Source organism: Winogradskyella sp. (assembly GCF_003712105.1).
In the GTDB taxonomy this organism is placed as follows: Bacteria; Bacteroidota; Bacteroidia; order Flavobacteriales; family Flavobacteriaceae; genus Winogradskyella.
On sequence record NZ_RHLG01000002.1, the window covers coordinates 115,343 to 230,685 of the forward strand.

The 115,343-nt window shown below is 33.8% G+C and carries 104 protein-coding genes (2 of these 104 running past the window's edge); 58 read left to right on the forward strand and 46 right to left on the reverse strand.

The window, feature by feature from the left end; translation table 11 throughout:
* Positions 1-751 carry the 3' portion of a beta-ketoacyl-ACP synthase III gene (locus tag ED556_RS04955; protein WP_296320108.1) on the forward strand. It extends 260 nt beyond the left edge of the window, so 751 of the gene's 1,011 nt are visible here — the last part of the coding sequence; its start codon lies off the left edge, out of view; the stop codon is at positions 749-751.
* 451 nt (positions 752-1,202) lie between these two features.
* On the opposite strand, the gene ED556_RS04960 is transcribed toward ED556_RS04955, so the two are convergent.
* Complete coding sequence (locus ED556_RS04960) at positions 1,203-3,668, reverse strand: outer membrane beta-barrel family protein (protein ID WP_296320110.1); 2,466 nt, start codon at positions 3,666-3,668, stop codon at positions 1,203-1,205.
* A 97-nt stretch (positions 3,669-3,765) separates the two neighbouring features.
* Between ED556_RS04960 and ED556_RS04965 the strand changes: the two genes are divergently transcribed.
* Positions 3,766-4,128 (forward strand): CoA-binding protein, encoded by a 363-nt coding sequence (locus ED556_RS04965; RefSeq protein WP_296320112.1) that lies wholly within the window; start codon positions 3,766-3,768, stop codon positions 4,126-4,128.
* Between the two features lie 4 nt (positions 4,129-4,132).
* Here ED556_RS04965 and ED556_RS04970 read toward each other — a convergent pair whose 3' ends face one another.
* Complete coding sequence (locus ED556_RS04970) at positions 4,133-5,659, reverse strand: sodium:solute symporter (protein WP_296320114.1); 1,527 nt, start codon at positions 5,657-5,659, stop codon at positions 4,133-4,135.
* Between the two features lie 89 nt (positions 5,660-5,748).
* Between ED556_RS04970 and recR the strand changes: the two genes are divergently transcribed.
* The 4 genes from recR (at position 5,749) to ED556_RS04990 (ending at position 9,021) form a co-directional block, all read left to right on the forward strand.
* Positions 5,749-6,366, forward strand: a complete 618-nt coding sequence (gene recR / locus ED556_RS04975; RefSeq protein ID WP_296320117.1) for a recombination mediator RecR — start codon at positions 5,749-5,751, stop codon at positions 6,364-6,366.
* A gap of 9 nt (positions 6,367-6,375) precedes the next feature.
* The gene (locus tag ED556_RS04980) at positions 6,376-6,951 is read left to right on the forward strand and encodes a phosphoribosyltransferase family protein (RefSeq protein ID WP_296320120.1); all 576 of its coding nucleotides are present in this window, start codon (positions 6,376-6,378) and stop codon (positions 6,949-6,951) included.
* A complete protein-coding gene (locus ED556_RS04985; RefSeq protein WP_296320123.1) occupies positions 6,944-7,564 on the forward strand; it encodes a haloacid dehalogenase-like hydrolase in 621 nt (206 codons plus the stop codon). The genes ED556_RS04980 and ED556_RS04985 overlap by 8 nt, the downstream gene beginning before the upstream one ends.
* A 119-nt stretch (positions 7,565-7,683) precedes the next feature.
* Positions 7,684-9,021, forward strand: coding sequence for a dihydrolipoamide acetyltransferase family protein (locus tag ED556_RS04990; RefSeq protein ID WP_296320126.1), 1,338 nt, complete (start codon positions 7,684-7,686; stop codon positions 9,019-9,021).
* Between the two features lie 78 nt (positions 9,022-9,099).
* Here the strand turns inward: ED556_RS04990 and ED556_RS04995 are convergent, their stop codons facing one another.
* Positions 9,100-9,507, reverse strand: coding sequence for a hypothetical protein (locus ED556_RS04995; protein ID WP_296320128.1), 408 nt, complete (start codon positions 9,505-9,507; stop codon positions 9,100-9,102).
* A gap of 153 nt (positions 9,508-9,660) precedes the next feature.
* Here ED556_RS04995 and ED556_RS05000 point away from each other — a divergent pair, with 153 nt between their 5' ends.
* The 11 genes from ED556_RS05000 (at position 9,661) to ED556_RS05050 (ending at position 17,111) form a co-directional block, all read left to right on the forward strand.
* Positions 9,661-10,437 (forward strand): 3'-5' exonuclease, encoded by a 777-nt coding sequence (locus ED556_RS05000; RefSeq protein ID WP_296320132.1) that lies wholly within the window; start codon positions 9,661-9,663, stop codon positions 10,435-10,437.
* Between the two features lie 89 nt (positions 10,438-10,526).
* A complete protein-coding gene (locus tag ED556_RS05005) occupies positions 10,527-11,138 on the forward strand; it encodes a fumarylacetoacetate hydrolase family protein (protein WP_296320134.1) in 612 nt (203 codons plus the stop codon).
* Positions 11,139-11,165: 27 nt separating this feature from the next.
* Positions 11,166-11,507 carry an Hpt domain-containing protein gene (locus ED556_RS05010; protein WP_296320137.1) on the forward strand — a complete coding sequence of 114 codons (342 nt, stop codon included), beginning with the start codon at positions 11,166-11,168 and terminating at the stop codon, positions 11,505-11,507.
* Between the two features lie 2 nt (positions 11,508-11,509).
* Entirely contained in the window at positions 11,510-12,757 is a 1,248-nt protein-coding gene (locus ED556_RS05015) for a competence/damage-inducible protein A (RefSeq protein WP_296320139.1), read from the forward strand.
* 81 nt (positions 12,758-12,838) lie between these two features.
* Entirely contained in the window at positions 12,839-13,075 is a 237-nt protein-coding gene (gene rpmB / locus ED556_RS05020) for a 50S ribosomal protein L28 (protein WP_087491601.1), read from the forward strand.
* A 27-nt stretch (positions 13,076-13,102) separates the two neighbouring features.
* Positions 13,103-13,285, forward strand: coding sequence for a 50S ribosomal protein L33 (rpmG, locus tag ED556_RS05025; RefSeq protein WP_076616981.1), 183 nt, complete (start codon positions 13,103-13,105; stop codon positions 13,283-13,285).
* Between the two features lie 7 nt (positions 13,286-13,292).
* The gene (locus tag ED556_RS05030) at positions 13,293-13,445 is read left to right on the forward strand and encodes a DUF4295 domain-containing protein (protein WP_296320149.1); all 153 of its coding nucleotides are present in this window, start codon (positions 13,293-13,295) and stop codon (positions 13,443-13,445) included.
* A gap of 141 nt (positions 13,446-13,586) precedes the next feature.
* Entirely contained in the window at positions 13,587-14,540 is a 954-nt protein-coding gene (gene ftsY / locus ED556_RS05035) for a signal recognition particle-docking protein FtsY (protein WP_296320153.1), read from the forward strand.
* A gap of 2 nt (positions 14,541-14,542) precedes the next feature.
* Complete coding sequence (locus ED556_RS05040) at positions 14,543-14,971, forward strand: SRPBCC domain-containing protein (protein ID WP_296320156.1); 429 nt, start codon at positions 14,543-14,545, stop codon at positions 14,969-14,971.
* 89 nt (positions 14,972-15,060) lie between these two features.
* The gene (locus ED556_RS05045) at positions 15,061-16,728 is read left to right on the forward strand and encodes an amidase family protein (protein ID WP_296320159.1); all 1,668 of its coding nucleotides are present in this window, start codon (positions 15,061-15,063) and stop codon (positions 16,726-16,728) included.
* A gap of 14 nt (positions 16,729-16,742) precedes the next feature.
* On the forward strand, positions 16,743-17,111 hold the full coding sequence (locus ED556_RS05050; protein ID WP_296320163.1) for a hypothetical protein: 369 nt from the start codon (positions 16,743-16,745) through the stop codon (positions 17,109-17,111).
* Here ED556_RS05050 and ED556_RS05055 read toward each other — a convergent pair.
* Positions 17,104-18,195 (reverse strand): serine hydrolase domain-containing protein, encoded by a 1,092-nt coding sequence (locus tag ED556_RS05055; protein ID WP_296320166.1) that lies wholly within the window; start codon positions 18,193-18,195, stop codon positions 17,104-17,106. The genes ED556_RS05050 and ED556_RS05055 overlap by 8 nt on opposite strands.
* Before the next feature lie 80 nt (positions 18,196-18,275).
* Here ED556_RS05055 and rimO point away from each other — a divergent pair, with 80 nt between their 5' ends.
* A complete protein-coding gene (rimO, locus tag ED556_RS05060; protein ID WP_296320170.1) occupies positions 18,276-19,577 on the forward strand; it encodes a 30S ribosomal protein S12 methylthiotransferase RimO in 1,302 nt (433 codons plus the stop codon).
* A gap of 43 nt (positions 19,578-19,620) precedes the next feature.
* On the opposite strand, the gene ED556_RS05065 is transcribed toward rimO, so the two are convergent.
* Positions 19,621-21,633, reverse strand: coding sequence for a hypothetical protein (locus ED556_RS05065; protein WP_296320173.1), 2,013 nt, complete (start codon positions 21,631-21,633; stop codon positions 19,621-19,623).
* Positions 21,634-21,645: 12 nt separating this feature from the next.
* Positions 21,646-22,119, reverse strand: a complete 474-nt coding sequence (locus tag ED556_RS05070) for a T9SS type A sorting domain-containing protein (RefSeq protein WP_296320177.1) — start codon at positions 22,117-22,119, stop codon at positions 21,646-21,648.
* Between the two features lie 149 nt (positions 22,120-22,268).
* Between ED556_RS05070 and ED556_RS05075 the strand changes: the two genes are divergently transcribed.
* Positions 22,269-22,826 (forward strand): sigma-70 family RNA polymerase sigma factor, encoded by a 558-nt coding sequence (locus ED556_RS05075; protein ID WP_296320179.1) that lies wholly within the window; start codon positions 22,269-22,271, stop codon positions 22,824-22,826.
* Complete coding sequence (locus tag ED556_RS05080) at positions 22,819-23,553, forward strand: hypothetical protein (RefSeq protein WP_296320182.1); 735 nt, start codon at positions 22,819-22,821, stop codon at positions 23,551-23,553. The genes ED556_RS05075 and ED556_RS05080 overlap by 8 nt, the downstream gene beginning before the upstream one ends.
* On the opposite strand, the gene ED556_RS05085 is transcribed toward ED556_RS05080, so the two are convergent.
* The 4 genes from ED556_RS05085 to ED556_RS05100 form a co-directional block, all read right to left on the reverse strand.
* Entirely contained in the window at positions 23,543-26,515 is a 2,973-nt protein-coding gene (locus ED556_RS05085) for a CHAT domain-containing tetratricopeptide repeat protein (RefSeq protein ID WP_296320185.1), read from the reverse strand. The two genes, ED556_RS05080 and ED556_RS05085, sit on opposite strands and share 11 nt — an antisense overlap.
* A 244-nt stretch (positions 26,516-26,759) precedes the next feature.
* On the reverse strand, positions 26,760-26,930 hold the full coding sequence (locus tag ED556_RS05090) for a hypothetical protein (RefSeq protein WP_296320187.1): 171 nt from the start codon (positions 26,928-26,930) through the stop codon (positions 26,760-26,762).
* Positions 26,931-27,123: 193 nt separating this feature from the next.
* Positions 27,124-28,905, reverse strand: a complete 1,782-nt coding sequence (locus tag ED556_RS05095) for a tetratricopeptide repeat protein (protein ID WP_296320189.1) — start codon at positions 28,903-28,905, stop codon at positions 27,124-27,126.
* Positions 28,906-28,941: 36 nt separating this feature from the next.
* Positions 28,942-30,876: a tetratricopeptide repeat protein gene (locus ED556_RS05100; RefSeq protein WP_296320192.1), complete on the reverse strand. Its 1,935-nt coding sequence runs from the start codon at positions 30,874-30,876 to the stop codon at positions 28,942-28,944.
* Positions 30,877-31,110: 234 nt separating this feature from the next.
* Here ED556_RS05100 and ED556_RS05105 point away from each other — a divergent pair, with 234 nt between their 5' ends.
* The 5 genes from ED556_RS05105 to ED556_RS05125 all read left to right on the forward strand — a co-directional run bounded on the left by ED556_RS05105 (position 31,111) and on the right by ED556_RS05125 (position 40,770).
* Positions 31,111-31,755, forward strand: coding sequence for an outer membrane beta-barrel protein (locus ED556_RS05105; protein ID WP_296320194.1), 645 nt, complete (start codon positions 31,111-31,113; stop codon positions 31,753-31,755).
* Positions 31,756-31,864: 109 nt separating this feature from the next.
* Positions 31,865-32,374: a T9SS type A sorting domain-containing protein gene (locus ED556_RS05110; protein WP_296320198.1), complete on the forward strand. Its 510-nt coding sequence runs from the start codon at positions 31,865-31,867 to the stop codon at positions 32,372-32,374.
* A gap of 22 nt (positions 32,375-32,396) precedes the next feature.
* Complete coding sequence (locus ED556_RS05115) at positions 32,397-34,586, forward strand: peptidase G2 autoproteolytic cleavage domain-containing protein (RefSeq protein WP_296320200.1); 2,190 nt, start codon at positions 32,397-32,399, stop codon at positions 34,584-34,586.
* 35 nt (positions 34,587-34,621) lie between these two features.
* On the forward strand, positions 34,622-40,072 hold the full coding sequence (locus tag ED556_RS05120; protein ID WP_296320204.1) for a T9SS type A sorting domain-containing protein: 5,451 nt from the start codon (positions 34,622-34,624) through the stop codon (positions 40,070-40,072).
* Positions 40,069-40,770: a hypothetical protein gene (locus ED556_RS05125; protein ID WP_296320208.1), complete on the forward strand. Its 702-nt coding sequence runs from the start codon at positions 40,069-40,071 to the stop codon at positions 40,768-40,770. The genes ED556_RS05120 and ED556_RS05125 overlap by 4 nt, the downstream gene beginning before the upstream one ends.
* A 13-nt stretch (positions 40,771-40,783) precedes the next feature.
* Here the strand turns inward: ED556_RS05125 and ED556_RS05130 are convergent, their stop codons facing one another.
* Genes ED556_RS05130 through ED556_RS05150 form a run of 5 tightly spaced genes read right to left on the reverse strand, consistent with a single transcriptional unit; the run spans position 40,784 to position 44,632 of the window.
* On the reverse strand, positions 40,784-41,551 hold the full coding sequence (locus tag ED556_RS05130) for a M15 family metallopeptidase (RefSeq protein WP_296320211.1): 768 nt from the start codon (positions 41,549-41,551) through the stop codon (positions 40,784-40,786).
* The gene (locus ED556_RS05135) at positions 41,538-42,236 is read right to left on the reverse strand and encodes a hypothetical protein (RefSeq protein ID WP_296320215.1); all 699 of its coding nucleotides are present in this window, start codon (positions 42,234-42,236) and stop codon (positions 41,538-41,540) included. Before ED556_RS05135 ends, ED556_RS05130 begins: the two co-directional genes overlap by 14 nt.
* 9 nt (positions 42,237-42,245) lie before the next feature.
* The gene (locus tag ED556_RS05140; protein ID WP_296320218.1) at positions 42,246-42,572 is read right to left on the reverse strand and encodes a hypothetical protein; all 327 of its coding nucleotides are present in this window, start codon (positions 42,570-42,572) and stop codon (positions 42,246-42,248) included.
* Positions 42,573-42,596: 24 nt separating this feature from the next.
* Entirely contained in the window at positions 42,597-43,829 is a 1,233-nt protein-coding gene (locus ED556_RS05145) for a M48 family metallopeptidase (protein WP_296320220.1), read from the reverse strand.
* 5 nt (positions 43,830-43,834) lie between these two features.
* Entirely contained in the window at positions 43,835-44,632 is a 798-nt protein-coding gene (locus ED556_RS05150; protein WP_296320222.1) for an RNA methyltransferase, read from the reverse strand.
* 73 nt (positions 44,633-44,705) lie between these two features.
* Between ED556_RS05150 and ED556_RS05155 the strand changes: the two genes are divergently transcribed.
* Positions 44,706-45,500, forward strand: a complete 795-nt coding sequence (locus ED556_RS05155; protein ID WP_296320224.1) for a DUF6503 family protein — start codon at positions 44,706-44,708, stop codon at positions 45,498-45,500.
* Between the two features lie 53 nt (positions 45,501-45,553).
* On the opposite strand, the gene ED556_RS05160 is transcribed toward ED556_RS05155, so the two are convergent.
* From ED556_RS05160 to ED556_RS05170, 3 genes are all read right to left on the reverse strand, one after another.
* Positions 45,554-46,864 (reverse strand): amidohydrolase family protein, encoded by a 1,311-nt coding sequence (locus ED556_RS05160; protein WP_296320227.1) that lies wholly within the window; start codon positions 46,862-46,864, stop codon positions 45,554-45,556.
* 12 nt (positions 46,865-46,876) lie between these two features.
* A complete protein-coding gene (locus ED556_RS05165) occupies positions 46,877-49,855 on the reverse strand; it encodes an amidohydrolase family protein (RefSeq protein WP_296320230.1) in 2,979 nt (992 codons plus the stop codon).
* Positions 49,856-49,936: 81 nt separating this feature from the next.
* On the reverse strand, positions 49,937-51,004 hold the full coding sequence (locus tag ED556_RS05170) for a DUF3810 domain-containing protein (RefSeq protein WP_296320231.1): 1,068 nt from the start codon (positions 51,002-51,004) through the stop codon (positions 49,937-49,939).
* Between the two features lie 55 nt (positions 51,005-51,059).
* On the opposite strand from ED556_RS05170, the gene ED556_RS05175 reads away from it, so the two are divergent.
* Complete coding sequence (locus ED556_RS05175; protein WP_296320235.1) at positions 51,060-52,520, forward strand: aminoacyl-histidine dipeptidase; 1,461 nt, start codon at positions 51,060-51,062, stop codon at positions 52,518-52,520.
* Positions 52,521-52,553: 33 nt separating this feature from the next.
* Here ED556_RS05175 and ED556_RS05180 read toward each other — a convergent pair whose 3' ends face one another.
* Genes ED556_RS05180 through ED556_RS05190 form a run of 3 tightly spaced genes read right to left on the reverse strand, consistent with a single transcriptional unit; the run spans position 52,554 to position 55,350 of the window.
* The gene (locus ED556_RS05180) at positions 52,554-53,786 is read right to left on the reverse strand and encodes a peptidylprolyl isomerase (protein ID WP_296320239.1); all 1,233 of its coding nucleotides are present in this window, start codon (positions 53,784-53,786) and stop codon (positions 52,554-52,556) included.
* Complete coding sequence (gldI, locus tag ED556_RS05185) at positions 53,779-54,327, reverse strand: gliding motility-associated peptidyl-prolyl isomerase GldI (protein ID WP_296320242.1); 549 nt, start codon at positions 54,325-54,327, stop codon at positions 53,779-53,781. The genes ED556_RS05180 and gldI overlap by 8 nt, the downstream gene beginning before the upstream one ends.
* A gap of 3 nt (positions 54,328-54,330) precedes the next feature.
* Positions 54,331-55,350, reverse strand: a complete 1,020-nt coding sequence (locus ED556_RS05190) for a bifunctional oligoribonuclease/PAP phosphatase NrnA (protein ID WP_296320245.1) — start codon at positions 55,348-55,350, stop codon at positions 54,331-54,333.
* Between the two features lie 237 nt (positions 55,351-55,587).
* Between ED556_RS05190 and ED556_RS05195 the strand changes: the two genes are divergently transcribed.
* Positions 55,588-56,007, forward strand: a complete 420-nt coding sequence (locus tag ED556_RS05195) for a nucleoside-diphosphate kinase (protein ID WP_296320248.1) — start codon at positions 55,588-55,590, stop codon at positions 56,005-56,007.
* A 60-nt stretch (positions 56,008-56,067) separates the two neighbouring features.
* On the opposite strand, the gene ED556_RS05200 is transcribed toward ED556_RS05195, so the two are convergent.
* The 4 genes from ED556_RS05200 to ED556_RS05215 form a co-directional block, all read right to left on the reverse strand.
* Complete coding sequence (locus ED556_RS05200; RefSeq protein WP_296320254.1) at positions 56,068-56,538, reverse strand: DUF1572 domain-containing protein; 471 nt, start codon at positions 56,536-56,538, stop codon at positions 56,068-56,070.
* A 4-nt stretch (positions 56,539-56,542) separates the two neighbouring features.
* Positions 56,543-57,313, reverse strand: coding sequence for an MBL fold metallo-hydrolase (locus tag ED556_RS05205; protein WP_296320257.1), 771 nt, complete (start codon positions 57,311-57,313; stop codon positions 56,543-56,545).
* A gap of 230 nt (positions 57,314-57,543) precedes the next feature.
* A complete protein-coding gene (locus ED556_RS05210) occupies positions 57,544-60,387 on the reverse strand; it encodes a pitrilysin family protein (protein WP_296320260.1) in 2,844 nt (947 codons plus the stop codon).
* A gap of 18 nt (positions 60,388-60,405) precedes the next feature.
* The gene (locus ED556_RS05215) at positions 60,406-62,883 is read right to left on the reverse strand and encodes a M14 family metallopeptidase (RefSeq protein ID WP_296320263.1); all 2,478 of its coding nucleotides are present in this window, start codon (positions 62,881-62,883) and stop codon (positions 60,406-60,408) included.
* Positions 62,884-63,108: 225 nt separating this feature from the next.
* Between ED556_RS05215 and bshC the strand changes: the two genes are divergently transcribed.
* From bshC to yidC, 7 genes are all read left to right on the forward strand, one after another.
* On the forward strand, positions 63,109-64,707 hold the full coding sequence (bshC, locus tag ED556_RS05220; protein ID WP_296320266.1) for a bacillithiol biosynthesis cysteine-adding enzyme BshC: 1,599 nt from the start codon (positions 63,109-63,111) through the stop codon (positions 64,705-64,707).
* Positions 64,708-64,795: 88 nt separating this feature from the next.
* Entirely contained in the window at positions 64,796-66,331 is a 1,536-nt protein-coding gene (gene guaA / locus ED556_RS05225) for a glutamine-hydrolyzing GMP synthase (RefSeq protein ID WP_296320269.1), read from the forward strand.
* 55 nt (positions 66,332-66,386) lie between these two features.
* Complete coding sequence (locus ED556_RS05230; protein ID WP_296320273.1) at positions 66,387-68,300, forward strand: LysM peptidoglycan-binding domain-containing protein; 1,914 nt, start codon at positions 66,387-66,389, stop codon at positions 68,298-68,300.
* 126 nt (positions 68,301-68,426) lie between these two features.
* Positions 68,427-68,972, forward strand: coding sequence for a DUF922 domain-containing protein (locus tag ED556_RS05235; RefSeq protein WP_296320277.1), 546 nt, complete (start codon positions 68,427-68,429; stop codon positions 68,970-68,972).
* Between the two features lie 89 nt (positions 68,973-69,061).
* On the forward strand, positions 69,062-69,283 hold the full coding sequence (locus tag ED556_RS05240) for a DUF3820 family protein (protein ID WP_296320280.1): 222 nt from the start codon (positions 69,062-69,064) through the stop codon (positions 69,281-69,283).
* A 196-nt stretch (positions 69,284-69,479) separates the two neighbouring features.
* Positions 69,480-71,096: a CTP synthase gene (locus tag ED556_RS05245; RefSeq protein WP_296320283.1), complete on the forward strand. Its 1,617-nt coding sequence runs from the start codon at positions 69,480-69,482 to the stop codon at positions 71,094-71,096.
* A gap of 97 nt (positions 71,097-71,193) precedes the next feature.
* A complete protein-coding gene (yidC, locus tag ED556_RS05250) occupies positions 71,194-73,110 on the forward strand; it encodes a membrane protein insertase YidC (RefSeq protein ID WP_296320285.1) in 1,917 nt (638 codons plus the stop codon).
* 147 nt (positions 73,111-73,257) lie between these two features.
* Here the strand turns inward: yidC and ED556_RS05255 are convergent, their stop codons facing one another.
* Complete coding sequence (locus ED556_RS05255) at positions 73,258-74,274, reverse strand: fasciclin domain-containing protein (RefSeq protein WP_296320288.1); 1,017 nt, start codon at positions 74,272-74,274, stop codon at positions 73,258-73,260.
* Between the two features lie 55 nt (positions 74,275-74,329).
* Between ED556_RS05255 and ED556_RS05260 the strand changes: the two genes are divergently transcribed.
* From ED556_RS05260 to ED556_RS05325, 14 genes are all read left to right on the forward strand, one after another.
* Entirely contained in the window at positions 74,330-75,040 is a 711-nt protein-coding gene (locus ED556_RS05260) for a toxin-antitoxin system YwqK family antitoxin (RefSeq protein ID WP_296320291.1), read from the forward strand.
* Between the two features lie 113 nt (positions 75,041-75,153).
* Entirely contained in the window at positions 75,154-76,347 is a 1,194-nt protein-coding gene (gene mnmA / locus ED556_RS05265; RefSeq protein WP_296320294.1) for a tRNA 2-thiouridine(34) synthase MnmA, read from the forward strand.
* Positions 76,348-76,352: 5 nt separating this feature from the next.
* Positions 76,353-76,835 carry a Crp/Fnr family transcriptional regulator gene (locus ED556_RS05270; protein WP_296320297.1) on the forward strand — a complete coding sequence of 161 codons (483 nt, stop codon included), beginning with the start codon at positions 76,353-76,355 and terminating at the stop codon, positions 76,833-76,835.
* A 68-nt stretch (positions 76,836-76,903) separates the two neighbouring features.
* Positions 76,904-77,353, forward strand: a complete 450-nt coding sequence (locus ED556_RS05275) for a hypothetical protein (RefSeq protein WP_296320300.1) — start codon at positions 76,904-76,906, stop codon at positions 77,351-77,353.
* Positions 77,354-77,394: 41 nt separating this feature from the next.
* Entirely contained in the window at positions 77,395-78,336 is a 942-nt protein-coding gene (locus ED556_RS05280) for a nitronate monooxygenase (RefSeq protein WP_296320303.1), read from the forward strand.
* Between the two features lie 3 nt (positions 78,337-78,339).
* Positions 78,340-79,662, forward strand: coding sequence for a DUF2314 domain-containing protein (locus ED556_RS05285; RefSeq protein ID WP_296320307.1), 1,323 nt, complete (start codon positions 78,340-78,342; stop codon positions 79,660-79,662).
* 197 nt (positions 79,663-79,859) lie between these two features.
* Positions 79,860-80,336, forward strand: coding sequence for an RNA polymerase sigma factor (locus ED556_RS05290; protein WP_366663740.1), 477 nt, complete (start codon positions 79,860-79,862; stop codon positions 80,334-80,336).
* Positions 80,333-80,959, forward strand: a complete 627-nt coding sequence (locus ED556_RS05295; RefSeq protein WP_296320313.1) for a HEAT repeat domain-containing protein — start codon at positions 80,333-80,335, stop codon at positions 80,957-80,959. The genes ED556_RS05290 and ED556_RS05295 overlap by 4 nt, the downstream gene beginning before the upstream one ends.
* 12 nt (positions 80,960-80,971) lie before the next feature.
* Complete coding sequence (locus ED556_RS05300; protein WP_296320316.1) at positions 80,972-81,922, forward strand: hypothetical protein; 951 nt, start codon at positions 80,972-80,974, stop codon at positions 81,920-81,922.
* A gap of 340 nt (positions 81,923-82,262) precedes the next feature.
* Entirely contained in the window at positions 82,263-83,018 is a 756-nt protein-coding gene (locus ED556_RS05305) for an SDR family oxidoreductase (RefSeq protein WP_296320319.1), read from the forward strand.
* 111 nt (positions 83,019-83,129) lie between these two features.
* Positions 83,130-84,047, forward strand: a complete 918-nt coding sequence (locus ED556_RS05310; protein WP_296320321.1) for an AraC family transcriptional regulator — start codon at positions 83,130-83,132, stop codon at positions 84,045-84,047.
* Positions 84,048-84,097: 50 nt separating this feature from the next.
* On the forward strand, positions 84,098-85,483 hold the full coding sequence (locus ED556_RS05315; protein WP_296320323.1) for an MATE family efflux transporter: 1,386 nt from the start codon (positions 84,098-84,100) through the stop codon (positions 85,481-85,483).
* A gap of 81 nt (positions 85,484-85,564) precedes the next feature.
* Positions 85,565-85,795, forward strand: a complete 231-nt coding sequence (locus ED556_RS05320; RefSeq protein WP_296320326.1) for a hypothetical protein — start codon at positions 85,565-85,567, stop codon at positions 85,793-85,795.
* Positions 85,795-86,367, forward strand: a complete 573-nt coding sequence (locus ED556_RS05325; protein WP_296320330.1) for a phosphatase PAP2 family protein — start codon at positions 85,795-85,797, stop codon at positions 86,365-86,367. Before ED556_RS05320 ends, ED556_RS05325 begins: the two co-directional genes overlap by 1 nt.
* Here ED556_RS05325 and ED556_RS05330 read toward each other — a convergent pair.
* The 3 genes from ED556_RS05330 to ED556_RS05340 are packed head-to-tail and all read right to left on the reverse strand — an operon-like array spanning position 86,345 to position 89,299.
* Positions 86,345-87,964: a glycosyltransferase gene (locus ED556_RS05330; protein ID WP_296320334.1), complete on the reverse strand. Its 1,620-nt coding sequence runs from the start codon at positions 87,962-87,964 to the stop codon at positions 86,345-86,347. The two genes, ED556_RS05325 and ED556_RS05330, sit on opposite strands and share 23 nt — an antisense overlap.
* Complete coding sequence (locus tag ED556_RS05335; protein ID WP_296320337.1) at positions 87,957-88,580, reverse strand: lipid-A-disaccharide synthase N-terminal domain-containing protein; 624 nt, start codon at positions 88,578-88,580, stop codon at positions 87,957-87,959. Before ED556_RS05335 ends, ED556_RS05330 begins: the two co-directional genes overlap by 8 nt.
* Positions 88,577-89,299 carry a glycosyltransferase gene (locus tag ED556_RS05340; protein WP_296320340.1) on the reverse strand — a complete coding sequence of 241 codons (723 nt, stop codon included), beginning with the start codon at positions 89,297-89,299 and terminating at the stop codon, positions 88,577-88,579. The genes ED556_RS05335 and ED556_RS05340 overlap by 4 nt, the downstream gene beginning before the upstream one ends.
* A gap of 145 nt (positions 89,300-89,444) precedes the next feature.
* Here ED556_RS05340 and ED556_RS05345 point away from each other — a divergent pair, with 145 nt between their 5' ends.
* Positions 89,445-90,386, forward strand: a complete 942-nt coding sequence (locus ED556_RS05345) for an NAD(P)-dependent oxidoreductase (RefSeq protein ID WP_296320347.1) — start codon at positions 89,445-89,447, stop codon at positions 90,384-90,386.
* 11 nt (positions 90,387-90,397) lie between these two features.
* Here the strand turns inward: ED556_RS05345 and ED556_RS05350 are convergent, their stop codons facing one another.
* The 4 genes from ED556_RS05350 to ED556_RS05365 are packed head-to-tail and all read right to left on the reverse strand — an operon-like array spanning position 90,398 to position 92,972.
* Positions 90,398-91,135, reverse strand: a complete 738-nt coding sequence (locus ED556_RS05350) for a hypothetical protein (protein WP_296320350.1) — start codon at positions 91,133-91,135, stop codon at positions 90,398-90,400.
* On the reverse strand, positions 91,135-91,302 hold the full coding sequence (locus ED556_RS05355; RefSeq protein WP_296320353.1) for a PoNe immunity protein domain-containing protein: 168 nt from the start codon (positions 91,300-91,302) through the stop codon (positions 91,135-91,137). The genes ED556_RS05350 and ED556_RS05355 overlap by 1 nt, the downstream gene beginning before the upstream one ends.
* Positions 91,299-92,387 (reverse strand): methylmalonyl Co-A mutase-associated GTPase MeaB, encoded by a 1,089-nt coding sequence (gene meaB / locus ED556_RS05360; RefSeq protein WP_296320358.1) that lies wholly within the window; start codon positions 92,385-92,387, stop codon positions 91,299-91,301. The genes ED556_RS05355 and meaB overlap by 4 nt, the downstream gene beginning before the upstream one ends.
* A 12-nt stretch (positions 92,388-92,399) precedes the next feature.
* On the reverse strand, positions 92,400-92,972 hold the full coding sequence (locus ED556_RS05365; protein WP_296320362.1) for a DUF2911 domain-containing protein: 573 nt from the start codon (positions 92,970-92,972) through the stop codon (positions 92,400-92,402).
* Between the two features lie 183 nt (positions 92,973-93,155).
* Here ED556_RS05365 and ED556_RS05370 point away from each other — a divergent pair, with 183 nt between their 5' ends.
* The 4 genes from ED556_RS05370 to ED556_RS05385 all read left to right on the forward strand — a co-directional run bounded on the left by ED556_RS05370 (position 93,156) and on the right by ED556_RS05385 (position 96,748).
* Complete coding sequence (locus ED556_RS05370; RefSeq protein ID WP_296320363.1) at positions 93,156-93,707, forward strand: RNA polymerase sigma factor; 552 nt, start codon at positions 93,156-93,158, stop codon at positions 93,705-93,707.
* Positions 93,691-94,269, forward strand: a complete 579-nt coding sequence (locus tag ED556_RS05375; RefSeq protein WP_296320365.1) for a hypothetical protein — start codon at positions 93,691-93,693, stop codon at positions 94,267-94,269. The genes ED556_RS05370 and ED556_RS05375 overlap by 17 nt, the downstream gene beginning before the upstream one ends.
* Positions 94,270-94,318: 49 nt before the next feature.
* Complete coding sequence (locus tag ED556_RS05380) at positions 94,319-95,950, forward strand: hypothetical protein (protein WP_296320367.1); 1,632 nt, start codon at positions 94,319-94,321, stop codon at positions 95,948-95,950.
* 108 nt (positions 95,951-96,058) lie between these two features.
* Positions 96,059-96,748: a peptidoglycan DD-metalloendopeptidase family protein gene (locus ED556_RS05385; RefSeq protein WP_366663741.1), complete on the forward strand. Its 690-nt coding sequence runs from the start codon at positions 96,059-96,061 to the stop codon at positions 96,746-96,748.
* 35 nt (positions 96,749-96,783) lie between these two features.
* Here ED556_RS05385 and ED556_RS05390 read toward each other — a convergent pair whose 3' ends face one another.
* The 13 genes from ED556_RS05390 to ED556_RS05450 all read right to left on the reverse strand — a co-directional run bounded on the left by ED556_RS05390 (position 96,784) and on the right by ED556_RS05450 (position 110,318).
* Positions 96,784-97,845 carry a T9SS type A sorting domain-containing protein gene (locus ED556_RS05390; RefSeq protein WP_296320369.1) on the reverse strand — a complete coding sequence of 354 codons (1,062 nt, stop codon included), beginning with the start codon at positions 97,843-97,845 and terminating at the stop codon, positions 96,784-96,786.
* A 222-nt stretch (positions 97,846-98,067) separates the two neighbouring features.
* Positions 98,068-98,601, reverse strand: coding sequence for a hypothetical protein (locus ED556_RS05395; protein WP_296320372.1), 534 nt, complete (start codon positions 98,599-98,601; stop codon positions 98,068-98,070).
* Between the two features lie 26 nt (positions 98,602-98,627).
* On the reverse strand, positions 98,628-99,149 hold the full coding sequence (locus ED556_RS05400; RefSeq protein ID WP_296320374.1) for a nuclear transport factor 2 family protein: 522 nt from the start codon (positions 99,147-99,149) through the stop codon (positions 98,628-98,630).
* Positions 99,146-99,556, reverse strand: a complete 411-nt coding sequence (locus tag ED556_RS05405; protein ID WP_296320377.1) for a hypothetical protein — start codon at positions 99,554-99,556, stop codon at positions 99,146-99,148. Before ED556_RS05405 ends, ED556_RS05400 begins: the two co-directional genes overlap by 4 nt.
* Before the next feature lie 95 nt (positions 99,557-99,651).
* Complete coding sequence (locus ED556_RS05410; RefSeq protein WP_296320379.1) at positions 99,652-100,533, reverse strand: T9SS type A sorting domain-containing protein; 882 nt, start codon at positions 100,531-100,533, stop codon at positions 99,652-99,654.
* A gap of 227 nt (positions 100,534-100,760) precedes the next feature.
* On the reverse strand, positions 100,761-101,804 hold the full coding sequence (locus ED556_RS05415; RefSeq protein WP_296320382.1) for a T9SS type A sorting domain-containing protein: 1,044 nt from the start codon (positions 101,802-101,804) through the stop codon (positions 100,761-100,763).
* Between the two features lie 71 nt (positions 101,805-101,875).
* On the reverse strand, positions 101,876-105,232 hold the full coding sequence (secA, locus tag ED556_RS05420; protein ID WP_296320384.1) for a preprotein translocase subunit SecA: 3,357 nt from the start codon (positions 105,230-105,232) through the stop codon (positions 101,876-101,878).
* A gap of 44 nt (positions 105,233-105,276) precedes the next feature.
* Positions 105,277-105,594, reverse strand: a complete 318-nt coding sequence (locus ED556_RS05425) for a GIY-YIG nuclease family protein (protein WP_296320387.1) — start codon at positions 105,592-105,594, stop codon at positions 105,277-105,279.
* A gap of 161 nt (positions 105,595-105,755) precedes the next feature.
* The gene (locus ED556_RS05430) at positions 105,756-105,977 is read right to left on the reverse strand and encodes a DUF2795 domain-containing protein (protein ID WP_215937185.1); all 222 of its coding nucleotides are present in this window, start codon (positions 105,975-105,977) and stop codon (positions 105,756-105,758) included.
* Positions 105,978-106,217: 240 nt separating this feature from the next.
* Positions 106,218-106,793 (reverse strand): cob(I)yrinic acid a,c-diamide adenosyltransferase, encoded by a 576-nt coding sequence (locus ED556_RS05435; protein ID WP_296320395.1) that lies wholly within the window; start codon positions 106,791-106,793, stop codon positions 106,218-106,220.
* Between the two features lie 98 nt (positions 106,794-106,891).
* Positions 106,892-107,578: an ABC transporter ATP-binding protein gene (locus ED556_RS05440; protein ID WP_296320398.1), complete on the reverse strand. Its 687-nt coding sequence runs from the start codon at positions 107,576-107,578 to the stop codon at positions 106,892-106,894.
* A 92-nt stretch (positions 107,579-107,670) separates the two neighbouring features.
* The gene (locus ED556_RS05445) at positions 107,671-108,444 is read right to left on the reverse strand and encodes a class I SAM-dependent methyltransferase (protein ID WP_296320402.1); all 774 of its coding nucleotides are present in this window, start codon (positions 108,442-108,444) and stop codon (positions 107,671-107,673) included.
* Between the two features lie 14 nt (positions 108,445-108,458).
* Entirely contained in the window at positions 108,459-110,318 is a 1,860-nt protein-coding gene (locus ED556_RS05450; RefSeq protein WP_296320405.1) for an ABC-F family ATP-binding cassette domain-containing protein, read from the reverse strand.
* A 102-nt stretch (positions 110,319-110,420) separates the two neighbouring features.
* On the opposite strand from ED556_RS05450, the gene ED556_RS05455 reads away from it, so the two are divergent.
* The 4 genes from ED556_RS05455 to ED556_RS05470 all read left to right on the forward strand — a co-directional run.
* The gene (locus ED556_RS05455) at positions 110,421-111,215 is read left to right on the forward strand and encodes a polysaccharide biosynthesis/export family protein (RefSeq protein ID WP_296320407.1); all 795 of its coding nucleotides are present in this window, start codon (positions 110,421-110,423) and stop codon (positions 111,213-111,215) included.
* 2 nt (positions 111,216-111,217) lie between these two features.
* Positions 111,218-113,686 (forward strand): tyrosine-protein kinase, encoded by a 2,469-nt coding sequence (locus tag ED556_RS05460; RefSeq protein WP_296320410.1) that lies wholly within the window; start codon positions 111,218-111,220, stop codon positions 113,684-113,686.
* 100 nt (positions 113,687-113,786) lie between these two features.
* A complete protein-coding gene (locus ED556_RS05465) occupies positions 113,787-114,650 on the forward strand; it encodes an ABC transporter permease (RefSeq protein WP_296320413.1) in 864 nt (287 codons plus the stop codon).
* A 2-nt stretch (positions 114,651-114,652) separates the two neighbouring features.
* On the forward strand, positions 114,653-115,343 hold the 5' portion of the coding sequence (locus ED556_RS05470) for a glycosyltransferase (RefSeq protein ID WP_296320416.1). The gene runs 122 nt beyond the window's last position; only the first 691 of its 813 coding nucleotides appear in the window; it begins with the start codon at positions 114,653-114,655; the stop codon falls past the right edge of the window.

Genomic DNA, 115,343 nt, shown 5'->3' on the forward strand with positions numbered 1-115,343 from the left:
AGATATGTATTTCCCAGGTGGCGGTGTTCGAGTTCAGGAGTTATTAGAAATGGATACAATCGGCGCCATAGATATCCGTAATCAATGTTCTGGTTTTATTTACGGATTGTCTGTTGCAGATCAGTTTATTAAAACAGGTATGTACAAAAATGTACTAGTTATTGGTAGTGAAAATCACTCAGGTGGATTAGAGCGTTCTACTCGCGGACGAGGCGTAACAGTAATATTTGGGGATGGAGCAGGCGCAGCAGTTTTAAGTAGAGAAGAAGATAATACAAAAGGAGTTTTATCTACACATTTACATTCTGAAGGGAAACATGCAAAGGAGTTGTCCCTAGAAGGTCCAAGTACTGGGCGTTGGGTAGATACTATTATCGAAGAAAATGACCCAGATGATGTATCATACTATCCTTATATGAACGGACAATTTGTGTTTAAACATGCGGTTGTACGTTTTAGTGAAGCCATTATAGAGGGTTTAACAACAAATAATCTTCAGAAGGACGATATTGATATGCTCATTCCTCATCAAGCTAATCTTAGGATTTCTCAATTTATACAAAAGAAGTTTGGTTTGTCAAATGATCAAGTGTATAATAATATTATGCGCTATGGAAATACTACCGCCGCGTCTATACCAATTGCATTAACTGAAGCTTGGGAAGAAGGTAAAATAAAAGAAGGAGATAATGTCGTACTCGCTGCTTTTGGTAGTGGTTTTACTTGGGGAAGTGCCATTATTAAGTGGTAGTTAAATAAAAAGTTATATCAACTAAAAAAAGCCGAAACAACATTGTTTCGGCTTTTCTGCTATTAACCAACTTTAACTAACATTTCGTTATAAAAATATATAACACTTATTACTTAAAACTTATCTACAATCATAGACGTTGTATTCGTATTTTTATTGCAAAATTTAACATATTTAACGTCTCTTAACAAAAAATCCAAAAGTGAGATACTTTTGGATTTACTATATCTAATTTTAGCTCTATTTTATTTTGAAGACTAACTCAAATAATTGTTCACCTTAATTAGTTATAGGTTAAGTCGTTAAATCATTATTTTAATTACACTTTAATCTTTCAAATAGTATGCCAAACAATAACCCGAAGCCAAGCGACTTCGGGTTTTCTGTTTAATAGCCTAACACTAACACTAACCATCAACTATTATGAAGGCTATTAAACCTTGTAGTGTTTTTATAAGAATCCACCACCTGATTTTTCATCATTATCTCTACGTTTTCTTGATTTAGCTCTGTATTTTCCACCTCCAAATCTGTATGACAATCCAGCAAAAATTTGTTTAAACTCGCCTTCAAAATCAACAATTTGTAAAAATGGACGGTCACTTACAACGTTTATTTCTTGTGTATCGAAGATGTTATTGAAGTTCAAGCTGAACGTTGCTCTGTTATCTTGTAAAAAGTTATATCTCATACCGACATTAACAAAGTAAATTGGGTCTACTTCAAAGTTTAGGCCTGTTTCTTTACCACGATACAAACCAAATGCTGAGAATGATAATTTTTTAGAGACTTTAAAATTATTGAATACTCTAAAGTTATAAATTAAGTTATCTACTTCTACAACATCAGTATTGATATCACTAATCGTTGGGTTTGATAATGTTGGGTCTATAGACTCAGCAATACCTTTTTGTTTTTGGTTATATAAATCAAAGCTTGCATTAATGCTCCACCATTTTGTCGGCCTGTAATTAGTGGAAAGCTCTATACCATAGGCAGATGTTGTATCAAAATTTCCATTAGTCAAAATCACACGACCAGAAGATAAATCTGATTGATCTACTCTAACTACTTGATTAATTTCGTCTTCAATAAGTCTATAAAACACGCCCGCTGTTAGGCTACCTTTTTTGAGTTGACGTGTATAGTTCACTTCTGCAGAATTTGTAAACTGCGGTACTAATTCTGGGTTACCAAATTGAGAAATCAATGCTGTATTAAACTCTGGAACAGGGTTTACTTGGCCAACACCTGGTCTATCGACACGACGGCTAAAACTAAATTGATACGAATTTTTGTCTGAAGCTTTGTATGTTAAGAAAGCTGATGGGTATAATTGAAAATAGTCATTTTCGAATGGGAAATCTGTAGTAACATTAGTGTCAAGATTAGTGTCTAGCGCTAAAGCATTAACCTCAACTGATTCGGCTCTAAGTCCAAATTTATAAGACCATTTTTCCAATTGCTTTCCATAACTTACATAAGCAGAGTAGATATCTCTTGTGTAATTAAAATCCGTTATTGTAGGTATAAAATTGCCATTCATATCTATTACACGAGCATCAGAATTATAGATTAAGTCGTTTTCAAATAATCTAACTTGTAGTCCTGCTTCAAGCTTGGCACTTTCAGAAAGTGGGTTTGTATAATCGAGATTTATTGTTGTTCTGGTTCTGTCCGTTGCATTAAACTCAATAAAATTTGGACGAGTAGTATTTCCAGCGAATAAGTTATTAGTTCCAGCATCGCTATCAAAAATATTATGGTCGGCTTCAAGTTCAATACTATGACCTTCATCTATATCTAATTTGTAGTTGAAGTTATATTGCTGACTTGAGTTCTCATTATCTGCATCTATAATTTGAGATTGTGAACTGTTATTACCATCTGTAATTAATGTATTGACTAATGCGCCACCGTCAAATACATTTTGATTGGTGAAGAATGAAAGTGTATTCTTGTCATTTAAGTAATAATCAATACCAATTTTATATAAGTGGGTGTTTCTTTCATCCAAAATATCAACACCTTGGGTTAGGTTGTTCTGTACTTGCACCAATTGCAGGTCTTGTACATTATCGGAGATGTTATTACCATAACTACCATAGAAATTTAGTTTTCCATTTCGGTAGTTCATGTCAATAGAACTATTAAATTTTGGTTCGATTTGGTACGATAAACCAACATTTAGGTTTCCATTAAATCCAATATTCACATTTTTATGCAGTATAATATTAATAATACCACTCATGCCATCAGGATTATATTTAGCTGATGGATTTGTAATTAACTCTATCTGCTTTATTGAGGTTGAAGGAATTTGTCGCAATAACTGTGCTGGCGGAACATTAGATAGTTTTCCGTCTACCATAACCTGTACATTTTGGTTTCCACGTAAGGCAATATCACCAGTTTGTTGATCTACATTTACAGTAGGAATATTGTTCATTATATCCGAGGCAGTTGGTCCAGAAGTAGTCAAGTCCTTACCTACATTTATAACCTTTCGATCTATTTTTTGCTGAATGGTCGATACCTCAGCAACAACAGTTACTTCTTCTAAACTTTCGGCATCTTCACTTAGTGATACATCACCAAGGTTTACCTTATAATTTCCTTTGCCTATTGTTACAGATTTGGTAATAGTCTTATATCCTATATAGGTTATATCTACATTAACAGTACCTTCAGGTATCTTTTCTATTGTAAAGTTACCTTCGGCATCCGTAATACCTCCAGTTATAACTTTTTGATTGTTATCCTTTACAATAATATTTACATATGCTAAAGGTTGTTTAAGATTAGCATCCATTACACGGCCAGAAATTGAACCGTTTTTAATGTCTGAATTTGATTTTGGTTGAGAAATTGCCACTAAAGAAAATACCATGACAATTAACATTAAGTAATGTTTCATTGATTGTTTGTTTTTTGATTGATAGTTTGATATTGTTAAGACGACTATTTTTGTATTGTGTTACTTAAAATTTTAGTCTTAACAACTTTTTAACGAAATGGGTAAAAAAACATTGGTCATAGGCGCTTCCTTAAAACCTAATCGCTACTCTAATATTGCTATACATCGCTTAACTGGTAAAGGTCACGACGTCAGTGCTTTTGGGTTAAAAGAAGGACAAGTTGCCGGAGTAGATATTGATACCGAATTGATAAATTATGAGTCGATTGACACTGTAACTTTATATTTAAATCCGAATCGTCAAGAAGCGTATTATGATTATATAATAGGTCTAAAACCAAAAAGAGTGATCTTTAATCCAGGTACAGAAAATCCAGAATTTTATAGATTACTGTCCGAAAATTCTATTGAATACGAAGTGGCTTGTACTTTGGTTTTACTGAGTATCAATCAATATTAGGTAGTTACGCAATTTTAGAACTGTCGTCTTTAGTTGAATCTATGATTGTATTTAAATCCTTCTCAGACTTCATATTTGATTTTGAAGAAATTAATAGTAAACCTATAAATGTTATAAAGCCATTCAGGATTAATATTTCCCAATGAAATTTATATTGACCTATCACCGACTCAGGTAATAAGGTAATACCAAAACTTATAACAATTGAAAGTAGTGCAACTATCCAAGCATATTTATCATTGATATGTCGCTTAGTTAAAATACCAAAAGCGAATAGACCTAGTAATGGACCATAAGTAAATGTGGCAAATTTAAAGAGGTTGCTTACCACGTTACCATCAAGATAATTGAAGACAATAACTACAATAATTAAAACAATAGATACACCTACGTGTACTTTTTTACGTAGAGGCTTTTGATCCTCTTTTGGGCGCTTTTCAATATTTAAAAAATCTACAGAAAATGACGTTGTTAAAGAGGTCAATGCACTATCGGCACTAGAGTATGCAGCTGCAATTAAACCAATAATAAAAATAATAGCTAGAGGTGTGCCTAAGCCTTGATTCATAGCTATTTCAGGGAATAATAAGTCAGTTCTTACTCTGCCATCAACAATAGGTATTTGTACACCAAACTGTTCTGAATAGATAAATAATAATGCACCTAGAGATAAAAAGGCAAAGTTGACTATAACTAGTAATATTGACATACTTATCATATTTTTCTGTGCATCTTTTTCTGTTTTACAGGTTAGGTTTTTTTGCATCATATCCTGGTCAAGACCAGTCATGGCTACAGTAATAAATATGCCACCCAGAAAGTATTTCCAGAAATACTGTGGCGAATTTATATCGTCAAAGAAGAAAATCTGACCTTTTTCTGCAAAAGCTTCAGAATTTAAAAATTCTACATAACCCCAATCTAACTTTTCATTTATTAAATAAATAGCTAATCCTACAGCAGATAACATTGCTAGTGTTTGTAGCGTATCTGTCCATATTATAGTTTTTATTCCGCCTTTAAAAGTATACACCCAAATCAATAAAATTGAAATAACCACCGTTAACCAAAATGGTACTCCCATTTGTTCAAAAACAATGTATTGCATTGCCAGCGCCACTAAAAACAGCCTAAATGAAGCTCCAGTTACTCTAGATAATAAAAAGAAGAAGGCACCAGTTTTATAACTTACAACACCAAAACGTTTCTCAAGATATTGATATATAGAAGTAATATTTAATCTATAGTACAATGGCAATAGTACAAAAGCAACAACAAAATAACCTACAAAAAACCCAAGTACACCTTGCATATAGGCAAATTCTTGACCGCCAATTAACCCAGGTACTGAGATAAATGTAACACCTGATAACGATGCACCTACCATGCCAAAAGCTACTAAATACCATGGTGCAGATTTATTGGCCTTAAAAAAAGCAGCATTGGTATCTTCTTTCCCTGTGAAATAAGAGATGAGTACTAAAACACCAAAATAAGCAGCTATAATAAGTAAGATATAAGTAGGAGACATAAACCGTAAATTAGTATGCCGAAAATAATCTTTTTAGAAATACCAATCTGAATCATTTCAAAATTTAAAAAATAAGTACCTTCGCCAATATGGAATTTTCTTCAAAATTATTAGAAAATGCTGTCAACGAAATGTCGCAATTGCCAGGAGTAGGTAAGCGTACAGCATTGCGTTTGGTGCTGCATTTGTTGCGTCAGCCCAAAGAGCAATCGTTGCTACTCGCTAATGCCTTGCAAAAAGTTAGAGAAGACATTAATTTCTGTAAATCATGTCATAATATAAGTGATAAAGAGATCTGTGAAATTTGCTCTAATCCAATGCGAAACAAGTCGGTAATTTGTGTAGTTGAAGATATCCGTGATGTGATGGCCATAGAAAGTACAGGTTCTTTTAGAGGATTGTATCATGTGTTAGGTGGAAAGATTTCTCCAATCGACGGTATTGGACCACAAGATTTAAATATTAGCAGTCTTGTTGATAAATTAAAAACAGGAGAAGTCAAAGAGCTTATTTTCGCTATGAGCCCAACGATGGAAGGTGATACGACTAACTTTTATATTTTTAAGCAAATTCAAGATTTCGATATAAAAACATCTACTATTGCTCGCGGGATAGCTGCTGGCAATGAATTAGAATATACAGACGAAGTCACATTAGGACGTAGCATTATAGACCGAATCCCTTTTGAGTCTTCATTAAAGTTATAATACTTTTTTTTGAAAGTCATCACCTTACATAAAAACCAATTTCAAGAACGTTGTATTCAACTATTTTCTAGTATTTCGAGTACTCCAGATTTGGTAGTCGGAATTTTAAATGGTGGAGGTTATATTCTTGAGGAATTCAAGGATCATCATAAAGAAGAAGACATTATTTATAAGACGATAACACTTCAGAGAGATTCTACAAAAGGTATAAAGAAAAGTAAATTGACTCAGGCTTTATTAAGATTATTACCTTATTCTATTCTGAATCGTTTACGTATTTCAGAACATAAAAAAAGAACTCAAAGTGATCTAAAATCTTTATCAGAAGACCTTTCGTTTGAGCTAAATACTAAAGACAAACCGATCCAAAGCATTTTAATCTTAGATGATGCTTTAGACACCGGAAATACTTTAAATTCGGTATACAATCTTTTAAAATCTAAATTCCTTCAAGCTTCTATTGAAACTGCTGTTGTGGTCTGGACAAATTCTGAGTCAGTAATAAAACCTAATTACTTTGTATTTAAGGATATCTTAGTGAGATTTCATTGGTCATTAGACTATAAAACTGGGAGCAATGGATAAGAAGGTTTTAGTAGTAGATTTAGATGGTACTTTGTACAACTGTAACACGTTTCATGAGTTTTTGAAGTATGTTTTGAGCTATTATTTCAAAGATTTTAGACTATTAAAGTTTAAGATACTTCTGTTCTTTATTAAGCTAAGATTATTCCGCATAATATCGCATTCTAGATTAAAGTATCAGGTTTTAAAACTAATCAAAAATGATGATATCAATGTTAAAGATTTTATTTCAAAACTATCGAAGTATAAAAATGTAATAGAAGAAGTTTCAGATTCATCTTTCAATGTCAAAATATTAGCTACAGCAGCACCAAATTGTTATGCGAATGAAATTGCTAAAGTTGAAGGTTTTGATGTGTGCTTCGCTACAGGTTACCCAGAAAGTGGTTATTATGAAGAATTCGAAAACCTTGGAGAACAAAAAAAGAATGTTGTTTTCAAGTATCTCGAAACAAACAATTTCAGTGATCTTGATGTTTTTATAACCGACCATATTGATGATGCGCCTTTAATGGAGATGGCTACAAAAAACATACTTATTAACCCAGATACGAATGTATTGCGTTGGTTAAAGAAGAATTTAATTAATTTTGAAGTGCGTAAAACGAGATGAATTAGCGCACAGTTTAAAATCCTAAACTTTAATTAATATTTAAACTATTTTCAGTGAAAAATGTGTTTTTTTATTAATTTTGCACTCGATTATCAAATAAAGACTATCAAATTACGGATATGGCAAAATTTGAACTAAAATTACCTAAGATGGGCGAGAGTGTTGCAGAAGCAACAATTACGTCATGGTTAAAAGATATAGGCGATACTATTGAAGCTGATGAAGCTGTACTTGAAATAGCTACAGATAAAGTAGATAGCGAAGTGCCGAGTGAGGTTGATGGTATTTTAGTCGAAAAGTTATTCGAAGCGGATGATATCGTGCAAGTAGGTCAGACTATAGCTATTATTGAAACTGAAGGTGAAGGTGCTGCTGAAGCTGCTGCTCTTGAAGCGAAAACTGCTCCAGAATCTCAACCAGAACCAGTAAAAGAAGTAACACAAGTTGAGCAAACAGTAACTGCAGCAAAAGAAGCCGTTGCTCCAATAACCTCTTCAGGAGAGCGTTTTTATTCGCCATTAGTAAAGAATATTGCAAAGCAAGAAGGCATCTCTCAAGCCGAGTTAGATACAGTTCCTGGAACAGGAAAAGATGGTCGTGTTACCAAAAATGACATTAAAGCTTACATAGAGAATAGAGGTGCTGCCCCGAAAACTAATGTCACGTTGAGCGCAGTCGAAACGTCATCTTCTAAACCAGTTAGTACGCCAAAGCCACAAAAAGAGGCTACTCCTGTGGTAGCAAGTGGTGATGATGAAATCATCGAAATGAGCCGTATGGGCAAGCTTATTGCCAAGCATATGGTAGATTCTGTGCAAACTTCTGCTCATGTACAATCGTTTATAGAGGCAGATGTGACTAATATTTGGAACTGGCGTAATAAGCATAAAAACACATTTAAGGCACGTGAAGGTGAAAATTTAACCTTTACACCAATTTTTATGGAAGTTGTAGCTAAAGCATTGCGCGATTATCCAATGATGAATATCTCTGTGCAAGGTGATAGCATTATTAAAAAGAAACACATCAACCTTGGTATGGCTGCGGCATTACCAGATGGTAATTTAATTGTACCTGTAATAAGAGATGCAGACCAATTAAACCTTTTAGGTATGGCTAAAAAGGTAAACGATTTGGCGTCTCGTGCTCGTGAAGGACAATTAAAGCCAGACGAAATACAAGATGGAACTTATACTGTAACCAATGTAGGTACGTTTGGTAGCATTATGGGTACACCAATTATTAACCAACCTCAAGTAGGTATTTTGGCTTTAGGTGCTATACGTAAAGTGCCTGCTGTTATCGAAACACCTGAAGGTGATTTTATTGGCATACGTTACCGTATGTTTATGTCGCATTCTTATGACCATCGTGTAGTTAATGGTGCACTAGGCGGACAGTTTGTAAAAGCTGTAAAAGACTACCTCGAAGCTTGGGATATGGATAGAGAGATATAATATTATTCCTGCGAATGCAGGAATCTAAATAACAAAAAAAGCACAGTTTTTACTGTGCTTTTTTTGTAATTACTTCAGTTAAAACTGAACACTAATGCGTTTTACATCGTAGCTCTTTGGTTTTTTCCAGTAACTGTCATTAGTCAAGGTAATTTTTTTGTAATAACCATTTAACAGATTTTGGTAGTACATATATTCATCAAAAGAGTCAGGATAATAAGTGTAACCAACAAACTCATATTTAGAGTTTTTAGATGTACCGCCAAAATTTATCATGTAAATTGGTTTTGTCTTGCCTTCGTCATGTGTGATGGAAAAAGAAATCTTAGATACGTCAATCTCAACCGTATATTTATCAACATGCCTGTTATTTTGATAATAAATATTAGAATATTTTTTTTCTGGATTATTGTTTTTCAGAGTTTTTCTCTGTCCAAAAGAATAACCAACCGTCAATAGCAATAGAATAACTGTAATTTTTTTCATAATATGTTGATTTAGATTGTGATAGTCTAAAGTTAAGGATTTTTTAAATGCCTTAATCAATAGTGACAATAGCCAGTTAAAGATGTTATAATGAAATAAATAAAAATTGTAATCCACACAATCTCATTATCTTTGTTTTTATAAACCTTAATCATGCAACTCTACCTTAATAAGCCTATTTGTTTTTTCGATTTAGAAACCACTGGCATTAATATTTCAAAAGACCGTATTGTAGAAATATCCATACTTAAAGTATATCCAAATGGTAAGGAAGAAACCTATACCAAAAGGGTAAACCCGACCATTCCAATTCCGCCAGAAGTTACTGCTGTCCATGGTATTTCGGATGCTGATGTGGCAGAAGCTCCAACATTCAAAGAATTAGCCAAAGAAATCTATAACTTAATAAAGGATTCAGATTTAGGTGGCTTTAACTCTAATCGTTTTGATATTCCATTACTAGCTGAAGAAATGCTTCGCGCAGATGTTGATTTCGATATGAAAAATCGTCAATCAGTAGATGTACAAACCATTTTTCATAAAATGGAAAAACGTACCTTAAGTGCAGCCTATAAGTTTTACTGTGATAAAAATTTGGATGATGCACATAGCGCCGAAGCAGATACAAAAGCCACTTATGAGGTTCTGAAAGCTCAACTAGATCGATACGATGATTTAGAAAACAGTACTAACTTTTTGGCTGAGTTTAGTTCACGTAAAAAGTTTGCTGATTTTGCAGGGTTTATTGCATATAATAAATATGGCGAAGAATGTTTTTCTTTTGGAAAGCATAAGGGCAAACGCGTGCTCGATATTTTAGAGCAAGAACCTGGTTATTTTGGTTGGTTGCTTAATGCCGATTTTCCTTTATATACAAAGAAAGTGTTGACATCTATTAAGTTAAGTCAGTTTAATAATAAATTAAGTTAGATTTTTTGTCATTCCTGCTTTCGCAGGAATCCATATAAAAAAAGTAAAGTGTTTAATTAAAAAGATTCCTGCCTTCGCAGGAAATACATATGAAACTAATCTGCATAGGTCGTAACTATACTGAGCATATTAAAGAACTAGAAAACGAGAGACCAACTGACCCAGTTGTGTTTTTAAAACCAGATACTTCAATTCTGCTTAAAAAGCAGCCCTTTTTTATACCAGATTTTTCGGATGACGTGCATCATGAAGTTGAAATCTTAATTAAGATTAATAAAGTTGGAAAATATATCAGCAAAAAATTCGCCTATAAATATTATGACGAAATAGGTCTTGGTATTGACTTCACTGCTCGTGACTTGCAATCGCAATTAAAGGCTAAAGGTTTGCCTTGGGAAAAAGCTAAAGCCTTTGATGGAGCTGCAGTGATTGGTAAATGGCTACCAAAAAATAACTTTACAGATGTCAACAATATAAACTTCACTCTTCAAAAAAATGACGAAGTTGTTCAATCTGGGAATACGCAATTAATGCTGTGGAAAATAGATGAACTCATCGAATATGTTTCAAAATATTTTACTTTAAAGATTGGAGACATTATCTTTACCGGAACACCTGCTGGAGTTGGCAAAGTATTTGCTAACGATCAGTTAAAAGGATACATTGGAGACGAAGAGATGTTTTCAATTAAAGTAAAGTAAATAGCATTTTAATCTCGATTATCGAGTATGGCAGAATATTATAAATTAGACCGTGTACGAGAACTCGCTGATGGCGATGAAGATTTTGTGGCTGCATTAGCAGCTGCATTTATAGAAGAGGTGCCTGCTGATGCAGAGCGTTTGCGAGTTGCTGTACCTGAAGAAGACTACTACGAGGCGTATCAAGCAGCCCATAAAATGAAACCTACCATAGATTTATTCGAACTTGGTGTTTATGACCAACTTATCGAAGTTCAGGATTGGGGTAAGTTTGAGCAATATGATAAAGACGTTACAGAACAATTAAACATTGTTCTTACTGCTATCGACAACGCCGTAAATGAAATTCGACAAGATTTCGGTTTATAATTATGAATGCTGAAATAATTACCATTGGCGATGAAATTCTCATCGGACAAATCATTGATACCAACTCCGCATTTTTAGGGAAAGAACTTAATAAAATAGGTGTTTCAGTATATCAAATCACATCGGTACAAGACGATAAAGGACACATTCTTAAATCTTTAAAAGAAGCTGAAGAAAATGCCGATATCATAATTATTACTGGTGGTTTAGGACCAACAAAAGATGATATTACGAAGCATACCATTTGCGAGTATTTTGATGATACTTTAGTGCAAAATGATGCCGTTCTTAGGCATGTAGAGCACTTATTTAAGGCCTATATCAAACGCCCAATACTGGAGAGTAACAAAACACAAGCACTTGTACCTTCAAAAGCCAAGGTTTTAATGAATAGGTTTGGGACTGCACCAGGTATGTGGTTAGAGAAAAACGGTAAGGTATTTATATCTCTTCCTGGTGTGCCTTACGAAATGAAAGCACTCATCACTAATTCGGTTTTGCCAGAGTTAAGAAATAAGTTTAAGTTTCCATTTATACAGCATAAAACCGTGTTAACGTATGGGTTAGGCGAAAGTGCATTAGCAGATCGGATAGAAGACTGGGAGAATAATCTACCAAAAATCATAAAATTGGCCTATTTGCCGAGTCTTGGACGTGTGAGATTGCGATTGTCAGGCAAATCTATGAATCAATCAGAGCTTGAGACTACTATAAATGAACAGGTAGCACTTTTATTACCTCAAATTGAAGATATCTTTGTAGGCTTTGAAGATGAGCACCCAATAGAGGTTATAATTGGTAATCATCTTACACTGCAAGGAAAAACCCTTGCTGTTGCCGAAAGTTGCACTGGAGGACGAATTGCACAAGCTTTTACTGCAAATGCGGGAGCTTCAAAATATTTTAAGGGTAGTGTTGTTACTTATGCTACCGAGTCTAAAGTCAATGTTTTGAATGTTTCTGAGAACGATATTAATGAGCATTCGGTGGTAAGTAAAGTCGTGGCAGAAAGTATGGCTAAAAATGTTAGAGAAACTTTTAATACTGATTTCGGAATTAGTACAACAGGCAACGCCGGACCAACAAAAGGCGATTCTGATGCTGAGGTCGGAACAGTTTGGATAGCAATTGCCACAAAAGACTACGTGTTTTCTGAAGTATTTAACTTTAGTAATCAGCGCGAAAAAGTAATAATGAAAGCGACTAACAAAGCTTTTGAAATGCTTAGAAAAGAAATTTTGAAAAAGTAAAGATTTCGTTTTGTAGAACTTATAAGTTTTACTAAATTTGCACCCTGTTTTTGAATAACACACTTTTAAAGAAAGAATACAATGTCAAGAGTTTGTGAACTTACTGGGAAAAAAGCAATGGTAGGAAACAATGTTTCTCACGCCATGAATAAGACAAAACGCAAGTTTGATGCAAACTTGGTTAAGAAGCGTTTTTATATTCCTGAAGAAGATAAGTGGGTAACATTAAAGGTTTCTACATCTGCTTTAAAGACAATCAACAAGATTGGTATTTCAGCAGCATTAAAAGAAGCTAGAGCAAAAGGATTTTACAAATAAAAGCTTAAGCTATAAAGTCAATTTACAATGGCAAAGAAAGGAAATAGAATACAAGTAATCTTAGAGTGCACTGAGCACAAAGCTTCTGGTATGCCAGGAACATCAAGATATATTACTACAAAAAATAAAAAAAATACGCCAGACAGAATGGAGATTAAGAAATTTAATCCAATTCTTAAGCGTATGACAGTTCATAAAGAGATAAAATAAAAGAATCATGGCAAAGAAATCAGTAGCATCTTTACAGACAGGATCTAAGCGTTTGACAAAAGCTATCAAAATGGTTAAGTCACCTAAGACAGGTGCTTACGTTTTTGTGGAGTCGGTAATGGCACCAGAACATGTCAATGACTTTTTAGCAAAAAAATAAGCTTACAATAGTGTAACGTTTCACAAAACTGCTTTCGTTTGAAAGCAGTTTTTTTATGTCTATATTTGAATGAAATCTGACAAGTTTGCAGTTCTTCCTACAAGGCAAGGTTGTTGTATTACTCAAAGAAAAAAATAGTAAATGAGTTTTTTTAAAAACATATTTTCCTCAGAAAAGAAGGAAACTCTTGATAAAGGATTAGAAAAATCTAAATCGTCCTTTTTTAATAAATTAAATAAAGCTGTTGCAGGTAAATCTAAAGTTGATGATGACGTATTAGACAACTTGGAAGAGGTTTTAGTGACTAGTGATGTAGGTGTTAATACAACACTTAAGGTTATTGAGCGTATCGAAGAACGTGTTGCAAAAGATAAATACTTGGGTACGTCTGAGCTTAATCAAATTTTAAGAGAAGAAATAGCGGGCTTATTATCTGAAACTAATACTGGCGAGGCAACTGAATTTGTTGTGCCACAAGACAAAAAGCCATATGTAATGATGGTTGTAGGTGTTAATGGTGTAGGTAAAACCACTACCATAGGTAAACTAGCATATCAGTTCAATAAACAAGGACTTAAAGTTGTTTTAGGAGCTGCAGATACATTTAGAGCAGCAGCAATTGACCAATTACAAGTTTGGGCTGACCGAGTTGATATTCCTATTGTAAAGCAATCTATGGGTAGTGATCCTGCCTCAGTTGCTTTTGATACCTTGCAAAGCGCAGTAACTCAAGATGCTGATGTCGTCATTATTGATACGGCTGGACGTTTACATAATAAAGTGAACTTAATGAATGAGTTGACTAAAGTAAAGCGTGTTATGCAAAAAGTTGTTGGCGATGCACCACACGATGTATTGTTGGTCTTAGATGGCTCAACTGGGCAAAATGCTTTTGAGCAAGCAAAACAGTTTACTGCGGCTACAGAAGTTACCTCATTGGCTGTTACAAAACTAGATGGTACTGCAAAAGGTGGTGTAGTCATTGGTATTAGTGATCAGTTTAAGATTCCTGTTAAGTATATTGGCGTTGGCGAAGGTATTGAAGACTTACAAGTCTTTAATAAATATGAGTTTGTAGATTCGTTTTTTAAATAATTATGTCACATTCAATACTTTTAGATTTATATATCAATGCCACTAAGAGTAAAGTTTTTGATGCATTTACTTTACCAGAACATCTCGACAATTGGTGGGCATTAAAATCTTCAGGTGAGCCAATATTAGGAGCCGAATATAATCTAAACTTCACTGATAAGTATAACTGGTATGCAGAAGTTTTAAAAGTTAAGCAAAATGAATCTTTCTTTTTAAAAATGATTACTTCTAGTGAAGAATGGCAACCTACAACTTTTGGGATTGAACTTGAAGACACAGACACAGGTACACTTTTAAAATTTTCTCATAAAGATTGGCAGCATAATACACACGAATTTAGAAATTCATCATTTTGTTGGGCGATGCTTTTAAATGGTCTCAAAAACTATATCGAGAAAGGAATTGTCATTCCTTTTAACGAGCGTAATTAGGTTTTAACTTTAAAAACAATATCTAGCCATGATGTCATACTGAGCTTGCCGAAGTATCTTTTTCCGTATTTTTATAAAAAATAGAAATCATGTCTAAATATCTATCAATCCTATTAGTAGTAATTTTCTTTTCCTGTAAAAATGACGTCAAAACGGATGACGCCAGAGCACCTATTAGTGAATCTGAAACTGTTGAAGGTGATGCCAAAGATGACTTAAGTGCTATTTCAACAAAAGACTTTAGAGAGTTTAAGGTATTAGACTCTAAAGTTATTACTAAAGCTGAGATTTGGGCTGAGATTAATCCGCAAATGGAAGACTTTACTGAAAGTGATTACAATTCACTTAAAGTTTGGATTATGGAAGAAGATATGGTATCGCTTCAAGACCATATAGCAAATGGTAAATTCACTTATGAGCAATTAACTAAGTTCTACTTATATCGAATTAGAAAGTTTGATAGAGAGAATGATTTATCATTGAATTCGGTAATATCAATTAATCCAAATGTTATAAAAGAAGCTAAAGAGGCAGATGAAACCGACTTGGAGGTTGCACCACATGATATTTTTGGAATGCCAATTCTTCTTAAGGATAATATCAATGCTTCGCGTATGGCTACAACAGCTGGTGCAGTTGCATTGAGAGATAATATTACAGATGACGCTTTTATTGTAAAGCAACTAAAGTCTAAAGGCGCTTTAATTCTTGGTAAAGCTAACTTGAGCGAATGGGCATATTTTTTCTGTGGTGATTGTCCAAGTGGCTACTCGGCAGTTGGTGGGCAAACTCTAAACCCTTATGGCAGACGTATTATTGATACCGGCGGTTCTAGCTCAGGTAGTGGTGTTTCGGTTGCTGCAAACTTCTGTGCTGCTGCGATAGGTAGTGAAACATCAGGCTCAATATTATCACCAGCAAGTAGTAACTCAGTCGTTGGACTCAAACCAACCATAGGCTTAGTAAGTAGAACCGGAGTTGTGCCTATTTCATCTACTTTAGATACCACTGGCCCGATGACCAAAACCGTAATGGATAATGCTATTTTAATGGATGCTATTTTTGGAGAAGATAAAGCCGATTCAAAATCCTTAATTATACTTTGGGAATCAGGGTTTTATTACGAAGACTTAAAATCAGCAACTCTGACAGGCAAGCGTTTTGGTGCCCCTAAACGCCTTTTAGAAGATTCACTTTATACAAGAGCTTTAGATGTTTTAAAAGCTCAAGGCGCCACCATTGTTGAAATCGATGAACAACAACTTGGGTTACCAAACTTTTTAAGTCTATTAAATTTAGATATGAAAAAAGATCTACCAGCCTATATGGATAATTATGCTAGCAAGGATATTGCTCAAAGAACTATTCAGGATTTCATGACATTCAACCTTAAAGATTCATTAGTTTCTATGCCTTATGGACAACGGTTATTTAAAGGAATTGTTGATGATAAAGGAGATGCTGAGTTTTTAGAACGTATAAAAGATACTTTAAAAACTAATGGTAGAAAGTTCTTTGATACGCCAATGCAATCAGAAAAATTAGATGGTTTTCTGTCTATAAACAACTATCATGCAGGTTTTGCAGCCGTAGCAGAATATCCTGCATTAACAGTGCCAATGGGTTATAAAGATAATGGAACACCAATGGGATTGACCTTTATCGCTGGAAGACTTGGAGAAAAACAATTATTAGAATGGGCCTATGTGTATGAGCAAGCTTCAAAAGCCAGAGTAGCACCTAAGAATTATAATTAAATGTATTTGGATACATGATTTCAAATACATTTAAATGGATTTTAAAACTAGCATTTAATGCGATCCTAGTAGTATCACTTCCCACTTTTTTAATTTATCTGATTGGGTACAGCACTGATGCTAAAAGAGAAACTATTGCTATGGAATTAGCAATAGGATTTGTTTTAGTGATACTAACAGCTTTTTTCAATCTTTTTTTTATAGTTCCTACAATTTTTGTTGAAGAAAAATGGGCAAAGATCCTATTTACCTTTTTACCTGTTTTTATAGCTTTATTAATAACCTTATTATTTAATGTGGCTTGGACTTTTTTAGCATTATTTTTGGCTTTGATAATAGCTAATACAATATGGTTTTACAGATTACATAGAAAATCTAATTAATCACCGCATTAATTCTTTGCCAAAGCTCATTGTCATAACCAGATGGACCAAGTTGACCTTCGCCACCATTATCTCCCATTCTTAAAATAACCAAATTTTCGCTTGGTATAATGTATAGTTTTTGGTCATTGGCACCTAAACCAGCAATTAAGTCATTAGGAGCATTAGGTACTAACATCCCGTCAAAATTTAATGTAGAGCCTGGTACTCGATAAGATTCCTTTCCGTTTAACCACCATAAATAACCATAAGATTCGTTCAGGTTTTGAGACGTGTTCACCATAGCATCAAAGTAGTTACTATCATCAAGTATTACTTCATCATCCCAAACGCCTTTGTTTAAACTCAAAAGCCCAAAACGTGCCATACTGCGAGCATTACTTCTATAAATATTATTAAATCCACTTTGCAACCAAAAACCAGTCATACCAATTTTATTTCTAATTTTTTCAGCAAAGTAATCTTCAAAATCATCGTTTACAGCTCCAGTAATAATATTATCTAGTAGCGTATAAGGAGCATTATGGTAATACCAAAATTCTCCTGGTTCATTCAAATAAAAAAGACAATCAGCATCGGTACAAAATTGATTAAATATATTAGTGTAATCCAGTCCTGTTGTCATTGTTAAATGATGAATTACTTTTATATTATTTTCTTGCTCAGGAGTAAGACTAGACCAATTATCACCTAAATAATTTGCTGATGCATCATTTAGGTTCAAAAAACCTTCATTCTGTGCAATACCTAAAGTCATTGCTGTTAAGGTTTTTCCTGCCGAAGCCCAATACCATATGCTGTTTTGAGAAAAATTGTTCATATACCATTCAGTGACAATTCTTCCGTCTTTAAGTATCATAAAAGCTTTTGTGCCTGAATTTTCTAAAAATGAGAATAGCGATTGTTCTTCCGAAACGTTCCAACCTAGGCTTTGAGCTGTAACTGTTTCCCATTCGGTAGAGTTTATTGGTGGAAAATAAAGCCCTTCATCCACTATAGGATCTACTGGATTTGCTTCGTCTGTTGAGCAAGACAAACTTGCAATTATGGTAAGAAGTATTAGAATTACTCTCAATTTTTTCATATTTCGATTTTCAAATAAGACATGTAAATATATTAAAGGTTTAATTTACATTGTATCTTTGCATGCTGATTTGGAAGACTATGCGCACAAAAACTCTCAAAAAAAATAGAATTAATGTTGTAACGCTCGGCTGTAGTAAAAATGTTTACGATAGTGAAGTGTTGATGGGTCAGCTTAAAGCAAGCGGAAAAGACGTTGTACATGAGCAAGAGGGAAATGTAGTTGTTATCAATACTTGTGGGTTTATTAATAATGCTAAAGAAGAAAGTGTCAATACCATATTGCATTATATGCAAAAGAAAGAAGATGGTGATGTAGATAAAGTCTTTGTTACTGGGTGTTTAAGTGAACGTTATAAGCCAGATTTGGAAAAAGAAATTCCTAATGTAGACCAGTATTTTGGGACAACGGAATTGCCAGGTTTACTGAAAGCATTAGGTGCAGATTATAAGCACGAGTTAATAGGTGAACGATTAACCACTACACCAAAAAATTACGCCTACTTAAAAATTGCTGAAGGTTGTGATAGACCTTGTAGCTTTTGTGCCATTCCTTTAATGCGAGGAAAACATAAAAGTACGCCTATTGAAGAGCTTGTTGTTGAAGCTGAAAAATTAGCAGCAAATGGCGTAAAAGAGCTGATTTTAATTGCACAAGATTTAACCTATTATGGACTAGATTTATACAAAAAGCGTAATCTTGCTGAATTACTACAACATTTAGTAAAAGTTGAAGGTATAGATTGGATTAGACTGCATTATGCATTTCCTACTGGTTTCCCTATGGATGTCTTAGATGTAATGAAGCGCGAGCCTAAGATATGTAATTACTTGGATATCCCATTGCAGCATATTTCAGATGCAATTTTAAAGAGTATGCGTCGTGGTACAACGAAAGCTAAAACTACCAAACTGATTGAAGATTTTAGAGCTAAAGTTCCTGAAATGGCTATTAGAACAACTCTTATTGTTGGTTATCCAGGAGAGACTGAGAAGGATTTCCAAACTTTAAAACAATGGGTTAAAGATATGCGTTTTGAACGCTTAGGTTGTTTCACCTATTCTCATGAAGAAAACACACATGCTTATAAGCTTGAAGATGATGTTCCAGAAGATGTGAAAATACAGCGTGCTAATGAGATTATGGAAATCCAATCTCAAATTTCTTGGGAATTGAATCAGCAAAAAATAGGGCAGGAGTTTAAAGTAGTCATTGACCGAAAAGAAGGCAATTATTTTGTTGGACGTACTGAATTTGACTCACCAGATGTAGATAACGAAGTCCTAATTGATGCTACAAAAACTTATTTAAAAACAGGCGAGTTTGCAACTGTAAAAATTATTGAAGCTGAAGATTTTGACCTTTATGGTGAGGTAATATAACTCATAAAAATGCCAGTGAATCCACTGGCATTTCTTTATTATTTTAGTTCTTACTGACTTCAACTTCTAGTGGATTCTCCAAAGCCCAAGTATCAATTCTGATACCAGTTACTTGCCAACTTACCTCAATGTTTGGCTCATTCGTTTTAATCATGAACGTATTGGTTTCAGGATCGATCTGTTCCCAGATTACAGCTTGCGCAAATGACTTGTCTAAAACTGTCAATTGATATTTGAAATAGCCATTGAGTGCACTCATATAGTCTGGCAACTGAACTTCATAATAACCTTCTGCATTAGTAGTTACATTACCACTATAGATATTCATCCGTTCGTTGCTCTCAATAGAGTTGTGATACAAGAATTGCTTTTCTGGATAAATAGGATGATCGATTTTGAATGCTTTTGCAGGAGCTGAAATTGCAGTGGTCACTGTAAGGTCATCAATAACCGCAGTACCAACCATAAGAAAGGTTGGAACTCCTAATGAACCAATTTCACCAGTTAAGGCCACTACATCTCCACCAATTGTAAGATCACTATCAATTTCTACATTACCTTCAAAAACACCAGCTAATTCAGTAGGATCAGCTGGGATTACTCTAAGTGCACTGGTACCTATGCCTGTCGCTGAAGACGTAATCAATACTGCCGAGTCCGCAAAAGTTCCTCCATTGGCAAGGTCAAAATGAGCAGCTCTACCAGAATCTGCGACTGTTGATGCATCTTCTTGTTCTACAAACAATGCAGTCCCAGCATTGATAGCACCATTGTCTGGAGATGAAATATGAACACCATTCCCTGTACCTTCATTGAGGACATCAAGAGCAGCGCTAGTATTTGCGGTATTATCTACCCTGAAAAACCCGGCATTTCCGAAACCAGAATGTAAGGACAGTATCCCAGGCTCTGTGTTACTATCTCCACCAACGGCCACATTGCCCATAGAGATATTTAGCCCTGGTCCTTTACCATTGGTTACAATATTAACGGTAGGACTCATGTTTAGTTTTCCAGCGACTTCATCCATTACCGAAAAGGTAGCTGCACTACCTGTACCCATGGTTATCGCTTCGAGTGTAGTGGAGGCATTACCATTGTTGTCTTCTGTCATCAAGGATGCGACAGTACCTGTACCTAATGTATTAGCAAATAAGGTGTTATCGGCATTAGTGGGACTAGCATTAACTAAAAATGCGCCTTTACCAGGTCCAGCATTATCCAAAAAGAAGCCTACTCCTGTACCACCTTGACTTATCGTTAAAGCATTACTCGCATTTGCAGGATTACCATTAAAAATATCTACAGCTCTTCCTGTTCCTGCATTCTCAACAAAAATGCCTTTACCGGTTCCAGAGTGAAATACTTCAAGACCTTCTCCTGTGCCATCATGAAATCCATATAGAGCTGATGCACTACCACCATTACTACCCCAAATGCTATAGGCGTCACCTTCAGCATAACCAAATATTGATGTTTGACTGGCTAATGTAGACCCTTCAACATATATACCCGTGAAGTCTGGGTCTGCGTAGACTTCCAAACCAAAATTATCTGTGGCTAAAATTTCCACAGACCCAGCATCAGCATTAATGGATCTACCTGCACCTGGTGCCAAACCTTCATCATAGGCTTGATCTAAGGTGTTTCCTATTTCCACTGTTTTAGAATGTAATGCATAGGGCACACTTAATAGTTGGCTGGTGCCGGTAATGGTATAACTTGTTCCTCCTGAAGGATCTGTTTCGACTTTGATGAAGTGTAAATCATCTTCCCAATCTATGGTAGTAAAATCCCCAGATACCAACACACCTGTACCTATCTCAATACTTATAAGACCATTGGCATTAGTTGTTGGTGTGTGCGTCTCTACATAGACAGCTGTACCAGTAGCAGAAGTTTCTAAAATGCTTATCTGCATACCTACATTAGTATCAGTAAGTAATAGTCCGCCACTGTCTCTAATAATAGCTTGATAACTCACTTTTTGTGGAGCTTGGGCCAGTAAAATGGATGTATTAAGTAATACAAAAAATAGTGTAATAATACGTTTCATAATAAGATGTGTTTAGTGTTTAATAACTTTGAATGTTTTGAGTAAGCGCGACCCTTGCATCACCGATACATAGTAAGTAGCTGCTATGTAGCTATCTAGATTTATAGTAGTCATAGTGGTTGTAATGTCATTAGATAATAGCACTCTTCCGTTCTGATCTATCAGGCGATACAACAGACCTTCTGCGTTGTGGTTTTTTAGCTCAAGTTGGATGAAATTACTAGTTGGATTCGGAAAGATGTTGGCTTTCAAAATAATGGCATTAGGAGAGCCTGAACTCAACGTAATTAATTCAAAAGGTTGCTGTAAGCCTTCATTTATGGTACCACTACCACTTATTTCTATGTAGCTTACTTGTCCAACAGAATAACTTATAGATCCATTACTACCTGTAGCATTTCCTCCAGTTGATAATGTGTTATTTTGAGCATTTAATGCAAATGCACCTATACACGACATTATGTAAAGTGTAAATTTGATTTTCATGGAGTTAGATTTTGTATTCATTCTTTTGTCAATTGAAATGAGCATTTCGTAACCTCCAATTCTAAATTTTTTTAATAATTTTATTACATACCTCACTTTTAAATTGACTAACAATAAAAAATAAGCGATCAGATAGTGAACTATTGGCCTTGATTAGAGGCATAGCTTCTGATCGGGAGAAAGGATTAAAATGGATCTATTTGACCCATAAAGAAAAAGTCTGTTCTTATGTGTTATCTAATAACGGCAATGTAGATGAAGCCAAAGATATTTATCAGGAGGCCTTAATAGCATTCTATGAAAATGTGAAATCCGGGCGATTTAAAGGAGATAGCACGATAGGAACCTATTTGTATGCGATAGCAAGATTTAAATGGTTAAACCAATTGAAACGAAAAGGTATGGTTTTAGAACACCAAAAACATATAGAACCTGTTGATAGTTATGCTGAAAGTCCATTAGTTGATATTATTAATAAAGAAAAGAAGGATAAGGTCCTTTCTATATTGGGTCAGTTAGGTGAAAGCTGTAAACAATTGCTAGTCGAAAGTATATATCATAATACACCAATGAAAGACTTAGTGGCTGATGGTGTATATAGCAGTGAGCAGATAGCCCGAAACAAGAAATATAAATGTATGAAGAAACTTAAGGCTTTATTGACAGAATCTCCTGAACTAGTTGAAATTTTAAGATCAAATGCGTAAAGAAGAAGAAATAGAACGTTTTTTGAATGGCGAAATGAGCGCTGAAGAAACTAAAGCTTTTGAAACTAAAATAGCTTCAGATGTTCTGTTAGCTAAAGAGATTGAAGCAGAAAAAACAGCAAGAGCTTTTGTGAATCTTGCAGGACGTATGACTCTTAAAGAGCAGTTGGAAATATTTGAGTCTGAAATGAAACCAGGTTCAAGAAGGGTATTACCTTTATGGATTAAACGGGGACTCAGAATTGCAGCAATATTAATTGTGAGTTTTGGGATTTATCAATTTACGGTAGGGCAGAAGGTTAATACTTCAGAAGTTTATGAGACATATTTTCTGGATTATGATGCTCCGAGCAATCTTAGAGGATCTTATGAGGATGTCTTATTTAATAACGCCTTTGACCATTACAGACGAGAGAATTTTGATGAAGCTATAAATGCATTTAATGCATTAAATGCTGTCACCTCTAATACAATAGTACATTTCTATACCGCGATGAGTTATCTATCACAAGATTCCCCAGACTATAAAAAAGCTATGTCTCAACTGGATATGGTATTGGAGACTCATAACAATTATAGTCAGCAGGCTAGATGGTATAAAGCTCTTATTTTACTTCAACAGAATCAAAAAGACGACGCTTTAGAACTTATGGATTACATTTTGGCTAATCAGCATTACAAGTACCAACAGGCAAAAGAGATTTTAAGATTAAAATTTAAAGACTAGGTTTTTTTCGCAGGAAATTAAATATATAGAAACCAACTACGCCTAGTATAAGAATACTTAAACCAATATATAATAAGTAGGATGTATTACCTGCTTGATAGGATTTATAACTTCCTGTGAGTTTATAACTGCTCCAGTAGAACGGATCTGTATATTCTGGCGAGGTAGTTTCCAGAAATTCTAGTTTAGCTTCTTGTAATGCCAAATCCTTAGGAAGACCATTCTTAAGTTTTTTCAAGAATAATTGTGTTAACTGTGAGGATGTAGCGTCATCAACAGACCATAAGGTAGATAGCAATGATGTGCTTCCGGCATACTGAAAGGCACGTTCTAAGCTTAAGATACCTTCTCCACGTACCAATTTACCGGTAGCTGTGTTACAGGCGCTCAATATTACCAATTGTGAAGGAATATTCATGTTATAGATTTCATAGGTATGAAGCATGCCGTCATTAGTATCAGAGCCATTCAAGTATAATTTGGATAACAAGGGATGCTCATCTTCAACCTCTCCATGCATTGCCAAATGCAGTATCCCTGCATTCGATGCATCATTTTTAAGCGTAGTTTCAGTAACACTTTGTCCAGTCCATGATTGGCCAGAAAATAAATTTGCACCATAGCTTACTTCTTCGGCATTAAAAGACAAGCTTGATAATGTATTACGTGTATTTCCATAATCCGAATTGCGATAATCTGGAGCAAACCCCTTGTAGTCTCCATATGCTACAGCTGAATTGTGAGATAATAAGCTAATAGAGGCCGATGGGCTGTAAGAGATGGCATAATTTTTTATGAGATAATCCAAAGTTTTATAATTTTTCTCTTTAGGATTAATTGCTTTTGTGATCAAAATTTCAAATGGTAAATATGCTAAGATTCCATCTGGAATAATTATCAAACGGGTTTTGTTTTCAATATTAGATAGTTCAGGAGCAATTAATTGCTTGTAGAGCGAATGTGCATTTCGCGTATAGTTAAGATAATCAACTGTCGTTTGGTTCGAATACCGTTGTTTAGAATTACTAATATGTTGAAACAGAGAACTAGCTGATTTTGAAAGCGCTTCTGATGAACCTAGGGTTCTTAAGGATATAGTATTTCTAGTGACCGCAAAGACGTAAGTCTGTTCTAAACCACTAAAATAGCTTAATAATATTGTGTCATCGTTAAGTAATTGGTTTTGTAGTTGTTTAATGCCAACGACTTTAAGGCTATGCTTCAAGTTATAATATTCAGGATGCTCATTTTTAATTCTATTCCGTAAAATATCATAGGCGTTCTGTGACTCTTCTAATTTATTCTTCCATAAGGTCATCATTTTTTCCCGTACTTGAGAACAACGTTTTTCTTCTCGTTCAATCTTTCCGGTTAACTCGTTAATATTTGCTTTTAGGTCTCTTTCATTCTCTAGAATAATGTTTGGGACATTACCAAAACCAGTAATGCTTTGACCTTGCATAGCAGTTAGTAACAATAAGGCTTTACTGCGTTCCGAAAAATCAAAAGCGCTTTCAATATAATCGTTATTTGAAGTCGTACTATATAGAATAGAGGCGACGTCAATAGCGTTTTCTATAAGAGCTATAGTGCGTTCTGACCAATATAGACGTGAAGATTCTGATATCTGAGCGTCTTTCATCTGTTCTAGTACATTAATGGCAGCTTCATAGGTGTAAAACGAGGCTTCTAGATCTTTTAAATCAGAACTTTGCTTATAAAGTTGCTTCAATAATTGCCCTTTTGCAGATAAGGATTCTAATAAGTATTGATTAGACTGTATAGACATATCCATAGTAGGATTGTCGTACCAGCTGGTGTTTTCCATGTCTTTAACCAAAATATCTATGGCAGCCTGATAGTTGGTTAAAGCACCTTGAATATCACCTGAAGATTCTTTGGCTCTGGCTACAAAATTTTTGCACGCTCCAGTGAGTGTATGTTCAGGGCCAAAAGTTTTTTCTCTCCATTTAAATGCATCTTCATAATACCCTAAAGCAGCGTTATATTTGCCTTTAGTTAGTAAACTGTCACCTTGTATAATGGATTTTTGACTTTCGTCATTATTTACAAGCTTCTCATTAGTGGTTGATTTATCAAAATATATAAGCGCATTTTCATGATCTCCCAATTCCCAATACATATCTCCAATGGCTTCGTTAAGATAACGTAGATAGCGAGCATCTGGCTTATAGATCTTGGTCCAAATGGGTTGTGTTACTAAGTAATGATTTAATGCTTGTTGATATTCTAACTTTTCATAGTAAATATTACCGAGATTATAATTAGTGGCGGCAACATCAAAGTGGTTACTGTCATAGAATTTGTTGTACAATTCGAGTTCGCGCTTATAATATCCTACAGATTTATCAAAGTCGCCTAAAATTCGATTCATATTTCCCAAACCTCTTAAGGTCTGACTTTTATAGAATGTTGGATGGTCATTAAGAACTGCAAGTGCCTTTTGCAAGTAATTAATAGCCTCATGTGTATTTGAGCCTTTATCAGTAGCTCTATATTGGCACATGTAATAGCGACCTAAGTCTAGAGAATCAGAATTTTGGTTATTCAACACCTCAGTTTCTATCTCGGCTATAATGCTTTTATAATTGGAAAGATCTCGAGTTGCCGCATAGCTTTCTGCTAAACATAGCTTAATATCCAGTGACATTGGTATTTGATATTTATCTATGAGAGCTTTTGCTTTTTGAATAGCTCTTTGTGCACGTTGATTTTTTAGACGATTACGCTGAAGTTTATAAAGCTTTACATAAACAGCTATTTGTTGTTCGTTACTTAAATTAGGACATTCTGAAAGTTTGTCGGTTAGAGCTATAGCGGGTTTAAAAACTCCTTTTGCATTAAGACTATCTATGGTGCTAAAAGTTGCATTAAGATCACAAGACTGCCCCATAATACCATTTGGCAACAGTAGAATCGCAAGAATTAAAATGCGTTTCATAGCAAGAAATTATTGAAATAGCTTACTTAAAGTTAGTCATAATTTTTGATATCTAAGTTTGGCGATGTCGCAATATTAAAACAGAAGCTATAAAAACCTATTCAAAAATAGGCGAGTTTACCATTGTAAAAATTATTAGAGCTGAAGATTAGTAGCTCTATGGCGAAGTTGTTTAATCTGAAACTTTCTCTTACTCTTAATTATTGTGCGTACTAATTTATAGATTAGAATTATTGCCATTACTTTAAGGTGCTTTTGTAATTGAAACTTCAGACTTAATTGATTTTTTTTCTTCAATTGAACCAGAGATAAGAAAAACTGAAATTATGAGTAATACAGCTATAACAATACGCTCTTTTAACCGTTTTCTTAGTTTTTTGATTTGGCGATTAACTCTTGAAGTATAGGAAATCATAATCACATGTTTGATGGATTAACTACTTTCTGTAGCGGCTTGCATCTGGAAGTCTTTAAATGCACAACCAGTGCAAGACACCACAAAAAATAAGGGTCATTATTTTAATGACATAGCAAACATATTTTAAAATAATAGTGAATTAAAAAAAAGTGTACGGACAATAAGTGGACATACTCTAAAAACTATTCATTTACATGGATATTACCAGCTCTTGAAGGGATTCTTCAGTAGTAAGATTTAATTTTTTACGTAAGCGATATCGGGCTTTTTTTACACCTTCTGTAGATATATTAAGAATATTAGCAATTTCTTTGCTGGATAAATTCATCTTCAATAACGACATTAGTCTTAGATCGTTAGTACTGACATCAGGATATGTATTCATTATTTTTGAATTAAAGCCTTTGTGGACGTCTTCAAAATAAGATTTAAACTGTTCCCAATTAGTATCGTTATTAATGTCTAGATTAATATGGTTAATTATATTTTGAAAACCTCTGGAGTTTGTGCCTTCAGATTTTATGGTCTTTAATTGCTGTTTTAAATCTAGTAATACCTCATTTTTATGTGCTAGATGTAAGGCGTGTGTTGTAAGTTGTTTTTCCTTAAACTCCAAATCTATATCTAGCTTTTCACGTTCGGTTTTATTGCGTTTTATTTTTTGTTTCAAACCATATATTACTGCAATTGCAAGAGCGAGAATACCTAATGCTGAGATTATGAAAAAAAGACGCTGATTTTCGGCCTTTTGCTTACGCTCTTCTAAGAGTTCAATTTCCTTTCCTCTGAGTAATAAATCTTTATCTTTTTTCTCGGTTTGATACTTAACCTCCAACTCATTCATGCGCTCAATATTTTCGGCATTAAGTAGTGCTTCACTCAGGGTTTTGTATTCAAGTAAGTTGGCGTATGCTTCCCTGTAATTATTAATAGATGCTTTTGCTTTTGCTAAGGATTCATGATTTTTAGAGATTTCGTCTTTTAGGTTTAGATTTTTAGAAATTTCTAGTGATTTGGTAAAATAAGGTATGGCCTTTTTAGGTTGATTCTTTTCTAAGTAAATTTTACCAATTTGTCTTAAGTCTAAACCTATATAAGCTTCTTCTGAGTATTCCTTGTTTATCGCTAGGCCTTTTTGAAAGTAATCTAATGCCACGTCAAGGCTGTCGCACTCAACATAGCTCGTACCCAGATAACTGTAGATTCTTGCTAAATCTTGCTTTGCATTATATTTTTTAAAAAAATTAACTGCGTCTTTATAAAGTGGAATAGCTTCATATTTTTCTGGTGTTTCTGAGAGTTCTTCAGCAATCATAATATTGAGTATTATGGTATCCGCTTCAGAATTCAATTCTTTAAATAATGCTTTAGATTTTTTGTAATATGCTATTGCTTCGTCGGACCTGCCAACATCATCTTGAAGATTTCCAATATTCCAGTAACTTATTGCAATACTCTCCTTATCGGCATTGATGTCTTCTTTAATTTTTAAAGATGACATATGCGCATCAAGGGCTTTTTCATATTGGCCTAGTTCTCTAAAGGCATTTCCTTTATTAACAAGAACTACTGTTTTGTAATAATCGTTATCTAGTTCATCAAAGTCTATTAGTAATTTATCAAGAACAGTAATTGATTCATCAAACTGTGATTTATTGAATAGATAAAGTGCATAATTTATTTTTGTTCGAGCTATAAATTCTTTATTATTTATGTCCTCCGCAAGCTTCATTTCAGCATCTAAATATGTTTTCGAAATCTCAGGATCTACATTAATATACTCTATAAATAATTGCGTGTAGGTGTTAATCTTAATTGTATCTTTTTGTTGTTCTAAAGCATTTAGTAAACTATCTACTCTTTTTTTATTTTGCCCATGTGAGTTTGAGGTACTTATAATTATTATCAATAAGACATACCTTATTACATTTGAAAGGTTGAGTTGATCTAATTTTGATTTTATTGTTCTCATATGTGCGTTATTTAAGTAATCTTATAACCGATTATTTTACATGGCTAATACTAACTCTTGTAGAGACTCTTCTGTAGATAGGTTTAGTTTTTTTCGTAATCGATAACGTGCTTTTTTTACACCTTCGACAGATATATTAAGAATATTGGCTATTTCTTTACTCGATAAATTCATTTTTAATAATGACATCAATCTTAGATCATTATTACTCACGTCAGGATATGTAGTCATGATCTTGGTATTAAAATCTTTGTGCACATCTTCAAAGTAAGATTTAAACTGTTCCCAATTGTTGTCATTACTAATATCCAGATTGATATTATTGATAATGTTTTGGAAGCTTCTACTATTATTATTGTCAGCTTTTAGTCCTTTTAATTGCTGCTTTAAATCTAAAAGCACTTCATTCTTATGCGCCAAGTGGAGTGCATGCGTGGTGAGTTGCTTTTCTTTAAATTCTAAGTCGATATCAAGTTTTTCGCGCTCTGTTTTGTTGCGTTTCATTTTTTGCCTAAGACCATAGATTACTGCAATTGCAAATGCTAGTATTCCCAAAGCTGTTATTATAAAAAATAGGCGTTCATTTTCGGCTTTTTGTTTTCGCTCTTCAAGTAGAGTGATTTCCTTTTCCTTTATAATTAACTCTTTTTCTTTTTGCTCGGTTTCAAAACTAATTTTGAGCTCATCAATTTGTTTTTCGTTATTTACGTTTTGTATACTATCTTGAAGTTGTATATAAATATTGTTCTCCGCTAATGCTTGTTTGTATTGCCCTTTTCCTTCATGAAATTTAGATTTAAAAAAGTGAAATTCCTTTTTAATATTCATTTGGTTTATCGAATCTGATAGCTTCATTCCTCGGTTGATTATAGAATTAAGCGCCTCATAATTTTTGGTTTTCAACTCTATTCTACCAAGAGCAATTAAGTTATCTAGTATACTTGTAGAAAGAGATATGCTAGTATTATAATCTAATGCATCCTTAATTAGGAGTCTTGCATTATTATAGTTGCCTTTTTCATAATTTATGACACCTAGGTTATTATTAATATTAGCTCTAGTGTCATTTAAATTAAATTCTTCAGATATCTTTAAGGCCTTGTTGTACGTAGTCTCAGCATCGTCATAATTTTTAGAATCCAAGTAATTATTGCCAATATCCGTGAGTGTATACGCTTGCCATATATTGTCATTTGTATCTTGGTATACTTTTAATGCTCTATTGAGGTATTTTAAAGATTCATCAAAATTTTCGCGGCTAAGTTCTATTTGGCCCACTTGTCTTAGCAAATCTGCTTTGCGCCATGGTTCTTGTTTAACAGTATCTAAAATTTTTAGAGCTTCTATAGATTTTTCTATCGCAAGTTTTTTGTTACCCATATCATTATATATACCACCCAAATTGCCAACACCAATGCCATAACGCAATTGATCTTTTACATTTTTGTGTATTTCATAGGCTTCAATGATATACTTAATGGCTGAATCAAAATTGCCTCTACGTCTTTCAATGTCCGATATGGCGCTTACGACAGATGCATAATGCGGCATATCGTCATATTTTTTAAAGAATGTGGAAGCCTCTTCATAATAGTTCAATGCAGAATCAAGTTGAGTTTGAAGTTGCTTGCTAACACCTAAGTGGTATATGGCAACACCATAACCTTCTTTATTATCTATTTTCTGAGTTAAAGCTTTTCCAAGTCTTGCATATTTTTCTCCTTCACTTGGATCATTATATACATTTGCATAAAAAAGTTCCTCTAAGATTTTAACTTTTGGGATGCCATCGTCTAAGTTGTTATAGACATTAATTAGACTATCTTGTTTTTTTGACTGCTGAGAAAAACTATAAGATGATATTAAAATAAAAGTCAAAAATAGTACTGAAAAGAAATTGTCCACTTTATAAGTAGTAATTATAAATTGTCTAGAAGAGCGGACATGATTATAATGATTTGCCGTTTTCATTTGTTGAGGTTATTATATGATTCAATATAATATTTATTTATTGTATTATTATAAAGTGTTGATTAACAATTACTTAATTTTTTAAAATTGCGCTTTGTCCACCTATTACTAAAGGTCAATATTTTTTTAAATCTCGACTCTTTTTTTGAGTGGACAAAAGGTGGACATTACTTTTTTTCCTTTTTTCAATAGAATTTCGCACCTACTTTAGCTGTCAACAAAAAAGGGTCAAGAGTGAAAAATTATGTCTTTTCTATATTATTTTTAATGTGGTGTTGCTCATGTTTTAGTCAGCAACTCTATGTTGAATTAGGTACTACAATCTCATCATTTGACTACGAGAACTCACAAGGTAGACCATTAGATAATTTACTTTCTACTTCAAAAGCTTACTACGGAATGGGTTATAGACAAAGTATAAACCCAAGTAATACATTGTATTTATCTCTTGGTGCATCTTATAATAGTTATGGTGCAGTCGGAAGCGAAAGAAGTGTAGAAAACTATTTTGCTTGGGATGTAAGTTACCTAGGACTAAAAGCAGGATTAGGAATAAAACTATTTGAACTCAGAGATTTAATCTTTTTTGCCAATGTGTCTGTAGCTTCAGAATTTTTAATTCGTGGCAATCAAACCATCAATAATGATGTCTTTAATCTTGTTGGTGAAGAAGAGTTTAATAATACCATTTTATTTTTTAGAGGTGGAGTAGAGATGCAATATCCTGTGTCTAATAGTACAGCAATTTTTGTTGGATATAACTACGGAAAATCTGCACTTTTAAATAGTGGAGACACATCCGAAAAACTCAATCTTAATGCACATCATTTTGGTATTGGATTTATTATAAATCTACCAACATGTAATTGTGATTTTTAGTGATTATTAGAATAAAGTAGACAAAAGGTGGACAATCCTTAATAACCGTTAAAGTGCTGATTTTAAGATGTAAGTTTATAATGAGAAATTGATTTTTTTTAAGAGAATTATGAAACCAATATTACAAATAATACTAATCGTTTGTTCTGTACATTTTTTAAGTGCACAAAGTAATTCAGAATATCGAATAATGAAGTCCAATATAGGTAGTGCAGGGTCTTCACAAAAGGTAGTGACTACAAGCGGAACATATAGTGTGAGTCAAAGTATTGGTCAATCAAGTGTAATTGGTACCTATTCTAGACGAGGTTATTATTTGCTTCAAGGTTATCAGCAACCACTAGAATTTAGGACAAGTAACATTGATTATGATACAAACTTACAAGCAGTTGTATATCCAAATCCAGTAGATAATAAGGTGACTGTGCAATTTAATGAATCCATAGAAGATCAATTCGTAATCAGAATTTTTGATATCAATGGAAGACTTATTTACGATAGAGAATTTTCTCCTATTCAGAGTTTAGAGGTCTATCTAGATGATATTTCTGACGGGACATATCTCATGAGAGTGATTTCAGAACGGAAGAAATTTCAAACAAAACTTTTAAAGATTTAAATAAAATAAACCTAACCCAATCATGAAAAAGATATTACTATTAGCATTTTTATTTTGCTTACACACTCAGCTTTTTGCTCAGACAGACGGTATTACATATCAAGCTGTAATTATAGGTCCTGAAGACTTAGAGCTTCCAGGAGTAGACTCGGCTGGTAATTATTTGCCAAATGCTACAATTGCCATTCGGTTTACAATTTTGAATGAAGTGAATCAAATAGAATTTCAAGAAATTCAAGTGGCTGAGACCGATGATTTTGGTAGAATAAATCTATTAATTGGAGATGCAAATAATGACGAATTTAAAGAAATTAGTTGGGATGGAACACCCAAAGATTTAAAGGTTGAAATTGATTTTGAAGCTGGTAGTGATTTTGAAGAACTCAGTAGAGAACGCCTAACCTTTTTGCCATTTGCTTTTCATAGAAATATTACAGCGACAGGCACGTTAACAGTAGATGATAGAACATTTTTGAATGGCGAATTACAAGTAGAAGGACAAACAAACCTTAATGATGCGCTTAACGTTAATGAGCAGGTACCTACATATCTTTCAGGTACATTAACTGTAGATGGTGCTACGTCTTTAAATGGAAGTCTTGACGTTAATAATGGGAGTGATACCAACCTCACAGGAATTTTAAACGTCGACGGAAATACAACTCTTAATTCAGATCTAGATGTTCTAAATGGTAACACTACATTAAACACATTAAGTGTATTAGGACAAGCCAATTTTGGTGTTTTAAATACTACCGATTTAACAGTGACAAATACCACAAACTTGAATGGATTGTCGTTATCTGTGGATACAAGTGAACTTATAAGGTTACGTAGAAATTTTATTCAAGCAGGTCTAAGTAATGAATCAGATCCTCAAGCAATAAGTGACCACGCCGTCGTAATAGAAGGTGGACGTCAAGGTCTAGCTATTAAGGTCAATGGAGAACGTAGTAATAATACAAATTTTATTACTTTTTTTGATGATGAATCAACAGTGCCATGGGGCAGAATAGAGGGCGAGTTGCCATCTGAATTTGCTAATAATGCGGATTATGTATTTGATCAGTCTTCACTAGATTTTGATATCTATGATTCTGAGGTAGATGCTGGTTTTGCATTAGCTTATGAGGTAATCGCTGCTGCACAGCTTATTAAAGCTTCTTCAGATTTTAGAGCGTGTGTAGGTTTAGGAGGCTGTTTGGCATCGCCTGGGCCAGCTGATATTGCCTTTGCTGGAGTAGAACTTATATCTGCAGCAGCTCAGGTTATTTTCGCTGCACTTGTACTAGATAGATCTTACGATAATAAGGCAATCTATGATAATAATAAGCTGACATTCCAAGGTGTAACATATGCTTCAGGAGCAGGAGATTATGCCGAATATTTACAACGAGAAGACCTGAACGAAAAGATGACATTTGGAGATATTGTGGGCTTAAAAGGTGGAAAAATATCAAAAAATATTAATGGTGCTGAGCGTGTTATGGTAGTTTCTTATAAGCCTATTGTTTTAGGTAATATGCCTCAAGTTGGGCATGAAGATGAGTATGAAAAAGTAGCATTTATGGGACAAGTACCTGTAAAAGTTTATGGTAAGGTTAATATTGGAGATTATATAATTCCTAGCGGTGTTAATGATGGAACTGGAATCGCAATCTCACCAAAAGACATAACCTTAAAACAAATTAAAAATATTGTAGGTGTAGCTTGGAGTACGAGTAATGAAGCTTACAAGAAAAGCATGATTAATGTAGCTGTTGGACTTAATAAAAATGATAATAATCCTCTAATTGAAAAACTTGAAGACAAGATTAAGGTACAATCTCAAGAAATTGCTGAGCTAAAATCACAAATATTAGAGATATACGATGTGATCAATGCATTTAAAAATGGAGATAGTCCAAAAGGTAATTTTGGAAACGACTCTGACGGTGAATTAGTGATAAATAATTACCATAATAGAAATTATGAAGTTGCACATGCTGAACATGGAGATATCGTCTATTGGGAAGTAACACGAGAAGATATAGAAAAAGCCTTCGAAATGGCTTGGGAGCAAATGCGATTAAACGGTGTTGATGTTGAGAATAATTATTTCTGGAAAAGAATTAAAAATGAACCAGCATATAAAGACGCTTTAATCCAAAAACTTCAATCGAAACTTGACAAGCAATTGCATTATCATAAGTCTGTGTTTAAGCAAGATTAATAAAAGATTCAAAACGGATAACTTAAAATAGTCTCATGAAATCTTACACTTTGCTCTTGCTCTTTTTTCTGAGTGCTAGCCAGCTTTTGCGCTCTCAGACAACAGTAATTCCTGATGTTAATTTCGAAGATTACCTCGAAACACATACACCAGATGGAGTTGTAGTAAATGTTGGTGACCCAGAAAGTATGGGCGATGGTATTGCTAATAATAGCCTTGTTCTAACCGACAGAATATCTGGTGTTACGTCACTAAATCTAATAGATTTAAATATTGCTGATTTATCTGGTATTGCTGATTTTAATAGTCTAGAGATATTAGTCTGTGCAGATAACAGACTTTCGAGTATAGATATTTCTTCAAATGTCAACTTGACATTACTAAATGTTTCTAATAATAGAATCGTTGGAAATTTAGCGGTTAATACTAACACCAATTTAGAAAGTCTATTCTGTTCTTCAAATCAAATATCAAGTTTAGACCTTTCTCAAAATATAGTGTTGAAAAATCTAGATGCTTCAAATAATATGTTGATTGATTTAGACTTAAGCACAATAAACACAGTAATTTGCCCAAACCCACAAACTAACCCTGAAACTGCGTGTCAAGGAACAGCATCAATTAATGTAGCTCGAAATCAGTTAACCTCATTGATTGTCGCTAATGGTTATAACGATTTAATATCAACATTTGATGCTACTGAAAATCCAGACTTATTTTGTATACAAATCGATGGCGGATTCACGCCAAATGGATGGAATAAAGACGATTGGGCATATTATAGCGACACAACATGCGTGGACATATTTACTTACGTTCCTGATGATAATTTTGAACAAGCACTAATAGATTTAGGCTTAGATGACGTTCTAGATAATTTAGTTTTAAGAGATAATATAAATCCAGTCACAAACCTAGATGTTTCCAATCAAGGTATTACTAGTTTGTTAGGAATAGAAGACTTTAGCGCATTAGTCGTTTTCAATTGCAGTAATAACTCAAGTACTAGTATAGACCTTTCTGCTAATAGTTTATTAGAAGAGCTTTATGTTTCTAATAATAATTTGAGTGCACTCGATATTTCATCGAATACCGCTATCACAGTTCTTAATTGTAGTAGTAATATGATTGGGTCTATCGATTTAAGTAACAATCTAAGTCTTCAAACTCTTGATTGCTCAAACAATTCATTACAAAATATAATCGTCTCTAATAATACAGCGTTAGACAATTTGAACTGTGCATTTAATCAAATTGAAAGTTTAAATCTAGTTTCAAATACTAGCTTAACGAATATAGTTTGCAATGATAACAGTTTGTTTTCATTGAATTTAGTAAATGGTACGAACAACTTAATAACTGCTTTAAACGCAACCAATAACCCTGATTTATCGTGTATACAAGTAGATGATGTTGCTTTTTCAAATGCTGCTCCGGGTTGGCAAAAAGATATTACAGCTAATTACAACTTAGATTGTGGGACTTATATTCCTGATGATAATTTTGAACAAGCACTTATAGATTTGGGTATTGATTCTGATGGAACACTGAATAACTTCGTCCCAACTATTGATATTTCTGGAATACTTGTGCTAGACATTTCAAATTTAGCTATACAGGATTTAACTGGGATAGAAGATTTTGGTCTTCTAGATAATCTCAACTGTTCAAATAATTTGCTTTCGAGCTTAGATCTAAGTTTCAATAATGCATTAACTATTTTAGATTGCTCAAATAATCAGATCAATGACTTAAATCTAACAACAAATGCAGCCTTAACATCTTTGCTAGTTAATGACAATACACTACAAACCCTAAATATAGACAATGGTAATAATGCACTACTTACGACATTCAATGCCACGAACAATTCAACCTTATTTTGCATTAACGTAGATGCTACAATAGTTGCTAATATCCCTGTAAGTTGGCAGAAAGACGCAATTGCAACATACAATGGTGATTGTGCGAATAACCGATTTACCTTAATTCCTGATACGTTTTTCGAACAAGCCTTAATAGATTTGGGTTACGATACAGTAATTGACGGCCAAGTATTAACTGCTAATATAGAACTGGTTCAGAGTCTAAATATTAGTAGCAAGAGCATCTCGGATGTAACAGGAATCCAAGATTTTAAATTATTAGAAGAGTTAGATTGTAGTGGTAACTTTCTTGATGCCTTAGATGTTAGTAATATGCAGCAATTAGCACGACTTAATTGTAGTTCTAATTATTTACAAACTAATGATATTAATAATTCTCTTGGGCTTTTTAATACTACTGGTACATTAAATCTTACGGAATTATTTTGTGCGGACAATCAGCTCAATGATTTAGATGTTTCTACAAATAATAGTCTTCAAATTTTGGATTGTGCTAATAATAATTTAAGTCTATTAAATGTTTCTGGTAATACGCAGCTAATTGATTTAAACTGTTCTAATAATGCACTTACTACATTAGACGTTTCTTCAAATTCAGTTTTACAAACTATTAATTGTGATAGTAACTTGCTTAATAATTTAGTCACTATCGGTTCTAACAATACAACCTTAACTAATTTAAGTTGTGTTAATAATAATCTCACGCAACTTTTGGTGAATAATTATCAAGTACTCGAAACTCTGAATTGTGGTTCTAACGCGTTAGCACAAATTGATGTATCAAGTAATATTGCACTTTCATTTTTATCTGCTTCAAATAATGAATTATCTAATCTAAGCGTAATAAATAATACTAATCTAGAAGAGTTATATGTGTCTCAAAACAGTTTAGCTCAGCTTGATATTTCTGCGAATGCCGCTCTCGAGGTACTTAATTGTAATCTTAATGTTTTAACAGCATTACATACAAATTCTAACTCACAACTTAAATTGCTATCGTGCTCCAGTAATCAGCTTACAACTCTAGAGTTAATTAATACTACTGGCTTGATTGAATTAGATGCAAATTCAAATATGTTAACAAGCATCATGTTATCGAATAACCTCGGTGCCTTAAAAACTTTTAATGTAAGTAATAACCTCATTGAAGATGACATTGATTTGAGTACTATGGCTATTTCAGCTTGTGTTTTTCAACCCAATCAAACCGAAATATGTCCAGAGATTATTTCAATTAATGTATCTAATAACCTTTTAGACTTTGTTAATATTCAGAATGGAATAAATCAAGATATCATCTCATTTAACGCTAGCAATAACCCTAATTTAGACTGTATACAAGTTGATGATGCAGCTAATGTGAGTCCAAATTGGCTTAAAGATGCTACTACTGATTATAGTACCGATTGTAATTTTGGAGAGACGTTTGTTCCGGACGACAATTTTGAACAAGCATTGATTAATTTAGGATTAGATTCTGGTCCACTAAATGATTTTGTGCTAACGTCTAGTATTGAATTGCTTACAAGTTTAGATATTAGTGGAAATAATATTTCAGATTTAACCGGACTAGAAGATTTTGAAGCCCTTCAAGATTTTAACTGCTCTAATAATGCTATTAGTAGTATTGATTTAAGTTCAAATATTAATCTAGTTGCCTTAAACTGTTCCAACAATCAATTATCAGATTTAGATATTTCTAATAATACACTTTTAACAACAATAATATGCTCAAATAATACGCTAAGTTCCTTAGATGCAGCTTTTAATGCTAGCCTCACAGAGCTAGACATCTCTAATAATATGTTTGCATCTTTCATACCGAGTAACATATTAACATTACAAGTTTTTAACTGTGATAATAATGATATTGTAGAACTCGATTTTCAGCAGAATACAGCATTAATTGATTTAACTTGTCAATTTAATCAGTTGGAAACACTCAATTTACAGAATGGACAAAATACAATACTTGTAGACTTGAATGCAAGTAATAATCTAGATTTAATTTGTATTCAAACAGATACAGGAACTGTGCCGGCTGGAGCTAATTGGGTTATAGATGCTACATCACAGTTTGCAACAGAGTGTTTCTTTGGTCAAACTTTTATACCAGATGATAATTTTGAACAAGCGCTCATCGATTTGGGATTAGATACTGTTTTGGACGATTATGTTATAACTGATAATATAGATGATATAAGTTTTTTAAACCTAAACTCGCGTGAGATTTCGGACGTAACAGGTATTGAAGATTTTATTGGTTTAACATCACTAAATGTTGAAATTAATACAATCTCTACTATCGATTTGAGTACTAATCTAAACTTAACAATCCTTGACGTTTCAGACAATATACTGACAGACTTAGACATCTCTAATCTTATAAATCTCAATACGCTTGATACATCTAATAATGAATTAGCAAACTTAGACTTAAGTCAAAATTTAAGTATCACAGATTTAGATATTTCAAACAATATGATTACTAACCTTGACGTGAGTTTACTTTTGGATTTAAATCTTTTGGATTGCTCAAATAATCTAATCGAAGGTCTTGATTTTACTCAAAACGTGAATCTTAATTTCTTATATGTACAAGCCAATACTTTAATAAATGACCAATTAAATGTACAGAATGGGAATAACGAGACGATTCAAATCTTTAATGCAACTAATAATCCAGATTTAGGGTGCATTTTGGTAGATAACCCAGTTGCTGTTATCACAAATGCAGATGGTACATATGACAATTGGACTAAGGATGATTCGGCCAGTTATCAAACCATATGTCTTGATGCTGATAATGATGGTGTTCCAAACACTGATGATGCATGCCCAGGCACAGCTTTTGGAGCTACCGTAGATTTGTTTGGTTGTCCATTAGTGGATTTAGCTGAAGACAATTTTTTGATTACAATTACTGGTGAAACTTGCTTAAATAGTAATGACGGTAAAATTAGAATAGAAGCTCAAATAGGTTATAATTATACAGCGACTTTATCTAATGACGATTTTTATCAAGACTATAATTTTACTAATAATGTCGATATTTTTAACCTGCTTGCAGGTACTTATACTATGTGTATCACAATTGAAGAATTCCCAGATTATGAGTTGTGTTATACTATAGTTATTACCGAGCCTAATCCGCTAGAAGTATTTGCAAGCAGAATAGCAACCACGAATAGATTATCAGTTGATATGAATGGTTCTACACGTTATAATGTGGTGTTTAATAATGATTCATTTTTTACATACAACTCTAACTTAGAACTAGACTTACAACAAGGAATCAATACCCTAAAAATCACTGCAGATTCTGAATGTCAAGGCATATATGAGGAAACTTTTGTCCTGAATGATTTTTTAATTTATCCAATTCCATTTAGTCAACACATTAATATTTATAATGGCTTAGAAAATGAAGAATTAGAGGTTAAGATGTATTCATCCTTAGGTCGAGTGGTGTATGCTAAAACATTTTTCAATCAAAACTCAGGCTGTGTAATTGATACTAAGGCATTACCACCTGGGATGTACATAATTACTATAAATTCTAAGTCTATAAGTGTAACTGATAAAATTATTAAGCAATGAAAAAGTTAATATATCTCATAGGTTTACTACTTATTACAGCTTGCGTTGACACAACCGATGATGTTATACCTATGATCACACCCGATGGTGAATTGCAAGATGATGTAGAAGGTGTAATCTTAGTATTTCCTTTTGAAGACGAACTATGTAATGAAGGAACAGATCTTACACCGACAGAAAGCACTGTGTTTTTTGAATGGGAACCAAATAATAATGCTGAAACCTATACTGTAACTGTTGAAAATTTAACCACGGGAGATGTCACTCAAGTACAGACCGAAGACTTTATTACTCCGATTACTATTGCACGTGCAACACCATTTCGATGGTTCGTAGAGTTTACTTTTGAAGATGAGGTTCAAGCAAGCGAAGCTTGGAATTTTTATAATGCTGGTCCGGGAGTGCAAACCTATCCACCTTTTCCTGCGGAAATTGTCTCACCATTAATGGCGCAAACTATTACAACAACAACTACTGTAAACTTGCAATGGAATGGGAGTGATGTAGATAATGATATTGTTAGCTACGAGGTATATTTTGGAACAGAAAATCCTCCAGCTATAGAGTCAAGTGGACTAATTTCTAATTCCTTATTAGTATCAGTTAATGCGGATACTATCTATTATTGGTATGTAGTGACTTTGGATGCAGAAGGAAATACTTCAGAATCCGTAGTGCATCAATTCAGAATTTTATGACCTTAGGTTCTGTTTAATAGGTTTTTGCATTGAGAGCAATACCATTTACATAAGTTGTAATCACATCAAGTTCTTTAGCAATTTCTGAACCTTCAAACCCATTGATGTCATTATAACTTATTTGATTATTATATGCATTGAGATACTCACTTGCAAGCGGTAAATAAGACCAATGCCAGCGTTCTAAATTATAACCAGTTCTGCCATTAGATTTTTCAGTATATACTTGATAAAAGCCAAAAGAGTTGGCGTGTTTTTGTAACCAATCGTAAATCTTTTTTCCGTGTCCTAATGCAAAATAGGAGTTGTTTAAGCTATTGAGGTCCATATCCGTACCCCAATGATGTCGAGATGTAGATGGCATCGAGCTATATTCTAATATTTTTAAAGCTCTTTCTTTTGGCGGTAAATGTTCATAGCGCTTCCATTTTCGTTCCCATATAGCTTTTTGTTCATTAAAGTTTCTTGTGCCAGATAGTATATTAAGGGTAATTCCGTCTTGTTCGGCAGCTTTCTGCATACTTTTAAAAGCAGTATAAGCTTCGTTTTTAAGGTAAAGTGGTTTTACACTATACTTAGAATCTACCAAGACAAAACTTGTATCAGTTTTGTAATCGAACTTCCCTAAAATAAAGTCTTTACTGATTTTTGGCTTTTTGATTATTGAATCTTTTGTCGGCGCTATTGTTTGAACAACATCACTCTCTTTTTTTTGATATGTATTACAAGCGAAAAATGAAATAGCTATTAGTATTATAAAATAGATTTTAAACGTATTCATTTAATTCAAAATTTATAAGATTACCTCTAATTTCGAAAGGATGAAACCGCGAAAAAAGCTCTTCGGAATACCAGCCGAGGTCACGTGTTTTCTTTATCATATCAGCATGTTTTTTATTGCTATACGCATAGGCCATCATATCTTCAGCTTTTTCCCATAACGAAAAGGTAGCTTGCATTAGTATTGGCCATTCACCAATACCCTTCGAGAAAATAAGACCTACATGACCATTCATTGATTTTGAAACTGATGGCACATGCCTCCAAAACTGATATGCTAATTTAGGTTTTATAGTCGCCCTTGTAATCACTGCAATAGGTTTTTCAGGATTAAAAACCACTTCAGAATTAAAAGGTTCTTGCTTGCTCCATTTCCCATGAGCTTTTATAGAATGCATTAAAATATGGCTGCTAGCGATAGAAGATGTTTCGTATTCAGTCATGGTTTCAGAAGCTAAAAATATATTGGCATTTTCTTCTGTATCAAAAACAGATAGTAAACCAAAAACTGACCAATCTGGCCATATAGAAAACCCATTACCACTACCTGCACCTAAAGCTTTCCAAAACGTTAATCCTTGAACTTTAGCCTGTAATAAAGGTGGTCGCCCCATTCGTCCTAAGGCTTGCCATTTGTGTTTTAAGCCTTTGTATTTAAAAAAAGAAATAACTGTTGTTTGCGCCATTGCATTACTTTATTTCTTAGGTAATGATAAAACGTAAGCGTGGCTTTTTTTTAGATATTTTACTATGATATCTGGCTTTTCGTAAAGTGTCTCAGGAACTAGAACATAGTCTCTCATTTTTGCACCATAAGACCTATATTCCTCAGATCCACCATGGGTTTCTACAAACAATTTAGCCTCTTCTTTTGGTAATCGTATGCCTATTTCTCCAGCTTTGTTTAGTAGTGAGAACATGTAGCCATTATCTGAAGTATATATCATTTTCTTGCCTTTGCGTTCAAAGTCTTCACATTGATCTATAAGGTTATCAAAGAATTTTAATTTGTCTTCCCACATCTCTTTTTACTTTGATTAAAGATACTATTTTCTCATATTTTGAATACGTTGCAATAGCGTAGGATGTGAGTAATGCATAAATACGTATGCTGGATGAGGTGTGAGGTTACTTAAGCTGTTTTTTGAAAGCTTTTTTAACGAACTAATCAGCGGTTCAGCCTTGTAGGTGTTCTTTGCATAATCATCAGCTTCATATTCAAATTTCCTTGAGAAATAATTCATTATTAATCCTGTGGCTTCAGAAATAGGAGAGTACAATAGACCAAATGCTACTAGTCCTGCATGAAAACTTGGGATTTCCACACCAATAGCGTTTGATAACAAAGGATTTGAAATGAAGATGGATAAAATATATAATGTAAGCCCAGTTAAAATAATGGATGCTATAAGATTATAAAGGATGTGATGACGTTTATAATGGCCAACTTCATGTGCTAAAACAGAAACTATTTCATCTTCTTCAAGGTCATTAACCAATGTGTCAAAAAGTGTTACACGCTTTTCACTCCCAAATCCTGAGAAATAGGCATTGGCTTTGGTACTGCGTTTCGAGCCATCTATAACAAAAATCTTTTTTAAACTAAAACCAACAGAAGTGGCGTATTCAGATATTTTATCACGTAATGCACCATCTTCTAAAGGTGTTTGCTTATTAAACAATGGAACAATCAATCGTGCATAAAACATATTCATAAATATGGTAAAGGCAGTCACTAAAACCCATGCATATAGCCAAAATTGAGATTTTGTGAGGTTGTAAAACCAAACGATTAATGCTAAGATTCCACCACCTATAATAGCCATCATTATTAATCCTTTTAGCTTGTCGAATACAAATGTCTTTTTGGTGGTTTTGTTGAAACCAAACTTTTCTTCTATGACAAATGTTCTGTAGTAGGCAAAAGGTGTAGATATGATGTCGCTAGCAATCATGATTATTCCGAAGAATAACAACGCAATAACTATAGCATTATCACTATAACTGCGAGCTAAATTATCTACAAACTCAAACCCATTAAAGACCAAAAAACCTAATGTTAGTAAGATTGAAAATAATGAAGACCAAACCCCAAATCTGTAGTTTGTTTTCTTATATGCTTGAGCTTTGTCGTAAGCTTCTTTATCAAAAACATCAGCTAATTCTTCGGGAATTTCGTCGTTAAAATGTTTTGCATTAAGTGCATCTAAGATTTTATCTTTTATAAAATTGACTACGATTATGCCTATGATGATATAAAATAACATATCAGAATTCATTTATCTTAATTAAAATTTCGTTGACGTCTGGCTTCAAAGATGAGTATCCCTGCAGCTACTGAAACATTCATAGAATCAATAACGCCTTGCATTGGGATATTAATATTTTGCGTTGCGGCGTCTCGCCATTCTTGTGTTAATCCAGTTGCTTCTGTACCGACAACTATAGCAGTAGGCAACGTATAATCTTGTTGGTAATAAGGCGTTGATTCTTGTAAAATAGCACTGAAAATATTGAAATTATATTTTTTTAAATAGGTAATGACCTCATTACTTGGAGCAATAGCAATTTCGTTTGTAAATACACAACCAACACTTGAGCGAATGATATTTGGATTATAAATATCAGACTTTGGATTTGCAATGATAACTGCATCTACATTGGCAGCATCAGCAGTGCGCAGTAGCGCACCAATATTACCAGGTTTTTCTGGTGCTTCTGCAACCAATATTAGTGGGTTTTTATCATTAAGTATGAGTGCTTCAAGCTCATGTGTTTTGCATACACCAACAGCAATAACACCTTCGGTAGTACTACGATGTGCTAATTTTTGAAATACATCTTTAGAGATTTCGATGACTTCAAGATTATATCTAGCTAAAACTTTGGCTTCACTTTCAGAAAATAAATCAGGATAAAACAAAAGCGTTTCAATAGTGTATCCGCCGCGAATAGCAAGAGATAATTCACGTTTGCCTTCAAGTAAAAACCGTTTTGTTTTTCTTCGCTCACGAGATTTTTCTTTTAACAGTAGCAGCTGTTTTATATATGGATTTTGTGGGCTGGTAATTGTTTTATGCATACTTAGCAAAAGTAATGTAATTTTATAGGAAATATAACGTCGAATAGTGCAGTAAACTCTAAATACCAACACAATGAAAAGAACACTCTTAGTATTAGCTGTAATCTTTATAGCTGTAGCATGTAAAAACAATGAAAAAACACCTGCTATAGTTGAAGACATTACAAAGGAAGATATTACGACTAGCATTTATCCAGAATCTGTAACTAAAGTATTTGATGCCCACGGTGGTATAGATAATTGGAATAAAATGAAAACACTCTCTTTTACCATGAATAAACCAAATGGTGCAGAAGTGACAACAACTAACTTAAAGACCAGAGCTGAGTTGATAGACACTCCAACATATACTTCTGGTTTTGATGGCAGAACCTTATGGGTTACTGAAAAAGACGGTAATGAATACACTGGAAATGCAAGATTTTACAAAGGGTTAATGATGTATTTCTATGCAATGCCATTTATTGTAGGTGATGATGGTATCATCTATGAAGACGCTGAGGCTTTAACGTTTGAAGGTAAAACCTATCCAGGAATTTTAATCTCTTATGAGTCTGGTATTGGCGAATCTCCTAACGACCAATATATTGTTTACTATGATGCTGCTACTGGTAAGATGGAATGGTTAGCCTATACAGTTACTTTTGGTAAAGAAGAAAAAAGTAAACAATTCCGTTATATCCGTTATAACGACTGGAAAAAATTTAATGGTTTAGTTTTGCCTAATAGCATTTCATGGTATAAGGTAGAAGAAGGACAACCAACCGAGTTAAGAAATACAGTAGAATTTACAGATATTATTGTAAAAGAAGAAGCACCAGAAAATACACAATTTGGTATGCCTGAAGGCGCTAATATTATAGAATAAGAAAAGTTACTATGCATAAAAAAAGGAACCGATTTCGGTTCCTTTTTTTAGTTTTAATTCTGTTGATTATACTTCTCAGAATAACGTTTCCAAAGTTTTGTTTGGTGCGATTCTAAACTCAAATTACGTCCATCAATAAAAGCATGTGTTATTTGATTACTTCTCATGTCTAGTGCGTCGCCTTCACTAATAAATAATGTTGCACTTTTACCATTTTCTAGAGTACCATACATATCATCAATTCCAATTATTTTAGCTGGATTTTGAGTTATAAGCTGTAAGGCTTGTTCTTTTGTAAGGCCATAGGCAACAGTAGTACCAGCATAGAATGGAAGATTACGAGAATTCATTCGTTCCATTTGCCCACTTGGTTCTAGAGCTACTAAAACACCTGCGTCAACAAGTGCTTTTGCTTGCTTGAATGTGTAATCGTAATCGTGGTCTTCTAATTCTGGTCTGGTATGTGTACGCTGTAGCATCACAGACACTTTATTCTGTTTTAAGAAATTAGCAACTTTACTAGCTTGATAACCACCAACAATAGTTATATGTTCAACACCATGAGCTTTTGCGAAGTTAACCGCATCAGTAATACCTTTTATATCATCAACATTAATATAGAGATGTTTAGAACCATCAAATAATCCAGCCATTGCCTCAAATGGTAAATGATGCTGAGATTTAGAACCTGAATTGTGCGTTTTAGCTTCAGTAAAATACATATCAAGTTCTTTAACTTGTTTGCTGTAGTTTTTATTTGGCTTTAATCCTGGGTCTTCACCAAGCCACCAACGACCACGTGTAAAAGAACTAGGCCAATTAATATGTAAACCATTATCTGTTTTAATGGCTGCATCTTCCCAATTCCAAGCATCGTATTGCACCACAGAAGACGTGCCAGTAATACGACCACCACGCGGAACTACTTGCCCTAGAAGTACACCATTTGGTCGCATAGATTCAACAATTTTAGATTCTGCATTGTAAGCAATGATACTTCTAATATGAGGATTGTAAGTACCAAGCTCAGCAAGGTCATTAGATGCTTTTACGGCATCTACTTCAACTAAACCTAATGTACCGTTAGATACAATAAAACCTGGATACACATGCTTGCCAGTAGCATTGATTACTTCCATACTAGACATATCCATTTTAACAGTAGTAGCATCAGCTACATTTGTGATTTTTCCGTTAGAAAAAGTGATAATACTATTTTCTATAACAGTTCCATTTCCAATATGTGCAGTCGCACCAACAATAGCTATGTTTTTAGATTGTTCTGGTGCTGGTGTCTGTTGCGTGAATACATAAGAAGAACACAACAAAAACAATAGAATATTTAATTTATTTAATACTTTCATTTGTAATACTTTTTAGTTGTGATTATGATTATCCATTGAGTCGCAATGCATCAATTCTTTTTCTTTTTTCTTGACAGGCTGTGTTTTTAAACCTTTGTTTTTATCCTGAAGCATCAAATTTAAAAGTTCACTTTTCTCTTTTTTAATAGCTTTACGCATTTCCTTATCGCGTTCTATATCAAAATAAGTAACACCTTCAATTATTGTTTTTTCTGCTTTTGCATATATCGATAATGGATGGTCACTCCATAAAACTATATCAGCGTCTTTTCCAACTTTTAAGCTTCCTACTCGATCATCAAGATGTAAAAGTTTAGCAGGGTTAAGTGTTACAAATTTTAAAGCATCTTCTTCGCTAACACCACCATACTTCACAGATTTTGCAGCTTCTTGATTTAAACGACGCGACATTTCTGCATCATCGCTATTAATAGCAACAATTACGCCTGCATTATGCATAATAGCTGCATTAAAAGGAATAGCATCGTTAACTTCATATTTGTAAGCCCACCAATCACTAAATGTAGAACCACCAACACCATGGTCTTTCATTTTGTCTGCTACTTTGTAACCTTCTAATATGTGCGTAAAAGTGTTAACTCTAAACCCAAATTGCTCAGCAACCTTCATCAACATATTAATCTCACTTTGCACATAAGAGTGACATGAAATAAAGCGTTCTCCATTTAGGATTTCTGCTAAAACTTCCATTTCAGTATCAACTCGGTATGGTGTTCCACTCTTTTTAGCAGCATCGTATGCCTTAGCTCTAGTGAAATAGTCAATAAACACTTGTTCAACACCCATACGAGATTGAGGGAAACGCTCATTTCGGGTAGAGCGCGATTGTTTTACGTTTTCACCTAAAGCGAATTTTATAAACTTGGGAGAGTTATCGTAAACATAATCATCTGCTGCTTCACCCCATTTTAATTTTATAATCGCAGAACGACCTCCAATTGGATTTGCAGAACCATGTAAAATTTGAATAGAAGTTACACCGCCAGCTAAATTTCTATAGATATCAATATCCTCATCATCGATAACATCTTCTATAGTTACTTCAGCAGACGAGTTATGGCCGCCTTCATTAATTGATGCAGCAGCAATGTGAGAATGCTCATCGATAATTCCTGCAGTAATATGCTTACCGCTTGCATCAATTTCTTTTGCACTTCGATCAGAAAGGTTTTGACCTATTTTAGCAATTTTACCGTTTTTAATGAGCACATCTGTGTTCTCTAAAACTCCATCACTTTCATTAGTCCAAACTGTAGCATTTTTGAATAATAAAGTTTCAGATTTTGGTTTATCTGCAAAACCATATGCCAAATTAGGATATGTAATAGGACTCATAAATGATTCTTTTTTGTCAGACATCGTCATGTTCTTTTTGGCTTTGTCCTTACTATCGGAGCCCGAAACCTTACTCGCAAAGAATGTGTATTCTGAACCATTTGGTAATATTGCAGTACCATTTAAACTATTACCTTTTACCGAGTTGGCTGCAATACGTACAAATTCTTTTTTAGTACTATCGGTAGTTGTATAGGTAAGGTTTACCCAATCATCTTTGTAATTTATTTTTGTACCTAAGCTTTTATCATCAGATTCAATCTTAGCACTTGGTTTACTTGTACTACCAGATATTTTTAATTTATAGTCTTTACCAGCTAGTTTGAAATTATATTCTCCATCAATATCTTTTGTAGACATATTAGTAATAACATGCTGCATACCTTGAACCCAATTTTCATAAAGCTTGGTTTTTTTGTCAAAAATATCTCCAGATGTGATTAAAAAGTTTGCATAGCTACCCGTTTTTAAGGTGCCTAAGAGATTAGACTTTCCTAATAACTTAGCTGGTATAGTCGTTAAAGATGCTAGTGCATTTTCTTTAGAAAGACCACTTTCAATCGCTTTTACAAGATTACCCTTAAATGACTTTCTTGATTTTAATCCGTGAGTTGTCAATGCAAACTCAATTCCATTTTCAGCTAATAATCTTGGATTATGAGGTTCTTGGTTCCAAGCGCGCATATCACTCAATGATAGTGTAGATGCTAAAAAAGCATCATCAACATCGTATGCTAATTGAAAATTAATCGGAAGAATAACTGTAGCATTTGTACCCTTAACTTCAGAAATACGTTCATATTCATCTCCACCACCAACTATTGTATATTGTACATTACGTGAATCCCCAACTTTATCAGCACGCATAAGATTAGCTCTACTACCAGCTTCAAAAATTTGTAAAAGGCTTTTATTTTCGTTTAAAGCTTCTAATGCCAAATCTCGAGTATTTACATTTCCATCTGCATACCATTTGGCGTCATCATACATTTGACGTAAAAGCGCCATACTTCCCATTATAGACGATGGATAAGATTGGCGAGAGCGTACACTTTTTCTGAAGGAAAAATGCTGAGTAGTTTCACCATCTACAACGCGGAGTGAGTTGTCAGCATCATTATTCAAAGCTATTAAAGCACCGGTACCACGAACAATCCCATCTGGCATGTGTGTATTTACAACTCCGAACCCAAGTTTATGTAATTCGGATGCCGATTTAGAATCGTATTTAAAACTTGCCATAACGTCCTGTTCTGGCATAATATGGTCATTCCAATAAAAACCACTTCTACTTGGTCCATATTGAGGTCCGTTTCCACCACGTTCGGGTTTTTTTACACCAAAAGTTGTATGAATATCTATAAATGAAGGATAAATTGTTTTGCCAGATAAATCAACACGAGTTGTATTTTTTGGTATCGTAACTGATTTTCCGACACTGACGACTTTACTGTCTTTTATTAGAAGTGTTCCATTTTCAATCACTTCTGTCGGTGAGACATAAATTTTTGCATTTGTAAATGCCATGTAATTGGAGTTGTTTGTTTTTACTCCGGAATTACTAGGAAAATAATCTTGTGCAAATAACGAGAAGCTGCACATGAAAATGAGCAGCCGTAATTGAGCTTTAATCATATTATTTGGTTAGTTAAAATTTAGAGTTCTAAAGATAAGACTTATGCTTAAAACCTCTATTTTATTATGATTTTTTAACTTTTATAACGGCTTGTCTTTGTAATAATTAACCATTAGAGCCACAACATAACTATAGCTTTTTATACCTGCTGATTGATTATTAGCCTTAAGAAATGTGTCGAATGTTTTTTCAAAAAAAGGTTCGATAGGATTTTTATAATCTTTCCAGAAATCTTGAACTTCTTGATAATTCTTAAGAATGCCTTTATTAATATCTTTTAGTAGACTTTCGTATTGTTTGTCATCGCGTCTATAAATATCAGCTAAACAATACCGTAAAACAAAAGTATATCCTGAATATTTAAAGTATGAATCATCATTAGTAATTGCTGCAATAGCACCGATAAAATTAGCTTCGTTTTCTGCTGCATATCCTAATTGATGCGCTACTTCATGGCAAGATGTTGTTGGAAATTTATAAATGGGAATTAATCCATCTACCTGTGCTTCATTTGTAAATGGATTTAGATACCCAGAAAATCCCATATAGGTTAAAGGAATACTGTACAGCGATTGTTTTAAACTTTGAGGTTTATATTCTAGATGAGAGTATGTTTCAGACAATTTATCGTAGCTCAGTTTTACTTTTTTAAATACTTCAGATTTTGTGTACGGTAAATCAACTTTAAGTGTGTCAGAGCTACTCAATTGCAAGTGGACGTCATTAGATTTACTTATCAATTGTTTTGTAAAATCAACAAGTTCTTTTGTTGTATAAGTAGTTTCAATATCAAGAGCTTGATGTAGAGGAACACGATAATAATTAAATGCCCAGAGTATGTGAAATGCAAAGTATGCAATAGATATAGTTACTCCGACATCTAATAACCAATTTTTAGTGTCTAGATAGATGCGTTTATAGTTTTTATATAGCCATACTAAAACATATATTATAGCTGCCGTATAGAGAATATCTCCTACAGATATCGGTAACCATCCAAAACTGTAACGCATTAATTTTGAGAGTAATGGATAAATACCATTACTATAATATTTTTCAACAAAATCAGGGATTAGTTTTAAAATTTGAATTCCAACAATTTGGATTCCTAAAAAAATAAGTAGTGCTCCTTTTTTTGTGATACGCATAACTCAAAAATAGGGAATAGTTTGGTTACCTTTGCATCACTTTAAAAAGATATATATGAGTTCAGAAATAAGAGCATTAGAACCTAAAGCATTGTGGAATAAATTTGCAGATTTAAACGCTGTTCCTAGAGCTTCAAAAAAAGAAGAGCGTGTTATTAAATTTATGAAAGACTTTGGCGAAAACCTCGGTTTGGAAACTGTTGAAGATGAAGTAGGAAATGTAATTATTCGTAAACCAGCTACCAAAGGTATGGAAGATCGAAAATCCATAGTAATGCAATCGCATTTAGATATGGTGCATCAAAAAAATAATGATACGGTTTTTGATTTCGATACTCAAGGTATAGACATGTATGTAGAAGATGATTGGGTAAAGGCAAGAGGAACTACACTTGGTGCTGATAATGGTTTAGGTGTAGCAACAATCATGGCCATTTTAGAAAGTGATTCTATCGCTCATCCGGATTTAGAGGCATTATTTACTATTGATGAAGAAACAGGAATGACAGGCGCAATGGGACTTAAAGGTGGTATTCTTAATGGTGAAATTCTATTAAACTTAGATACTGAAGAAGATGATGAAATTGGAGTAGGATGTGCTGGTGGAATAGATGTTACGGCTACCAGAACGTATTTACGAGAACAAACTCCAAAAAATAGTATCTCTTATACAATCGAAGTTAAGGGATTACAAGGTGGACACTCTGGAATGCAAATCCATGAAGGTTTAGGTAATGCTAATAAGATTATGAATCGATTGCTCTTTGCTGCAATTGAAGATGTTAAAATTGCTGAAATAGATGGCGGAAGTTTAAGGAATGCTATTCCAAGAGAAAGTGTGGCTAATGTGGTTATTAGAGAAGATAAAGCTGAATTACTAATCCGTTTATTGTCATCTTTAGCTGGCACGATTAAGAAGGAATTAAAAACTCTGGAACCAGATTTGGAAATTCTTTTCACAGAATCTGATTTACCAGAAAGTGTAATTTCTTATGAAACACAAGAACAGTTAATTAAAGCTTTGTATGCAGCACATAATGGTGTGTATCGAATGAGTGCAGATATTCCAGATTTAGTTGAAACCTCTAATAATATTGCTAGAGTAGTGGTTAAAGATGGTCAAATAAAAATAGGCTGTTTAACACGGAGTTCAGTCGAGAGTTCTAAGTTAGATTTGGCAAATGCACTAAAAGCAACGTTTGAATTAGCTGGTTGTGAAGTTGAGTTCTCTGGGAATTATCCAGGCTGGGCACCAAATATGGATTCTGATATTCTTAAAACTATGGTGCCAATTTACGAGCGTTTAAACAATGGTGAAAAACCTCATGTTGCTGCATGTCATGCTGGTCTAGAATGTGGTATTTTAGGGCAAAATTATCCAGATATGGACATGATAAGCTTTGGGCCTAATATTAAAGGCGCGCATTCACCAGATGAACGAGCACAAATTTCATCTGCACAAAAGTATTGGAAGTTTGTATTAGAGATTTTAGAGAATATTCCGAAGAAAAAGTAATAAAAAGGCCATCTGTTATGATGGCCTTTTTATTTATTTACTAATAGCTGTCATTTCAATAATAAATACTAAATCTGTATTGGGTTGCACCACTGGTGGGCGGCCACTTTCTCCATAAGCTAGGTGCGATGGAAAATAAAAGAATTTTTTGTCACCAACTCGCATTGAAGCCAGTGCTTCTTTAAATCCACCAAATAAGTTAGCATCAGGACTTACTTTCATTGGTGAAGCAGCATACAAGTTTCGTTGCTCTTTAGCAGGGTTATACTTTCCAAATTTTTCTTCTATTTCTTTAATGTTACTATCTAACAATTTACCATCAGTAAAATAACCTTGATAATTTACAAGTGCAGTTTGTCCTGTTTTTGGCTTTTCACCATTTCCTTTAGTAATGGAATACACTTTTAAGCCAGAAGCAAGAGTTTTTGACTTTGCAATATAACCATCAATAATAGGTTTAAATTCATCAGCTGCTTTTTGCAATTTTTCTTCAGCTAGCCGTTTCTCTTCTTCAGCTTTTTTTCGAGCTTCTTCTTGAATTTTGGCAATGCCTTCTTCTACCTTTGGCATTTGCTCTTCAAATACTTTTGGGGCATCAAATTTTTTGGCCAGTGGTCCTTTGCGAATAATGTTTAGTTTGGTAATTACAACATCTTCAACAGGCTTATGATTTCTTCTAGAAGGGTCAATAACCTTTACATTAGATATTGAATCTTGTACATCAAGTCCTAAAACTAATTCACCAAAAACCGAGTGGCAACTTACTCTAGGTTGGTCACAAGGCTTTAATTCACCGTTAGGATTAAAAGCATTTAACGGAGGATATGGAACTTCTGTAATAAAAAATTGACTACTGTTAGTATTAAAACCACCACTATTTGCCATAGATAATATACCTGGCTTATCGTGTTTTAAATCAGATGAAAAATCTGCTGCAAATCTATAACCTGGATTTCCACTTCCAGTTGCCGTATGATCTCCACCTTGAATCATAAACTTATCTATAACCCTATGAAATGTTATACCATCGTAGTATGGTTTACCTTTATGCTCATCATCAACTAAAGGATGATTTCCTTCTGCTAGAGCAACAAAATTGGCAACTGTTACCGGAACTTTATCATATTCAAGTTTTGCAACCATAGTTCCTTTTGTAGTTATAAACTCTGCATATAAACCATCTTCTAACTCAGGATATGGTGTTTTACAGCTTGAAAGATTTAGTAATACTAAAGCGATTAACGGAATTAAAATTTTCTTAGTCATTATTATTTTTGGTTATTTTATTTAAGGTAACATTACATATTAACGGCACATTTGTACCAATCTTATTTTCATCTCCATAATATCCAAATGCCATATGAGATGGAAAAATAAAGGTTAGGCTTTCCTTGGCTTTCATGAGTTTTAATCCCTCACGTAATCCAGTAAATAATTCTTCTTTGTCCATCAAATAATCTTGCACTCCCAATTCTTCAGAAGTGTAGATTGGCTGACCATTTAAATCTAAAATATCATAATTAAAAACTACTTGGTCTCCAAATTTTGGTGTTATAGTATCATCTTTAGATTTTAAATTATAATGGTACCAAAACCCATTTTCAGAAATTAAGAAGTCTTTATCTTTAAAACGACCTGCAATAAGTGTTTCAATTTGCTGGCGTTCTATTTTATTAAGTGCTTTGTTACGTTCTGCAGATTCTTTTATAAATGAGCCTGTTTTAATAGATACAGGACGCCGAGGTTCGGGAGATTTACAACCTACTATTGCAATTGCAATTATTAAGATTAAACGCAGGTTTTTCATAGGTTAAGAGGTTAAATGGGCTTTATATTCTGGCAATATAGCAATAAATTTTTCAACGGTTTCATTAAGAGATAAAGTGGTTCGGCCGCCAGCAGCATTAGAATGTCCGCCACCATTAAAATGAGTTCTGGATAACTCATTTACTGATAAGCTACCTTTACTTCTTAACGAGATTTTTACGATGCCTTCAGAGGAGTTTTCTATAAAAATAGCCGCTAATTTTATGTTGTTTACAGATAACGCGTAATTAACTACACCTTCAGTATCTCCTTTTTTAAAGTTAAACTCATCTAACTCAGATTGTGAAAGCGCTATATATGCTGCGTTATACTCAGGTATAATTTTTAAATTCTGAAGTGCTCTACCAAGAAGTTGTAGTCTATTATAACTATTGGTATCATATACAAGATTATGAATTTGAGTATTATCTGCTCCTTTATCGATCAATTCTCCAATAACTCTGTGCGTGCGAGATGTTGTTGAACTAAATCTAAATGAACCTGTGTCTGTCATAATTCCCAAGTAAATACATGAAGCAATATCTGAATTGATTTTATCGCTATCACCTAGATTTTCAATAAAATTGAAAACCATCTCACAAGTCGATGACATTGACGCATCGGAGTACATATATGTAGCGTAATCATCTGGAGCAAGATGATGATCTATCATAATTTTAAGCGCTTGAGACTCAGCTAAAAAACGTCCCATTTCTTCACCAGTTCTATTTAACACATTAAAATCGAGTGTAAATATGATATCAGCTTCTGCTATTTTTGATTTTGAAATATCTACTTGGGTATCAAACTTTAGTATAGTACTTTCGCCAGGAGCCCATTTTAAAAACTCAGGATAATCATTAGGTGCAACAACAACCGCATCGTGATTGTAAGAATTTAAGTAGTGCATTAAGGCTAGTGTAGAACCAATTGCATCACCATCAGGATTTCTATGCGGAATAATTGCAATACGTTTGGGAGAACTTAGCAGTTCTTTAATAGCAGTAAAATCTTCAGTTTTCATAACGAACGAATATACAATTTAATAATAAATTCTTGAAATGCATTAGCGTTATTTTAATGGATTTTGGTATTAAGAAATCATAGAAAATGATGTCTTATAATTAGCTTAAAAGATGACGACGTTAAATAATTGATAAACCTTAAAATATCAGTTCTGCATTGCTTGTGTATTCTTTAAAATACCTTATTTTTGCACGCGAATTCATCAAAAATTTGATGACGTAATAAATCGAAAAACATGGCAACAAATAGAACATTTACAATGTTAAAGCCAGATGCTGTTGAAAACGGGCATATTGGCGCAATATTAGAAAAAATAACAGCTTCTGGATTTAGAATCGTAGCAATGAAGCTAACCCAAATGACTACCGCAGATGCAGAGCAGTTTTATGCAATCCATAAAGAGCGTCCATTTTTTGGAGAATTGGTTGCGTTTATGACTCGTGGGCCAATCGTAGCTGCGATTTTAGAAAAAGACAATGCAGTTGAAGACTTTAGAGCTTTAATTGGTGCTACAAACCCTGCCGAAGCTGCAGAAGGTACTATTCGTAAGTTATATGCGACTTCAGTTGGAGAAAATGCCGTTCACGGAAGTGATAGTGATGACAATGCTTCTATCGAAGGTGCATTTCATTTTTCTGGAAGAGAAATGTTCTAAACACTAAAAATATTGAATACTATAGCCGGTCACTAAGCGCAGTCTAAGTACCGGCTTTTTTTATACGTTATTTTGAATGAATTTTTTCAAAATTACAATCTGGCCCAAGTGGTAATGGGTATGCTCTATAATGCCATTTAAGTTTCTATAGTAATTACCATATTTTTCATCCACAAAAGGTTGGTGCAGTATATCGTCATCAAGAGCATTCACTTTTTCAATTAGTAACTCAGCATTTTTTAGAACTTTTAATTTGAAGTTATTCCAATCTTCTTCTGAATTAAATTGTGGTGCATCAAAACTAAATTTATCTCTAATTTCTAAAATGCCACCATCAAAAACAGGCAAAATACCTTCAACATAGTAATTGATATGAAAGACCAGCTTAGCTATAGTATTAAAACCTTCAATTTGCTTAGTTGCCATTAATAGGTTGATATCTTGTATGCTATCTTTTACATTTGTTCCAGTCCAATTACCGCCAAAATAGAGCTGCTTTAATGCGCTTTCTAAATTATTTATGTGAGTCATAAATTTAGAGTTCTATAACTAATCCTTCCTCAGCAATGTTAAAACCTAATTTCGTAAGCTCGATCTGTTCGTTAGATTTTGTGCGAATTAATGGATTAGTATGGTTAAAATGAATAAAATAAATTTTTGCTTTTTCAGAGGCTTCTAATGATTTGAAACGTTCAACGCTCTCCTCGACAAAAGGATGTGGTATTTCTGACATATCTCTATTTCCTACTTCACCATTTTTATAAAATGTTGCATCCAGAAATGCAAAATCTACTTTTTTAATCTCGTCTTCAATAGAAGTGTCCCATTTTTGCCACTTGTCTATATCTGGTATAAAAAGACCGGTTTTGTTTGGCCCTACTATTTTGTAACCGACCGTTTCAGTAAATTCAGCTCTATGAGGAACTAAAAAAGGTTCTACCTTTAAGTTTTCACTTAAAGAGATTTGGATTTTATTTTCCAAAGGATTTATAATGATGTTATTTATCTCTACCAATTGGCTCCAAGGACCATTATTTTCTAAATAAGATTTTAATTTTGGCATAGCGTACACAGGTACTGACTTTGCATTTATTGCTTCTCTACCTAATTGCATTAATCCAGAATAGTGACCTATATGGCCATGAGTAAGAAAAATGCCATTGGGCATTTCTATAGTGTCATGTCCAATATAATCTGATAATTTTTTTGTTTGCAATTTAATATCTGGTGTGGCTTCAAAAAGAAAGGAACTATTTGTAACTGGCTCAATAAGTCCTAAAGATGTAACACATCTTTTTTGTTGCAAATCCCACTGATTTATACAACATTTTTGTGAGCAACCAATTTGAGGGTAGCCAGCATCTTGTACAGTGCCTAGTACAACCAACGAAGTTTTCGATAAAATTTGAGACTTTGGATTTTCTTCCAAATCAGCATTATTCTGTATCGTTCTTTTTTTATTGCAACTATAAAGTAGTAATAGAAAAGATAAAATATATGCGACTCTTAAAACCATTATATTTTTATGACATAGCGTTATTGGTCTAAAGCTTCGTAAGTTGGGTTTAATAACACAGGTTTACCAAACCCTAATTGCTCTAATTTATCTAGTTGTGTAGCTGCATCACCAACTACTAAATAAATCATTTTATCAGGTCTAATATATTTTTCACCAAGCGCTTTTATATCATCAACTGTGAGTGCTTTTACAATTTCTTCACGCTGCTTAGCGTAGTCATCGTCAAATCCTAAATCGCTAATATTAGATAACATATTTAGTTTAGCACCAAGCGTTTCGAAAGCGCGAGCACCACTTTTTAAAGTAAAGCCTTTTGTGACTTCTAAATCTAGGCTATCGAAATTCTTAGCATAATTCTCTAGAATTTCTTTTACTAATGCAGCAGATTCATAAGTTACATTAGAGCGTACACCGCTCGAAATCATAAATCTTCCATCTAATTCATCACCAGAAAATCTTGACCGTATACCATAAGTATAGCCTTTTCCTTCACGTAACTGTTGTGTTAATTGCGATGCAAATCCACCGCCACCTAAACGATAATTCATTACTGTAGCAGCATAGTAATCATCGTCGGTTGCTTTTGGTCCTGAGTAACCAAAACGTAGTTGCGATTGTTTAGCATTTGGAACGTCATAGAAATAAACAGTAGATTTTGTAGGTGCTTCTATAGCTGGCAACTCTGGAATTGTAACATCTTTCACTTCCCAATTACTATTAATAGTACTTAGACTATTAATTACTTGTTCTTCAGAGATATCACCAACAATATTAAAAGTAGCTAAACTTGGAGTCAAATTATTTTGATAGTAAGCTTTTAAATCTTCAATAGATATAGTTTCTACTGAAGCTTCAGTGCCTTGATTATTTTGAGCTAGAATGTGATTTTCGCCATAAAGTAACTTCGCATACTCGTTTGCTGCAATGGCATTTGGGTTAGCTTTTTGACGCTGAATACTAGACTTAACACTTTGCTTGATAAGTTTAAACTCATCTTCATCCCAACGAGGTTCAAGTAAAATTTCAGAAACCAATGCTAGTGTTGCATCATAATGCTTGGACAGGCAGCTACCGTTTATATAGACTGCATCATCGGTGGCGAAAGAATTAATACGGGCACCTAAGCTTTCAATTTCGTTTTCAAGTTGTTCAGGCGTTTTGTTTTTTGTGCCTCGAGACATTAAGTCAGCCATTATATTAGAAACACCAATTTTAGTTAAGTCTTCTAATAACATACCACCTTTAATTTTTAACTGAAATTGTACTAAGGGTACTTCATCATTTTCAATACCAGAAACTTTTATCCCTGAGCTTAAATCGTCTTTCCAAACTTCAGGCACTTTAACATCTGGGCTTTCGCCATATGGAGGCTCTATGCTTCGGTCAAAACTAGAAGGTGTTTTCTCATATGTTGCCGCAATAGAAGCATCGAAACCTTCTTCTGCACCATCAATGATTTTTTCTTCTACAACATCTGCTAAAACAGAATTTTCTAATATTAAATTAGATTGCCCTTTTGGAACAAAACTCGTAGCGATATAGTTTTTGTCTTTGATATATGTGTTGTAAACTCTCATGACATCTTCGGGAGTTACAGCTAAAATGTTTTCTACATCTTTTGTAATAAATCCTGCATCACCTGCAAACATCTCGTATTGTGTTAACTGAGCACCTTTGCCTAAAACACTAGATAGACTGCTGTAGAAATTAGTTTCTTGTCCTGCTTTAATGCGGTTTAAATCCGTTTCCGAAATGCCGTTTTCTTCAAATTGATTAAAAGCTTTTTCAATAGCCTTAGCAACATCATTTAGCTCTACTTGATTAAATGCCGTAACACTCAATTGAATTTGCCCAGCTATTTCAGAACTGTATTCACCCATACCAACGCCACTTGTTAGCTGTTCGTCTTCAACAAGAACTTTATATAAAGGCGCTTTTTTACCACGTGATAAATATCGATTTAAAACACTAAGCGCATAAGAATCTTCGTGATAATCCGGAACTCCAGGCCAAACCATTGTTAAGCGTGGTGCACGTGCAAAATTATCTTCATAATACAAATGTTTTGAAGCTGTTAAAACAGCTGGTTGTTTTGCTAATGGTGGAATATCTTCACCTCTTGGAATTTCATCAAAATACTTTTTCACCCATTTTTTTGCTTGTTCAGTATCAAAATCTCCAGCAATAGTGAGTATCACATTATTTGGTACATACCATCTGTTGAAGAAGTTTTTAACATCTTGCAGCGTAGCATTCTGTAAGTCTTCTAAAGAACCAATGACTTGCCAACTGTAAGGATGACCTTCAGGATAAAGGTTACTGTCAATAACATATTGTGTGTGACCATAAGGTCTATTATCTACAGATTGGCGCTTTTCATTTTTTACTACTTGTTTTTCCTTTGCTAAAACTGGGTCAGTAACTGTATTTATAAAATATCCAAGCTTATCTGCCTCAGCCCATATCATTTTTTCTAGCGCATCCTTTGGTACAGTTTGTAGATAATTAGTTCGGTCTCTATTGGTTGAGCCATTTGCTCCTGAGCCTCCTATTCGAGCACTCATTTTATCTAATCCACCTTTTCCTAAATTCTCAGACTCTAGAAATAACAGATGTTCAAATAGATGTGCAAAACCAGTTCTACCTTCAATCTCTCTTGCAGAACCCACATGAGCTGTGAGCGATACAGCAACAACAGGATCTGATTTATCGCTATGAAATAAAACCTTTAGGCCATTATCAAGTGTGAATTTTTCATAATTAACCTTTAATTCATTTGATTCTTGGGGTTGTTCATTTTTACATCCAAATACGAGCAAAAGGATTAAAAAAGGAACATTTTTAAATCTATATAATTTCATTAGTTAGTTATTTTAATTTTATAATTCGAATGCATTATTATTTACGAAGAAGATAGAGTTAACCAAAAAGAGTTTTCCATTCTCCCAGAAGCTTCTAAAAAGGGGATTATCTACCATATATATAAAGCTTCCACTACCCATTCGCTCTTCTCCAAAGACTAAAGTTTTTTCAAGCATATTCAAGGTGTTTTTTCCCGCAAAACCTGAATAAACCTTTACGTCTTCAACATAACTTACATTATAACCTCTATCAAGTATACTGTAAGCAGAACTACCCAATTTTAAGGTGAAATAATCTTTATCATAACCAAATGCCATAGGGTGAGTTGTGTCTACTTTACTTTTAAAAATAGCACCAGTAATGAGGTTGTTAGTATACGCTCTTTCACGGTCAGCATAAGGTGTTAAATTTTCTTGTGCATCATCACTTTCATTGTCTTTGTACTTTAATGCAAATCCTTCTTTATTGGCAAAGCTTCTAAGTGCGGCGTCTACAGCAATAACTTTTCCGCCAGAGCGTACCCAATCTTTTAAGGCGTTCATAGTGGCTTCGTTTAAAACTCTACTATAGTAACCACTTGGCATGATTAAAATATTGTACTTGTCTAGATTAGTTCGGCTAAGATTATCTGTATTAATAGAAGTTACAGGATATTGTAATTGTTGCTCAAAGAAATGCCAGAGCGCACCATAACTTAATGAGGATGTGCCATCACCTGAAAGCATTGCGATTTTTTGCTTGTTAATAAGCTTAATATCTGGAGAACCTATATCTGGAGTGGTTTGTGAAAATCCAGAATTTATAGTTGCTAATGATTTATCATACTTTTTTGCAATTGAATTTAAAGTTGACAGCATGTTAGCCATGCCTTTATTATCACCCTTGGTAATTATTAAAGCACCTCTTTCAAAAGTTTCACCATTAGATTTGAAGGGCTTTTCAGTGAATCGTACTCTAAAATTAGATTTTAAAAGTTCTGCTAAAAACTTTGCATCTTTCATAGAATTCCAATCGCTTACATAACCATATGCATCTGTCAATGCTCGATATGATTTACTTTCTGATGTTTGAGAACTTGGTACTTTGGTAGTGCTGGCAATTGCATCTAACCCATAAGCATATGGCATACTCCAAGCAGTAATATCGTAAGTTAAAGAATCTGTAAGTTTTGCATTAGGCTCGAAAAGTACTTTTACCATTTTGCCTTTGGGTTGGTTTGAGTGAATCACAATGGCATTATCAAAATTCAGACTTCCTTGCTTTCCAGTTTTGTAATTGTATCCACTGACCTTATTGGTTGATAGTTTTTCAAAATCAATATCATGTTTTTGTAAAAGATTTGTAAGACTACCTATGTTATCTGGATTACCACCTAACACATAGCTCTTATATTTTAAATCAGAATTATCGAAGAATTTTGCAAATTCAGTATTTAAACGAGCGGCATTTTTTGATGCTATTTCAACTGTTGATAGACCGGTGGTTGTATGATGCGTTAAACGCTCAACTAAAGTAAGTACATGACCTTCATCATTTAAAATGCCCAAACCAGCTCTACCATGACCACCTTGTTCGTAGGTCATACCAATAGCACCCATATATGTTGGGTAAGTATCACCATAGCTTGGATAAAATAAATCAAAACGCTCGCGCGTAAAGAACAACCAACCTTCTTTATCAAAATACTTGGCGTGATTTTTTCCTATTTCGGTTTGAAAATCGCGCTGAAAATCTGAAATAATCTCATGAAAAGGTTCTGCAGCAGGCGCAAAATAGTAAGGTTCGTTGATACCTTGCTCATGAAAATCTACATGGATGTGAGGCATCCATTTGTTATACACTTTTAATCGGGTTTCAGATTCTACTTGTGTAGCCCAAGCCCAATCTCTATTAAGATCAAAAAGGTAGTGATTTGGGCGACCACCTGGCCAAGGTTCATTATGCTCTGAGGCTTGTTGGTCTATATCATAAGGTTGACTTGCAGTTTCGTTATACCAGTTTACATAGCGATCACGCCCATCAGGGTTTACACATGGATCAATAATTACAATCGTATTTTTTAGCCAGTCTTGTTTTTTGGTAAGTAGTTTATGTAGTGTTAACATAGCGGCTTCTGTACTTGAAGCTTCATTGCCATGTACATTGTAACTTAACCAAACAATAGCAACATCAGGATTATTAGCCTCACCATTTAATAAGCCCGCATTTTTAAGATTGTTTTCTCTTATCGTATTTAGATTACTAATATTCTCCTTACTAGAAATATAAGCCAAATGTAATGGACGTCTTTCATACGTTTCGCCATATTTTTCAATCTTAACATTTTCTGGTAGCGCATTTGCTACAGCTTTAAAATAATCGACTACTTGATGATGTCTGCTGAACTGGGTTCCGATAGGGTAACCTAAAAATTCATCGGGTGACGGAATGTTTTGAGAAAAAGAATTAAAAAGAAATCCAAAAGAAAATAAAGCGATTAGGAAAAGTCTTTGCATAGTAATAGTAAGTTTAGCGCCAAAGCTGTTTAAATTGATGTTCCGGTCTAACTTGTTTTTTGTCAGAAACATAAGGGCGTTAAAGGTAATGATTTTAAAATCTTGATTATCGAGTAAAAATAAAAACTGTGTTTTAGATTTTCAGAATTCTATTCCATATTAACTAAATATTAGCAGTTACCATAATCACTTGCCGTATATTTATACCATAATTTTGATTTACACATGCCAACCGACTGTATTTCGTTTAGAGACACTAATTATTTCTCGTCTTTTATTTGTAATTACTTGGATGAAACTCCTGAATTAAAGCCATTATACCATCGGTTTCCAACACTTGAAAATTTCAAAAGTCAAATTGAAGAAAAGTCAAAAAGCAGTGACCTTGATTACGGTCGAAAGGTACTTTCTGAAGTTCTAGAAAAGCAATATAAATCTATTGAAGCTTCAGAACTTACAATTAAGAATTTAGAAAGCCTAAAATCTGAGAACACATTTACAATTACTACTGGACATCAGTTAAACCTATTTACAGGACCATTATATTTTTTACATAAAATAATTTCCGCTATAAACCTTACTAATGAGTTAAAGGAAGCATATCCAGATTATAATTTTGTTCCTGTTTATTGGATGGCATCAGAAGATCATGATTTTGATGAGATTAACTATTTCAACTTTAAAGGAAAAAAGATTCAATGGAATAGACCAGACGGCGGAGCAGTAGGACGTTTTAGTACAGAAGGGTTAGATAAAGTTTTTGAAATTGTTTCGGCTGAATTTGGTCCGGGCAAACAAGCAGAGCAACTTAAAACTTGGTTTAAAGAAGCATATCTTAATCACAATAACTTGTCTGATGCTACTAGATATTTAGCTAATGCTATTTTTTCTGAATATGGACTTGTTATAATAGATGCTGATGACAAAGACTTAAAGCGTTTGTTTGTACCACAAATGCAAAAAGAACTTATTGAAAATATTGGGTTTAATTCTGTTTCTGAAACTAATCTAGAAATTGAAAAATTAGGTTACAAAGTTCAAGTAAATCCGCGTGAAATAAATCTCTTTTACATTCAAGATACACTTCGAGAACGCATAGTTTTTGAAGACAATGTTTTCAAAGTTAACAATGCAGAATTGTCTTGGACCAAATCTGAAATTTTGGCGCATCTTCAAGAATCCCCAGAGTGCTTTTCGCCTAATGTAATAATGCGACCTCTATATCAAGAAGTAATATTGCCAAACCTCTGTTACATTGGTGGTGGAGGCGAATTGGCATATTGGTTTCAGTTAAAATCAAATTTTGAAGCTCAGCAAGTACCTTTTCCTATATTACTTTTAAGAAACTCTGTACTTATAAGAACTGATAAGCAATATAGAAAGCAGCAAAATCTGGGACTTACAGATGCAGATTTGTTTTTAAAACGTGATAGCTATATCAATAAACGTGTGCGCCAAATATCTAACATATCTATCGATTTCACTGTGCAAGAAAATCATCTTATAGAACAGTTTAAGGCTCTACATCAGTTAGCAAAACAAACCGATAAATCATTCTTAGGTGCAGTTGAAGCACAAGAAAAAAAGCAACTCAAGGGGCTAAAACACTTAGAGAAACGATTACTTAATGCTCAAAAGAAAAATTTAGCAGATCAAATTTCTCGAGCTACAGATTTGCAAGAGCAACTATTTCCTAATAAAAGCTTGCAAGAGCGTAATACTAACTTTTCAGAATTGTATTTAGAATTCGGAGATAATTTAATAGAAGAATTAGTTGCTGCGTTACAACCTCTCAAAGGTGATTTTACTATACTGACGATTTAGTTTTGGTACAATTTTCTACTTGTTAAAAACTATTCAAAAAATCGTAATTCAGCAATCACAAATCTAAAATCTATTTCTATTTTTGTGCATGCAACACAACAAAGTCCTAATTTTAGATTTCGGGTCGCAATACACACAGCTAATAGCGCGCCGTGTGAGAGAATTAAACATCTATTGCGAGATTCATCCATTCAACAAAATTCCTTCAGATTCAGACAGTTTTAGAGCTGTAATTTTATCTGGTAGTCCAAATTCAGTTAGAGGTGAAGATGCTTTACATCCAGACTTGTCAAATATTAGAGGAAAAAAACCATTATTAGCCGTTTGTTATGGCGCTCAATATTTAGCACATTTTTCTGGTGGTGAAGTAGCAGCTTCTAATACCCGAGAATATGGTAGAGCTAATCTTGACTTTATAAAAACTGGTGAAACTTTCTTTGAAGGTATTTCTCAAGGTACTCAAGTTTGGATGAGTCATAGTGATACAATTAAAGAATTACCAACAGGTGGTGTGTTATTAGCTAGTACAGAAGATGTGGAGAATGCAGCTTTTAAGATAGAAGGTGAAGATACTTTTGCAATTCAATTTCACCCAGAAGTATATCATACTACAGACGGGAAAAAAGTATTGGAGAATTTTCTTGTTAAGATTGCTGATATTGAGCAAGATTGGACACCAAATGCTTTTGTTGAAGAAACGGTTGCCGACTTAAAATCACAGTTAGGTAACGATAAAGTTGTACTAGGACTTTCAGGTGGTGTAGACTCTTCTGTTGCAGCAATGTTATTGCATAAAGCTATAGGTGAAAATCTCTATTGTATCTTCGTTAATAATGGATTATTACGTAAAAATGAGTTCCAAGATGTACTCATGCAATACCAAGGCATGGGTTTAAACGTTAAAGGTGTAGATGCTTCGGCACGCTTTTTGGATGCCTTAGCAGGAAAGAGCGATCCCGAACAAAAACGTAAAACGATAGGTCGCGTGTTCATTGAGGTTTTTGATGATGAGGCAAATTTAATTAAAGATGTAAAGTGGCTAGCACAAGGTACCATCTATCCAGATGTAATAGAAAGTGTATCAGCTACTGGAGGCCCAAGTGCTACGATTAAGAGTCATCATAATGTTGGTGGGTTACCAGATTTTATGAAGCTCAAAGTTGTAGAGCCTTTAAAAGCTTTGTTTAAAGATGAGGTAAGACGTGTTGGTGCTTCTATGCATATGGATAGCCAACTGTTAGGACGTCATCCATTTCCTGGACCTGGTTTAGCAATTAGGATTCTCGGAGATCTAACGGCAGAAAAAGTTCGTATATTACAAGAAGTTGACGCTGTCTTTATTAATAATTTGCGTTCATGGAACTTGTACGATAAAGTATGGCAAGCAGGAGCAATATTATTACCAGTTAATAGTGTTGGAGTTATGGGTGATGAGCGTACATACGAAAAATGTGTGGCGCTTAGAGCTGTAGAAAGTACCGATGGTATGACGGCAGATTGGGTAAATTTACCATACGAGTTTTTGCAAAAGACCTCAAACGAAATAATAAATAAAGTAAAAGGTGTAAACAGAGTGGTTTATGATATCAGTTCAAAACCACCTGCTACCATCGAATGGGAATAAAAGTGACCCAGCGGTCTAATTTGTTTCTTAGTTAAAGTTGATTAAATATTTATTGATGAAAAACGTTTTAACCGCAATTGTATTTACACTTACACTTAGCCTTAGTTCACAGAACTATAAAACGCACAAAGTAAAAGTAGGCGAAACTATTGAGAGTATTGCTAAAACGTATTTAGTAACTCCTTTTGATTTGTTAGCATTAAACCCTGATGCTAAAAACAATTTTGGGCCTGATACCACACTAATTATTCCTAATTCTAGAGTAAAAAATGATGAAATTGTAGAAGAAACTAAAGAAGTTATCGACTACAAAAGGCATAAAGTGAAGCGTAAAGAAACGCTTTATGGCTTATCAAAAAAGTATAATGTCACAGAAGACGACATAAAGAAAGCAAATCCGAGACTATATTCTGAAAACTTAAGAAAGGGCGACCGTATTCGCATACCAAGGTTTAAAACAGTAATTTCAAAACAAAGCTTATCTAATACTATTAAAAAGTATGTTGTGTTACCTAGCGAAGGTAAATGGCGTATAGCGTACAAGTTTGGTATTACAGTGCAGGACTTGATGGACTTAAATCCTAATATGAATGAAGTTTTACAACCTGGAGATGAACTCAATGTGCCTAACATTGCCAATAATGAAGAAAAGCCTACGACTGAGGACTATAACTATTATGAAGTGCTACCAAAAGAAGGGTTTTACAGATTAAAAATAAAATTAGGATTAACGCAAGAAGAGCTTGAAACTTTAAATCCAGAGCTAAAAGAATCAGGTCTAAAAGCCGGTATGGTATTAAAATTACCTAAAGAAATAGAGACTGATGCAGCTATTCTTGAAGACAGTAACACTACAGATTTAAGAGATAATATTACTAATACAAGTACTAAGCATTTGGCTATGCTGTTGCCATTCCGTTTGAGTAGAATAGATACAGATTCTGTAGCTGAAGCAAAAGATATGATAAAGAATGATCGTATTCTCAGCACAGCTTTAGACTTTCATTCAGGCGTACTTATGGCTTTAGATTCAGCTAAAAATTTAGGAATTTCAACTAATCTTAAAGTATTTGATACAGAGAATAGAATATCCGAAATCGCTAATATCATTGATAGTGAAGATTTCTCTGATTACGATGCCGTTATTGGTCCTATGATGGGAAAAACTTTCGACCGATTTGCTTCTACCGTTAATGGAAATGTGCCGGTATTCGCGCCATTAGCGATGCCTTCCAAAGTATCAGGAAACGTGTTTCAAACCATTCCCAATAAAAAGATTCTGGCAGATAAAATGATTAATTATGTAAAGCGTGATAGCACTATTACGCAGATATTCATTATTGCAGATCAAAAACACAGAACAGTGAGTAACGATCTAAAGAAAGCGTTTCCATCAGCGCGACAGTTCTTTTCAGAGTTAGTAAAATCGAAAGGCAAGGATAACGGTAAAGATGCTTATTTTATTTACCCAACACGATTTGAAAACGTATTTAAAAAAGGCAAAAATGTAGTGTTTTTAGAAACCGATGATGTCTCTTTTGGCTCTAGTATTATCAGTTTACTTAATGGGCTAGCTATTGAGGATATTGAAATTATTTTAACCACTACAGATAAGAGTAAGGCATTTGAAAGCAAAGACCCAGATAATAACTACCATTTGTCTAATCTTAAGTTTCATTACCCAACGGTAAACAAGCAATACGATACAAGCTTGAATAATAACTTTGTAACTGATTACAAGCGCAAATATGGTGTTACACCAAGCAAATATGCTACTCGTGGTTACGATTTAACTTTAGATATATTATTGCGTTTAGCCTCAAGCGAAGACGGATTATCTAATATGGATACCGAAACACAGTACGTTGAAAACAAGTTTAGATATAACAAAAAGTTATTTGGAGGTTACATTAATGAGGCATCTTATATTGTAAAATTCGACAACCTTAATATTGTTGAGGTCGACTAGATTCGCGGTCACTGAGCGAAGTCGAAGTGCAGTCGAAATGTCTTTAGTATTATAGTCTTGTTTAAATAAAAATTGCAATAATAAAAGTTAAGCTCACGTTATAGAACGAAACTCATCAATTAATTTATGCGCTTATTTATTGTTTTTTTAGTGTTTGTAAGTTGTGTTGGCGCCCAAAACAACGATTTAGAAACCATGTCTTGGAATGAAAACAGACCACTTAAGTTTTCAGATTTTAGAGATAGACCAAACCCTAATACAGATGCTGCCGCATTAACTGCATCAGGAATATCTTTTGGGTTTTCAATTAATAGAGAAGGTAGTAGAGTTACCGATTTTAGTACAGATGTAGATTGTGTGTTTTACCCCACAAAATCATGGTTTAAAAAAGAGCATACCACACAGCATATCCTTAAGCACGAGCAATTGCATTTTGATATTACAGAGTTACATGCTCGTATGTTTAGACAAAAGATTAGCCAGTTAAGACCATCATCTCAAATTAAGTCTCAACTCAATCAATTGTATAAAGCCATAAGTAAAGCGTCGTCACAAATGCAACAATTATACGACGAAGAGACTAGGCATTCTATAGATAGACCCAAACAAGCTGCTTGGCAAGCGTATGTTGCAGCAGAGCTTAAAAAATTAAACGCCTTTAAAACCAAATAAATCACAATCGTCACACTGAGCGTGGTCACTGAGCTTGCCTGCCTTGAGCGCAGTCGAAGGGTCGAAGTGCACTCGAAGTGTCTTTAAATATGCAGCCAGACAAAAATGCCCTCATAGAACTTGCTAAATACAAAATGCCTTTTGGTAAATACAAAGACGAATATTTAGTAGATATCCCGGAGTATTACTATACGTGGTTTAAACAAAAAGGATTCCCTAAAGGAAAGCTCGGAAACATGATGCAACAAATGCACGATATTAAAATCAACGGGCTAGAAGAATTGATTTATAAGATTAAGAAAGAGTATTAGGTTAATTTGATATTTCGTTTAACTAGTAATGATATGAATCTTTCTAATGATTTATATCAGACGTTAAACGAATTTAACCAAAAAACCATTAAAATCAAGAGATTAAGAACTCTAAAATCTAAGTTTCAACAAACCTTAAAGTTTTCCTAAATTCCTCATTTTATTTTGTAAATTTGCCTGCGTTTAAAAGCGCAACATGACAACTCACCCTAAGTATGTTTTTGTAACTGGCGGTGTGTCTTCTTCTCTCGGAAAAGGCATTATTGCTGCATCTCTAGCCAAATTATTACAGGCACAAGGTTACAGAACCACCATTCAAAAATTAGATCCTTACATTAACATTGACCCAGGTACATTAAATCCTTATGAGCATGGTGAATGCTATGTTACTGATGATGGTGCTGAAACTGATTTGGATTTAGGACATTACGAGCGTTTTTTAAACGTACCTACATCACAAGCTAATAACGTGACTACAGGTCGTATTTACCAAAGTGTTATTGACAAAGAACGTCGCGGTGAATTTTTAGGTAAAACGGTTCAGGTCATTCCTCATATTACGGACGAGATTAAACATCGTATTCAGATTCTAGGAAACTCAGGCGACTACGATATTGTGATTACCGAAATTGGTGGTACTGTTGGTGATATTGAGTCTTTACCATATATAGAAGCTGTGCGTCAGTTACAATGGGATTTGGGTGAGCATAATGCTATTGTTATTCATTTGACGTTAGTACCATATTTATCAGCTGCTGGTGAATTAAAAACCAAACCAACACAACACAGTGTAAAAACATTGATGGAAAGTGGAGTACAAGCAGACATTTTAGTTTGTCGTACAGAGCATGAGCTAAGCGATGGTATTAAAACCAAGTTAGCACGTTTTTGCAATGTTGAGAAAGAATCTGTGATTCAGTCTATCGACGCCTCAACAATTTACGATGTGCCAAATTTAATGCTTGATGAAGGTTTGGATAAAGTGGTCTTAAAAAAGTTAGACTTATCAAGTGGTACTCCAGATTTGGCACGATGGAATGAGTTTTTAAAGCGTCATAAAAATCCAAAAAGCGAAGTTACTGTTGGCTTAATAGGTAAGTATGTAGAACTTCAGGATTCATATAAGTCAATTTTAGAGGCGTTTATTCATGCAGGTGCAGAAAACGAAGTTAAGGTTAAGGTAGAGTCTATTCATTCAGAATATTTATCTAAAGAGAATGTTGAAGAGAAACTAAGTCATTTAGATGGTATTTTGGTAGCACCAGGTTTTGGCGAACGTGGTATTGAAGGTAAAATTGATGCTGTGCGTTATGTACGTGAAAACAATATTCCTTTTTTAGGCATTTGCTTAGGTATGCAAATGGCGGTAATAGAATATGCCAGAAATATACTTGGATTGCGAGATGCTAATTCTACAGAAATGGATGAACAGACATCACATCCTGTTATTGCATTAATGGAATCTCAGAAAAATGTAGTAAACAAAGGCGGAACAATGCGTTTGGGTTCTTGGGATTGTGAGCTTACAGATAATAGTATATCTCTTAAGTCTTATGGACAATCTCAAATAAAAGAACGTCACAGACACCGCTTTGAATTTAATAACGATTATAAAGAACAAATTGAAGCTGCTGGACTAAAAGCTACTGGTCTTAACCCAGAGACTGGCTTGGTAGAAATCATTGAATTACCTACACACAATTGGTTTGTTGGTGTGCAATATCATCCAGAATACAAAAGTACTGTCGCTAATCCACATCCATTATTTGTGTCTTTTGTAGCAGCTGCTTTAGCATATAAAACCAACAAGTAGTGTCAGTTTGGCACAAATTAGTATTTTGGATAGCTTTTTGAAATATCCAGAACAAATAAAACGAATCGATTTAAGACCGATACATCTTTAAATACACATGGAAGAAAGGAAATTAGACATAAATACAGTCATAGGTTTTGTACTCCTTTTTGGAATAATGATTTGGTATTTTTATCAAAACCAACCAACTCCAGAAGAACTAGAAGCTCAAAAACAAGCTGAGACAGAGCAAGTCGAAGCTGCAAAACAAGCCAAAGCGCAGGATGAGAGTTTAACAGCTATAACCACTCCAATAGAAGACTATAATGAGAATGTACCTGATTCTCTAAAACAAGCAATGCTTCAAAATAAATTAGGAGATTTAGCTTTTGCCTATTCTCTAGGAACTGATATTGATGGTACTACAGATGTTGAAACAGATGTTTTAGCATTAAAATTTAACAATAAAGGTGGTCATCTTGCCGAAGTTAGGCTGACACAATTTGTAGATTATGATGAGCTACCAATCTATATAGTTAAAGATGGTAATACCAACTTCAATCTTAATTTTGCGACGACAGATAATCGCATATTAAATACAGAAGATAAACCATTTCAACCTTCGGTTACTAAAAATGGTGAGAATACAGTGGTCTCAATGAAACTGAAATTCTCCGAATCTAAATATTTAGAATACCGATACGAGCTGAAGCCTAATGATTATATGATAGATTTTACCATTCAATCTCAAGGCTTGGATGGTGTGGTTAATAGTTCTCAAGAAATCAACTTAGATTGGAAACTTAAAGGGCTACGACATGACCAAAGTATTACTTACGAGAATAGATATACACGTTTAACCTATCAGCATGATGGCGATAAAATAGACAAGCTCGCTCAAATGAATGATGATGAAGAAGTCGTCTCTGATGTAAGTTGGTTATCGTACAGACAGCATTTCTTTAGTAGCATATTAGTTGCTGATACACCATTTAAGTCGGTAAACATGTCTTCTAAGGATTTGGTTAAAGACGAAGAAGTTGATACCGTTTTTACAAAACTATACGCTTCAAAAATACCTGTTGAATTAAAAGGTGGAAACTTTAGCAAATCAATGGGCTTGTATTATGGGCCTACAGATAGTAAGGTTTTAAAAACCTATGATAAAAACCTTGAAGCGAGTATTCCTTTTGGATGGGGAATTTTTGGGTGGATAAATAAAGCAGTTTTTATCCCATTATTTGGGTTTTTAAGTAGCTTCTTACCTTATGGTATTGCTATTATTGTAATGACTGTTTTGGTAAAAATGCTACTATCTTTTGTACAGTACAAGCAGTTTTTATCTCAGGCAAAAATGAAGATTTTAAAACCTGAGCTAGATGCTATACGTGCTAAGTACAAAGACAATAAAATGAAAGCACAACAAGAAACTATGGCATTGCAAAGTAAAGCTGGTGCTAGCCCTTTGAGTGGTTGTTTACCCGGGTTAATGCAAATTCCTGTGTTTTATGCCCTATTTATGTTTTTTCCAACAGCTTTCGATTTAAGACAGAAAAGTTTCCTATGGGCAGATGATTTAAGTTCATACGATTCTATTGCACAGTTGCCATTCAATATTCCGTTTTATGGAGATCACGTGAGTTTATTTCCAATATTAGCAGCAATAGCTATTTTCTTCTATATGAAAATGACTACTGGTCAACAAACAGCTATGCAAGCGCCGCCACAAGAAGGGATGCCTGATATGAGTAAGATGATGAAGTATATGATTTACTTTTCGCCATTACTAATGTTGGTATTCTTTAATAACTATGCGTCTGGATTAAGTTTATACTACTTTATATCTAACCTAATTAGTATTGGTATTATGTTAGTGATTAAAAACTATATCATTGACGAGGAAAAGGTACTAGCTAAAATAGAAATTAGTAAGAGTAAGCCTAAGAAGCAAAATCGTTTTCAGAAGAAAATGGCTGAAATGATGGAGCAAGCTGAGCAACAAAAGCAAATGCAGCAGCGCAAAAAGAAGAAATAATTAATTCTAGATATTATAAGAAAGCTACAGTTTTATCTGTGGCTTTTTTTATACTCAAAAGTAAAGCCCTCCATGAGAATGGAAGGCTATACTAACTAAATCAATCAATATAAAAAATGAGGTAATCAGCCTCGACTTTTTCGTTTATTAGGTAGCAGGTAATAAAACTGCATTAATGACGTGTATTACACCGTTTGCAGTCTGTACATCTACAGCAATAATTCCTGCAGAGTTTCCTGCACCATCAGTAATATCTGCAATATTACCGTTAGTTCCAGGTAAAGTAATTGTAATGTTTTGTCCTTGTAATGTTTCTGGTACAGTATCACCGTTTTGGTTTAAATCACCAGATTGAACATTGTTTCCTGCCAACACATGATGTTGTAAAACTGCAGTTAATAGGGCAGAATCAATATCAGCAGGAGAGTTCCACATCATATTTGAATCTAATAATGCTTGGAAAGCAGCATTTGTTGGAGCAAATACTGTGAATGGAGCAGGAGCAGTACCATTAGCAGTTGATAAGATGCTTACGAAATCTGGCTGACCAGCAGTAGTTAAAGATGCTACTAAACTTCCAAACTCAGGATTTGCTAAAGCCATATCCACAACTGTAGGTGGTAATAATACTTTATTAATAACATGTATAATACCGTTATCAGCACCAACATTAGCGGATGTTACATCTGCACCAGCAGTAGTAGCGTCACCACCATTGATTTCAACAGTACCAGCATTTTCTCTTGCGTATATACTTAAATTATTATTTCCAGGTCCAGTGGCACCAACATTAGCATAAATACCGGCACTAGTGATAGCAGAAGATTGTACTTCAGTACCTATAATTACATGGTTTAACAATACGTTAGTTAATAAGCTAATTTCTATATCATCAATTGAATTCCATGCAGGATTCGAATCTAATAAAGCTTGAAAAGCAGCATTGTCAGGAGCAAATACAGTAAAAGGACCATCGCCTCTTAAAGTCAATACTAGGTCAGCACGTTCTAAAGCAGAGGCTAAAGAGGTAAAGCCATTCGCCACAGCTACGTCAACAACAGTTTGTACAGTAGGTGTGTTATCATCATCACTGTCACAAGCAGTCAAACCTAATACCATGATAAAAACTGCTAGGAACTTTAAATTTTTTGAAATAATTTTCATTTTTTTGAGTTTAAAAGTTAAATATATTGTTCATCTTGTTTAATAAAATTAAAAAATGATTAAACATAAATTTCTATTTGCATTTTTTTTAACAGTAATTTTAACATCCTTGGATGCTCAAGTTTCTGTAAATAAGTTCGATGAAAGTGGTGAAAGGCACGGTATATGGCAAAAAAACTACCCAAATACCAACCAGTTGCGTTACAAAGGACAATTTGAACATGGTAAAGAAATAGACACATTTAAGTTCTACAAGCTTAAACAAAAACGAAGTGTACTTAGTGCTATAAAAGTTTTTAATCCTAATAATAATAAAGCCGAGGTTTCATTTTTGGCTTCAAATGGTTCCGTCATTAGCAAAGGAATAATGGATGGTAAGAAATTTATTGGTAAGTGGCTCTTTTATCATAAAAATTCGACTACTATTATGACTGAAGAAACTTATAATGCAACAGGACAACTAGAAGGTACCCGCAAAGTTTATTTTACTAGTGGTACTATTGCTGAAACTTCAGAATACCAAAATGGTAAGCGCGACGGTGTCACCAAAACATATTCAGAATCTGCCAAACTCTTGCAAGAATCAAACTATAAAGAGGATAAGCTCAATGGCGAATCTTTATATTATGATGCTTCAGGAAACATGGAAGCAAAAGGAAATTACAATGCTAATTTAAAAACGGGCATTTGGGAATATTATAAGAATGGTGAATTAACTAAAAAGGTTGACCATAATAATGATAAAGTCATCTTCAAAAAACAATAGCATTAGTCTATAGTATCAATAGGCTTTAAGTATGGTAACCTGCAAATGGTTACCTTTTTTATTTTGTAATTTTGCCCAAGTTTTTCGAACCTATTTCGGAAGTATATATTAAAATGAATAACAAGCGTGTCATAGTAGGACTTTCTGGAGGCGTGGATTCCAGCGTAGCTGCATACCTTTTAAAAGAGCAAGGTTATGAGGTTATCGGCCTATTTATGAAGAATTGGCACGATGATTCCGTAACTATTTCTGACGAATGTCCTTGGTTAGAAGACAGTAATGATGCCATGTTAGTGGCGAATAAATTGGGTATTCCTTTTCAGACTGTAGATTTAAGCGTGCAATACAAAGAACGTATTGTAGATTACATGTTTAATGAATACGAAAATGGGCGTACACCAAATCCAGATGTACTTTGTAATCGCGAAATTAAGTTCGATGTCTTTATGGATATTGCTTTAGAACTAGGCGCAGATTATGTAGCGACAGGTCACTATTGTCGTAAAGCTACAATTGAAAAAGATGGGCAACACGTACATCAGTTATTAGCAGGTGTAGATGGTAATAAAGATCAATCGTATTTCTTGTGCCAGTTATCTCAAGCACAATTAGCAAAAGCCTTATTTCCAATTGGAGAGTTGACAAAGCCTGAAGTTCGGGAAATTGCCAAGGCTCAAGATTTAATCACAGCAGAGAAAAAAGATTCGCAAGGGCTTTGCTTTATCGGTAAGGTACGTCTACCAGATTTTTTACAGCAACAGCTTAAACCAAAAGAAGGTGTTATTGTTGAAATTCCTGAATCGTTAGACACCTATCATAAATCTATTCCACGATTTGATTCAAAGGCTAGTGAGTTAGCATTTCATTCTTCAAAACCAGAATACGCCATTTCTCAAGGAAAAATTGTTGGCAAACATCAAGGTGCCCATTATTTTACTAAAGGGCAACGTAAAGGCCTAGCAGTTGGTGGTACAAAAGAACCCTTGTTTGTTATTGAAACAGATGTTAATGAGAATGTCATCTATACAGGTCAAGGTAAAACACATCCAGGCTTATTACGCTCAGTATTATTTGTACAAAACGAAGAACTGCATTGGATTAGAGAAGATCTAGAGCTTAAAGATGGTGAAACTCTAAATGTTAGTGCACGCATTCGTTACAGACAACCATTAGAAGAGGCAACACTTTATAAAGTATCTTCAGGGTTGTATGTAGAGTTTAAGAACAAGCAATCTGCAATTACCGAAGGTCAATTTGTAGCATGGTATACTAATGAAGAGCTTTTAGGTTCTGGAGTTATTTCTTAATTCTTATGGAGCCAGTTGACGTCAAAAAAGGAACTATTTTACAAAATTCAGGTGATTTAAATTCAAAAGTATATCATGTCGTTTCTGGGCTTTTAAGAAGCTATTCTATTGATGATAAAGGCAAAGAACACGTGTTTCTTTTTGCTCCTGAGGGTTGGACCATCGCCGATAATAACTCAAAAGAGATGCCTTGTGATTTATATATTGATGTTCTTGAAGATTCTGAAGTATTAGTCTTTGAAAAAGATTTAGAGCGTGAGACTAAAAATGTTCCTGCCTTAATAAAACGACTTTCAGCATTACAAAAGCGTGTTATTATGCTTAAAAGTGCTTCAGCAATAGAGCGTTATGAGCATTTTGAAAATACTTATCCTGAAATCTTACAACGTGTTACCCAAAAAATGATCGCGTCCTATTTGGGTATTACGCCAGAAGCATTAAGCAAAATCAAAAAAGAACGCATTACCAAGAAAACATCTGATTCTTAATCTAGATTAAGGGTTTTCTTAGATTTCTTCGCGATTTTTGGTTATCACTAATTAAAAACTAACCAACTATGAAGAATTTCTCTGCCTTATTAAAAATATCATCAGTCTTATGGATTATTTGGGGACTTGTGCACATCTTAGCAGGTGTAATGACCATGAAAGGTGTATTAACCAATGATATCACTGCTTCAGTTGTAGGTATTGCCGATGGTATAGACCCACAAAGCTTAGATATGGACTATCCTAAAGCCGTTGGTGCTATTATAGGGCAACATGGATTTAACTTATTTTGGATTGGTATTGTGACGTTCATCTGCGCATTTTACATCTGGAAAGGCAATACACATGCGATATTTTTGGCGGCTATTACTGGTGGTTTGGCAGATTTGGGTTATTTCCTATTTATAGATTTAGGAGGTTATAATAAGTTTATGCCTGGGACTGTAATGACCATTGTGTCTTCGTTAGCAATTATTACTAGTTTTTATGTCTATTTCAAGACGAAGAACTTAGATTAAAACAGTGAAATTTATGTAACTTTCAGCCATAATTTTTTGTTATGGCAAATCGAATCACATCTCTTTTCAATATAAAATATCCAATTGTTCAAGCCGGAATGATTTGGAATAGCGGTTGGCGCTTGGCTTCGGCTGCGAGTAATTCAGGAATTTTAGGACTGATTGGTGCTGGGTCTATGTATCCAGATGTGTTGCGTGAGCACATTCAGAAGTGTAAAGCTGCTACCGATAACCCCTTTGGTGTTAATGTACCAATGTTGTATCCTAATATCGAAGAGATCATGGATATCATTGTAGAAGAAGATGTGAAGATTGTGTTTACTTCTGCAGGTAATCCAAAAACCTGGACCAAGTGGTTGCAAGATCAAGGCATCACCGTTGTACATGTGGTAAGTAGTGTAAAGTTTGCACTTAAAGCTGAAGCAGCAGGCGTAGATGCTATTGTGGCTGAAGGTTTTGAGGCTGGTGGACATAATGGTCGTGACGAAACAACTACTCTCACTTTAATTCCAATGGTAAAAGAGCAGCTGAGCATTCCTTTAATTGCTGCTGGCGGAATAGCCACAGGAAAAGCCATGCTTGCCTGTATGGTTTTAGGTGCAGATGGTGTACAAGTCGGTAGTCGATTTGTAGCAAGTGAAGAATCTTCGGCACATCAAGCTTTCAAGGACGTTGTAGTAGACGCAAAAGAAGGTGATACACAATTAACCTTAAAAGAATTAGCACCAGTACGACTCATAAAAAATAAGTTTTATAATGAAGTCCAAGAACTCTATAAAACTGGCCCATCTGTTGAAGAACTTAAAACCTTATTAGGGCGTGCACGCGCAAAACGCGGCATGTTTGAAGGCGACTTGGAAGATGGTGAATTAGAAATCGGGCAAATTTCTGGACTCATTCACGATATAAAACCTGTAGCTCAAATCGTTGAGGACATTATCTCTGAGTTTGAGGCATCAAAAAAAATGATAACAAATCTGTAACGCATGAAATTACACCAATATCTATCTATTCTAACGCTATGTTTAACATTCACAGTTTCCTCACAAACCGAATTTAATTCGGGTAAATTGTCGGATGACAAAATCCTTGTTCAATATGGGATATATATGTTGGGAGAAGAAAAAGTATCTTCTGATGATATTAAATCTATAGTATCTAAAAACTATCCAGATATTACATTAATTGAATCCTTTCCTGAAAGAGTAGATGTAAAGGGTATAAATGTTTTAGTAACCGAAATCCAAAATGTTGAGGAAGAATTCACTGCGCCTGATTTAGAATTCCTTAAGTACAAAAATCTGGGCCTTACAAATGCAGAGATGAATGCTATGCAAAAGTCTTCTCAGGTATTTGTTTTACAATTTGTTTTTGAGCAAGAGTTACTGTTGAAAGCTTATAACAACGCCAACAATTACATATCTGATCTCACTAAGAACCACGATATTATTATCTACGATTTAGAGACTAGAAATAGCATTAGTGAAGAGTATTGGAATAAAAATCTATTAATAAAAGGCAATGCGATAACTGTTGCAAATCATATAACGATTCACTTTTATCAAAAAGAGGATTTTTGTAGAGCCATAACATTGGGTATGCTAAAATTTGGATTGCCAGATATTACGATTGAAGATTTATCTTGTCAGAGCAGTGAAGATTTAATGACCTTTATCAATGTAACGGCTCAAACTTTATTCGAAAAAGATGAGATTGAAAATAAAGGTAAACTGACTTTAGACGTTAATGCTATTCAAAATGAATCGTACAAATCCATGGTTATTAATTCTATGTACGACAATGCTGTTGGTAAGGCAGAAGTAGATATAATAAATGGTCGCTGGGAAGAAGGCGATCCAGAAAATATTTTAATGGAAATTGCTTTTCCTCTACAAGATACTCAGGTGGCACAAATGGAGACCATAAAGTTACTTTTTGGGTCTTTAGATGAAGTCACAATGATAAAGCATGATGATTTATTACTCAAGGCAAGTGAAGATGCGAGAGCCAAAGTCCCTGAATTATATGATAAATTTCAAAATGGGCTTGGTATAAACTCTCATCTACTAATTAAGTTTCCTTTTGATGAAGATGACCAAAGAGAATGGATGTGGGTTGAAGTTGTAAAATGGGAAGGTGATCTCATCATAGGTTTATTACAAAACGAACCAAGATTCATTTCAGATCTTAAAGCTGGTCAACAGGTGGAAAAAAACATTGACGACATGTTCGATTATATCTTATATAATGACGATGGAAGCATGGAAGGTAATGAGACTGGTAAAATCATTGAAAAAATGAGAAACTAATCAATAAGGCGATAGACTTTCAGTAAAAATCCTCTATACATAGTCCTTAATATTCGATAAATTTAATAGCGACTTAAAAATTTTTGAGACATTTTTCAAAAAGTGCCGTTATTAAATAAAACAAACCAATCGAATACTAATTTTTGGAACATCCGGAATTAATAAAAGCTTGTAAAAACAATAATTTAAAAGCACAGATGCAGGTATATCTGATGTACAAGGATATGCTTTACAATGTGAGCTTCAGGATTATTAAAAACAAACAAGATGCACAAGATGCCGTGCATGATGCCTTTATTAAAGCGTTCCAAAATATGTCTAAGTTAGAAAACGACCTTAACCTTGGGCCTTGGTTAAAACGTATCGTCATCAACTGTTCTTTAGACTTTTTACGACGGCAAAAGAAATTAAGTTGGTTGCGAGAATCGGTGGAACTTCAAGACGAAGAACATGAGGAATACGAAGACATTTCTTTAAAAATTGAAGACGTAAAAAATGCTATAAACAATCTAAAGGACAAATACCGCATCATCATTGTGTTGTATTTAATTGAAGACTATACGCATAAAGAAATTGCAGCGCAATTGGGTCTTAATGAAAATACAGTACGCAATCAGTATGTAAGAGGTAAACGTCTTTTAAAGCAGCAATTACAACATAAACTAATACTATGAGTTTAGAGAAATTTATAAAGGAGCACAAAAGCGCATTTGATGATCAGCAAATGCCAGCAGATGCCAGCTTAGATTTTGAAGCACGATTAAAAGCCGAATTGCACAATTCTAATAAAATAAAGCGCTTTAAAATAATGCGATATGTCGCAATTGCTGCTAGTATTATGTTGTTGGCCACTATTGGGTATGTCTATAACGAAGACCGAAAAGAACAACTGGCTATTAGAGATAATTTGGTTATGGCTTTAGGGGATGACCAAACAAGCAGCACACGTTTAGAAGCCATTTATGAGATTGAGGATTTGTACGAAAACCAAAAAGAAGACGAAAAAATCCTTAATGCGTTTTTCAAAATTTTAAAAGAAGACTCAGATAGTAATTCTAAAATCGCGGTGATCGATGCCCTTTTAAAATTCCCAGATAATCAAACGGTGAGGAATACGCTTATTGACGCTTTAGGCAACGAAAAAGAACCTTTAGTACAATTGAAGCTTATAAAGTCTGTGGCTATTTTAAGAGAGCAACGCGCAAAACCAAATCTAGAAGGCATCATCGAAGACAAAGAGTCCTTACCAATAGTTAAAGGCAATGCTTCGGCATTATTAGCAATGTTAAATCAATAAAAAACGAATAGAATGAAAAAAATAATAGCAATAGTTACACTTCTTCTAATAGTAGGTGTAGGCAATTCTCAAAACAACGAGAAACGAATTAAATTTAATACTGGCACATTAAAAATTTGCTCAAGTGCCAACATGAAAATATCGGGTTATGATGGTGATGAAGTCATTATTAAAAGCGTAAATAATACCACACGATTTACGACAGATTTTAAATTCTCTGATAAAAATAGTAAACTCAGAACAGCTACAGATTCTTCATTAACATCACCATTAAGAGTCTTCTTTACTAATAGTGATAAGAAAAGAGAATTAGAAAAAGGACTTAAGCCTCTTGGAAACAAGTCTACCAATCCTGCAGATAATTTGTATTTAGATATTACGGAGAACCCTGGCGAATTAATACTAAGAGATTATAGTTATGCAAAGTCTGGAAAATCTAATCAAAATGCATTAACACTAAAAGGATCTTTTTATCGCATCGTTAATAAGTACGAGTTGTTAATCCCTAATTCTATAAAGCTATTATGGAATATCGAAGATTGTGCAAAGAAAAACTCAAATACATTTTTTGTAGCCTCAGATTCAAAACCATGGAAATTAGAGAATTTTAAAGGCGAAGCCGAGATATCAGCATCTTATAACTCTATAAGCATCACCGATGTCAGTGGACCAGTAGTTGCCAATACTATTGGCGGTAATATTACCGTAGTTTTTGATGATATTACACCAACAAACTTGTATTCATTAATTAGTAACGACGGTTATATAGATGTCACCATACCAAAAAATGCGAGTATTAAAGTAGATGCTGTTGGTAACCGTATTTTAAGCGATATCGATTTTAAGGTATTAAGCGAAACCATAAGCGACGGTACAAAAGGTATGGACTTGGAGTTAAACTCTGGTAAAACCAAAATGAAGCTCTCTGCAGGCTCTGGAAGCGTGTATCTCAGAAAAGGATAATACCTGCTATTTTTATACTTTAAACTAAGGTTCAGTGCTTACCAAACTGCAAAGGGTAAGCACTGAAACTTTGTTATTTGACGTCCATTTTCCCAAAAACACCATTTTACCCCTAAAAATTACGTAATTCTACGTATTGATTTTATAGATTAAAAATCTAACTTCGCTTATCTAGCGATATACTTCATCAAGACGAATTATATCTTATACGATAAGCGTAACTCCAAAACCTATCTAAAAACCCTCAAACCATAGATTCGGACAACACCTTCATAGATTTAGATAAATAGCGCTTGTAGATAAGACTCAACTTTGTACTGAATTAAAACACAAACAAAAAATGAGTCAAAAAACTGCAATTATTACAGGAGGAAGTCGAGGATTAGGTCGCGATATGGCGCTTAATCTCGCAAAAGATGGCGTACATATTATTTTTTCGTACAACACCAATATTACAAAAGCCAATGAGGTCATCTCGGAGATAGAGGCTTTAGGTCAAAAAGCGGTAGCGTTTCCGTTTAATGCTAACGATTACAAAAGCGGTCAAGCATTTATGGAGCAAGCTACTAATTACCTAACAAAAGAAAACGGTAGCCCAAACTTTGATTTTTTGGTGAATAATGCGGGTACAGGTACCTTTAATAGGGTCGCAGATACTACAGCAAACCAGTTCGATGAAATGATGAATATCCATCTAAAAAGCGTGTATTTTTTAACCCAAGCGGCTTTACCATACATTAATAATGGTGGGCGTATTATTAATATCTCTAGTGGATTAACACGATTTAGCTTACCAGGTATGTCATCCTACGCTATTATGAAAGGCGCTATTGAGGTCTTTACGCGTTATTTAGCTAAAGAGTTAGGTGAGCGTAAGATTACAGCCAACGTTATTGCACCAGGTGCTATTGCAACAGATTTTGCTGGTGGTAGTAATAAAGACGCTGAAAAAGCAGCTATTATTTCTAGCATTACGGCTTTAGGTAGAGTAGGAGAACCAGAAGATGTTGGTGGTACCGTTGCCTTTTTATGTTCGGATAGAGCAGGTTGGATTAACGGACAACGTATTGAAGTCTCTGGTGGTATGCTGGTTTAATTGTCAGTCATTTAAAAAAAAATGTCATTCTGAGTAAAACGAAGAATTTTATATGATAATTAGATGCTTCGCTCAGTTCAGAATGACAAATAAATTAATACTTTTAGGATAATGAAAGACCTAAAACACTTTAAAAAGGTAGCAGATTACCATAAGTTGGCAAATCTCTCAGGACCAGAACATCCGTTAATCAGTCTTGTGGATTATAGCACGGTGAGTTATCCTTCAGATATTACATCGCTACGATGGAAGCAAGACTATTATACTATTGGTTTGAAGCGAAATATACCTTACAAGCTTTTTTATGGGCAACAAGAATATGATTTTGATGAAGGTGTGATGACATTCATTGCACCGCATCAAATTATGAGCTTGGGTGATAACCCAAATGTTAATGCTGCGAAACCTTCAGGTTGGTTGTTACTTATTCATCCAGATTTTTTGTGGAATACATCGCTTGCGGAGTCTATACATAAGTACGACTTTTTCAAGTATAGTGTCAACGAATCCTTATTTCTCTCTGAAAAAGAAGAAGCTATGATTGAGGATTTACTCAAAAATATTCAGCGCGAATATCAAGCCAATATCGATAAGTTTAGTCAGCAAATAATCGTCTCTCAATTAGAGCTATTACTCAATTATGCCAATAGATTTTATGAGCGGCAATTCATCACTAGGCAAATAGCTAATCATCAGATTTCTGAGCAATTAGATCAACTTCTTACAGACTATTTTAATAACGATGATTTAATCGACAAAGGCTTACCAACGGTGACTTTGGTGGCTGAGCATCTTAATCTATCACCTAATTATTTGAGTAATTTATTAAAGTCTCTTACAGGTCAAAGTACACAACAACACATACATAATAAGCTTATAGAAAAAGCCAAACTAAAATTATCAAGCACATCACTTTCGGTGAGTGAGATTGCTTATAGTTTAGGTTTTGAACAAGCGGCATCGTTTTCAAAACTATTCAAAAATAAAACTGAGATGTCGCCACTAGAGTTTCGGAAAACGTATAACTAAAAAGGCATTTTCATATAATAATATAAAACCAAAACCGCTACTTTTGCGGCATGGTTTTAAGTCACTACACCAAAGAATTTTCATATAATTTAAAATTAGCATATCCGGTTATTTTGGGTATGCTTGGCCATACGTTTGTAAGCTTTGTAGACAACGTTATGGTCGGTCAATTAGGCGCTGCGGAATTAGCTGCCGTTTCGCTTGGTAACAGTTTTATATTTATTGGAATGTCTATTGGTATTGGGTTTTCTACCGCAATCACACCATTAGTAGCTGAAGCGGATGCAGAAGGCAATTTTGGTAAAGGTAAATCTGCTTTTAAGCACGGCCTGTTTCTATGTAGTGTATTATCTTTAATGTTATTTGCCATATTACTTTTTGCAAAGCCATTAATGTACATCATGGACCAACCAGAAGAAGTGGTTGTATTGGCATTACCGTACCTAGACCTAGTCGCATTTTCTTTGGTGCCATTAATTATTTTTCAAGCGTTTAAGCAGTTTAGTGATGGCTTATCATTAACCAAATACCCAATGTATGCTACAATACTGGCAAATGTGCTTAATGTAGGTATCAACTATGTGTTGATTTTCGGAATGTTTGGTTTTCCAAAATTAGGTATAATTGGTGCTGCCATCGGGACTTTGGTTTCAAGATTTGTGATGCTGTTTTACCTATGGTTTTTATTATCTAAGAAAGAAAAATCGCGACCTTATGTTACAGAGATTAAGTTTTTTAAACTTACCAATCCCGCGTTAAAACGAATCATTAACCTTGGATTTCCAAGTGCAATGCAGATGTTTTTTGAAGTTGGAATTTTCACAGCAGCAATTTGGTTAAGCGGAACTCTTGGACGTAATGCACAAGCTGCAAACCAGATAGCACTTAACTTATCTTCAATGACGTTTATGGTCGCTATGGGACTAAGTGTAGCGGCTATGATTAGAGTAGGAAATCAAAAAGGATTGAAAGACTTTAATGCCCTTAAGCGCATTGCTGAATCTATATTTTTACTTGGGTTAATTTTTGCAGTTGTATTTGCGGTGATTTTTGTGGCGTTTCATGAATTCTTACCAAGCTTATATGTAGATTTTGATAGTCCTGAAAATGCATTAGATACGGCTGAGGTTGTAAAAGTTGCAGCAACTTTGCTTTTAGCAGCGGCTATATTTCAAATTTCAGACAGTTTACAAGTTATTACTCTTGGTGCGTTACGTGGATTACAGGATGTTTATATACCGACCTTAATCACCTTTATTGCCTATTGGTTAATTGGCTTTCCAGTGAGTTATTTCCTTGGTAAATCTGATGCCTATGGTAGTTTTGGGATATGGATTGGATTGCTTGCAGGATTAACCGCTGCAGCAATTTTATTGTATATTCGGTTTAATTATCTAACAAAGAAATTAATAGTTAAAAGTGCTCAAAGTATTTAAAGTTATAAGTTAAATGGCTAATAAATTGTAGTTTTGCCAAAAAAGCAACTCGAAATTTTAAGTACTTAAAACTTATCACTCATGGTCTTGCCAAAATTCATTTTAGGAGATAATACAGATTATCCAGATGCTATTTTTATTATTCATACTGAATTTCCTCGGTTTATTATTAATCTTGAAAATGATGAAGTAGAATGGTTTGAGGAGTTTGACCAACACGACGAAAAAGAATTGGCGACTGAAACCGAAAATTACATTCGCCTAGCTACTGAATTTTACGATAGAGAAGTTTCACGTTACGACGATAACTAATGTTAGACCAACTGCTCGATTACGATACTCAGCTTTTTGTATTTCTTAACAACCTAGGTTCAGAAACATGGGATTGGTTTTGGTTATTGGTCACAGATAAACTCACTTTTATTCCATTATACGCTATTCTTTTGACCTTAATCTATCTAAAGTATGGTTGGAGAAAATTAATAGTGATTATATTAATTACAGCTGCATTAATAACATTTACAGACCAATTAACAAATGTTGTAAAACGTTCTGTTTTAAGATTTAGACCATGCGCTTGCGACGAAATTAAAGATGTTATAAGATATATTGCTGAACGTTGCAGTACGAATAGAAGTTTCTTCTCGGGTCATGCCTCTAACTCAATGGCAGCTGCAGTTTTTGGAGGTTTAATGTTACGACCATATTTCAAAAATCTGATTTTTATTTTATTATTCTGGGCAGTACTTGTGTCTTATAGCCGCATATATGTTGGTGTACATTTCCCAATAGACGTGATGTGCGGAATGGCTTTTGGCGCAATTTCTGGATTTCTATTTTATAAGCTATTTGGATTTATTTCTAATAGATATCTTTCAAAGTAAACTTATACAATCTGTTTATTAAACGTTCATTGTATTGAGAAGAACTCTTATCTGAAGGGTTTAGGTCATAGGTGTTAATAAACTCAATCGTATACAGCTTATTTAATATTTCTACCTCACTTATGTCGGTTTCATATTCTAGGACAAGAAATTGTTGCTCTCCCGGAAGCTCATAACCGTCTTTAGATTGGATACATATAATTTTTTCACCAAAATTATATACCACTTCTGGAGCGATATAATCTATTCTATAAATTGGTAAATCTTGATGTTTTAATTCTGAAACTGGCTTATAATTATCTTTCACAGGAGTTTTCATAACTGGAATACCAAAAAGTCCAATACATAGCATAAACAATAGACTCAAATAAAAGACTTGTTTTATGTTTTTTCTAATTAACTCACGAATTATAAGAATTGAGGTAATTAATATTGAAATGATAAGTAATGCCATACGTAGTTTTGAAAATTCCATATCAATACTCAAACTCAAAATCGACAACGCAATAGGAATAATCCCTAAAATCCCAAATTGAATGTAAACAGGTAGAGTCTCTTTTTTTGTTTTAAAATTCTTGAATTCGCGCATTATATATTCAATATAGAACCCGATATTAATTGCTAGCGGTATTAATACTGGCATTAGATAACGCGACTTTTTTTCTGGAATAACAGAAAGTAATATTACCCCAAAGATTGTCCAGAAAAAACTGAATTGATAAGCCTTAAGGTTTGAGACTCTAGTTTTTAGATAAGGATATATTAAACTTATTAGTGCAGCAATTGTCCAAAACCCACTTTGTGTAAAAAAGCTCCAGTAATAATAAAAAGGCCGAACATCGTAATTGACCCAATTATTGGCTTCGGTAGTGGTAATTTCTCGCAGTGTTTCAGAATCCATTAAATACACATACAGATACCATGAACCGCCAATTACTATACCCAATACAGTAAGGCTAATAAGCCTCAAGAAGAAAAGAACTCCACCTTTAAATTTGTATACAATTCCGTAGGCAATGAGAAATGGTAAGAAAACGATATATAAAGATACTGGACCTTTAGAAAGCAGTGAAGCACATAAGAATAAAATGAATAGAACAGCGCGAATAAAGCTTACTTTTTCATTTTTTAATATGTCATATAACTGATACACTGCTACAAGCATTAATGTATGTGTAAATATGTCTGAAGGTGCTTCAAGAGCAATACCTATGATATAAAAAGATGTTATAGAAATAAACCCATTTATTAAGCTATGAGATTTTGTAAGATCTAGTTTTTTTGATAATAAGAAATTTGTGATTCCAATACCTGCCAAACATAATAACGCAGGCCAACGGAGAGCTAAAACTGATTTTATACCAAAGACAAGTCCAAATACCGTTATAGCCCATGACGGTAATGGAGGTTTCTCGTAGCGTGCTATACCATTCATTGTTGTTAAGATCCAATTGCCGTCGGTAATCATTTCTCTAGCTGTAATAAAATTTCTAGCTTCCATAATACTCACTGGGATTGAACCAACTGTAAAACCTAACATTACTATTACAAATAGTAATAGACTAAGTACAGGATATCTTTCTATATACTTAATCATTATTTTGTCTTATTAAATACGCGTTACGCATATAAATCAATACACCAAACGAATGTCCGATAAAGAGCACTGGGTCTTTTCTGATTATGGCATAACAAAGGATTAACGAAGCTCCGATTAAACTCATAACCCAAAATCCCATTGGTAGTGAGGACGTCTTGTGTTTTTCAGAATGTAACCATTGGTATACAAAGCGAAGTGTAAAAATTATATGAGCTATAATACCTAAGGTCAACAACCACATAGGAATGTCTTCGTTTCTGAACAACAAATCGATATCTATTTTATTGTTGTTATAGTAAAATAGTACTATAAGAATTGGCATAACTAATAACAAGATTCGTAATAATTTTGGAGCTTTTGTCCATACCTTTTGTAGCTGTAGATTTCTTATATAGATATAGTAAGTTAAACTTTGCCCAAGCATAATTGCGAAATCTAATCGTAAGTATCCGTAAACGAATAGTAGAAAAGCTCCGATTAAACTCAAAACCCAAAATGAGGTTGGCGTAATAACTCTTTGTTTTTTTTCAGAGAACAACCATTGGATTATTAATCTTGAAGAAAATAATAACTGCGCAGCAAAGCCTATACTATATATAATCCAGTCTTTCAATTTGTATTACTCTGCTTCTTAATATCGTAATTGATGTACTTTCGTTTCATCCACAAGTAGGCAAAGCAATCTGTTAGTGGACCAAAAAGACGATTCCTAAGCCCAAATTTTGGTTTTCCAGCAATTCTGGGAAAATGCTGCACAGGGACTTGAGTAATTCTTCCATTTTGCAAGAGAATCATCGCTGGTAAAAAGCGATGCAATCCTTTAAACATAGGCATACGCTTCGCATAATTGGTTTTAATAATTTTTAGCGGGCAACCTGTATCGTCCATGCCGTCTTTTGTAAAGGCTCTTCGGATAGAATTTGCAATTTTAGAGGATATGTTTTTAATTAATGAATCTTTCCGGTTGATGCGAACACCAGTGACGAGTTCATTATCCTTAATATGCTCTAGTAGAAGATTAAAATCTTCTGGAGTTGTTTGTAAATCGGCATCTATATAACCCACTAATTCAGTTTCTACAGTGTCAAAACCAGCTTTTAAGGCAGTACTTAAGCCTTTATTTTCCTTAAATGAAATATAGTCGAAGTTATTCTGACGATTACAGATAGATTCTATTAAAGATTGACTATTATCATCTGAGCCATCATTCACGAATAGGACTGAAGTCGGTACACTGGCAATTTTAACATATGAAGAGAGCTCATTTTCTAGACGCTCAAAGTTTTCCTCTTCATTATAAACAGGGACAATAATGGTAAGTTTGCTCTCCATATTAGCTGATTAGTCAGTTCAAAATTACTGTTTTTATGCGACAATCTATTTTCAAATAATTAGCTAATATTTAAAGCATTTAACTTTGATATAAGCATAGGTTTCCAATTAAAAAAGCTGTTTATTTGTTATATTATTTAACCTCATGAAGATATTAGTAACTGGAATAGCTGGATTTATTGGTTCGCATTGTGCCGAGCGACTTTTGGCTATGGGACACTCAGTTTATGGTATAGACAATTTCTCCGATTATTACGATATTAATCTAAAAACTAAAAATGCAGATGCAGTAATTGCCAAAGGCGGAAAAATTATCACTTTAGATTTAAGAGATACTTCATCAATTAAAGACTTAGATACTGACTTTGATTATATCTTTCATTTTGCAGCGCAACCAGGTTTATCTAAAACTGCTACGTACCAAGATTATTATGCAAATAATGTTATAGGCACTGAACATTTAATAGACTTTGCTAAAAAAAATGAACAACTAAAACTATTTGTTAATATTGCTACATCGTCTATTTATGGGTTGGAGGCGACTTTTTCTGAAGATGTTACACCCAAGCCTGCATCAGATTATGGTGTTACAAAACACAAAGCAGAACAACTTGTTTTAGAACAAAGCGAAGCATCAATTTTTAAAGCGTGTTCCTTACGATTGTACTCTGTTATTGGACCAAGAGAACGTCCTGAAAAAATGTATACTAAGCTTATAGATTTAGGGTTAAAAGGAGAACCTTTCCCATTATTTGAAGGTAGCGAAAAACACCTGCGTAGCTTTACGTATGTTGGTGATATTATTGACGGTATTGTTAGTGTAATTGGTAAAGAGACAACTGTTAATAACGAAATTATAAACCTAGGTACCGAAGCCGAATATACAACCCAGCAAGGAATTGAAGCTGTAGAAAGAGTGATTGGTAAATCCATTACCCTTAAAATAAAACCAAAGCGTAAAGGCGACCAATTGCGCACCAGAGCAAATATCAATAAAGCTAGAAAGCTGTTAGGTTACAACCCACAAACAACATTACTACAAAGTGTTGAAGCACAGGTGAATTGGTATAAGGAGAATTGTATTTAAGGAGATATTTATTAGGGTATGCTTTTTTCAATAAGTTTTACCTTAAAGTAAGTAAACTTATCTTTAAGAAAATCTGAATATATCTTTATTTCTAAAGGATAATATTTTTCTAGTAATTCCATTCTAATTCGAACAGGATGATAAGGTGAATTAATCTTTTCCGTTACAAACATTTCTTTGTAATCTATAAAATTACCATCATTTGATTCTTCAGATATAAGAACTTTATAGCAATTAAAACCATTTATGTTTTTAATACTATCCTTATAAATTGTCTCCTTATAAGTTTTTTGAGGATTATAAAATAAATATTTTTTAACTTCAGTTACTTCATTAGTCCTGATATCATATCGCTTATAATAATTTGTTGATTTATTTATTTCAACCTTAAATTTTGAAAAATTATAAGTAATCAAAGTATCCGTAAAAGAATAAACAGACTTCTGAGGAAAATAATATGTATTAAAACGACTTGGGTTTTCTCTCGGGTCTAGTTCTAATCTCAGAGTCGAAGCTATAGAGCCCATAATATCATTGGGATGATTAATTTTATACAAAGAATCTTCTTTTTTAATAAAAGAATTTAATTCTTTATCAAAACGTTCTTCATTTTCAATTATAGTTGTAATCTCAAATATTATTTTTCCTTGAAAATTATTATTCTTATCATTTTTTAATTCAATTGACTTACAACTTAAGACTACTATAATTAATATCCAACTCCAATGTCTAAATACGAAAACCTTCATTATGACGAAATTATACTTAACATATCCTTAGGGTAATATTTACTATTTTTAAAACTACTGTCATCTAAGTCTTTTATTTTTACAATAGCTGCAACTACAAAACACCAATAGCCAACATAATTCCCATTACTTTTCGCATGTTGATTATAACCAGAAGTGTCTTTCATAGAGAATAGATATTAAGTAAATACTCTGCAGCAGCAAAAGGTGTAGTTTTTCCTGATTCAATTAACTCTAACTGCATTTTTAATGCACCTTTGATAGTTTCAGAATTATAGAAATCAGATTTTAAGCGGTCTTCAATAGTTTGAAGTAACCAGAATTTGTTTTGTTCAGTTCTATGATTTTCAAAATATGAATTGGCTTTTGTAAGCGCAATATATGCCTTAACCATATCCCAAATTTCGGAAATGCCTTCATTGTGCAATGCACTACATAAAGCTGTTTTTGGGGTCCAACTCGAATCTTTTTCAGGATACAAATGCAATGCTCTATTAAACTCTAGTTTTGCAGATTTAGCCGCTTTTTTATTATCACCATCGGCTTTATTAATAACGATAGCATCCGCCATTTCAATAATACCACGTTTAATGCCTTGAAGCTCATCGCCAGCTCCAGCAAGTTTCAAGAGTAAAAAGAAATCTACCATGCTGTGCACAGCAGTCTCGCTTTGTCCTACACCAACAGTTTCAATTAAAATGGTGTCAAAACCTGCTGCTTCACATAGAATAATAGTTTCTCGAGTCTTACGAGCAACGCCTCCTAAAGAATCACCAGAAGGCGAAGGTCTAATAAAAGCATTGGTGTTCTTTACCAGATCTTCCATTCGGGTTTTATCTCCTAAAATACTACCTTTACTTAAGGTACTACTTGGGTCAACAGCCAATACAGCTACTTTTTTGTGTTGCTCAGTAAGATGTTTGCCTAAAGCCTCAATAAATGTACTTTTGCCAACACCCGGAACACCAGTAATCCCAACTCTAACTGAATTATTTGCGTACGGAAGGCATGCGGTAATTATATCGTTTGCCTGCTTTTTATGGTTAGGATTTGTGCTCTCTACAAGCGTAATAGCTCTACTTAAATCAGTGATATTGCCTTTGGTAATGCCACTAACCAAATCAGATATATTGAGTTGTTTTTTGCGTTTAGATTTTAAGGCTTTAGCAGAAGCAGCATTAAAAGCTTCAGGTGCTTTTATACCTTCTTTTTCTTGAAGTGCAGAAGCTTTATGTTTTTTCTCTTTGGCCAAACTGTCTAATTGTTAATTGCTATCAGCTTCAGAAATAGCTCTAGAGATTGGTACTTCTATTTTAGTGGTGTCCCAAGCCAAGGTGAGTTTTAGCTCACCTGTGGTATTATCAAAAGCAATGGTGAATTTTTCGACAGTACTGTCAAGTGAATCTGACGGAACTTCTAACTCCATAACATCATAATTAGGATCCCACATTGGTTCCATCTTTTCATTAACACCCCATTGATACTGTTTGGAGTTGAACATTACCTTCCAAGATGCTTCCATCGGAACTGTCCACAACGTATAATTTCCTTCTGGCAATAACATACCTTGAATAACTAAGTTTTTATTTGTTGAAAACGTGGTGGCTTCATTGGCGCCAGTTCGCCATACCTTATTGTAGGGTACTAAAGCTCCAAATATATCACGCTCACGTTTTGATGGTCTATTGTATTCTACCTTTAATTTTAAATCATTAAGCGTAATAGCTGCAGAATCTTTAGGACTTAATCTCGGAGAAAAAATATTTTCGACAAAAACCGAATACAATAACAATGCAAGAGCTACAACAGACAGAAAAATTAGAATGCGTTTCAACATAAAATGTAATGCGTAATATTTTAAAAACTAAAGATAATTGAAATCCCTAAATTAGTACAACTAGTAAGATAACTTTAATACAAATAAAATATTTTGAATTTTTTTTTAATTTTTTGCCACACTCATTTTTTTGTATCGTCTTTAGAACAAACCAATCAAACAAACAACCAAAACTAACCAAGGATGTTTCAAGTAGACATTATTGAAAAGTGTAAACAAAACGACAGAAAAGCACAGCTAAAAGTATACAACCAATACTGTAATGGCATGCTTGTGGTAGCGCAACGTTTTGTAAAAAACACTATGGAAGCTGAGGATGTTGTTCAAGAATCGTTTATAAAAGCATTCACAAAACTAGAACAATATAAAGCGGAAGTCACTTTTGGAGCTTGGTTAAAGCGTATTGTCATTAATAAGAGCATTGATCTTTTAAAGTCTAAAAAACAAAGGCTTGTAGACTTAGAGGACGTTCAGCTTAAAGTTGTTGATGATAATTACAATGATGATTGGTCTGTAACTGCTGAGGTTAGCGTCTCGGATGTAAAAATTGCGATACAGCAACTGCCAGAGAAGTATAAGTATGTAGTGATGCTGTATTTAATTGAAGGTTACGACCACCAAGAAATTTCGGAGATATTAAATATATCTGAAGTCGCATCTCGAACACAATTATCGAGAGGAAAAATAAAATTGAAAGCCTTATTAAATCGAGAAAGAAATGGGACAGAATCTTAAAGATTTATTTAAAAATCAACCAAAGGATGAGACTGTAAAAATGTCTGAAGGTCATGAAGCACGTTTTTTACAAAAACTTGACGAGGCTTTACCACAAGTGGAAAGCGCTAGATCTAATCGTTTTAGATTTTTGAATATAGCAGCGAGTACTATTGTGTTATTAGGATTAACCTATGGAGCAATAAAATACTTTAATCCAACAATAGATCCGATAGAGTCTACTCCAGAAGTTGTGACAACTAATAAAATAAAATCTATGGGAGATATTTCTCCAGATTTGAAAAAGGTAGAGGATTTCTACTTAGCTAGTATTAATCTTGAGTTGTCGAAAGTAAAATTGACGCCAAATAATAAAGAGTTGGTTGATGGTTACATCGAAAGGTTAAAAGAATTAAATGCAGAGTACGATAACCTTACCATAGAGTTGAACGAAAATGGCCCTAATGAAGATACACTAGACGCCTTAATCAATAACCTTAAACTAAGACTAAATCTTGTGATGCAGTTAAAAGAAAAGCTGCAAGAGTTTAGTGATTCAGTCCTAGAACAAGAGAGTATCTAATTAAACCTAAACATAAATCAAAAAACGAACAGTTTAAAAACCAAACAAAATGAATTTTTTAAGAAAAAATCACGAACACGAGAGCAGCAAAAGAATTGCTGTTAGTAAAACCATTAAAATCTTAATGTTGTGCTTCATCACCACAGCTGGTTTCTCACAAAAAAAATTAAACAAAACATCCCAATCCATCAAAGTAAATAGTGATGTTGTTGTTGACCTTAACACCAATTATGTGGAGATAGAAGTCGATACATGGTCTAAAGACGAAGTTGAGGTCGAAGCTTATATTGAAAGTAGTAAACTTTCTGAAGAAGAATTAAAAGAAGCCTTAAAATCATGGAACCTAAATGTAGATGCTTCAATGGATGAAGTAGTTATATCATCTGAAGGTGCTGGTAGATTTCCGGGTTTGTTTGTAGCTAATGGAAGTAGCGACTATAATGATATCCTACAGGAGTTAGAATTGAATTTAGCCGACATGCCAGAGATTCCTGAGGTAATTGTATTACCGGACATGTCTAGATTAGGAAATTTTCCTGAACTACCAGAAATGCCTGAGATGCCAGAATTTCCTGAGCTTCCAGAGCTTCCTGAAGGTATCAAATCTATTTCTTTTGACTACGATAGATACCAAGAAGAAGGTGAAAAGTACCTGGAAGAATGGAGTAAAAAATACGAAAAGGAAGGTGGTAAAGAATTACAGGAGCGTATGGAAGCTTGGGCAAAGCGTTTTGCAGAGTCTGGTTACCAAGAAAAAATGAAAAAATGGGGTGAAGAATACGGAAAGCGCTTTGAAGGTAAATGGGCTAAAGACATGGAAAAATGGGGTGAAGAATTCGGCGAAAAGTTCGGAAAAGACATGGAAAAATGGGGCGAAGAATTTGGAGAAAAATTCGGTGAAGAATGGGCTGAAAAAATGGAAGCATGGGGCGAGCGTTTTGGAAGACAAATGGAGAGACGTGCGGAAGCTATGGAAAGAAGAGCTGAAGCTATGGAAAAGCGTGCAGAAGTTAGAGCAAAATCTGAAGTAAGGCGCAAAGAAGCTAGAGCTAAAAGAGAAAAAATGTTAGCAGAGCGTGAGTCACTTTTTGCTAAGCGTCTAGAAAGAGGTGCAAATAGCAAAGTAAAACGAGTGATTAAAATAAGAATGCCTAAAAAAGCTAAATTAAAGCTTAATGTAAGACATGGTGAATTAAAAGTGGGTTCAGTTTTGCATAATGCTCAAGGCAAAATGTCTCACTCTAGTTTATTAGCGCAAAGTATTGATGGAAGTAACACTTCCATCAATATGGCGTATTCTAATGTATTAATAAACGATTGGAAAAACGGTACATTAAGTCTTAAATATGTAGATGATGCACTTTTAAAAAATGTTCAGAGCCTAACACTTAACTCTAACTCATCAAATATTAATATCGATTATTTATCGGGTAACAATATCATTGATGGAAGCTTTGGAGAGTTAACCATACACAATATTGCAGATGCGTTTAATAACTTAAATATAATTCTAGAAAATAGTGAAGCCTTAGTGAATTTGCCTAATGTAGATTATAACTTAATGTTTAGGGGTGAGCGTTCTAAGTTTAATAATGAGTACACAACATCGAAAACAGTTAACGGTAATTCTGGAAAGTCTATTATAGTTAATGCTAAATTCAGTAGCTTAACAACTAATTAATATGAGATAAAACACTACTTTTTTATTTACTGTTAAATAGATATTAATATCTATTATTTTAGAACTGTTTCCGTAAAATAGATTTTATTTTTATGGAAATTTTTATTTGTGGCCATTTCTAAGCTTCCAACAACATTAAAATCTCTAAGTCCTTTCCCGGTTTTAGGTACCTCATTTTCCAAACTCGATTTTGTACCCTTGGATTTATCTGTTACTAATCATGAATTAAAAGCTGTAGATGTATCGTCTTCTAGTGATTTAGAGCGATTCATCTGGAATCATATTAAAGCACATAATGCCAAGGTTGCTTATGGTGGTTATCTCGAAGAACGAGGTATTTATAACCGTAGTAGTCACTTTAATAAGCAAGTTGCAACAACCGAACGTAATATTCATCTGGGCTTAGATTTATGGATTGAAGCCGATGCACCAATTTATGCACCATTAGATGGAGTATTGCATAGCTTTAAAGACAATAACAACTTTGGTGATTATGGCCCAACACTAATTTTAAAACATCATATCGACGGTTTTGAATTTTATACACTTTATGGACATTTAAGTTTGAAATCTTTAAGCGGAAAAAGGGTAGGAGAGCCAATTACAAAAGGCCAGCAAATAGCAACTTTAGGTACGGCAGAAGTCAATGGCGATTATCCACCACATTTACATTTGCAAATCATTTTTAAGATTGAAGATTACCAAGGCGACTATCCTGGCGTGTGTAGCCTACAAGACTTGGAGTATTACAAAAGTAATTGCCCTAATCCTCGGTTATTTTTGGAAGGTTTGGTTTAAGTTTTAAAAACCTTAAATTAGGTCATAGGACTTTTCTATTGTTTGATGAATTTGACTATATCCCTATCTTCAATCTTTAAGAAATATAAGCCTTTAGTTAGATTTTGAATATCCACTTTTTTATTTGGATATAAAGTTCCATTCATAACCTCTTTACCTAACGAATCATATACTTTGTAGCTCTCGATTTTAGTTAATCCAGAAATTTGAAGTAGATTACCAGATGGATTTGGATGTAAAACAATTCTGTTATTAATTTCATTTTCATTGATAGAAAGTGTGTTAAGATCAAATTTCAAAATTTCATTTGAATTGAAATCACTGATAAATAAGTCATTATCATTAATTAAAATATCTCGTGGTTGCATAAGACCAGAAACAATTTCTTGTGGTGTTGGATTGATTTGGCTGATATTTATCCTTGAGATTTTTCCATTTCCAGCTTCAGCAAAATATAAGTAATCCTCTTTTATGGCCATACCAGCAGGAAAGTTCAAACTAGATATAATTGTTGTTAATGTGGATGAAGGATCTACAGCACTTAAATCGAGTTTATTTATTTCTCCGGAAAATGTAGAAAAATACAAATCATCTCCATCAATAATAATACCTAACCCATTACTCGGGAGTCCTGTTATTAGATCAATGACAACCGGAGTGACTAAAGTGACATCAACTTTAGAGATTTTACCATTTAATTGAATAAAGTATAAATCATTGCCCATTAAGACTGATTCTGTGACATTTCCCAAACCAGAAGAAACCACATCAGTTATAGTAGAAGGTGGAAATGGTGCACTTAAGTCTATTTTTTGAATACTTCCTCCAGTGCATGAAATAAATAATTCGTTTGACCTTATTGATAACCCTGCAGGGATGTTACAAACAGTGCTTACAACCACAGGTGTTGGGTTTGTATCAGTGATGTCTATTTTAGTAATGTTATCTGTAGATGATTCTACTATAAATAATTCATTTCCTTCAATTAAAATCGATATTGGTGTACCTGCTGTATTAGTTACTGTTGTTGCTTGAGCAGTTAGTTTACTGATACATGTGAATAGTATAATAATGACCAATGAAGTTATTTTTTTCATATTTTTTAGTTATAAATTATAGGCTCAGCAAAAGTCGTCTATTTTTTAATAAAATTAGCACAAAAACAAATCTAAATCATTAACATCTTGATCGTTATCAAATCATTTTTGATAGTGAAGATTACCAAGGCGACTATCCTCGTGTGTGTAGCCAACAATACTTGGAGTATTACAAAAGTAATTGCCCTAATCCTGAGTTATTTTTGGAAGGTTAGGTTTAAGTTATAGAATAATAGCAAAAAAACATCCAAATTCTAATACCAATAAAATTATAGAGGTAATAGTCAGAAATTTAGTGGCTTTATAACTACTTGATTGATCATTAGAGATTTTTTCAAATGCTTCTTTTTCCTCTTCAGCGATGTACTCTCCATTAAGATAATTATCAAATATAGTATCTAACTTTTCAGTCTTAAGTTCATTTTCTATTTCATCAGGAACAAGTTCAAATTCAATTTTCAAAAAATCAAACATTCTGATAAGTGCAATTGTGTGATCTTTAAAAACCTTTGTTTTAACCCTATGTAAATAGCCAACAAGTATAATAGTGAAAAACAGTAAAGCTTGAGTCATTATTATTGGAAAATCACTACTATCAATTTCACTGTATTTATTGAAACTAAAAATTAAAGCACCACCAGCTAAACCAAGTAACCAATTTATAATTTTGCCATTATCATTAACTTGTTCAATCTCGTTTTCATAGATTGCCTTTGTATGTGTATTAATTTTGTCTAAAAAGTCAATTACATTCATTGAAATACGTTTTTGGTTTTTAAATGTTAATTCAAAAACTTATCTAAATCATTGATATCATGAGCTTTTTCAAAATCGTCTGCTCCGATAGTATTAAACTCTGATGAATCGTAATCCATAGCAATTAACCATTGGCCATTACTATTTTTAAATATCACATGAAATTGCCCATAATAGCTTTTTTCATCATCAGTACCTTTATTCCTTGTGAGTTTGTATATGCCACGTTCGCTAGCCGTATTAGCGTTATTGATACGTTCAAAAAAGCGTAGCTCAATACGATTAGTTTGCTCCGATGCTTTAAGTCGTGCAAATGACTTTTCGTAATTAGACATGTAATTTTCATAACTCACGATTCGGTTTCCTCCAGAAATTCGTATCAAGTCTTTGGTATGAATTGTTTTTAATATGGACGCGTCGAGTGTTTTAAAGGCTTCACAAAATTGCGCCCATGTTTTATTTATTTCAATGAGATTTTCTTTTGTTTGTCCATAAGACAAGTTGACGTTGACTGAGACGAATAATAGAATTACAAATAGATACTTCATGATGCTGTTGTTATTTGTTTTTGTGCTAATGATTTTCCTATTACAAAACCAATGATGGTAAGAATACCGTCAGATAAGGTAAACCATAGCTCTTTTGGTAACATGATAATATTAAAAAGTGTAGCCAATAACATGAAGATACCTACAATGTAAGACGGAATCATACTTGTTTTAGAAATTTTTGCAGCTACAAACATACCTATTACAATGCCTACAAAATGTGCAATGACAACAAAAACTTTAGAGCCAATAGGAATTTTGTCCATGTTGTTTTTTATCCATTCCATATCCATAGGATTGGCACCTTCTGGCAAAGGAAAAAGGTTATGCCCAATAAGCGACTCGAAAACATAAACTGAAAGTGATGCAACAATAAGCCCAACAATAGTTGCTAATATATTTTTCATAATGATTGATTTAGTTTGAGACATTAAGGTAATAAAAAATCCTAATGGTTCTCATTAGGATTTTTTAATTAGTTGGCTTTAATATCAAATTTGGCTTAGTTTTTCACCAATCTTAATGTGCTATATCCATTCAAATTAATAAGGTAAACGCCTGTTTTTAATTTAGAAATATCAACATATTCGTTAGGGCTAATTTCACCATTTTTAACAGTTTTACCTAAAATATCAACTATAGTATAGTTTGTTGGACCGTTTAAATTTTTGATTGTAATTTCAGCAGTTGACGGATTAGGATATAATCTTGGTCTGTTTTGAATTTCAAAATCATTTGTTGAGAACACCTCTTGACCCCAAGTGAAAGAATCCAAAGCCATATAGTCTAAATTACCTGTGGATGTAAATGTAATTTCATCAACATTAGTATTGCTCCAATCCGTGACATCAGCAGTAGCTAAATCTATGAATGTAAATCCATTGTTGGGAGAAAACGTAACAGGGTTGGCATAAGTTCCTGAAAATGTAAAACTATATACTGTGCTGCCATTGCTTCTTCCTGTAATCGTTAATGTACCAGAGTGAGCTACAAATCCACCTGTAGAACAAAATAGATAAAGCGATTTAATGGTTACATCATCACCTGTGGACGTGCTAACAGTAAAGCTACTACCGTTTCCATCGCCATTATCGTTTCCTGTACCTGTTAAATCTACAAACTTTTGATCTGCAGACATTAGTAAACTGTTCCAACCACAGCCAGCGCATTGATCACTAGATATAGGTATGCCGCTGTTATTTGGAGAAAATCCGTCTTCAAACACATCGTAATCTTCTCCTGTTGAACTAGTTATATTAAAAGTCGTTCCGTTTTCGCTAAACGAACTTGAGCCTGCTGCTTCATTATCAAAGGTTTCAGTTCCTTGAGAATTAGCAAAAAAAGTCAATAATAAGCATAATAGTAAAAGGTAGTTTTTTTTCATGAGATTAGGATTTGGTTGAGTCTAATTTATTAATAAATAGGCATTTACCAAAATATATAATAAAAAAAACCTTACAGTTATTAACTGTAAGGCCTAAATTTAGTATTGAATAGTTTTAGTCGTTTACCAATACCCATTCACCTTTTTCTATTAACGGAATGTCTTGTTTGTATTTTACTACTTTACTTTAAGCTATATCTCAGATTATAATTTCAAGACTTTATAGCCTAATTTTTAAATATTTTTTTAGTTATTGAACCGAATTCGTTATGTATAATTAACATGTAAAAACCATTTTCTAGAGTACTTAAGTTAATTTCTGAAGTATTGCTAGTTATAACTCTTTGTCCAATTTGGTTAATAACTATTACTTTACTAATGGTATCAGAACTTTCAATAATTAATTTATTATTAACTGGGTTTGGGTACACTAAAACATTATCAGTGCTTTCAAATTCAGTAGTACTTAAATTATTATTTGTTGAATAACGAATTATTTTACCAGTAGTGCTTAATGCAACATACAGATCATCACCCGAAGAAACCATGCCGTATGGGTTGTTAGACCCTAAATCTGTAATTACATCTTCAATTGCAGGGCTATTCTCAGTTACATCAATTTTTGAAACTTTACCAGATTCTTGAGAGAAGAAAAGCTCATCTCCTATCATAGCTAAACCAAATAAATTTGATGGAACAGAAACTACAACAGATGGAACAGGGTTAGGTTGTGCTAAATCGATTACAGAAATATTATTTTCAAAATGACTACTGTAATATAATTTTGAACCATTTATTAAAATAGGTGTGTAACCCAATGATGAAGATATAATAGTATTTGGACTGGATGGACTAGATATATTGATTTCAGAAATAGTACCATTCAGCCATTCAGCATAATAAAGTTTGTTTTGGTAAACTCCCAAACCTCTTGGGTCAGATAAATTATTTATTAAAGTAGATGACGAAGAGTCATTCAAATTATAACTTGAAATTTCGCCAGCACCATTTTCAGTAATATAAAGACTACTTCCATCATTAGCCAATGCCAATATAGTACTAAACCCTGTCGCAACAGATGAAATATTTGGATTAGATTCAGTTATATCAATTTTATTAATCGAACCATCTATTTGGGAAAAATATAAATCGTCTCCGATTATAGTCAATGAAGTTGGGAAATTGAGATTTGTTAAAATATCTTCCGGATTCTGACTAAATAATGTATTAAATGCTAAGCACATATATGTGCAAAAAAATATTTTTTTCACCTTCTGAATTATATAAATAAAAAACTATAGCACCTCATAATGCGATTTAGTTTAGTAGCTTGTTGTTTTGGTTATTCATTCACCAAAACCCATTCACCTTTTTCTATTAACGGAATGGCTTGTTTGTATTTCACCACTTTACTTTCACCGCTCATCACGTGCTTAATTGTAACGCGGTCATTACGTCCAATTTTTGGTTGTTCTCTAACTATAGTTTCTACAACTTGTTGCTGACGTGAAGCGCCTGCACCTACAGCTCTACTTTGAGCTGCGCGTTCATCCATATTTTGGATTTCTTCTTTTTGCTCTTGAGTTTTTTCGCGTTTACGTGTTTTTGCTTCTTGTATTGTATTTGCAGTTTCTTGTGGGATTTCTCCTTTAAATAAAAATGATATTACATCTTTATTGACTTGGTCAATCATGCTCTTAAACAATTCAAAAGCTTCAAACTTATAAATTAATAATGGGTCTTTTTGCTCGTGTACAGCTAACTGTACAGATTGCTTTAACTCATCCATTTTGCGTAAATGTGTCTTCCAAGCATCATCAACAATTGCAAGCGTAATGTTTTTCTCGAAATCGTTAATAAGCTGCGTTCCCTTTGTTTCGTATGCCTTTTCAAGATTTGTTACTACTTGCAGTGTTTTAATACCATCTGTAAATGGTACCACGATACGCTTAAATCTATCACGTTGTGTCTTATATACATTTTCAATAACAGGATATGCTAAATCTGCAGCGCTTTGCATTTTGTTTCTATAGTGTGCAAAAGCCTCCTTATAAATTGTACCCGCAATTTCTTGTGGACTTAATTTAGCAAATTCCTCCTCTGAAATTGGAGAAGACATAGAGAAGAAACGAATTAACTCAAACTCAAAATTCTTAAAATCGTTGACTTCTTTATTTGCTTCAGCAATTACTTCTGAAGTGTCAAAAATCATATTAGCCAAATCTACTCGAAGACGCTCACCATGTAAGGCATGACGACGACGTTTGTATACTACTTCACGCTGAGCATTCATAACATCATCATACTCTAAGAGCCGTTTACGCACACCAAACTGATTTTCTTCAACTTTCTTTTGAGCACGCTCAATAGACTTAGAAATCATACTATGCTGAATCACTTCTCCTTCTTTCAGTCCCATTTTGTCCATCATCTTAGCAATACGCTCACTACCAAATAATCGCATGAGGTTATCTTCTAAAGACACATAAAATTGAGAACTTCCTGGATCACCTTGTCGTCCAGAACGACCCCTAAGTTGTCTATCTACACGTCTAGAATCGTGACGCTCAGTACCAATAATAGCTAAACCGCCAGCTTCTTTAACAGCCTCAGTTAATTTAATATCCGTACCACGACCTGCCATGTTAGTTGCTATTGTTACTTGTCCTGGTTTACCTGCTTCAGCAACAATATCTGCCTCTTTTTTATGAAGTTTTGCATTAAGTACATTATGGGGTACTTTACGTTGCGCTAATATTTTTCCTAATAATTCTGAAATATCTACAGAAGTAGTACCAATTAATACTGGTCTTCCTTCTTGTGATAATTTAGTCACTTCATCAACAACGGCATTATATTTTTCACGCTTTGTTTTGTAAACTAAATCCTCACGATCATGACGTGCAATGGGTCTGTTGGTTGGGATTTCGACAACATCTAACTTATAGATTTCCCAAAGCTCACCAGCTTCGGTCACGGCAGTACCAGTCATACCAGACAGTTTACGGTACATTCTGAAGTAATTTTGTAGTGTTACAGTAGCAAAAGTTTGTGTAGCATCCTCAATTTTTACATTTTCTTTGGCTTCAATCGCTTGGTGTAAACCATCACTATAGCGACGACCGTCCATAATACGACCAGTTTGTTCATCGACAATCATTACTTTATTGTCCATCACTACATACTGTGTGTCTTTTTCGAAAAGTGCGTAGGCTTTCAAAAGTTGACTTAGCGTATGAATACGTTCAGATTTTACTGAAAAATCTCTGAATAGTTCTTCTTTTTCAGCAGCTTCAGCTTCTTTTTCAAGTCCTTTGTTTTCAATCTTGGCGATTTCAGTTCCCATTTCTGGCATCACAAAGAAATTAGGATCTTCTTTACCAGAAAGGTATTCTACACCTTTATCAGATAATTCAACTTGATTATTTTTTTCATCAATAACATAATAGAGTTCTGCATCAACCTTTGGCATTTCTCTGTTGTTATCTTGCATATAAAAGTTCTCTGTTTTTTGAAGTAGTTGTTTGATACCTTCTTCACTTAAAAACTTAATTAATGCTTTATTTTTTGGTATACCTCTATAGACCCGAAGTAATTGAAAGCCACCTTCTTTTGTGTCTCCTGAAGCAATAAGTTTTTTAGCTTCAGCTAGAACACCAATAAGATATTTACGTTGAGTTTCTACAATACTACTTACTTTAGGTTTTAACTCATTGAACTCGTGCTCATCTCCTTTAGGAATTGGCCCAGAGATAATTAATGGTGTACGTGCATCATCAATTAATACAGAGTCAACCTCATCCACAATAGCATAGTGATGCGGCCGCTGTACTAAATCATCGGGTGAATGTGCCATATTATCGCGGAGATAATCAAAACCAAATTCGTTATTTGTTCCGTAAGTAATATCTGCATTATAGGCTTTACGACGTTCGTCAGAGTTTGGTCTATGATGGTCAATACAATCTACACTTAAGCCGTGAAACTGAAATATTGGTGCCATCCAAGCACTATCGCGCTTTGCGAGATAATCATTTACAGTAACTAAATGCACACCACGACCTGCTAATGCATTAAGATATACTGGCAGTGTAGCTACAAGTGTTTTACCTTCACCAGTTTGCATCTCGGCAATTTTACCTTGATGTAGTGCAATACCACCAATAAGCTGTACATCATAATGTATCATGTCCCAAGTAATAGGCTTACCAGCAGCATCCCAAGAATTTGCCCAAAGTGCTTTATCACCATCAAGCGTGACATAATCATTATCACCGGAAATTTCTCTGTCAAAAGCATTGGCAGTAACTTCAATCTCAGTGTTATTTACAAATCGTTTTGCAGTTTCTTTTACGACAGCAAATGCTTCTGGTAAGATATCGTTAAGTACTTCTTCTGTAATCGTATAGATTTCGTCTTTAATGCGATCTATTTCTTGATAAATATCTTCGCGCTCATCGATATCTTCTGTGGCTTCTGCTTTGGCATTGAGCTCATCGATTTGCTCATTGAATGGCTTACGAGCAGCTTCAATAGTTGTTTTAAAATCAGTAGTTTTTGCTCTTAATTCGTCATGAGATAAAGCTTCTAAGGCTGTTTCAAAAGTCTTAATCTGATCAACGAGTGGCATAATGGACTTAACGTCTTGTTTGGATTTGTCTCCAACAAAAACTTTAAGTACAGAATCTAGTAGTCCCATTTGGTATATATTTTTTTGTCACGCTGAGCGCAGTCGAAGCGCTTTTACGTAATTTCATTGTATTTGTAATGTGTTGCATTTCTGCATTCAGATAAAATCTGAAGCAAATCATAATTATTATTTTTTAGAGCTTCTTTTTTAGCTCTTGTCCATTTCTTAATTTTCTTTTCAAAATGTATAGCTTGAATTACATCATTAAACTCTTGCCGAAAAACTAACCTTAAAGGTCGGAGTTTGTATGTATAGCAATCCTTGTATTTGCCTAATTGATGTTCGTTAAATCTTTTGCTAATGTTATTAGTAATTCCTGTGTAATAGGATTTATCAGAACATTTTAATATATAAACATAATAACGAAACATTGTATCTTAAATTGGACTTCGACTGCGCTCAGTCTGACATCTCTAAAAAAATTATAAGGTTTCAAATATACGGTTTGTAATACCTATTTCGAAACCATTGTAAATAAAAAAAGTCTCCATGTTTAATAACTAAAGAGACTTTTTTTGTGTTGTTTATTTTATTAATATTCGTCCTCATTCCAGAGGTAATCTTCATCAGTTGGATAGTCTGGCCAAATTTCTTCAATAGAGTCGTAAGAATCACCTTCATCTTCTATAGCTTGTAAATTTTCTACCACTTCTAAAGGTGAACCGGTTCTAATCGCGTAATCGATTAACTCATCTTTAGTTGCTGGCCAAGGTGCATCACTTAAATACGATGCTAATTCTAATGTCCAATACATGTGTTATATGCGTTTTAATTTTTTGCAAAAATAAATTTTTAGTTGAAAAAGTCAAGAAAAAATCAAATTATTTAGTTCGATGCCAAATTATATTAACTAATTGGCCTCACTGAACATTTATATTTATGTGTTTCGAATTAATTAAAATTCGCCCATAAATGTTAATCATCAATAAAAGAACGTATCATTTCTGAATTTTGGATTCGTGTTTTGTAATAACAAATCCAAGACTAAATCGTATTACGAATTCTTTTTAGGAATCCACTTAATCTCTTCAGCCTGTAAATCGTGGGACAACTTCCGTGCCAACACAAAAAGATAGTCAGATAGTCTGTTAATGTACATTAATGTCTCGGGCTGAAAAGGCTCTAAAGTATTAAGATGACTGGCTAAACGCTCAGCTCTACGGCATACTGTACGCGCAATGTGACAGAATGACACAGTTTGATGACCACCAGGTAAAACAAAATGCGTCATTGGTGGTAATGAAGCATTCATACTATCCATATTATCCTCTAATAGTTTAATATCTGCTTCAGAAATTTTAGGAATATTTAATCGGTCTTTACCACTTTTTAAAGTCGCTTTTTCTGGGTCTGTGGCTAAAATAGCACCAACTGTAAATAAGCGGTCTTGAATTTCCATCAAGACATTTTTATGTAATTGGTCTATATCTTGATCTCTAATGAGCCCAATATGCGAATTTAACTCATCAATAGTGCCGTAACTTTCTATTCGAATATGATGTTTTGGTACTCGTGTACCGCCAAACAAAGCTGTCGTTCCTTTGTCTCCTGTTTTTGTGTAGATTTTCATGAAAACAAAGTTATAAGTTAAAAGTTATAAGTACAAAGTGAAAAAGTTATGTTGTTGTTAATTGGTTTAGACGGTAATGCTTTTTCTAACTTCACCAATTAATTCAACGTATCACTTTCTATGATACCATCACGTAGTCTAATAACACGTTTTGCGTGAGCAGCAATATCTTCTTCGTGAGTTACCATAATTACGGTGTTACCTTTTGAATGAATTTCATCAAAAAGTCCCATAATTTCTTCTCCAGTTTTGGAGTCTAAATTCCCTGTTGGCTCATCTGCTAAGATAATTGATGGTTTATTCACCAATGCACGACCTACAGCAACACGTTGACGTTGACCACCAGACAATTGATTAGGTTTGTGATCCATACGGTCTGCCAATCCTACATCTGTTAGAACTTCAGAGGCGCGTTCAACACGATTTTTTTTAGATTGGCCAGCATATATCATAGGCAATGCAACATTATCTAGTGCGGTTGTTCGTGGTAATAAGTTAAAGGTCTGAAACACAAAACCAATCTCAGTATTTCTAATATTAGCAAGCTCATCATCAGCCATCTGACTAACATCTTTACCATTCAACAAATAAGAACCTGCAGTAGGCGTATCCAAACAGCCCAAAAGATTCATTAATGTAGATTTACCTGAACCAGATGGTCCCATAATGGCAACATATTCACCACGCTTAATATCTAAATCAATACCTTTAAGAACATGAACGGTTTCTTGTCCAAGTTTAAAATCTCTGATAATGTTTCTGATTTCTATGACGTTTTCACTCATAATATGTAGTTGTTGGTCTTTAGCTGAATCTTTTGCAAGATAAAAAGTTTTAAATGCTGTTATCTGAATATGACGTTAAAATTGGAAACTTGTTACAGCCTAATTTTAAAATGTTGTTTTGGTTGCTCTTTTCTAAAGAAAACGAACCCTAAATTAAAGCAATCGATACTTACCGTAATAGCATCATTTGTTATTATACTGTGCCATGCTTCGGTCATGTCTTTTGACCAATAGATATCATCAAAAATGAAGACGGAATTGTTATGTGCTTTTGATTTTAAAAGGTTGAAATACGCTATAGTGGCAGCTTTGTTATGATGCCCATCGAAAAATATACAATCAAAACTCTCGTTGTCAAGTTGAGATATATACGATTTAAAATTTGAATTGATACTCGTAATGTTTGCTAGATTTAAAGCTTCAAAATTTTGCTTAGTGAATTCAAATGTATTTGGGCAACCTTCTATAGTAGTTATATTATTTGAAGGATTTCCTAATGAAAGAGCCTGTGTACCAATACCTAAAGATGTGCCCAGTTCAAGTGTGTTTTTTAACTTAAAATATCTAGAAATTCTGAAAAGCAATTTTGTGTCCTCGTAACTACTACTAGAGTTTCTAACCATTTTTGAAACGCGTCTACTAGCCCGATTCATAAGTTTTGAGCCAGCTCCTAAGTCAGTTATTTTCAGTGTTTCTGTATTGTTTAGTAATGAAGTTCTGTATGCTTTAAGATCAGTATATGCGTCATAAGCTGACTTATCGTAAAGACATTTGGTTACAAAATCGTAAACAAACGGAGAGTGTACACCATGTTGATTTGTTGAAGTGAATAAAAACTTGAAATATGATATTATTTGATATAGCATTTATTGATTAAGAATCATTCAAATTTTTCTGCAAGCTCAAACCAACGCATCTCTTTTTCTTCAATTTTATCAATAATATTTTGAAGTTCTTCTGATAGTTTAGTAATCTTTTCTTGGGATAATTCTGGGTTTAAAAATTGTTCTTCCAATGCTTTTTTATCCAACTCTAAAGAACGAATTTTCGATTCTAAATTTTTGTATTCTTTTTGTTCGTTATAAGATAATTTGTTGGCTTGGTTTTGTTGTTTGGACTCTTGATTATCAGAACTTTCAATTTTAGATTCACGTTTTGGTTGACTAGATTCATAAGCACGATAATCCGAATAGTTACCCGGAAAATCCGAAACTTCACCTTGGCCCTTAAACACAAATAGATGGTCTACAATTTTATCCATAAAATAGCGATCGTGAGATACCACAAGAAGACAACCGGGAAAATCAAGTAAGAAACTTTCGAGGACATTTAGAGTAACTATATCAAGATCATTTGTAGGTTCATCTAGGATTAGAAAGTTTGGATTCTGAATTAAAACAGTACAGAGGTAAAGGCGCTTTTGCTCACCACCACTAAGTTTTTCTACAAAATCGTATTGCTTTTTTCTATCGAATAGAAAACGCTCGAGTAATTGTTGTGCGCTAATCTGCCGTCCTTTGGCTAATGGAATATAATCACCATAGTCTCTTACGACATCAATTACTTTTTGGTTAGGTTTAGCGCTAATGCCACCTTGAGTATAGTATCCAAATTTTACAGTTTCACCAATAACAATCTTACCACCATCTGGATTAATACTTTGGGTTAACATGTTTAAAAATGTGGACTTCCCGGTGCCGTTTTTTCCAATGATTCCGATGCGTTCACCCTTTTTAAAAGTATAGTCAAAGCCTTTTATAATAATCTTGTCTTTAAATGCTTTAGAGACATTATGAAACTCCACAATCTTACTTCCCAAGCGTTCCATATTGATCTCTAATTGCACTATATGATCTTTACGCCTTTGATGTGCTTTCTTTTTTATTTCGAAAAAATCATCAATTCTACTTTTAGATTTTGTTGTCCGAGCCTTGGGCTGACGACGCATCCAATCCAATTCTTTTTTAAATAATTGTTTTGCTTTGCCTATTTCACTTTGCTCAGCTGCAATGCGGTCTTCTTTTTTTTCTAGGTAATAAGAATAATTGCCCTTGTAAGTATAAAGTTTACCATGGTCGAGTTCAATGATTTCATTACAAACTCGCTCTAAAAAGTAACGATCATGCGTTACCATAAAAAGGGTTTGCTGAGTTTTTGCGAAGTAATCTTCAAGCCATTCGATCATTTCTAAGTCCAAATGATTGGTAGGTTCATCTAGAATTAAAATATCTGGTTCGCTTATTAATGCTTGAGCTAGAGCCAACCGTTTTTTTTGACCACCAGATAAGGAACCTATTTTGGCTTTCAAATCGTCAAGCTTTAACTCAGATAAGATTTGTTGAAATTGTGTTTCAAATTCCCATGCATTATGCCTATCCATGGCTTCAAATGCAGATTGGTAGGCATCTGTGTCTTCTGGATTTTGTAATGCTTTTTCGTAGGTTTCAATAATCTTTAAAATTGGTAGATCACTGGAGAATATAGTTTCTTCAATAGTGAGTTTACTATCTAAATTGGGTTCTTGGTCTAAAAAGGCTAGTCTTAATCCTTTTCGCACTACAATTTGTCCTGTATCAGGAGAATCTTTTCCAGAAATGATATTTAATATTGAAGTTTTACCACTACCGTTTTTGGCGACAAAGGCAATTTTTTGGTCTTTATGTATGCTAAAGGAGACATTGCTGAACAATTCTAGCTCGCCATAAGACTTGGATATATTTTCTACATTGAGATAGTTCAATTTGACCTATTTTTTGCAAAGATGGTAAATAAACCAAAAACAAACTCAATAGTTTTGTTATTCCTTACGTTAGATTATATTTGTGTGTAATCCAATTAATATATGAGCCGTTATCTATCAGTTGTAATTGTTTTGAGTCTCGTTTTTTTTGCTTCATGTGTGCCTCAAAAGAATATAGTTTACCTTCAAGATAAAGGGAATACGAATGATACAATCCCAAATTTAATAGAACAACAGAAGCCTTATAGGATTCAGATAAATGATATTTTAAATATCCGTATTAAAGTACTAGACCAAGAAGATGCTACAATTTTTAATCCAACTGGTGATGGAGGTTTAGAGGCTAGTCCTCAAGAAAGAGCATATTTTGATGGGTTTACAGTAGATTTAAGGGGAAACATACGTGTACCACAATTGGGAGAGTTTAAAGTTTTAAACTTTACAGTTAAAGAAATCGAAGAAGATATTAATAGACGATTATTAGATAAGGAGTTTAATGAGTTTGCACAAATATTTGTAACAGTAAAGCTTGCAGGACTCAGATATACAACCTTAGGAGAAATTGGAAATACAGGTTCTCAAGTGATTTTTCAAGAACGTGCCACAATACTTGAAGCTATTGCTAATGCTGGTGATATACCAATTGAAGGTAATAAAAAGGAGGTTCGAATTTTAAGACAGTATCCACATGGTCAAGAAATACATCGGTTAGATTTAACGGATATTAATGTGATAAAATCACCATATTATTACATTCAGCCCAATGACATTATAATTGTAGATCCATTAGTACAAAAAACCTTAGGTACAGGAACTAATGGCATACAAACTTTTACAACACTATTAAGTATAGTAACCGTAATTACGAGTACCATCTTATTAATTGATAGGCTTTAATTATGACAGATTTAGATCAAGAGTTTGAATTTGACGACACTAGAGGTCGAATTACCTTCGATTTTCAAGGGCTTATTTTTAGGATACTAAGAAATTGGATGCTAATCGCTGTTTCTATTGGTATTGCATTAGGTATTGCCTATTATATTAATGTTAGAAAGCAAAACATATACCGTCTTAATTCATTAATATCTGTTGAATCTGAACAGAATCCTTTTTTTACGGCAAATACAAGTATATCTTTTAATTGGGGTGGTGTAACAGGTAAACTAGGTAAAGTGATGACAACTTTGGCAACGAGAAGTCATAATGAGCTAGTGATTGATTCTTTACAATTTTACAAGCAATATCTAAAGCAAGGAAAGTATCACCTACTTGATATATACACAGCATCACCTTTTGATATAGTTATTGATAAGTCTGAATATCAAGTTCTGGGTTTACCTATAGAGTTAAAACATGTTAGCGATAATCAGTTTAAAATAATTTATGATTTTGGAGAATCTGTTACAGTATCAACACAACGCTATTCTGACAGGACTACGAAAAGTGTTGCTATTACACCAGGTGTTTTCGAACAAATTTTCAATTATGGTGAGCCAGTTGAGTTGCCATTTTTTAGCGGTACTGTCTATAAACGAAACAATAAAAACCCTGATACAAATAACCAATACTTTGTACGGTTTTTAAATTTTGATGGTTTAGTCTCTGGATTTCAAAATAGTGTTAGCGTTAATTTTTTTAGAGGAAGCTCAACAGTATTGTCCTTGTCACAGTCTGGTAATAACAAAGCTAAAATCGTAGATTATTTGAATACTACTGCAAGGATTTTGAGCGATACCGAGTTACGTACTAAAAACTTATATGCTACCAATACTATAGCGTTTATTGATAGTACTTTAGGTGTGGTAAATGATAGTCTTAAAAATGTTAATAAAGAGATGGATGATTTTAGATCATCCAATAAGGTATTCGATGTTAGTGAGTCCATTACTGATATTTCAGAACGATTAAAAGAGTATGAGACTCAACGCGAAACCGAGCGTATAAAAGTTAACTATTTAAACAATCTAGAAACGTATCTTAAAAATAAATCAGACTATACTAAAATTGCGGCACCAACTTCAGTAGGTATTGAAGAAAGTGGTTTGCTAAATAGTATAGGTAAACTGACTGCATTAGCCATAGAGCGTAAAAATCAAGAAAAAACAGCGCGTGAAGGCTCTATTTTATTGCGTCGTCTAGATAGTCAAATAGATACAGAAAAGGCAGTCACTTTTGAATTGATAGATGCGGCAAGAAGAGGTGTAAATCTTCAGTTAGGAAGTATCAATTCATACATTGACAAGTATGAAAGTGAGTTAAGAAAGCTTCCACAAGAGCAGCAACAATTTTTAAAGATTCAGCGACGGATAAATATCAATCAAGAAGCATATAATGTATATCAGACTAAACGCTCTGAGGCTGCAATTGTAAAAGCTGCAAATGTATCGGATATTAGTATAATTGACGCAGCTAAAGATATAGGGAATGGCCCAATAGGTCCTAAAAAGTCCTTAAATTATATGATGGCCTTATTGGTTGGTGGAATAATACCAGTGGTAATAATATTTCTATTTTTTATTTTAGATAGAAATATTCATAACACCCAAGACGTAGAAAGGTTATCTCAATTACCAATAATAGGTCTTGTTGGTGAGCATAAACATAAAAATAACTTAGTTGCTTTTGAGAAACCTAAGTCGGCAATAGCAGAATCGTTTAGAGCTATACGCTCGAGTTTGCAATTTATTTACAAAAATCAAAAGGAAGTCAAAGGTGCTAAAACTCTTATGTTTACCTCTTCAATTAGTGGAGAAGGAAAGACATTTTGCTCAATTAATATGGCAACAGTGTATGCGCTAACAGGTAAAAAAACGGTTTTACTAGGACTTGATTTACGTAAACCAAAAATCTATGATGATTTTAAGGTCACTAATAATAAAGGTGTTGTAAATTATTTGATAAACGATAGTACTTTAGATGACATAACCCATACTACTCAAATTCCTAATTTAGATTTAATTTTATCTGGCCCAATTCCTCCGAACCCATCAGAGTTGCTCATGAGTGATCAAATGAACGATTTTATAACAACACTCAAGTCTAAATACGACATGATTGTTATGGATACGCCACCACTTGGTCTAGTAACTGATGCTCAAGAATTATCGCAACATGCAGATGCTACTATTTTTATGGTGCGCTTAAATTATACTAAAAAAGGTATGCTAAGCTTAATTAACTCTAAAGCTAAAAAGGGAGAATTAAAAAACGTTAATTTCTTACTTAACTTTTATAATCACAAGAAAAGCTATGGCTACGGCTATGGCTACGGTTATGGCTATGGCTATGGTGCTTATGGTGATGCCTACCATGAAAAAGATAAGAAGAGTATATTATCAAGAATTAAAGGTGTTTTTAAGAGATAATTCATACTTTTTTCTGTTAATTATTCGTAATAACTTCTTACACTAGTACTAAATCAATAACCTATAATTGCTATATTAGCTAAACCCTAATAGTCTTTACTTGAAAACACCTCAAGACCATAATTGGTTATATACCATTTCTGCTAAGCGTAAGCTAATCGATTTTAATTTTAAAGAAATATGGCAGTATAGAGACTTATTGGTGTTATTTGTTAAACGTGATGTCGTTACCGTATATAAGCAGACTGTTTTGGGGCCTTTTTGGTATTTAATTCAACCATTATTTACGGCACTTACGTTTACTCTTATTTTTAACAAGGTAGCTAATATTGAAACAGGTACTGTGCCACCATTTCTATTTAATTTGGCTGGGATATCTATTTGGAATTACTTTAAAAACTGTTTAACCGCAACATCCTCTACTTTTAATAGTAATGCAGGTGTTTTTAGTAAGGTATACTTTCCTCGTGTAATATCACCACTTTCGGTTGTGATTTCTAATCTCATAAAGTTTGGCATCCAGCTTTTGATTTTTACAGGATTTTATTTGTATTACTACGCTAATGGTGCAAGTATATCTATTGATAGAACATTAATCTTTTTCCCTTTATTAATAATTTTAATGGCACTTTTGAGCTTAGGCTTGGGCATGATTATATCGTCTATGGTTACTAAGTATAGAGATTTAAAATATTTATTGAACTTTGGAATACAATTATTAATGTATCTATCTGCGGTTATGTATCCTTTGGATTTAATGCGTGAGAAACTGCCTCAATTTGCGTGGTTGGTTGAGTATAATCCAATAGCATATTATGTGGAAGCTACAAGATATATGTTACTCTCTACTGGAAGCCTATCTTATACTGGAATAGGTTTTTCAGCACTTATAACCATAGTGATTTTCTTTGTCGGGTTAATTATTTTCAATAGAACAGAAAAAAGTTTTATCGATACAATTTAAAGATGAAAACCTTCTCACATTATATTATCACTCGATTCAATATTAAGTCTCAAGGTTGGACTAAAGATAAAAATGGAAATACTGTCAATGATTTGGCATGGTTAAAACATCGTTACAATTTGTTCGATATGTTTTGTCTGCCTTCAATGGTTTCTCAATCTGAAAAAAATTACCAATGGCTTGTGTTTTTTGATAAAGAAACACCTGAAGAATTCAGAAGAAAAAACGAAAAAATAAGTAAGCAATTAAAGCAGTTTAAACCATTCTATGTTGATGGTTTTCTTGATTTTGAAAATTCACTTAGAGCATATATTACTAAAGATTCAAAAAGTGATTATGTATTAACTACCCGTTTTGATAATGACGATTGTTTTCATGAAAATGCACTTAAAGTAATTCAGCAATCATTTTCACCAAAACATAATACCGTGATCGAATTGGCTAATGGTTTAACTATGCAAATAAGTAGTGAAACCAAATTGGCTAAAAGAAATAATGTGTTTTCCGGACCATTTATTACTCTAGTTGAGAAAACACAAGATAGTATTGAGCTACAAACCGTATATGATTGTGAACATACTGAATGGGAAAACAGAGCAGAATTTACTACTATCGATAATGGCTACTATTGGTTACAGACCATTCATGATGCAAATATTACTAATAGATTATATCAGGATTTAACCTTTAACA

Bases quoted from the DNA above. Each gene is read 5' to 3' on its own strand.
- ED556_RS04960 (WP_296320110.1), bottom strand. From the start codon at position 3,668: ATGAAACATTACTTAATGTTAATTGTCATGGTATTTTCTTTAGTGGCA.
- ED556_RS04965 (WP_296320112.1), top strand. From the start codon at position 3,766: ATGGGTAAAAAAACATTGGTCATAGGCGCTTCCTTAAAACCTAATCGC.
- ED556_RS04970 (WP_296320114.1), bottom strand. From the start codon at position 5,659: ATGTCTCCTACTTATATCTTACTTATTATAGCTGCTTATTTTGGTGTT.
- recR (WP_296320117.1), top strand. From the start codon at position 5,749: ATGGAATTTTCTTCAAAATTATTAGAAAATGCTGTCAACGAAATGTCG.
- ED556_RS04985 (WP_296320123.1), top strand. From the start codon at position 6,944: ATGGATAAGAAGGTTTTAGTAGTAGATTTAGATGGTACTTTGTACAAC.
- ED556_RS04990 (WP_296320126.1), top strand. From the start codon at position 7,684: ATGGCAAAATTTGAACTAAAATTACCTAAGATGGGCGAGAGTGTTGCA.
- ED556_RS04995 (WP_296320128.1), bottom strand. From the start codon at position 9,507: ATGAAAAAAATTACAGTTATTCTATTGCTATTGACGGTTGGTTATTCT.
- ED556_RS05000 (WP_296320132.1), top strand. From the start codon at position 9,661: ATGCAACTCTACCTTAATAAGCCTATTTGTTTTTTCGATTTAGAAACC.
- ED556_RS05005 (WP_296320134.1), top strand. From the start codon at position 10,527: ATGAAACTAATCTGCATAGGTCGTAACTATACTGAGCATATTAAAGAA.
- ED556_RS05010 (WP_296320137.1), top strand. From the start codon at position 11,166: ATGGCAGAATATTATAAATTAGACCGTGTACGAGAACTCGCTGATGGC.
- ED556_RS05015 (WP_296320139.1), top strand. From the start codon at position 11,510: ATGAATGCTGAAATAATTACCATTGGCGATGAAATTCTCATCGGACAA.
- rpmB (WP_087491601.1), top strand. From the start codon at position 12,839: ATGTCAAGAGTTTGTGAACTTACTGGGAAAAAAGCAATGGTAGGAAAC.
- rpmG (WP_076616981.1), top strand. From the start codon at position 13,103: ATGGCAAAGAAAGGAAATAGAATACAAGTAATCTTAGAGTGCACTGAG.
- ED556_RS05030 (WP_296320149.1), top strand. From the start codon at position 13,293: ATGGCAAAGAAATCAGTAGCATCTTTACAGACAGGATCTAAGCGTTTG.
- ftsY (WP_296320153.1), top strand. From the start codon at position 13,587: ATGAGTTTTTTTAAAAACATATTTTCCTCAGAAAAGAAGGAAACTCTT.
- ED556_RS05040 (WP_296320156.1), top strand. From the start codon at position 14,543: ATGTCACATTCAATACTTTTAGATTTATATATCAATGCCACTAAGAGT.
- ED556_RS05045 (WP_296320159.1), top strand. From the start codon at position 15,061: ATGTCTAAATATCTATCAATCCTATTAGTAGTAATTTTCTTTTCCTGT.
- ED556_RS05050 (WP_296320163.1), top strand. From the start codon at position 16,743: ATGATTTCAAATACATTTAAATGGATTTTAAAACTAGCATTTAATGCG.
- ED556_RS05055 (WP_296320166.1), bottom strand. From the start codon at position 18,195: ATGAAAAAATTGAGAGTAATTCTAATACTTCTTACCATAATTGCAAGT.
- rimO (WP_296320170.1), top strand. From the start codon at position 18,276: ATGCGCACAAAAACTCTCAAAAAAAATAGAATTAATGTTGTAACGCTC.
- ED556_RS05065 (WP_296320173.1), bottom strand. From the start codon at position 21,633: ATGAAACGTATTATTACACTATTTTTTGTATTACTTAATACATCCATT.
- ED556_RS05070 (WP_296320177.1), bottom strand. From the start codon at position 22,119: ATGAAAATCAAATTTACACTTTACATAATGTCGTGTATAGGTGCATTT.
- ED556_RS05080 (WP_296320182.1), top strand. From the start codon at position 22,819: ATGCGTAAAGAAGAAGAAATAGAACGTTTTTTGAATGGCGAAATGAGC.
- ED556_RS05085 (WP_296320185.1), bottom strand. From the start codon at position 26,515: ATGAAACGCATTTTAATTCTTGCGATTCTACTGTTGCCAAATGGTATT.
- ED556_RS05090 (WP_296320187.1), bottom strand. From the start codon at position 26,930: ATGATTTCCTATACTTCAAGAGTTAATCGCCAAATCAAAAAACTAAGA.
- ED556_RS05095 (WP_296320189.1), bottom strand. From the start codon at position 28,905: ATGAGAACAATAAAATCAAAATTAGATCAACTCAACCTTTCAAATGTA.
- ED556_RS05100 (WP_296320192.1), bottom strand. From the start codon at position 30,876: ATGAAAACGGCAAATCATTATAATCATGTCCGCTCTTCTAGACAATTT.
- ED556_RS05110 (WP_296320198.1), top strand. From the start codon at position 31,865: ATGAAACCAATATTACAAATAATACTAATCGTTTGTTCTGTACATTTT.
- ED556_RS05115 (WP_296320200.1), top strand. From the start codon at position 32,397: ATGAAAAAGATATTACTATTAGCATTTTTATTTTGCTTACACACTCAG.
- ED556_RS05120 (WP_296320204.1), top strand. From the start codon at position 34,622: ATGAAATCTTACACTTTGCTCTTGCTCTTTTTTCTGAGTGCTAGCCAG.
- ED556_RS05125 (WP_296320208.1), top strand. From the start codon at position 40,069: ATGAAAAAGTTAATATATCTCATAGGTTTACTACTTATTACAGCTTGC.
- ED556_RS05130 (WP_296320211.1), bottom strand. From the start codon at position 41,551: ATGAATACGTTTAAAATCTATTTTATAATACTAATAGCTATTTCATTT.
- ED556_RS05135 (WP_296320215.1), bottom strand. From the start codon at position 42,236: ATGGCGCAAACAACAGTTATTTCTTTTTTTAAATACAAAGGCTTAAAA.
- ED556_RS05140 (WP_296320218.1), bottom strand. From the start codon at position 42,572: ATGTGGGAAGACAAATTAAAATTCTTTGATAACCTTATAGATCAATGT.
- ED556_RS05145 (WP_296320220.1), bottom strand. From the start codon at position 43,829: ATGAATTCTGATATGTTATTTTATATCATCATAGGCATAATCGTAGTC.
- ED556_RS05150 (WP_296320222.1), bottom strand. From the start codon at position 44,632: ATGCATAAAACAATTACCAGCCCACAAAATCCATATATAAAACAGCTG.
- ED556_RS05155 (WP_296320224.1), top strand. From the start codon at position 44,706: ATGAAAAGAACACTCTTAGTATTAGCTGTAATCTTTATAGCTGTAGCA.
- ED556_RS05160 (WP_296320227.1), bottom strand. From the start codon at position 46,864: ATGAAAGTATTAAATAAATTAAATATTCTATTGTTTTTGTTGTGTTCT.
- ED556_RS05165 (WP_296320230.1), bottom strand. From the start codon at position 49,855: ATGATTAAAGCTCAATTACGGCTGCTCATTTTCATGTGCAGCTTCTCG.
- ED556_RS05170 (WP_296320231.1), bottom strand. From the start codon at position 51,004: ATGCGTATCACAAAAAAAGGAGCACTACTTATTTTTTTAGGAATCCAA.
- ED556_RS05175 (WP_296320235.1), top strand. From the start codon at position 51,060: ATGAGTTCAGAAATAAGAGCATTAGAACCTAAAGCATTGTGGAATAAA.
- ED556_RS05180 (WP_296320239.1), bottom strand. From the start codon at position 53,786: ATGACTAAGAAAATTTTAATTCCGTTAATCGCTTTAGTATTACTAAAT.
- gldI (WP_296320242.1), bottom strand. From the start codon at position 54,327: ATGAAAAACCTGCGTTTAATCTTAATAATTGCAATTGCAATAGTAGGT.
- ED556_RS05190 (WP_296320245.1), bottom strand. From the start codon at position 55,350: ATGAAAACTGAAGATTTTACTGCTATTAAAGAACTGCTAAGTTCTCCC.
- ED556_RS05195 (WP_296320248.1), top strand. From the start codon at position 55,588: ATGGCAACAAATAGAACATTTACAATGTTAAAGCCAGATGCTGTTGAA.
- ED556_RS05200 (WP_296320254.1), bottom strand. From the start codon at position 56,538: ATGACTCACATAAATAATTTAGAAAGCGCATTAAAGCAGCTCTATTTT.
- ED556_RS05210 (WP_296320260.1), bottom strand. From the start codon at position 60,387: ATGAAATTATATAGATTTAAAAATGTTCCTTTTTTAATCCTTTTGCTC.
- ED556_RS05215 (WP_296320263.1), bottom strand. From the start codon at position 62,883: ATGCAAAGACTTTTCCTAATCGCTTTATTTTCTTTTGGATTTCTTTTT.
- bshC (WP_296320266.1), top strand. From the start codon at position 63,109: ATGCCAACCGACTGTATTTCGTTTAGAGACACTAATTATTTCTCGTCT.
- guaA (WP_296320269.1), top strand. From the start codon at position 64,796: ATGCAACACAACAAAGTCCTAATTTTAGATTTCGGGTCGCAATACACA.
- ED556_RS05230 (WP_296320273.1), top strand. From the start codon at position 66,387: ATGAAAAACGTTTTAACCGCAATTGTATTTACACTTACACTTAGCCTT.
- ED556_RS05235 (WP_296320277.1), top strand. From the start codon at position 68,427: ATGCGCTTATTTATTGTTTTTTTAGTGTTTGTAAGTTGTGTTGGCGCC.
- ED556_RS05240 (WP_296320280.1), top strand. From the start codon at position 69,062: ATGCAGCCAGACAAAAATGCCCTCATAGAACTTGCTAAATACAAAATG.
- ED556_RS05245 (WP_296320283.1), top strand. From the start codon at position 69,480: ATGACAACTCACCCTAAGTATGTTTTTGTAACTGGCGGTGTGTCTTCT.
- yidC (WP_296320285.1), top strand. From the start codon at position 71,194: ATGGAAGAAAGGAAATTAGACATAAATACAGTCATAGGTTTTGTACTC.
- ED556_RS05255 (WP_296320288.1), bottom strand. From the start codon at position 74,274: ATGAAAATTATTTCAAAAAATTTAAAGTTCCTAGCAGTTTTTATCATG.
- ED556_RS05260 (WP_296320291.1), top strand. From the start codon at position 74,330: ATGATTAAACATAAATTTCTATTTGCATTTTTTTTAACAGTAATTTTA.
- mnmA (WP_296320294.1), top strand. From the start codon at position 75,154: ATGAATAACAAGCGTGTCATAGTAGGACTTTCTGGAGGCGTGGATTCC.
- ED556_RS05270 (WP_296320297.1), top strand. From the start codon at position 76,353: ATGGAGCCAGTTGACGTCAAAAAAGGAACTATTTTACAAAATTCAGGT.
- ED556_RS05275 (WP_296320300.1), top strand. From the start codon at position 76,904: ATGAAGAATTTCTCTGCCTTATTAAAAATATCATCAGTCTTATGGATT.
- ED556_RS05280 (WP_296320303.1), top strand. From the start codon at position 77,395: ATGGCAAATCGAATCACATCTCTTTTCAATATAAAATATCCAATTGTT.
- ED556_RS05285 (WP_296320307.1), top strand. From the start codon at position 78,340: ATGAAATTACACCAATATCTATCTATTCTAACGCTATGTTTAACATTC.
- ED556_RS05290 (WP_366663740.1), top strand. From the start codon at position 79,860: ATGCAGGTATATCTGATGTACAAGGATATGCTTTACAATGTGAGCTTC.
- ED556_RS05295 (WP_296320313.1), top strand. From the start codon at position 80,333: ATGAGTTTAGAGAAATTTATAAAGGAGCACAAAAGCGCATTTGATGAT.
- ED556_RS05300 (WP_296320316.1), top strand. From the start codon at position 80,972: ATGAAAAAAATAATAGCAATAGTTACACTTCTTCTAATAGTAGGTGTA.
- ED556_RS05305 (WP_296320319.1), top strand. From the start codon at position 82,263: ATGAGTCAAAAAACTGCAATTATTACAGGAGGAAGTCGAGGATTAGGT.
- ED556_RS05310 (WP_296320321.1), top strand. From the start codon at position 83,130: ATGAAAGACCTAAAACACTTTAAAAAGGTAGCAGATTACCATAAGTTG.
- ED556_RS05315 (WP_296320323.1), top strand. From the start codon at position 84,098: ATGGTTTTAAGTCACTACACCAAAGAATTTTCATATAATTTAAAATTA.
- ED556_RS05320 (WP_296320326.1), top strand. From the start codon at position 85,565: ATGGTCTTGCCAAAATTCATTTTAGGAGATAATACAGATTATCCAGAT.
- ED556_RS05325 (WP_296320330.1), top strand. From the start codon at position 85,795: ATGTTAGACCAACTGCTCGATTACGATACTCAGCTTTTTGTATTTCTT.
- ED556_RS05330 (WP_296320334.1), bottom strand. From the start codon at position 87,964: ATGATTAAGTATATAGAAAGATATCCTGTACTTAGTCTATTACTATTT.
- ED556_RS05340 (WP_296320340.1), bottom strand. From the start codon at position 89,299: ATGGAGAGCAAACTTACCATTATTGTCCCTGTTTATAATGAAGAGGAA.
- ED556_RS05345 (WP_296320347.1), top strand. From the start codon at position 89,445: ATGAAGATATTAGTAACTGGAATAGCTGGATTTATTGGTTCGCATTGT.
- ED556_RS05350 (WP_296320350.1), bottom strand. From the start codon at position 91,135: ATGAAGGTTTTCGTATTTAGACATTGGAGTTGGATATTAATTATAGTA.
- ED556_RS05355 (WP_296320353.1), bottom strand. From the start codon at position 91,302: ATGAAAGACACTTCTGGTTATAATCAACATGCGAAAAGTAATGGGAAT.
- ED556_RS05365 (WP_296320362.1), bottom strand. From the start codon at position 92,972: ATGTTGAAACGCATTCTAATTTTTCTGTCTGTTGTAGCTCTTGCATTG.
- ED556_RS05370 (WP_296320363.1), top strand. From the start codon at position 93,156: ATGTTTCAAGTAGACATTATTGAAAAGTGTAAACAAAACGACAGAAAA.
- ED556_RS05375 (WP_296320365.1), top strand. From the start codon at position 93,691: ATGGGACAGAATCTTAAAGATTTATTTAAAAATCAACCAAAGGATGAG.
- ED556_RS05380 (WP_296320367.1), top strand. From the start codon at position 94,319: ATGAATTTTTTAAGAAAAAATCACGAACACGAGAGCAGCAAAAGAATT.
- ED556_RS05390 (WP_296320369.1), bottom strand. From the start codon at position 97,845: ATGAAAAAAATAACTTCATTGGTCATTATTATACTATTCACATGTATC.
- ED556_RS05395 (WP_296320372.1), bottom strand. From the start codon at position 98,601: ATGAATGTAATTGACTTTTTAGACAAAATTAATACACATACAAAGGCA.
- ED556_RS05400 (WP_296320374.1), bottom strand. From the start codon at position 99,149: ATGAAGTATCTATTTGTAATTCTATTATTCGTCTCAGTCAACGTCAAC.
- ED556_RS05405 (WP_296320377.1), bottom strand. From the start codon at position 99,556: ATGAAAAATATATTAGCAACTATTGTTGGGCTTATTGTTGCATCACTT.
- ED556_RS05410 (WP_296320379.1), bottom strand. From the start codon at position 100,533: ATGAAAAAAAACTACCTTTTACTATTATGCTTATTATTGACTTTTTTT.
- secA (WP_296320384.1), bottom strand. From the start codon at position 105,232: ATGGGACTACTAGATTCTGTACTTAAAGTTTTTGTTGGAGACAAATCC.
- ED556_RS05425 (WP_296320387.1), bottom strand. From the start codon at position 105,594: ATGTTTCGTTATTATGTTTATATATTAAAATGTTCTGATAAATCCTAT.
- ED556_RS05430 (WP_215937185.1), bottom strand. From the start codon at position 105,977: ATGTATTGGACATTAGAATTAGCATCGTATTTAAGTGATGCACCTTGG.
- ED556_RS05435 (WP_296320395.1), bottom strand. From the start codon at position 106,793: ATGAAAATCTACACAAAAACAGGAGACAAAGGAACGACAGCTTTGTTT.
- ED556_RS05440 (WP_296320398.1), bottom strand. From the start codon at position 107,578: ATGAGTGAAAACGTCATAGAAATCAGAAACATTATCAGAGATTTTAAA.
- ED556_RS05445 (WP_296320402.1), bottom strand. From the start codon at position 108,444: ATGCTATATCAAATAATATCATATTTCAAGTTTTTATTCACTTCAACA.
- ED556_RS05455 (WP_296320407.1), top strand. From the start codon at position 110,421: ATGAGCCGTTATCTATCAGTTGTAATTGTTTTGAGTCTCGTTTTTTTT.
- ED556_RS05460 (WP_296320410.1), top strand. From the start codon at position 111,218: ATGACAGATTTAGATCAAGAGTTTGAATTTGACGACACTAGAGGTCGA.